This window comes from Dictyobacter halimunensis, from assembly GCF_036245075.1.
Genome location: NZ_BSRI01000002.1, coordinates 1,960,832 through 2,076,174 on the forward strand (window position 1 = coordinate 1,960,832; position 115,343 = coordinate 2,076,174).

Sequence of the window (115,343 nt, forward strand, 5' to 3'; positions counted from 1 at the left end):
CTGGAACACCGGAGGTGGACCCGCAGCGGCTGATTGTCCATCTATCGAGCAAGAACAGTCATTTAAGTAAGGAGTATCTGGGCGTGAGTATATCTATCGAGATGGCCCGCAAAGCTCTAGAGGCTTGCAAACAGCGAGCCCGAGAACTGCGTAGTCCGGTAAGCATCGCCATTGTCGATGCCGGAGGGCACCTCGTCTTATTTGAACGCATGATGGCGCCATATGGTTTTGCGACCAGCGATATCAGCATCGCCAAAGCCCACACGGCGGTGATGTTTAATCAATCGACCGACGACGTGGCTCAGTGGGGGGCCGCGATCCCAGGTTTCGCGTCTAGCCTGACCGGTATGACCAATGGCAAGTTTATCATGGCGGCTGGCGGCTGGCCTCTGCGTGTCAACGGCGTAACCGTTGGTGGCGTCGGCGTCAGTGGCGGAAATGCCCCCGGAAGAGATGATGAGATTGCCCGTGCCGCCCTTGCCGTCATAGAATCCAGCGCGCCTCCCGTGAAAGCGGCCCCGGCCAATATGCCACAGCCACAACCGCTCTATGTCAATCCAGCAGCAGCCACCGTCCCCTACTCACAGCCGCTTTACGCACAGGGACCACTCTATCCCCCGGACAACGGGCAACACAGAGCCCCCGGCGTGGACCCGGCATCAGCCAGAGATAGAGAGAAAAGCTCCAGCTACAATCAGTATCGAGAGAAGCTCTCGGAGCCTCCATCTGCCACCACAAACGAGTACAATTCTTATCAGTCATCCAATTATAATTCAGCTAACCCACCAGAGGTGGACCATCCAGGAGACCAAGCATGAGTCAGAATTACAATACCGTCGCTAAAAGACCCCGCCGCACCCGCGTGCCGCGTAACCGACCAGTTCTGGTCACCGGTAATGAGACGCAGGAAGAGACATCCGCTCCCACAACCGAAGACCTGACGCTGGATACGACACCAGCTGTAGAAACAGAGGTGACCAGCGAGCCAGCAGCACCTTCCCGGCGGTTGCCACGCCTCCCCAAATTTTTCTCAAAAGTTGAGCAGAGCGAACAGGATGGTCCTGCCAACCAGGAGGGCGTGGTTGAGGCACGCATGGCCCGAGCGAAGAAGAATATGAATTCCAAGGCTGCCATTACCAAAGCGGAGGAGGCCGCGGCAGCGAAGGAGAAGCCAGCCGCCACCAAAGCGCCAGCCCGCCCAGCCCTGTTCAAGCCGCGTCACTTCATCGGCATGGTCGTCTACCTGATCGGGGCCAACTTCTTGCTGCCATTGGAGCACACGTTCGCGGTCAATACACACATCGAACGGGTCGTCTTCACGCTGCCTTTTGGCAACCTGCCATTGACAACGTCCTTCTTGATCAATATTCTGACCCTGATCGTCCTGCTGTATGCACTGGTAGCCTTCGACCTGTTGCCGAATGGCAAGCAGTTCGCCAGCAGCCAGGCACAAAGCAGCAAATCAAAGGGCGGTAGCAGCTCGCAGGGTCCCCGCGCTCCGAAGGTCGCGCCCCCCACGATACGCCAGGGCGTTAAAGGTGAGAATGATGACCTCTACCAGGCCTATCGCACCAGCCAGCGCAAAAAACGCTAAAAACTTAAAGGGCACAAAAAGTGGTGCGCCCCTTGCGGGGCGCACCACTTTTTGTGCTTTCCTTTGCTATTTGTCGAGCCAGCGCACCTGGATGGGGCGACCATCAAGGCCGGAGGCGGCGATGGTTTGCGGATCACCGGGGACGATGTCCAGCATGTTATCGCTCCATTTAACCTCGGCACCGGCGTCCAGCCAGACGCCTTTGGCGGGGCGTGCGGCACTGACGCGGATATGCTGGTCGTCGAGCTGCTCGATACTCACCTGAGGATCGGGCAGAGTCAGGTATTTGTAGGGCTCGGACCATAAGGTGGCGCGGGCCACCACCACGCCGTCCCTCCACAGGCGTGCCTGTACAATCTCCTGATCATTTTGCGCTCGCTGGATTACATCCAGCTCACTGGAACGATTGCCAGCCAATGTTACCGGGCGGCGCTGCTCGCAGAGCACTTCTCCCGCCAGATTCACCGTGCGCAGCTCCAGTTCCAGCTGGACATCAGAAGCCTCACCATTGACAGCCCAGATCGCGATGCTCTCGGAGGACTGGCGATGCAGGCCAACGGCCAGCAGTGCCAGCTCACGCGCCACGCTGTAGTACGCGGGCTTGATGCGCAGTTGGTAATCGACCATAGCCCAGCTCATCACCGGATAACAATCGTTCAGCTGCCAGACCAGGGCGCCAGATGTATATTCGCGACCCGGACCCTGCCAACGGCGGCGCCAGCCACGAATGGCGGCACTCAGAGCCTCGGACTGCACAAACTGGGTGGCATAGATCTGGCCTTCCAGGTCGGAGGGGACGCGTACGTTGTTCACCAGGTACGGCGCCATCAGACCGGGACCACCATCCGCCTTGTTGTGATAGTCCAGCGTGCGACTCTGAGGGTAGAGCTCTTCAGCCGGGGCGAACTCCTGAATGGTCTCCAGAACGGGAAAGGCCTGCATGCCAAACTCGCTAACGAAGCGACCGGCCAGCTTTGGATAATCCTGATAGGGCAGTCCACCATGCCAGACGCTCCAGACGTGAATGTCTCCGACGGTTGGATCGGATGAGCTCGCCCCACCATAGGGACTCCCGGGCCAGTAGGGTCGAGTCGAGTCCAGATCGGCGCAGACCGCTGGCAGCAACTGTTCATAGATCGCCCGCGCCGGGAACTCCGTCTGCTCAAAGTGGTCGGTGATCTGCGGATCTGACACGCCTTTGCTCTCGGCAATCGCGTAGTCCTCGTTATTACCAGACCAGAGCACGATGCTGGGATGGTGGCGCAGCTGACGTATGGCAGCCTCGGCCTCGGCGCGCACGCTCTGTTGGAACTCCACGTGAGCGGGATAGAGGCCACAGGCAAACATAAAGTCCTGCCAGACCAGCAGGCCAAGCTCATCACAGGCCTCATAGAAGGCCGGATCCTCATAGATGCCGCCACCCCAGACGCGCAGCATGTTCTGATTGCCATCGACCGCCAGCTGCAGCCAGCGCCGATAGCGCTCACGACTGATGCGCGACGTAAACGAGTCGGCTGGAATCCAGTTAGAGCCGCCACAGAAAACAGGGGTATTGTTGATCTCAAAGTAGAAGCTGGTGCCGGGCGCGTCCTGCAAGGTATGCTGTACCAGGCGCAGACGGCGCAGGCCCAGGCGCATCTCATGGCGATCCACCTCTTCCTCGGAACCGCGCAGCGTCGTCACCAGGCGATACAGCGGCTGCTGACCATGGGTATGGGGCCACCACAGCTCGGGCTGCTGTATCTCCAGCTGCACCTCCACGGTCTTTTCACCATGTAGAGTCTGTGTTTTTTCCGCCACCAGCTCGCCGGAAGGTGCGTACAGGGCCACATGCGCTTCCCGCACGCTCTCCGCACCTCGCTCTTCAATCTGTATCTTCACCGGCAGCAGCGCACTGGCCAGGTCATCGGCCACCTCATAGGGACAGTGCACATCGGCCAGGCGGGCGCTATATGCCTCCAGGCGCACCCCACGCCACAGGCCGGCCGTCATAAAGACCGGACCCCAATCCCAGCCATAATGATACTGGGCTTTGCGCACATAGAGGCGGCTGGAATCGCCGTTCCACAGCGGCAGCTTGCCATACTGCTCTTCCAGCTGCTGCCCCCGCAACAAAGCCGATTCAAAGACTATATGCAAATCGTTCGAGCCGACGCGCACCTGCGACTTGATGGAGACGCGTTGCGGCACAAACATATTGTCGCTCTTCAATATCTGCACACCGTTGAGCCAGACGGTCGCGTAGGTGTCCAGGCCATCAAAGCAGAGGTCCAACTCGGCCTCCGGCAGCTCAGTGGCCGTGACCTCAAAGTTTGTACGATACAGCCAATCGCGCTCACCTACCCACTGGAGCTGCTGCTCGTTTAAACCGTAGAAGGGCTCGGGTATCAGTCCCGCCGCCATAAGGTCCAGGTGTACGGCACCCGGCACGCTGGCCGGTAACCAATCTTCGCCGGTTGCGAAATCCACGCTCAGATCGACATCAGGGACGCGTTGTTTTAATTGCCAATTGTTCGTAAGATCTTTATATTTCACTGCTCTACTTCCCTTTTAGCAACCTTGCCAGTATATCCATGCTGCACAGCATAACAGGAATAAAGCGCCTCTGCAATATTTATTAATGTTCACTTACTATTCATTTTTACCATCAAATAGCCAGATTGTACGCATCCCCCTTGACAGGAAGATAGAAAGCTCCGTATAATCAGTACAAGGACTAGAGCAGGCAGACGTAGTGTAGCCAGTCCCGTTAAAGTAAACAGAAGCGGAAATAATCATATGCTCAGCCAACACATAAAATTCGCACAATCTAGCTTTTATTATTGGTTTAGCCCTCCAGCATGATGGTGGGCCCTTTGGGCTGAGCAAAAATAACCCACCAGCGTGCTGGAGAAGCAGAGGAAAAGTCCTCTGCTTTTTTGTTTCCCTAAATTGTCCTGTTTGTTTCGGTTGAAGAAAGGGTTCCAGAAATGATCATTACTATCCGCCAGGAGACCAGCGGTGAATCTAGAGCACAGCTCATGGCACTGTTATGTCGAATCACCGGCAGTCAGCGTCCGATTACGACGACGCAGATGCGCGATCGAGAGGTCATTGCCATTGATTCAGCATTAGTTGACGCACAGGCACAGGTAGCACTTCAATCTCAGAGCGCCGTTGAGCAGATCCACTCCATCAAAACCCCGTACCAGTTAGCCAGTCGATCCTTCCAGACAGAAGATACCAGCATTACTATCGGTTCCACCAACGATTGCAACCCCATAACTATAGGTGGAACCTCCGCGCGCCCCGTCATCATGGCTGGCCCTTGCGCCGTCGAGAACAGGGAACAGCTCATTACGACCGCACAAGCGGTCAAGCGTGCAGGCGCGCAGGTTTTGCGAGGAGGGGCCTTCAAACCGCGTACATCACCATACCAGTTCCAGGGCCTGGGGGTAGAAGGACTACACCTGCTGGCCGAAGCCCGCACTCTGACCGGGCTGCCAGTTATCACCGAGGTAATGGAGCCAGGTATGGTGGAAACAGTTGCTCAATACGCGGATGTCTTACAGATTGGAGCGCGTAACGTTCAGAATTTCCCTCTTTTGTCGGCTGTCGGCCACCACGGCAAACAGTTGCCAGTACTCTTGAAGCGTGGCCTCTCCTCCACCATCGATGAGTGGCTGCTCGCCGCCGAATACATCCTTGCCGCGGGCAATCCAAACGTAATCTTGTGCGAACGTGGTATTCGTAGCTATGATCCCCAGACCCGCAACGTCCTCGATTTATCCTGCGTTCCCTTGCTTCACCAATTGACACATCTGCCGATCATCGTAGATCCCAGCCATTCCACCGGTCGTCGCGAACTCGTGCCCATTATGTCTCGTGCCAGCATCGCAGCCGAAGCGCAAGGCCTTATCATCGAAGTCCATCCCGATCCAGATACCGCGCTCTGCGATGGCAAACAATCGATTACGCCGGAACAACTGGAAAAAATCGTGCACGAAACAGCCCTGCTCGCCACCATGATGCGAGGGGAGGTCTCTGTCGCCTGAGCCTATATGAGCGTCAACAGCTAGCAATACCCACTCGACTATCGACGCTTGATCCAGTGTTATGATATACTCTTTGTACGTAGAAGGAGTATTTTACGAGATGGGTGGGGACTAGACCAAAGGCTTTGAGGAGACACTATGCCAACACGAATTATTATTGCTGATGACGAAGCCATTCAGCGCATGGATCTAAAGGATGTGCTGACCAAACAAGGCTATCTCGTCATCGGGGAAGCCGGCGATGGCCAGAGCGCGGTAAACCTGGCTCGTGAGCTGCGACCGGACCTGGTCATCATGGACATACGTATGCCCGACATGGACGGCATTGCCGCCGCCGAAACTCTCACACAGGAAAAGATTGCACCAGTGTTGTTGCTCACTGCCTTCGGAGACCAGCAGTTGGTGGAACGTGCGAAAGAGGCAGGGGTAGTAAACTATATTGTGAAACCACTGCGTGAGAGTGAGGTTGCTCCGGCAATTGAGGTCACGCTGGCCCGCTATAGCGAGTATCGCGCGATCGAGGATGAGAACCGCACGCTCTCCGAGAAACTGGAGACCCGTAAGGTTGTCGAGCGGGCAAAAGGCTTGCTGATGGAGAAGCAGGGTCTCTCGGAACAGGAAGCGTTCCGCAAGATCCAGAAGGCCAGCATGAACAACCGCAAATCTATGCGCGAGGTAGCGGAAGCTATTTTGCTCACAAACGAGATGTAAAGCAGGATAAGAGGATGTGGCAATGCGGCTACATCCTTCTTTGTTATATCGTACGCTCGAATGAACCGCTGCCCACCGGGCAGCCTACCTGACTTCTGAAAAAGCTAGCAAGAAACAAAAGTCGATGTCACTGGCAGCGAGTAGTACAAGTACAGATCAAAGCGTTATTGTCGTTGGCATTCGCTTTCGTCCCGCTGGTCGAATCTATTATTTTGACCCGGTGGGGCAGACGTTTTCAAACGGCCAGTACGTCATCGTAGAGACGGTGCGGGGTATCGAGGCAGGCCGCGTTGTAATCGCCTCAAAAAAGATGGCTGAAGCCGATCTCAGCGATACATTGAAACCCGTTCTACACCTGGCGACTGAAGACGAACTGCGGATGATGCTTTCATATAAGAGTAAAGAGAAAGACGCGCTGGCTCGTTGCCATGAGCGTGTGGTTTACCATAAGCTGCCCATGAAGCTGGTGGAGGCCGAATACACCTTTGATGGCAGCCGCCTGACGTTCTATTTTACCGCGGATGAGCGGGTGGATTTTCGTGCCCTGGTACGAGATCTGGCCGCGACGTTTCGCACACGTATCGAATTACGCCAGATTGGCGCGCGCGACCAGGCCAAACTACAGGGTGGCGTCGGACCATGCGGCAAAACCCTCTGTTGTAGCTCCTGGATCACTGACTTTGGCATTGTCTCGATCAAGATGGCCAAAGAGCAGGGACTCCCCCTCAATCCCTCAAAAATCTCTGGCGTCTGCGGGCGCTTGATGTGCTGCCTCTCATATGAGAATGACAATTATATTCAAGCCAAGCAGCAGATGCCACAAATCGGGACCTTTCTCGACACTCCTGGAGGTCGTGGCAAGGTCGTATCGATCAACGTTCCACAGAATTCGGTTGAAGTTATGTTAGAGAGTGGCGTCACCATCCGTGTCCCCGTCGAGGAACAGAAAGAGAAAAAGCCGGCAGGTGGCTGCGGGAGCGGTGGCGCATGTTGTAGCTCGAAAGGCGGCGGTAGTTGTGGTAGCGGCGGCTGTGGTAGTGGTGGCTGTGGGAGCGGTGGCTGTGGTTCCAGCAAGGGGGGCGCTGGTGGCTGTGGATCATGTAGCCTCAATAAGAAGCCGTAATTCAACGACTATCTGGTTGCAGAGCTGAGAGGAAGGTTGTGCTTACATGTCGTCGGATAGGAAGGATCCCGGGGATCCCTGGCAAGATTCCCCAGGCTTTGCTTCGAACTGGCCTCAGCAGCAGCATGAAGAACAGTTTCCGGTCGTTGATGGGGAACTGCTCGATGCTCGAGGCGAACCGATGGAGGATGATCAAGTGGCACCTGGACCAGGCGGGGCGCGCCACCGCTATGCGGGCCGGCGCGCGAACGCCGCGCACGGGCGGCTGGCATCCTCGTTTTTTGACTCATTTAAACATGCGAACCAGTACATTACGCTAATCCTATTCCCATTGCTTTTCTGCGGTCTGGCCTGTCTCCTCGTTCTCCCCCCCGTAGCCTCAGGGCATGCCGTGCTGAATCCTATAGGTTTCTGGCCGATGCTGATCATCCTGCTGGTCATCGCTGTGGCGCAGGCGGGTATGGTCTATTACACCGGCTCCGAGAATGGCATGTGGACCCTGGGTACAGTAGGCGGCCTCTGCCTCTTTGTGCTGGCCGTTTGCTTCGCGCTGTATGGATTCCTGCCCGGTCTGCTGGTATTAGTAGCGATCATAGCCCTGGGAGTGGTCATGGCGCGACGCTGTGTGCGCCCGGTGCCCGAGGGGTTTGTCGATATCGTCTATAGCTTCAAGAAGTATGCCCGTACCCTCCACCCCGGCTTCAATATCTTGCTACCCTGGGAAGAGGTCGCCACACAGCTCAATGTCGAGGAGATCCAGTGGATGTGCCCGGCCCAGATCATCCAGATCTCGCATGATGAGGATATCATGTTGCGGGGCGTCATCTCGTATCAACTACTGCCGGAGGATGCCTCCCTGGCGATAACACAGGTTCGCGACTGGGAGAATAATCTGCGTACCCGATTCCAGACGCTGCTCCAGCATATCACCACCGTCTTTCACCCGGACGACTTGCTGGCATGGCCCGATGGCAGAAATACCCAGATGGATGGTGATGATGATTTTGTGGGTGGCTTTGAGCGGCGTGAGCAGATCAATGATTTCCTGCTTCAGCAGATGCGCGAGAAGGTGGCTCTGTGGGGCGTACAGGTCAACTGGGTCAGTATCCGTGATATTGAGATCGCTCCGCATGGGGCCATTAAAATTGAGCCGGTGCAGCCCGCCTATACCTCTCGGCCCGCGCCCGTATCAGCCACGGAAAGAACAACGCCCGAGATGCCGGTGCCACCACGGCCCAGTGGGCAGCATGGTCAGCCCGTCGAGGAGGCCGTGGCCCGTCCCCATCATCTAGAAGAGAGGACACCGGCCGCACCAGCCTACAACCTGACTGAAGAGGTGCTGGTCCATGCTTACCAAAATGTGCAGGATGGGCGCATTACAGATCCCGAGACCATACGCAGTATCGCCGCCCGGTTTTATGAAGTCGCGCAAGATCCCGAGTTGAGCCAGAACGTAAACTTTGATGCCGCCCAGGCCGCGCGCAACCTCTACGAAGAAGCGAAGAGGCACGAACCGCGCTATCCAGGTGAAACGCATCGTGAAGAGACCCAGCCCAACTGGGTTATGCAGCCGCCCAATGATAAGAACATTACGGCCGGGTAGCCAGGGCTGCGACGCAATACTAGAAAGGCTCAGATCGCCAGATTGACGACCTGAGCCTTTCCTTTTGGGCGGGCTGAGAGATGGAATATTTTATCTGACAGCGGCTCCGGCGAACTCACGCACCAGGTTATTGAATTGACCGGCCTGCTCATCCTGAATCTGCAAGGTTGCTTTATCGATAATGCGTACATCGACGCGTGAATTGACGCGCTTAAAGGCCGCGCTGGCCTCGGCTGGCGTCAGGAAGCCCTCGCGCCCCCAGACCGCGACAACCGGAACCTGCAAACGGGCCAGTGGCTCGTGCACATCCAACTGCAGATAATTGCTGAGGAAGGCCGCGCTGGCATGGCGGCTATTGGGCTGATGCGCGGAGGTATAGATGTACTCAACAAACTCATCAGTAATCAGGCCAGGGTTGTGATAGCCCTTCACATCGTAGTAAGCATGCAACGCCTGCCGCGACGTCATCAGATTGTAGATGAATTGACCGATGATGGGCGCGCGCAACACCGCTTTCTGCAACGCATTCAAGGGACCAGGATACGACTCCGTCAGGATGGCTGGAGGAGCCCCGACCAGGATCAAACGCTCAAACAACTGTGGACGGCGATAGGCGGCGGCGATCACGTAGGCGCTGGTCAGGCCACGGGCCACCACAATCGCGGGCTTCCCTACCACTTCACGAATAAAATCGTTGAGCAGGTCTGTATATGTTTCCGCATCATAGTCAATCGTAGGATGATCTGAAAGACCGAAACCAAGCAGATCCAGGGCAAATACGCGGAACTGTTCCGACAACGTATCGATATTCTTACGCCATTCATACGACGAGGCGCCAGGGCCAAAGCCATGGATCAGGACCAGCGGCTTCGCGTCGCGGCTCCCCTTCACCTCATAAAACATATCGCCGTACTTCCATGGATAGCGGCGCTCTTCTCCTGTCAGAACAGTATCAAGCTCGCCTGCCATCGTCTCCGTCACTTTATTATAGAGAGCGAGTGCACCCAGGGCGCCACCAAGCACCAGGCCCGTGTTAAACAATTTCTTTGCAATTGCCATTTTATACACACTCCTACTTGCTGTTCTACCTGCTTCAAATTATGAGGCGTTTCATAACCTTGCCTCAACAATATACTTACTTTAACTTACTTTGCCTAATAGAAATATCAATATCCCTATGCGATTGTCTAATGTATAGAGCACAGCAGGCTCAAGAAGTAATATAGCATGTGCTAACAAAAATGCGCAAACACTTTTGCTAAATTAGTACTCTCTACTTTCTTTTGCACGCGGGCGCTGGCGCGCCCGCGTGTTTATTATATAAGGGACGAAAAAGGGTGGTAGAGTGGGGATGTGCGGCCGCACATCCCCACTCTACCACCCTTTTTCGTCCCTTATTGGATGGAAATATGATATTATTTTGCTATGCAAAACATTTCATCTTATTTAGATGTTGTACCAGAGGTGCGGATGGCATTGGAGGCGGGGCGGGCTGTTGTGGCGCTTGAGTCGACCGTCATAGCCCATGGGCTACCGTACCCGGCAAATATTGAAATCGCGCATGCCATGGAAGCGACCATCCGGGCGGAGGGCGCTATCCCGGCCACAATCGGGATCCACGATGGCAAGATCATCATCGGGATGAATGAGGATGAAATAGAGCTACTGGCCATCATGGAACATGTGCGCAAGGTCAGTCGACGCGATCTGGCCTTTACACTGGCAACGGGTGCCTGGGGGGCCACGACCGTCGCGGGGACGATGCTCTGCGCACACATGGCCGGCATTCGCTTCTTCGCCACCGGCGGCATTGGAGGGGTGCATCGGGGAGCCGAAACCAGCATGGATATCTCGGCGGACCTGCAAGAGCTCAGCCGGACACCGGTCCTGGTTACCTGCGCGGGTGCCAAATCGATCCTGGATCTCAACCTGACGTTAGAATATCTGGAAACGCATGGCGTCCCCGTCATCGGCTGGCAATGTGATGAGTTTCCCGCCTTCTACGTCGCCCAAAGCGGACTGCCCCTGGCCCAGAGACTCGATGATGTAGCGACCCTGGCCCGACTGGCTCGCATCCAATGGCAGAATGGCCTGCACGGCATTATAGTCGCCTGTCCCATTCCATCCGAACACGCCATGGAGGCCGCCCCCTTGGAGCAAGCGATCGAAGCCGCCCTGCGCAACGCCCAACAGCAAGGCATCCATGGAGCCGCCCTCACCCCCTACGTCCTATCCCAGGTAGCGCAAACAACCACCGGAGAAAGCATCGAAGCCAACAAAGCCCTTCTCATCAACAATGCCCGCTGGGCCGCCCGCTTCGCCCAAGCCTACGCCACCCAATAAAAAAAGAACAACGTCTCCATAAAGTGGCCGCAAAAAGACTTTTTTGCGGCCACTTTATGGAGACGTTGATTTATTCCCTCATAACGACTACAATACAAATACATAAACGATGTGTGCTTCACATTGACTCGTCCTTTTCTTGTAACAAGTCCTCCTCGAAAGGAGCCGTATACTGTGAACAATCCACTGGAGATTCGTAAGGTGGTCGTGGGCATAGTCCTTGCCATCCTCTGGATGTGCATCTTCATATTTCTGAAGGACTCTCTCGTCATCGACTGGGCCGGTGATGGCTCGAACCTTACACCTCTTAAACTGGTGCTAGGAGTCATCGGCCTGATCGTCGTTGCCTGCTATCATCTGTTTGTTAACGCACGTCCCGAAACCAAGAAGCTAAGCGCGACCGTAACACTGACTATTGTCTGGCTCTCCCTTATCCTTTTTTATCCCTTTAAAGATCCAAACAATACCAATGGTGGTGCAGTCGGTTTCTTCGCCCTGATTGGCGGCCTGGCTGTGGTAGTACTTTGGGTACGTTTCTTCTCAGATGACTTGATCGTTGCCTGATAAGACATCGCATTAAGAAGAAAACAACATGCAGAAAGTGCGGAATGCGCACTTTCTGCATGTTGTTTTCTATTTTCTGATTACCAGCGCAGCGCTTAATGTCTGAAGTGGCGCTTGCCGGTAAAGATCATAGCGATGACGTGCTTGTTCGCCATGCGAATCGATTCTTCGTCGCGCAGTGATCCACCCGGCTGAATGATGGCAGTGATGCCAGCTTTCGCGGCACATTCGACGCCATCGGCAAAGGGGAAAAAGGCATCCGAAGCCAGGACCGCCCCGCGCGCACGTTCTCCGGCTTTGGCAACCGCCAGTTGTACGCTGGTCACGCGGTTCATCTGTCCCGCCCCAACACCAACAACCATCAGCTTATGCGCCAGCACGATAGCATTAGATTTGACGCCCCGCACCGCCTTCCAGGCGAACATCAGATCGGTAATCTCCTCCAGCGTTGGATCACGATCGGTCACGACGCGATAGTCAACCTCCCCATCCCCCACGAAATCGGGCGTCTGCAGCAGCAGGCCGCCTCCAACCGTTCTGGCCTCCAGGTGGCCACCCAGCAAAAGCTGGGTATTAATCGCCCTGGGTTCAATGGCATGGTGGGTTGCCAGCAGCCGCAAATTCTTGCGCGTACCCAGGGTCTGGCGCGCCTCAGGAGCAAAATCGGGGGCAACAATGGCTTCATAAAATAGCTGACTGATCTCCGAGGCGGTCGCCTTATCGATGGGGCGATTGCTTCCGATGATCCCTCCAAAGGCTGAGACCGGATCGCCGGCATGGGCTTTTTTATAAGCTTCGACCAGTGCATCGTCACAGGCCAATCCACAGGGATTGGTGTGCTTGACGATGGCAATGGCGGGAGCGGTAAAGCTCTGTACGATATTTAAGGCCGCGTCCAGGTCCAGCAGGTTATTGTACGAAAGTTCTTTTCCCTGTAGAATCTCACAGTTCGCCAGGCTGGGAAGGTTTGAGCACGCCGGTGAGGGGTCGGCCCAACGATAGAAGGCCGCGTGCTGATGCGGATTTTCACCATAGCGCAATACATGCAGACGCCCTAACGGGATGGTTAGCTCTTCCGGGAAACGCTCCCCGGTAGGACCACGTAAATACTCTGCGATCGCCGCATCGTAGCTGGCCGTGTGTTGAAAGGCGATCGCCGCCAGCCGGCGCCGTGTCTCAAGGCTTATCTCTCCCTGCTCACGCCACTCCTGCAATACCGGAGCATAATCCTGGGGACGTACCAGTACCACCACATCCTGAAAATTTTTGGCGGCCGCACGCACCAAGGCCACACCATCGATATCGATCTGCTCCAGTGCATCATCCAGGGATGCCGAAGGATCACGCGCCGTCTCTACAAAGGGATACAGGTTGACTACAACGATATCGATGGGTACAATGTGATGCGACTTGAGTTCCTTCTCATGCTCAGTCAGTCCACGATGAGCCAGAATGCCACCAAAGATAGCTGGATGCAACGTCTTGACGCTTCCATCCAGAATCTGAGGGAAATGGGTCAACTCATCGGTAGATAGAGCCTTGATACCCTCTGCTGCCAGAGCCTGCTGTGTTCCATGGGTAGAGAACAAGGTTACGTGATGGCTCTGCAACTCCTGCGCCAGCATAGAAAGGCCCTCACGGTTAGCCACACTGATTATCGCTCTCATTGGTCATCCTTTCGGGATGTATTAGGATAAGAACAAACCACAGAGATGCCGGATACGAATGCCGCCATACAATGGCGCGCAAGCGAGCTAAGCTAAAAAGAACAGCGCATAATAAAGTTGACTTTTCTCCTGAGAAGAAAGTCGGGAATATCCTATTTGTATCAGTATATGCCACAAGGCATAGAACGGCGAACGCGACCATTTAGCAAGCCGCTCCAGGGCTAGTCAGAAGGTTTGTTTTCACACCTACTGTGCTCAGATATCTCTTGTGAGTTGGTGCCTGGGGGCGCGGATGCGCTTCTGCCACTCCCACACAAAAATGAGTGTGAATATTAAGAAAAGAGGAAGTTATGCGCATACTCATTGTACGGCCAGGGGCCATTGGTGATACGCTGGTGACGTTTCCATTGCTGCACTATCTGCGCACCCGCGTACCGGGCACGCATCTCACCTTTGTGGGCAACGCTGCCGTGCTTCCTCTGATCCAGGCATTTGAACTGGCGGACGAGGTCGCCAGCTATGAGGAGCGGCGCTGGAGCCAGTTGTTTCTGCCCCCGACCGCTTCAGGTCGGCACGCTCTGCTGGACTTTCTGTGTACCTTTGACAGGGCGATTTGCTGGCTGAAAGATGCAGATGGGGTGATCGCGGCCAACCTGGAGGCTGCCGGGATTCCACAGTACAACATTATCCCAGGGCGTCCAACGGATACATACGATCTGCCCATTAGCGCCTACCTCGCCACCAGCATCGTTGAAGATGCCGCTATAAAACATCAATGGTCTGTTCCCGCTGCCTATGCGTGGCGGAACAGAGACGATCATACAGCAGGGGCCATAGCCATTCACCCGGGCAGTGGCGGTCAGGCTAAATGCTGGCCGGTCGCTCACTTTGCCCGCACCATTATAGAGCTGTGGCAACAACATATCCCGGTCCTCGTGCTGTCAGGACCCGCCGAACAATCACGGCTGCGCGAGCTGCTCCATCTGCTACCGGAACCGCCCGAGCAATCGCTATATCAACAACTAAGCAATGCTCCCCTGCTCACAGTAGCCCGCAGGCTCCAGCAGTGCCGCGCCTACCTGGGCAACGACTCTGGCATCACCCATCTCGCCGCCATGCTCGGACTCCCAACCGTAGCCCTCTTCGGACCCAGCAATCCCCGGATCTGGCGTCCCCAGGGACCCCGCGTCACCGTCCTCCGTAGTCCTCACCTCGACCACCTCCCTCCCGACGCCGTATTAACCACCCTCACACGCATAACATCATAAATCTCCAGCTTCAGGGGTCCTATAAATTTTACATAAGCAGGCAGATCGCATATACTCGTTATCATTGACCTTTTTAATCTAAAGCGTTGGATGCTGCAAAAGAAATTATTTCTTTACGATCCATAGCAGTTATATATTTGATCTTTCGCATTTTTACCTGCTGCAGCTCCTAGTAGAGAGGAGGACTTTGTATGAATCTCGGTCCATCGAACCCAAATTATCCGCCCGGTATGCCGGCACAGCATGATGCTCCAACAGAAATGTACCAGGCCAATCCCCCGACCCCTGGTGCTCCCTATCAGCCAGGGGCTGGCGCGCCATTCAAGCCAGGTCAGCATCCAGGCCCCACAGTACGGCCAGAACAGCTCATCAATAAGAAAAAGGCGCAGACGCTTCCACCTGGACCCTGGCATACGAAACTCGCGTATTTGTGGAGATCAGATCCCGCATATAAAGTACTCTTCATCGCTATTGGTGTGGTCATCCTGTGCAGCATTGTTGGTGCTATTTTACTTGGTACAGCCTTCTCATCGTTTACAAGGTCAGCGAACAATCCCAATCCGGATGGTCCACAGGCTGTAGCGACGAGTCCACAGCCGACGCCGACCGCTACTCCTACGACGCAGCCGACCGCGACCCCTACGACGCAGCCGACTGCTACTCCTACGCCGCAGCCGACGGTTGCGCCTACACCAACGCCGCAGCCGACGGTCGCACCTACACCAACGCCCGTGCCTAATAACGGACCATTGACCGTACAGTTCACCAACCTGCCCGCGCAGGCCCCCAATCACAGCACGGTCAATGTGACAGTCGCGACCCAACCCGGAGCCACCGTGAAGCTGCTGATTACCTATAATGCTTCGCCCTCCTTCCAGCAGACAACGGAGGTGACCGCCGATGCCAATGGCGCAGCCACCATTCCCTGGACGATCGACGAGCGCGCCTTCAGCCGTTTCACACCGGCGATTGCCGCCCGCGTGACAGCCATTGCCAGCGACCAGAATAATCAGCAGACTACATCGCAGCCGGCGACGGTACAGATTCTGGGGAAATAAGTCGAAATCAGGTATATGCTGGTGAATTTTGCGTTCCTTTGTGCGTATAAATCTATACGAGTTGCATAAAAAGATATATACCACACATGCATAGGAATATATATGGAACAGAACGATGAAATTCGATCGATACAACGTATGGCCGCTACAATTGGAAACAATGTCAGCCGCGTCATCATTGGTAAGGATGAGGTGATCCAACTGCTGGTGGTGGCGCTGCTCTGCGAGGGTCATGTGCTGTTCGAGGATGTGCCCGGCATCGGTAAGACAACGATAGCCAAAGCTCTCGCGCGCTCACTCGGCTGTAGCTTTCAGCGTATCCAGTTTACGCCAGACCTGTTGCCATCAGATATCACCGGCATCACCTTCTACAATCAGAAAAAGGGCGAGTTCGAATTCCGGCCCGGCCCATTGCTGTCCCAGATCGTGCTGGCAGATGAAATCAATCGCGCCACCCCGCGCACGCAGTCGGCCCTGCTGGAGGCCATGGAAGAGAGGCAGATCAGCATTGAGCGCAACAGCCTGCCGCTTCCGCGTCCCTTCATGGTGGTAGCCACGCAAAATCCCGTTGAACTGGAGGGCACATTTCCCCTGCCGGAGGCACAGCTGGATCGCTTCCTGATGCGCCTGCGCCTTAACTATCCCGATAAAAATGAGGAGCGCCAGATCCTGCGTCGCTTCAAAGAGGAGCAGCCGCTACAGGAACTGAAACCCGTAGTAGACGCGGAACAACTGACACGCCTGCAACAGGCGATTCGCAAGATCCATGTCAGCTCGGGCATCGAAAACTACATCGTTGACCTGGTGCATGCGACCCGCGATCACAGTGAGGTTGAGCTCGGCGTCAGCCCTCGCGGCACGCTGGCCCTCTATCGAGCCAGCCAGGCGATGGCCGCTATTGAAGGTCGCGGCTATGTCATCCCAGATGATGTGAAGCGCCTGGCTCCCAATGTGCTTGCGCATCGCATCATCGCCACCAGTCAGTCGCGGTTGCATGGGCACGATATGGACCAGGTTATCGTAGATATCCTGCATAGCACAGCCGTCCCGGTCGAGCAATGAGTCAGATGCGGATGGCGCGACGACAGCGCGAAACCAGCCAACAGCAACGGATAGATGAGAACCGCGTCAACCGAAAACTGTATCTGCTCGGCGGCTTCATCCTGCTACTCAGTATCCCAACACACATCCCACTCTTGCTGGTCTGTAGCAGCATCTTCCTGTGCGCGCTGGTGATTACTGATATCTGGGCCACCTACTGCCTGCGCGAGATACGCTATCAGCGCCACCTCAGCGAAACCAGGGTTCTCTTCGGTGAGGAGGTTACGCTATCTATCTCGATCGAGAACGCCAAGCTCCTGCCGTTACCAGTCCTACAGGTCAACGACAACATCCCACGCGCCCTACCACTGAAGGGGCAGACCTTCCGCAAAACGTTGGTCAGCAACATCGTCACCCTGGAGAGCCTCTTTAGTCTGCGCTGGTATGAACGTGTCACGCGCACCTACACCGTGCAGTGCATCAATCGCGGCGTCTATACCTTTGGTCCGGCTACGCTCCAGAGCAGCGATCCCTTCGGCTTTATCGGTCGCGAACTGCAGGACGAGGCGGTCGAGCATATGGTAGTCTATCCCCTGGTGGTGCCCATCAGTAGCTTTAATCTGCCCTCGCAACGTCCATTTGGCGACTATCGCACCAGGAGACGCTTCATGGAGGATCCTTCACGCGTCATAGGGGTACGCGAGTACGCCTATGGTGACAGCCTGCGTCGGGTGGATTGGAAGGCGACCGCGCGCGTCCAGGAGTTGCAAAGCAAGATCTATGAATCCACGACTACGTATTCGCTCTCCATTTTTCTGAACTCATCCTTAAAGCTGGATAACTACTATAGCATTCATCCAGCCCTGCAAGAGCTGGCTATATGCGCGGCCGCCTCTATCAGCAACTGGGCACTCGATGAGGGATATACGGTAGGCCTCTATGCCAATACTCCCATGAGTCTGCGGGATGACGACGAAGATGTAATGGACGAAGAAGAGGGTGAATACGACCTGAAAAAAACCATTGCTCGTCAGCTGAAGCGCCGAACGGTCAGCATACCATCAGCCAGAAGTGAGGAGCAGCGTCGGCGTCTGATGGAGGCGCTGGCGCGCATTCAATCACATATGGGCACCCCCTGGAAGATGTCATGCAAAGGGAACGAGCGCGTCTCCCGAACGGCACAACCGTCGTCGTGATTACCAGCATCATCAGTGAACGCCTGATGGAAGTGATGCTGCGCATGAAACGGAGCGGGCATGCCGTCTCACTTCTGCTCGTTGGGGACAATCCGCCTCCAAGCAGGATCGCTGGCTTTCCGGTGTATTACCTGGGCGGTGAGGAGATCTGGAATAATCTACAGGTAACATACGGCAACGTTCAACCAGACAATGAGGATATGCCAACGGAAGCCGCTGGCTTTAACCTTTAAGCATCCCGTATATGCGCCCCTCGCGGGCGCTTAATGCATCAAGAAAAGCCAAAAGCGCCCGCGAGGGGCGCATATACGAGATATGATATATAGAACGCATTAAATATCTGAGACCCAATCACTGGCGTAAGGAATCTCCGGAATCACATTCTGCGATGAGGTGTCGTCGCTCTCCCGTAACCGTAGGAGGGCTTCTAACTCCACCTGTTTATAGAGCCTCTGACGTTTGATCCCCTGGCGATAGCTCTTAAGAATTCCCCGACTGACATACGTGTACAGGGTTGAAATTTTTACGCCCAGCAATGTTGAAGCCTCTTGCCCATCCAAATAATGTTCACCATTTAACTCAATCAAGGCCCAGCCCTCCTTTCGTAGCTCGTATGCGTTTATTGTATTTTTTGCACCTTGAGCCGATAAAGTATTATCAGGTACGTATTAAATATCTTATGTTACCTTTTATAATCGCATGTTTGGGCTAAAAAATCAAGCCTTATGCGATGCGATCAATATAAATCAAATAACATCGAGTTTTATTGACATTCATGGGTATAGATGATACAACTAACAGGAGACGAATGTATTTGATCAGTATTATCATAGTAGCAAAGGAGCAGATGTACAATGTCAATGACGATACCAGATACAGGAAACACCCCACAGAAAGATAACGCACCCAATTCTCCGGTCAAGCCAAATAAAGGCGGATTAGAGGGAATTGTGGCTGCCACAACCGCTATCAGTAAGGTCGATGGCACCGCCGGACGCCTGGTTTATCGCGGTTATGATATTCACGACCTGGCCCAGACCTGTAGCTTTGAAGAGGTAGCCCACCTGCTCTGGTTTGGACACCTTCCCAACCAGAAAGAGCTTTCGGATCTGCATCAGAAATTTGTGGCGCAGCGCTCATTGCCCGAGGTAGTTCTGCAGACGATTCGTGAGCTTCCCGGCACCACCGAGCCCATGGATGTACTGCGCACCGCAGTGTCCGCCTGGGGCGCGGTCAGCATCTCCGGAAAGCCAACCATCGATCAGGCCATCGCCGTGACGGCCCGCTTCCCGTTGATCCTGGCAGCGTTCAACCGTCTACGTAACGGCAAGGAGATTCTGGAGTCACGCGCAGAACTGGGACATGCTGCCAACTATCTTTATCTGCTCACAGGCGAGGTGCCGAAAGAGGGGCATGTCAAGGGGTTAAATTCCTACCTGGTACTGCTTGCCGATCATGGCATGAATGCCTCAACATTCACCGCTCGTATCGTTGCCAGCACTGAGTCCGATATTGTTTCTTCACTGGTCGCCGCGCTGGGAGCTTTAAAGGGACCCCTACATGGTGGAGCACCCTCTAAGGTACAGGATATGTTACACACCATCGGTACCATCGAGAATGCGGAGCCCTGGATTCGCGACGCGATTACCCATGGTGGTCGCCTGATGGGCTTTGGTCATCGCGTCTATAAGACCGCCGATCCTCGTGCAGAAGAGTTACGAGAGATGGCTCAAGTCGCCGATCCAGAGGATTTCAAGCTCGCCCATCACGTAGAAAAGACCGCGATCGCCCTACTCGATGAGCTAAAACCTGGTCGTCGTCTGTATACCAACGTAGAGTTCTATTCGGCCGCCTTGATGAAGTCCGTTGGCCTGACTGGAGATCTCTTTACGCCGACCTTCGCCGTCAGTCGCTGCGCCGGTTGGACCGCCCACATTCTGGAGCAGACCAACAACAACCGCCTGATCCGACCCGAGGCCGAGTATACCGGTCCCTCGAACGAAACATTCGTTCCCCTCGCCGACCGCTCATAAATTATTATAAAACACCAAAACAGAAGATGCGATTAAGTGAGGGATGCGCACTGCGCATCCCTCACTTAATCGCATCTTCTGTTTTGGTGTTTTACACCTGTGCTTTGGCGCGCGCCCACAACGCCTCCCATTCGGGGGTACTATAAGAGGTTAAGGGACGCCCCTCAGCCCTGGCCATCTCTTCCATAGATTGGAAGCGGCGGCGGAACTTGCGATTGGCCAGGCGCAACGCCTCCTCGGCATCAAGCTTGAGGAAGCGCGCCAGTTTGGCCACCATAAACAGCACGTCTCCGATCTCCTCTAATTGCTCATCGGGCGAGATAGCTTTTTTGATCTCTTCCAACTCTTCTTCCAGCTTGGCATAGACATCCTGCAGTGACGTAAACTCAAAGCCGGTCTTCACTACGCGCTTCTGGTACTCCTGCGCCACCATCAGGGCCGGAGTAGCCTGTGGTACACGGTCCAGTACACTCTCACTGGCGGTATCCACGCCGGCCGACGCACGTTCCTGCTTCTTAATCTCTTCCCAGTTCTGCACCACCTGGCCGGCATTCTGCACCTCAACGTCACCAAAGACATGGGGATGGCGGCGGATCAGCTTGGCATTGATATGCTCATAGACGTCACCGATCGAAAACTCGTCCGCCTGTCGCGCGACCTCCGAGTGCAGATAGACCTGGAGCAGCAGGTCCCCAAGCTCTTCCGCCAGCTTGTCCATATCGTGCTCTTCCAGCGCCTCCACCACTTCGTAGGTCTCCTCAATCACGTAGCGCTTCAGGCTATCATGCGTCTGCTGGCGGTCCCAGGGGCAACCATCGGGCTCGCGACGCAGGCGCATGGTAATATAGCGCAGGGTCTCGGGCAGGCGCAAAGCGGAGAGTTCGCCAACAGGCGGCACATACAGTGTGCTCAGATGATTGGCGAAGTTATTGCGGTCCAGCTCGTACAACGGCATCTCGATCACCGCCTCATCTTCTCCCACGCCGGCGGCACGCACCAGCTTGACCGGCCATTCATCTGGATAACATTCGCCCAGCGCCAGCTTGACCTCGCTGGCCAGGCGACGATTATACACCTGAACCACCATCAAGGGGATGGTCGGGATAATCTTGCCCGCCACCTCGTCGCGATGTGAGAAAGCCAGGTTGGTCGCGTCAATAATCTGCGCGCCCACCTCAAAGGGATCAAGAGCCAGTAGGTTACAGACCGGCTCGATAAAAGAAAGGCCGGAGACGATACGAGTCGATAAGCCGCGCTGCCGCGCCAGTTCGAGCACTAGCTGCACCGATGTCTCTCCTACCAGGGGATGGCCGGGAACAACATAGATCACCGGCTGCGCGGCCGCCTGGTCACAGACCTCCGTGGCAATCTGCTGGTAGAGCGTGCTCCAATCATCCGATTCATCATAGAGTCTATCGAAGGATTCAATACGTAATTTAGGTAGGTCTAGCTTCAATGGCTCGACAGTCGGGTGAATAATAGTACGGAAGTAGACAGTTTGATCATGCTCGGCCGCCTGCGCGAGCACGCGGCGAGCCTCCACCGTCAGATCGTTTATGCTACCAGGCCCCAGGCCCACAATAGTAATCGCTGATGCAGTCGTTTCAGTCATAAAAAAAAGATCCTCTCCTTACTCCACCGTGCTGGTGGTAAGTGTACCGGTTGTACCAAACCGTGTCAAATAATAAGCACGGAGGGATCTCAGCATTGTCGAATGTGCAACAACATGCTATGCTATTTTTATAACAATACAGCGAAGGTTGCTTATTCATTGGATAAGCACTACAAGGAGGTTCTCGATGGCGTCCGCTGACAGCACAAAACCATCTTGCCCGGTCTGTAATCAATCAGACCAGGTCAAGACCATGCAAGCAGCATACAACTCTGGTGTGGCCCGTTGTGCCCCGCCGGATATGCCTACACGTAATGTATCTATGATGAAACCCATAACCATTTGTGGCTTTTTCGTCGGCATCTGTCTCTTCCTCATTATCACACTGATTGGTGGTCTGGAGAATGGCTTCCCGCAGATTGCCCAATTAATTCTGCTGGTCATCACCCTTGTACTGATCGTGACCGCCCTGGCGGTTTCTTACTGGGCCTTCCAGCGCGTTGTACGTGGTGACAACGAAACAGTTGAGCTCTTTCCAGCCTGGGATAAAGCTACGACCCGTTGGAATAGCCTGTACTATTGCCAGCGCGATAACGTGGTCTTTGATCCAAAGACAAACGAGCAGGTATCCAATAATCAGCTTGTCTCACTGCGTGCCAGCGCAACAAAAGCCATCAAAAGCGAGATGCAGGCCGCGACCCAGCATTAATTTATTTGCTATCATCAACAGCAGGGGACCTCTAATGGGGTCCCCTGTTTTGATTATTCCGGATAGGTCGGCGCCAGGAGGCGCGCGTACCGCGTCTCTGACGCTGGCGTCCCGAAGTCTGTAAACTGGCCTGCCGCCTCAAGGTGAAGTGCCTCGGGGCCGTCTTCTTTCCCTGACGATTCAACCAGCGTCTATGCTCAAAGGGTCGCAACTTCCCCTGGCCGGCCTCCAGGCGCAACGGCCGCCTGGGACGCCTAGTCAGTGGCTTCGAGACATTGACTATGCGATCTTCGGTCAGGAAAGGGAGCACCACCTCCGCTACGTAGGGCGCGGCCAGCATAGGGGCGCTATGATTAGCGGGAATCACCACATCATGGGGTCCCAGGTGTCGTGGGCGTGCAATCAGGGCGTCGCGTCCACCCCAGATGAAGAGCGTAGGAATAGATGGCACATAAAAAGGGGTGCGGCCCTGGCCCGGCATCTCATAGAGAGAACGAACCAGAATATCGATTGGCTGGAGTTCGATCTCCTTTTTCCAGACACGGGTATACTGGTGCTGCTGCCAGTTAAAACCGAGGGCGCGCACCAGGCTGTGGAGCCGCCAATCGGAGAAGAACCATTGCATCAATGTCTGGGGATGGGGTCCATCCAGTAAACGAACGAATAAGGCCCAGATTTCCAGAATATACGTCGGGCACAGGAAGATTGCGTGGGTAACCGATTGCGGGTAGCGCTTAACATAGGCTTCAGCAGCGCGCGTACCAGATGAATATGCGAGCATTGCCCAGTGCTCAATACCTAAAAATTGACGGACCTCTTCAATCGCTTCGGCACATATTTGATAGTAAGGCTCATCCACCGCAACGTGTGGCGAGCCCCCCAGACCTGGCAATTCAATCATAATCAATTGAAAATGCGACTTTAATAGTGGGGCCAAATTTTGCCATATCGCAAAGGTCACGCCCCAACCATGAATGAGGAGGAGGGGTGGTCCACTTCCTTCAAGTCGGTAACGTAGCATAGTTCTTTCGCTTCCATCAAAGTGCCGTTCCGGCACAGACCAATGATTTAACTACCCACCGGATACACCTTCTCTCAAAAATTGCCTTCAAGCTGTACTATTTCCGGCAATAAATCAAAAAAGACATATCACTCTTACACTAGAATTACGAATAGACCCTCAGATGGGTAGCGAAAGGTGATAAAGGGACCCATTAGTAATGGGCATGAACCATTTTACCATAGGGCATCGTACGCGCCAAGAAATGTCCCGGCCTCATGGTCAGGGGCAAATGAAATATGGTATAGTCGGAAAGGACAATGCCGAATTTCAAAAATCCTAGTTTTATATATGGGCTGGTGCAAAAAACGCGCGTCCAACGCGCGTTTTTTGCACCAGCCCATATATAAAACCTTTTGAGCGCCATAGGCGTGACATTCAGTACAAAGGGAGCGGGAAGAGAGGACAGTACAGCAGAATGCGTACCATTTTGATTCTTACATCGAAAACTGGCGGTGGCCACGTCAGCCTCGCGGAGTCGCTACGCGATCAACTGCAAGCGAGTGAAGAAAATGTACAGATTGAGATCCTGGACCCGCAGTCCAGCTTCATCAATTGGCATTATCGGTTGGTCAGTCGCTATGCGCTCTGGCTCTGGTCGGCCGAGTTTCGCTTGATGGACACTCCCTGGCGAGCTCATGTGGCCCATAGCCTCTTTACACCAATGGTGGCGCGCGCGCTGCGCGCCGCTATTCAGCGTCTGCAGCCATCTCTGATCATTACGACCTATCCTTTTTTGACGCAAGAGGTGGTGCAGGTTCTGAAGAGTTTAAAGGCCCCCATTCCGTTCGTGATGCTCTTCACCGATCCCAAAGCATTGCATGCATCCTGGCTAACGGAAAAGAGGGCCAGCGCGGTGCTGGCTCCCACACAAGAAACCTATCAGCGGGCACTGGAGGCCGGTTTCGCGCCAGATCGTCTACACCAGGTCGGCTGGCCGGTACGCGCTCAATTTAGCCAGCAGGCGGCACAGGCTACAGGGGAGGGTCGGGCCAGAGTATTGCAGCAGTTAGGGCTTAATCCCACCCACTTCACAGTCTTCTTACAGGGTGGCGGCGAGGGGGCCGCCCGCTTTGGGCAGGCGATAGAACAACTGCTGGATACCAACGAAAAACTGCAGATCATTCTGGCTACCGGCACCAATCAGGCGCTGCGGACACGCTTCCAGCAGGTAAAAAATGTCTATCCACTCCCCTTCACAAAAGATATCGCAACCTACATGGCGGCCGCCGATGTGATCATGGGGAAAGCCGGTCCCAACATGCTCTTCGAGTCAGTAACGCTGGGCAAACCATTTATCGCCACCACCTACATTCCCGGGCAAGAAGAGGCCAACCTCGAATTTATTCAACAACATCAACTGGGCTGGGTAGCCCTGACCCTGGAAGAACAATGCACGCTGCTCAAAAAGCTCAGCGAGCAGCGCGACATATTACAAAAAATGGAGCAGACGGTGGCCGCATATCAACAATGGAATAACGACCGCATGGCCCAGATCGTCCCCCTCCTCCACCAAACCCTCCCATAGGTTCGGACCTCGCGTCCGATTAATCGGACGCGAGGTCCGAACCTATGGGCGGAGGTTGCCGAGCAGGTGGCGTGCGATGACGATGCGCTGGATCTGGTTGGTGCCCTCGAAGATCTGGGAGATCTTGATGTCGCGCATATAGCGCTCGACGGGATAGTCGCGGACATAGCCGGCTCCGCCGAGGACCTGCACGGCGTTGGTCGTCACCTCCATCGCCATGTCGGTGGCGAAGCATTTCGCCATCGACGCGTACATGCTGGCTGACTCGCCCTTGTCCATCTTATAGGCTGCTTCATAGACCAGCAGGCGGGCCGCCTCGATCTTCATGGCCATGTCGGCCAGCATAAACTGGATGCCCTGAAAGGTGCCAATGGCGTGACCAAATTGCTGGCGCTCCTGGGCATAGGCGCAGGCTACGTCAAAGGCCGCCTGGGCCACACCGACCGCGATCGCGCCGACATTGACACGTCCACCATCCAGGGCCGCAAGGGCCAATTTGAAGCCCTGGCCTTCTTCACCGATACGCTGCTCCTCAGGTACCAGGCAGTTCTCGAAGAGCAATTCACGCGTGGGTGAGGAGTGCAGTCCCATCTTGCGTTCGCGCTTTCCAAAGGAGAAGCCGGGACAGCCTTTCTCTACCACAAAACAGGTGATGCCAGCGGATCCGCTACCCACGCCATTGCGCGCCATCAATAGATAGATATCGGCCTCGCCGCCATTGGTCACCCACATCTTGGCGCCATTGATCATATAACCATCGGTCTGCGTTTCCGCCTGGCACTGCAGGCTGGCCGCATCCGAACCGGAGCCCGACTCGCTGAGCGAGAAGGCGCCAAATAGCTCTCCTTCAACCATGCGCGGCAGCCAGCGCTGCCGCTGCTCCTCACTGGCGAAATGTGAGAGCGCACCGGCCACCATATTATGTACCCCCAGACCGACGGCGGTCGCCATATCGCCACGGGCCAGTTCTTCATAGACCAGGGCGCAGGACTGGCGATCCAGCATAATGCCACCATATTCTTCAGGGACCGTCATACCCAGCAGCCCTAGCTCGGCCATTTTGACAAATACTTCGCGGGGAAAATAATCTTGCTCATCCCACTGCTCGGCATGAGGGGTAATTTCCTGGGTGGTAAAGCGACGCACCATGTCGCGAATATCCGTTTGCTCTTCATTGAGGTCGAATTGCATTGAATGTGCTCTCCTTATTTCTCTGTCATCCAGTACAAAGCGCGCGATTTTTAGCGGCCATCACATCATACATAGACGTAGCATATGTTACCAGAATCTACAAGGAAAAAGAAGGCTAATCAAAAACATTCTCTGCCGCAAGCGGCAGAGAATGTTTTTGATTAGTGGGGACGCCCCACTCCCCGGCAGGGAGACCCCTGCACCCCTTATCCAGCGGCAGAGAATGTTTTTGATTAGTGGGGGCGCCCCACTCCCCGGCAGGGAGACCCCTGCACCCCTTATACTGCAGCAGAGGATGTTTTGAATTTATGGGGACGCCCCACTCCCCGGCAGGAAGACCCCTGCACTCCTTATACTGCGGCAGAGAATGTTTTTTTGATTAGTGGGGACGCCCCACTCCCCGGCAGGGAGTCCCCTGCACCCCTTATGTGGCTTGCCAGACCTGAATGGTGCGGTCGACGCCAGCGGAGGCGATGCGGCTACCGTCGGGGGACCAGACGACGCTCTGGACGTAGCCGCTGTGTCCATGATAGCTGTACGTTTCTTTTTTGGCGGCAACGCTCCAGAGGTGGATCAGTTTGTCGTTGCCGCCAATGGCCAGGTGCTGTCCCGAAGGAGACCAGGCCAGCGTATTTTTGAGGGTCGAATTATCAATCTTCACATGGCTGAAGGCATAGCCACTGTGGGTGCCATCTATGCGCACATGATAGTCGCTGCTGGCCGTGGCCAGGTAACGGTTGTTCGGTGACCAGGCCAGGGCAAGTACGTTCCCACTATAGCCACGCAACACTCTCTGACTGGGTGCCGGGGAAAAGAGAGCACTGAAAAAGGAGCGCTTCTGCTGCACGCGACCAGGCTCCCAGATGCGTACACAATTATCCTCACCTGCCGAGGCGATCAGGTGGCTATCGGACGACCAGCCCAACGTGTTGACGGAGGCGGTATGCTCCTGATAGGTGACGCTGACCTCATGGGCCCCCTCCCGCGCCTGCCAGATCAGCACCTTCGTATCCTGGCCCGCCGATGCCAGCGATTGACCATCAGGGGACCAGGCGACAGTCTTCACGGCTCCACTATGTTTGTCAAAGACATGCTCTGTCTGGCCCGTCGGTGACCGCCAGAGGCGCACCGTATGGTCGTCAGAGGCCGAAGCAACCATCTGACTATCCGGCGACCAGCACACACTATTGACGCGCTCAGTATGTTTTTTGTAGGTGAATAGGTGTTTGCCATTAGCGGCATCCCAGATCTGAACCGTCTTATCATAGCTGGCCGAAGCCAGGTACTTACCATCGGGCGACCAGGCCAGGGCCGTAATCCGTGTGGTATGGCCCTGGCAGGCATAGAGCATATTGGCCTGCGGAAACACCTGAGGCGGACCCGTACGCCGGGGCGCGCGTTTACCGGTCGGCGTTTTAGGGACCGCGGGCGGCGTTTGATAGACCGCCATCGAGGAGGAAGCATCCGCCTTTGGAGGCAGTGGAGCCAGAGGCGTGGGAACGGGCATCTGTGACGTGCCATTCAAAGTCATACGCGGCAAGGTCTGTCCCAGCGTATACTGCATGGTCACGGCATGCAACTGCTGACGCACCTGGGCGATATCGGCGGGTCGTTTGTTGATATCCACGCTGACCATACTCATCACCAGGGATGCCAGGGGCGCGAGCCGCTCATCCGCCAGGTGCAGCTGTGAAAACTGAAACGGCGTCTCCGAGGGATCCTCACCCGTCAACAGCTGGTGCAACGTCGCCCCCAGGCTATAGATATCCGCGCGCGCCGTGGTCTGGGACTTGCCATACTGCTCAGGTGGCGCATAGCCATACGAGCCCAGGGCGGTCGTATCCTTCTCCTTGCCGGGCGTAAAATTGCGGGCGATGCCGAAATCGATCAGGTAGAGATGACCGGTAGAGGTCAACATAATATTGGCGGGCTTCAGATCGCGGAAGATGATCGGCGGCTGGCGCGTATGCAGGTATTCGAGCACCCCGCACAGTTGCAGAGCGATATCCAGCACCTTCTCAATAGGTAGCTTCGCCCCGTTCAGGCGCTGTAAGCGATCCTCCAGCGTCTCCCCATCGATAAAATCCATCACCAGGTAGGAGCGGCCACCTTCCATGAATTGATCATAGATGCGGGGAAGATTGGGATGGGTCAGGCCGGCCAGCAGCATCGCCTCATGCTTGAAGGAGGCCAGCGCCTCCTCCAGTTCTTTCGAGTTCAGGCTACTCTGGCTCATCTCCTTAATAGCCACCAGGCGGTTGCCAAACTCCAGGTCCGACGCCTTGTAGACCGCGCCAAAGCCACCACGCCCGGTCTGGCCCAGGATCAGATAGCGCTGCTTCAGCATCGCCTGGGCCGTCAGCAGGCCGGTCAGGGTGGAACTGTGCGTGGAGGTATCTGGAAGATGCAGCGGTTGTCCGCACGCCCGGCAGAACTGGGCCTGCTCACGATTGGCGGCGCCACAATTGTCGCAAAACACATGAGATGAAAGTGCCATCGAACTCCCAATAAAAACATTTGTACCAGATTAAGTGATCCTCAAGTAAGGTAGTACAAATGCATGAGCATTGTCAAGAGGAATGCCGCCATAATACTTTATCAAACTTCGTTTGATGGATTGTTCGCCCGCGTAGCGGGCGTGATGGGGAGGAGTTGCCGGGGGCACAGCCCCCGCGCCCCCGTAGGTGTTAGGCTTGCCCAGCTCGGGCTGGCCGCTTGATCATGCCCCCGGCATGCTCGCTTGCATCCCCGCTCTCCCATTAATTGAATGTTAGCAGAGTACTAGATCAAAAGGAAATCCTCTTTCTGGCGCGTCAGCCAGAGAATAAACTGATAGAGCGCGAACAACTCAATCGCGAACGGCAGGTACCCCAGGTAGCCGAGCAGAGGCATCTCAAAGACCTTCCAGAAGCTAACAAAGGGGACCGTATAATACCATTTGGGCAAGGAGAAGTAGTTCCACATCTCCCAGAAAAAGCCGCAAAAGAGGGCCCCCAACGGTAAGATCATAAAGTGCCAGCGCCCGGCCGCGATATGGGCAAAGATCGATTTACGCCCCAGGTAGTTATTGAGCGGATCAAGCAGAAAGGTCACGCTGAACCAGATAAGAGCGAAGCAGTAGTGAGGATAGAACCAGGGGAGGATAAAGCAGGCGATTCCAATCAGCTCCAATAGCACAAAGGCCAGCAGCGGCAGGCGCCCATAGTGCTCATCCAGGGACAGCTTCAGATGCATCGGTCTGAATGTCGACAGAAACTCGGTGGTCTCCAGCACGGCCGGCAGCACAGTGCTGAAATTGATAGTGGCCAGCAGCGTAAACATCAAGGGGGTATATGGATGATCTACAATATAGTGCCAGTTTTGAACCGCGCTATTGAACCATTCAAAAATCCACCAGAAAATACTGGATGTAATAAATAAAAAGATGTAGCGCCAGCGCATCCGCTGCAGCAGGGACGTGCCGTGACGCATGACGACCAGGGCATCCACAAAGAAGATATACCCCAGCCAGAGTAGAAAGAACAGATAGACACTGAACGGCTCAAGATGGCGCCACGAACCAATCCAGGCCAGTATACAGACCACAAAGGCAACCAAACCATACCAGGGAAAAGACTGGTGATACCGTGATTCCACGAAATTCTCCCCTACGACAACACTAAAGCTTTTATTTTTTTACAGAAACCTCAAGCACAATCGATTGTATGTGCGTTGTAATCTCCGTCAGATCCCCATGCATATACACCCCTTCAGGAATCAAGTTTTCCGGATGCGGAAATTGCGCGAATGCCTGTCCACCATAAATTAAGAGCGGTCTCCGATCAGACATAAGCTGTAGCTGCCGCCCCAGACTCATCAAGGCGGGCAGATAGGCCGGTAACGTCAGAGAGAGGCAGATAACCGCAGGAGAAATTTTTTTGGCGGTATGCAGCAATCCGGTTGTCTCAATGCTCTGTCCCAGGTAAACTACCCGTACACCGCGGCGACGCAGCAAGAGCGACAACATCAAGACAGATAATTCATGGGGCTCACCAGGAGCACAACAGGTAATCACAAGAGGTCCGGTGCTTGGACCACGCGTCACATGAAACATATTTGTCAGCACGGCGCGAAAGAAATTACTGGCGAAGTGCTCAACCGACACCGTCAGATAGCCTTCCGCCCACAGATGGCCGATATCCCACAGCGTAGGCATAATCAGCTCGCTACACACCTGCTCAACAGCGTAGAATGATAGCATAGAGCCCATCAAGACCTGGGCGGCCTGCTCATCCATATCCTGAAAGATCTCGATAAGTTGCGCGCGCGCGACCTGCATACTATAGGCTTCCGGATATCCCCTACCCGGCTTCAGAGTTTCAGGCTGAAATGCAGAAAGATAGTCGCCCGACGCTTCGCGGCCAGTATGAGCAAACTGATCGGTGTTGGGCTCGGGTGGATTCAATGCTACCTGGAAAGAAGGGGTAGCAACGTCAAAATACGTATCAACATCCTCTTCCGCGGGATGGCGCTGCTGCTCCTCCAGATGGCGAAAAAGGGCCACGGCATGGCTGATCGACATGCCGCCATCAACACACTCTTTCAACCAGTGAATCAACGCGATATCGCGTTCTGAATAGAGACGATAAGCATTGTTAGCGCGCTCGGGCCGCAACAGCGAATAGCGTCTCTCCCAGGCCCGTAATGTCGGCGCGGGCACACCCGTTTGCTGCACAACCGCTTTTGTGTTAAAAACTGGCTGATCCGAATATTGTTCTAAACGGGGCCACTCCATCGACCCATCATAAGTGGTCATACTATTCTCCGCTGATACACATACATTATTCAAGCCGGGACCCCATCCACAGGCATCCAAACGGACCCAGACGTGGCATTGCGCCACATCAATAACATATGATACTCCTCGAGTCCAGGCTTTGTACAGGTTTTGTTAAATCTCTTTTGATCTTATCATAGACGTATTTAGCGGATAGAGCGGGTAGAAAGGTAAACAGAACCAATGAATTGGTGTTTTTGAATAGATGGTGCAACGCCAGGGATGAGCGCGAATGCGCTCATCCCTGGCGTTGCACCATCTATTCAAAAAATTAGTTGAATTTTATGTGATACTTCAGGGTACCCTGGAAGGAGGCGCCGGGCTGTACTTCCAGGAGGTGAGCCATGCGCCGGCGCTCCTCTCCCTGATTATGCAGATTGATCGCATCGGTCGAGCAGGTTTGGTGCTCCAGACAGAAAAAGGGATCTTTTTCCGTGGCTGTGTAGATGACCGAGTGGGTAAAGTCGTCGGTGGCGGAGATGTGCAGCTGCAGGCCATGCTGGCGATAATCAATGATCGCTGGCGCGCCGGGCTGCATGTCCATGTACACGTGGTCGAGCTTCAGGTTGCCAACGGGAACCGGCTGGCGCAGATCAAACATGGAGTACATGGTCCCGCTCACATCCAGGAGCCGGCCCGTTGGTAGCAGTTCTTCATCGGCTTCCATCACGGTGGCGGCTGGCAGGCTCACATATGTATCCTGTCTGCCAGAGAGCAGCGAGAAGTAAGGATGCAACGCAAAACCGAAGGGTAGCACCTGCTGTCCCTTATTCTGGACCTGGTATGTGATATGTACACCTTCCCTGCTTAATGTATAGGTCAGAGAGAGGCGGCTATCAAAGGGATAGGCTTCATACCAGTGATCGCTCTCCTTATTAATATCTACATACGTGGTCACACTCGCGGCATCCTGCTCCACAACCGGCTGCTCATAGCGCCACGGGCGATCATAGACCAGGCCGTGAATCAACACGTAATTGCCCAGCGGTCGATCCACATCCACCAGCGAATAATCGTGTCCCTGATATGAATAGCGTCGATCGCGGATGCGGTTGGGCAAGGGCCAGAGCACGAAATCGCCGGTAAAAGCCATCTGCTTCAGCAGATCACGCTCGCAGTAGATAACTTCATGCTCGCCCACGCGGAAGCGATGCAGATTGCTTCCCAGGTCCGGGGCGATACTGATGCTCATACTGCGCGCAGGATCCTGTGGGTCCTCATATGTCAGCGACAGAATAGTTGATGCCAGATCCTCATCTCGGCTAATCTCCGCCGAAAAGGGACCCTGATTATCGTATTGTGTTGTCATAAAATACCCCTCTATACATTTTTCTCTACACCATCATAGGATTCTTTACTATCTTACCACCCCCTGTAAGCAGGCACTCAAGAGTCATGTTATGAGTGGGTAGATCGGGGGCGCGGCTGCGCCCCCGATCTACCCACTCATCAATCCATTTTTATGCCAATGCATTGGGGCACGGCTGCGCCCCCGATCTACCCACTCATCAATCCATTTTTATGCCAATGCATTGGGGCGCGGCTGCGCCCCCGATCTACCTGCTCATCAATCCATTTTTATGCCAATGCATTGGGGCACGGCTGCGCCCCCAATCTACCCACTCATCAATCCATTTTTATGCTAATGCATGGGGTGGGCATCCGCCCACCCCATGCATTAGCATAAAAATAAAGGCGGCCGCGTAAGCGGCCGCCCTTGGGGCGCGTGGCGCCCCCAGAAAAGTGTGTCTGACACCATCTATGACTTCAAGCCAGTCATAGCAATACCCTGAATGATGTAGCGCTGAGCGAGAATGTAGACGATCAGCACCGGCACAACCGCGATCACCGAACCGGCCATAACCATGGTCCACTCGGTAGCGTACTGGCCACGGAACTGATTAAGCATCAGCGGCACCGTAAATTTGTCTGAGCTGTTGAGCATAATCAACGGCATAAAGAAGTTATTCCACTGGGCCAGGAAGGAGAAGATGCCCAGGGCGGAGAGCGGCGCACGGAGCAACGGCAAAATAACCCGTATATAGATCGTCCAGCGATTCGCTCCATCCACAATAGCGGCCTCTTCCAGCTCATGTGGAATACCCATAATAAACTGGCGCATCAAGAAAACGCCAAAGGCGCTAAACAGCGCGGGCGGCACAATCAACGACAGGTGAGTATCCAGCCAGCCGAGATATTTCATGGTCATAAAGATCGGGATAATGGTCAGCTGGAAAGGAATCATCATTGTAGCCAGGAAGAGCACAAAGATGAGACTACGGCCAGGGAAGTTAATGCGCGCGAACGCGTAGCCGGCCATTGAACAGGTGACCAGCTGACAGGCCACCACAATCACAGCGATATAGATACTGTTAAAGTAGGCCAGGTTAAAGGGCAAAGCATTTAACGAATCGGGGTAATTGCTCCACACAAAAGGATTGGGGATCCAGACCGGGGGATCGCTAAACGCCTGACTCGTGTCCTTCAATGAGGTCAGTATCATCCAGACGAATGGCGACGCCATAATGAGGGCCCCGATAATCAGCAGGGTATGGAGAATAATGGAAAAAAGTCGGCTATTGCCTTCTCTTTTCTTACGAACTGGTAGCCGCTTCGCGTGACCGGAAGTAGTGCTGCCAGCCACGTCGCTGTTAACAGTTTCTTGCAACATATGCGTACTCCTCTTTTCCGTACATGCTCTATACGTCGTAAGTGACCCAACGGCGCTGGAACCAGAGCTGAATCAGCGTCAGCACTAACAGGATCGCGAACAGGATCACGGCCGCCGCACTGGCTCCGCCAAACTGGTTTTGTTCAAAACCCAGGTGATAGATGTGATACACAATCGTATAGCTATCTTTACCCGGACCACCACCCGTCAACACGAATGCCTGGTCAAAAACCTGGAAAGAGCTAATAACCGACAGGACAGTAGTAAAGAAGAGCGTGGGAGTAAGCATTGGCAGCGTCACACCAAAGAAGAGCTGGAGGCGATTAGCACCGTCAATCCGAGCAGCTTCAGCGTACGTCGCCGGAATACCTTGCAGACCAGCCAGGAAGATGATCATATTAAAGCCCAGGCTGCTCCAGATGCTTAGCATCGCGATCGAAGGGATAACGAAACGAGAATCAGTTATCCAGCCAGGCCCATGAATATGGAACCAGTCTTTGAGCAAAACATTGATCAGGCCGAAATCACTGTTGAGCAACCAGCCCCAGATCACCGCCACGGCGACGCTACTGGTAACCACCGGCATGAAGTAGATCACACGATAGACCGTTTTGCCACGCACGTTGTTGAGTCCTAGCGCGACGAGCAGCGCTAGAATCAACCCACCCGGCACCGTCAGGATGGTGTAATACAGAGTATTCCACAGCGCGATATGCAGGTCCGGGCTGCTGAACTGATCAAGATAATTCTGAAAGCCAACAAGTGACATGGGCCCCAGCCCATCCCAGCTATTGGCGCTATATATGAACACCATAATGAGAGGAATTAAAGCAAACGCCACAAGTCCAATCATTTGAGGAAGAATGAAGAAGTAACCCCATAAGGCTTCACTCATCTGACGTCGGCGCAAGTTATTCCTTGATGACCCTTGTTTAGCCACCCCAAGCGAACTGACTTGATACTCCATGTCTCGTACCTTAACCCCTATGTTTTCAAGAGACTGCGAGGGAAAGCAGCCTGTGGTGAAGATAGCAAGGGAAATAGCCCTGTCAAAAAGGCTATTTCCCCACATCCACAAAGTGTATGTGTACCGCTTGTGAGCAGTATTACCAGATTACTGTAATTTTTCCTGGGCGGCTTTGATACGGGGATTGGCCATGGTAGCAATACCAGCGAGGGCGGTGGCAACATCTTTACCTTGCAGCCAGACTGGATCGAGGGCGGTTTGGATGTCACCCGACAAACCAGGGGCACTGCCCTCGGCCGGGGGGAGACCATAGCCAATGTTACGCGCATCGAGCAAGAACTTGGCGTGGGCAGGAACACCGCCTTCCGTGACCACTTTTTCTGTATCGGTGGATTTGATCGAAGGGACGGCGTTACCACCACCATGCAGGCGGAACGTCTGGCCTTCAGCCGAGACAAAGTTGGTGAGGAAATCAAAGGCCTGGTCCTTCAATTTGGTCTTCTTGTTGATGACCATATAGGCCAGGGCCACCGGCTCGGGAGCAATGGTGCCGGTAGTAGTTGGGAATGGGACACAGTCGTACTGCAGGCTACCAGCAGATTTGAACTCTGGCAGATCCCAGCGGCCAACCGAGATAAAGCCGACCTGGTTCCCGATGAAGTTCAGATCCGAACCCTGGCCCTTTGGCAGGGTACCAGCATAGACGATGTTCTTCTGCTTTGTCTGCTCGGCCAGCCACTTCATGGCATCCAATGACTTGGGATCGTCCTGGACGATAAAGTTGCCATAATTATTGTTGTCATAGATTTTACCACCATTGGCGGTACACCAGGCCCAATACTGCAAATCCCAGGCATCAAGGATGAAGCCCTGCTTGCCGTTGGCATGGATCTTCTGAATCATCTCCTGGAAGGCGTCACGTGTCCACTTATTCTGCGCATAGAGATCGGTGGGCATGTCTTTGACGCCGGCATCGGTCAACACTTTCTTATTGAACCAGAGCAGCAGAGGATTGCAGTCGACAGGGACACCAAAGATCTTTCCGCTCTTAGTCTTGGCAGCGCCCCACAGGCCAGGCAAGTAGTCATCGGCAGACTCTTTACTCTTTGAGCTGGAGAGCAGGTCATTCAACTGCATAACGGTCTGGTTCGCGACCAGCTTGGCGATGTCGCCATCACCGACATAGAATACGTCCGGCGCATTACCACCATTGAGCTCGGTCGTGATTTTGGTGAAATAGTTGTTGTTGGCCGAGGGAACATAATTATAGTTCACATTGGTGTTGTGCTTCTTATTGTAGTCCTCGGTGAATGCTTTAAAGCGTACCAGCTCACCGGTATTGGCCCAGTTGGACCACGTAATCGAGGCGCTGGAGCCACCGCTACCACTGCCGCCGCCGCAGGCCGCGACAAATGCCTCAACGCTGGCGAGAGAGACACCAAGCCCGACGGCCCGGTTAATAAACGCACGTCTACCAATCTTGCCGGTCAGGAAACTTTGAACGAGGCTTTGCTGAGGATTGCCCATGATGATACCTTCCTTTTATTCCTTCTTTGGAACCAAGAACATTGATGCATTAACGCATCATAAACGATACCAGACTAACATAAATAAATGCAATCGAAGCTACAACTGCAATTGAGTATAAAAATACATCTGAGATACAACTCAGATGTCACTCTATTTCAGACAAGAGTTGCTTATAGCTAGAATTGGACTATAGCTCCACAAACTAGAGTCACAACTATAACCAGGTTGCAGATGCCGCAAGAACTTGTCCATATGTAGCGCGATCGATCATCAATTTTAACAAAAACGGCTTTTGTACTGCTATACACCAACATTGGCATATGCAAAAATCAACATTCCTAGAATACATAGAAAAGGGTTAATCAAATACTATGTATCTACGGAAATCCTGTCTGCAAAATTTATAACTGAAAAATTATCATTTGTCAATACGAAGGGTGCAGTATTTCAAAAGAAAGGTTTGATGCTTCTCTTTGATAAACTCTGCTACCAGCACGATTGACAGATAATGTGACCCTTATGAATGAAGCAGGCAGCCGGTATTTATTCATCCAAGACAGTCGGTATTTATTCATCCATAGGATCAAATACAGTTATATTTGCGCGTGTCTGCGTTCGCAGGTATTGTTGCCTCCTTATAATCATAGACTTATCAATAGTTTGTTTTCGGACAAAATAGAGACGAGTTTTTTCGCGCTGCGAAAAAACTCGTCTCTATTTTGTCCTATATGGTCATATGGATGTTTCCGCACGCGCGTCCGCTGCGCAGACGCGCTATTATTGAATAGTGATGCACAGGGTGCGCATAGCTCATCCTGTGCATCACTATTCAATATACTATTTAGGAACATAATGCGCATTTATGGCGCCACCATTCAAGAAGCTACTGAGAATGTACATTCTTTCAAGTGAGGAGTGTGTGGTAGGCGGCCGCAGCCCACCACACACTCCTCACTCCCAACCCGGCGCCGTAGGCGCCAAAGAGGAAATTTAAAAAGCTCTGATTGTCTGGTGGGATCGCTTGACAGCTCGGATAATCACTGCTATCATGTGGGGGCACAAACGACAGTGGTATTCCTATGTCTAAAAGTGCGTAATCACCCTCAAGAGCCTCACACACAATGTGTGTGTCAGCCCCCTACGCTGAATGGCCAGTGGTGTGTATCTATATACTGAGCCAGGACGCCGGCCACATGTTGGCGGGCGCATCTTTCAGTCAAAACCTGAGATAATTGTCCAGGAAACAGGAACTGTTCAGAACGGCGAGCCACCCATGCCTTCTACGTATCCTCCTGGATTTGAGCGTAGGGACCTTATTAAGGAGAAATAAAAGCATGTTTGCAGTCATTAAAAGTGGTGGACGGCAATATAAGGTTTCCGTAGGCGATAAGCTTGAAGTGAACCGACTTGCAGTCGAAGAGGGCGCGCAGCTTCGCATCGGCGAGGTCCTGTTGATCTCCAGCGACGATAATACATTCGTCGGCGCCCCATTTGTAGAAAAAGCTGAAGTGCTGGCAACCGTTGAAGGCCACACTCGCGGCGAAAAATTGATCGTTTTCAAATACAAATCCAAAAAGCGCTATCGCCATCGCCGCGGCCATCGCCAGGAACTGACCGTTCTGCGCATTGACGATGTTTTCGCTGAGGGCAAGAGCCTCGTTTCTAAGGAAAAGTAATCAGGCCCTGAGGCGTGTTAACGGAGGATTAATTTCATGGCACATAAAAAAGGTATGGGTAGCTCTCGCAATGGTCGAGATAGCAAACCTAAAATGCTTGGCGTCAAGCGCTTCGATGGTCAGCTCGTTACCGCTGGTAGCATTATTGTGCGCCAGCGCGGCACCAAAATTCGCCCGGGCGTCAACATCGGCGTTGGTCGTGATCATACCCTGTATGCACTCGCCGACGGCTATGTGAAGTTCGGCCACGCGACCCGCGAGCGCCGCGAGGTGAGCATCGTGAGCGAGTTTCCCGATCGCCCCTCGATCGCTGAGCTGTTAGCTGGCGCGGAAGCAGCGGTTGTAGCTGCCGAGTAGGTTTTTCCTACAGCAAAGCCAAAAGGAAGCTCTCCAGTTGTGAATGACAACTGGAGAGCTTCCTTTTGGCTTTATGTACAGCTTGTTTCCCACATTCCGCTATAATTGAGACAAATTTGCGACAATTATATAACATCTTCGCGACAATAAAGGCGTATACTCCATCTTGTAAGTGTGCAGAGCTCTGGTATCCTTCTTCTCTTTTTATATGCACGCTGTGGGCCTGATAAATACATGCATTCCTATTAATAAACATCGCAGTTACATGAAAGGGACGATCAAGCATATGGCATATGGACCTCCCGTGGTACCCGAGACACAGCGTTCTCACGCCGGCCTGTCTCGTTCAAATGAAGTGGTGTTGCGCACCAATAACCTGAGCAAACAATACAAGCAGCGCATGGCCGTCAATAATCTCAGCCTGGAAATTCATAAAGGTGATATCTTTGGCTTTCTAGGTCCCAATGGCGCCGGTAAAACCACGACCATTCGTATGATATTGGGATTGATTACGCCGACGGCCGGTAGCATTGAGATCCTGGGCAAGGAGCTGGCCCACCATCGTTCACAGGTTCTTCCCCGCGTGGGCGCGCTGATCGAGACGCCCGCCCTCTACCTCTATATGTCTGGGCGCGACAATCTACGCGCCGTTGGCTCTGTCCTGGGTGGGGTCTCCAATAAACGTATCGATGAAGTTCTTGAGCTGGTAGGACTCGCGGGCCGCCAGAAGGATCGTGTCCGCACCTATTCGCTGGGTATGAAGCAGCGCCTGGGCATCGCCATCGCCTTGCTCCAGGACCCCGACCTGGTTATTCTGGATGAACCCGCCAATGGACTTGATCCCGCCGGTATCGTAGAGATGCGCGACCTGATGCATCGCCTCTCATCCGAGGGCAAGAGCGTGCTGATCTCCAGTCACCTGCTCACCGAGGTACAGCAAATCTGTACGCGCGTCGCGATCATCTCACTCGGCTCCCTGGTGCGCGAGACAACCATCGAAAATCTGGTCCGAGGCGAAGGTGAGTTCAGTGTACGTCTGGAAAACGCACCAGCTGCGTTGCAGCTGATACAGAAGGAGTCCTGGGGTAAAGGAGCTCATATTGATGAGGATGGAGCGCTGGTAACAGCCGCCCCTGGCGGCCAGGGACGCAACCTGAACCTTTACCTGGTTCAGGCGGGATTGATACCCGATACACTCACCCCCGCAACCAAAGATCTAGAGAAGATCTTCCTCGAATTAACCAATAGTGGCTCAGGAGATATAAAGTGAGTACAGCAATTATGACGAGCGAGGCAGAACGGGCGCAGCTCCGAGCCTCAACTCCCAGCTTTTTCGGCATTGTCCGGGGCGAACTCTTGAAGATGTCGCGCCGCTGGTCAACCTGGATTCCACTGGTAGTGGTAATTATGTTCCTGTGCGCTGGAATATTGATACGACTCACTAATAGCGAATTAAAGCAGGCCATTAATGCAAATCAGCTCAGCTTTTTGTATGTCGAGATGGAAAATGGACTGGCCTTTATCCGCATTTTTACCGGCCTCTACTTTCTGGTGCTGGTCGCCTATGTGATTGGCCTGGAATATCAGATGGGGACAATTCGAGTGCTGATCGCACGCGGGGTGGGCAAGGTGACCCTGCTACTGGCCAAATTGACCAGCATCTTAGTGGTGGCCCTGCTTGTCATCATCGGCTGCATGCTGCTGACGGCCGGGCTCATCTGTGTCGTATTGTTATCGGCAACGGGTAACCTCGATGCGTTAAAAACGCTGACCTCGCAGTTCTGGTCAGATACCGGACTCTACCTGCTAACAGTCCTGATCAGTACGGTTATAACTATTCTGTTGGGAACCATGCTTAGCGTGCTTGGTCGCTCTCTCACCATTGGCCTTAGCGCAGGCCTGGCCTGGTTTCCTGTCGATAATATCGGATCACAATTCCTCTCCCTTGCCTACAGGGTCACCCATAATGACTTCTGGCAGAATGTAACCGCCTACTTTCTGGGACCCAACCTGAATGTCATGGTTAGCCAGATCATGCCCGCTAAGCTAGGTGTCGAGGGCGTTGGCATCCCTCCGCTGGTCAAAGTGGATGGTCCTCATACCCTGTGGGTAGTCCTGGTCTATGGGCTGGTTTTCCTTGTGGTCTCCATTGCCCTCACAGCGACCCGCGACATCACAGAATAAAATCATGCACACAAAAAGATGGGGTTGCGCAGTGCGCAGCCCCATCTTTTTGTGTGCATAGGTACTTTCCTATATTTTGCGGGCGAGGGAGAGAACTTCGACGAGTACGGCGGCGATGATGATGATAAAAGCTGTCAGAATATTCCAGCTATGAAGGGCAAGCAGGACAAGGTTAGCAACGACAATAATGGTAAGCAGGGCCGCCTGCCGCAAGGCCTGGCGCGTGGTAGCCCGGTAGCGGCGCGTGAAGAGCAGGCGCTCCCCTATAACCGAGGTCAGTGGAAAAAAACTGCACATGAGCGCGAGCGATAAGAGCACAAAGAACAGCAGCATGGTGAATATTGAGGACGGCTGCACCATATAGGTAAACCATAATAGACCGCCCCAGGCTAGTGGGGCGATCAAGGCAACTATTACGCGATAGGGATATTTTTTTATCATGCGTCTATCTCAACAGATTGAAACCTCGGTTGCCGTTCAGGGGTGCATCCGAGCGGCGGCGGCTCTCTGGTGTATCATTGTTAAAGTATTGCTGCCACAGATCTGGCGCATCCTTACTCTCACCACCGTGCTGGGTATAGCGCGTACGTACACGGCAAATAACGGGCGTATTTACCGCGGCGCCCGCAACGATCACCTGTCCCTTTGAGAGCGCGGGTAGATTACCCAGCAGATCGCGTCCAACGCCCTCAATGGCGGCGGCCACGCTCTTCTGGTCGATCTCATTGACGATACGCATGATACACTGCGTCTGACATTGGCTGAGCACGTCGGCATCCAGCTTACCTGGACGCTGACTGATCAGCCCAACACCGATACCAAACTTACGGCCCTCGGCCAGCACCTGCTTGAGGATGCCAGTCGAGACGACCTCGGTTCCACCTGGCGCGAAGTGGTGCGCCTCCTCCAGCAGTACAAACACGGGATACGGCAGATACGATTCGCCGGAGTGGACCTTGCCACGCTCCGTATCCATACGCGCCTGATTGAGGCGGCGCAACAGCGTGGCCACAATCACCTGCTGATCGCGCTCATCGATCTCATTGAGCTGCAATACAGTACACTGACCAGGCCGAAAGATTTCCGGCAGGTCCAGGTGCTGGGTATCGTCAAAGGTAAAGCTGTGCTCAAAGCGCTGCTCGACACGCCAGGTGAGCGCGTGCACGGTGCTGGAATCGTCGGCCCCTTCGCTATCCTCATCATTTTTCTGACGTGAGACCGCCTTGATGGCCTGCTTGAGGTCCGCCACGCCCCAGGGATGGCTGCGTTTGGTTTCATGCACCTTGCGCAGGGCCCGGCTGAGCAAATACTGCTGCTTCTCGGTCATCTCTGGCAGCAACTGGCGCATATCGCCGATATTCAAGGTCGAGATACGCACCTTAACCTGATCGGGCTTATAGACCTGCACCTGGGCGCGATAGCCACGACCAGCACCATCGCCATCGGCCGAAAATTGCGCGTCATTGGCGATCTGGTCCAACGTGCCATACTCGCCATGAGGATCAACAATCAGCACACACGCCTTATTCTGAGGCTTCATGAGCTCCTCAATGACCACGCTGGCCAGGTAGCTCTTACCGGCACCTGTACTGGCGATTATCGCCAGGTGCGTGCTCACCAGATCCTTCACCGACAGCACGATCGGCACCGCGTTAGGGGCGCGCGTCAACAACGAACCGACGGTCGCCGAGCCGGGATCCATATCCTTCTTACGGCTCAGAATCTCGGCCAGCATGGCATCATCGGCCAGGTAGATCCGCTTGCCCGATTGTGGAGGGATCCAGGGATTGATAAATGAGCCAGTGACCGGATCATAATAGCCCATGATAGCGACATGCAGCTCAAACAGTTCGTTGGTACGAGAGTTATAGCCCACCATTGCCGCCACCTCGGCGGGAGAGATCTCTGGCTCACCTAGAAAAGTATCTGGATACAGCTGCAACGGTACGCGCTTAATCACGCGTCCGAGCACACGGCGCACCGGCACCTCGCCGATGCCACCATTTAAAGCAACGACATCTGGATCTGGCAACTCATAATAGACATACTCACCATTTTTCAGGACCTGGTCATCGTCGCGTGAGACAAAGGTATATTCATGCGTCTCTTCGCCCGGCCCTTTGGTAATACCAACTGGTCGACGATACGCTGGCCGGGTAGGAGAATCCGTTTGTGATGGTTCAAGCATAGTTCGTTGGGTACCTCCGCTACCCGGTCGTTTCTACTTTTAAGCGCCAGGCGAAATTCCGTTTAACAATGGAGAGGAGCGCGAGATTCTGCGGAAATAGGCGCTCCAACTGATCAATGATGCGCAACGTCACCATTGGAAGCAGGCTACTACGCTGAGCAATGATATGGGGCACATAGCCCATGTGCAGATAGGGCGATTGGCTATCGGGCCCGCCAGCCGGATCAGCAAAGTAGTGGAACGAGCGCACCTCCGCGTCGGTCATGGTCTCGATCTCGCTATCCAATTCGAGGGAGAGTAGAGGAACACCATGCATGACCGAGAGCACCTCTGGTTCCTCACCAAACACGAGGCGCTCTTCCATCATGCCCAGGATCATGATATAGGTAAGCACCGCCTTCTCAGAAATATAATCAGGCGAAAATAGCTCTACCTGTGTCTCGTTCGAGAGGCGCGGCCCCAGGGCACCGAAGGCAGGATTTTGCAAGATCGTATCGTAGATGACGCCGACCGCGTACGTAATCGGCTCCCGGCTATTGCCCAGCACTTCATCGAGCAACGCATCCGGATCATCGGACCGCTCAGAGCGTACAGCGACGCGCACAAAACGGCCGAAGGCATAGTCCGCCGGGCCAGGTTGAATATCAGCCTCGCGAGGACCAAAAACTTGACAGACATAGTTAATATGAGAATCTGATTTGACTATTTTCCCGATTTTCATTATTCAACCTCTCGGGGACGTTATAAAAAGCGCTCTGCATCCAATGCACATAATATCCCTGCACACCGTTGCATACATACCAGACAACAACATATGGTGAGGCAAGCTGACAGGAAAGGACAGAAAGATCCGCCATGATCCCCAAAAAAACAACGATTAGAACAAATGGTTTGGCGGCATTATAACACAGACTCTGATCTTTGTGCGTTTCTTGCCTCTATCAATGGTACCTCTGCGGCAAATTATTAAGAAAGTATGAGTACCAGATCAGAGAGAAAAAACGGACATCGCTAACAGGGTATTTCCAACAGATGAGTTCGTGTTCTACAATACCTAATACATTAACATCGCCAGCGTTGCGGAAAGGAGAGATTATGACAGAAACACCTTGCACCGACCAGAAAGAAAAAAGCAGGCCACCTCGCCGCCCAGCCGAGGTAGATAAATATGTCGATGCCTTCCTGGGCGTCGTCTGCGATCCCAGCCGACGCTATATTCTGGAACTGCTATCTGTTACAGACCAGGAGGAAAAAAACACTCACATGCCGGAGATGCGTTCTGGGGAGATCGCCAGGGCCATCGGACTGTCGGCGGCAACTACATCCGAGCACCTGCGTCAGCTGACAAGCATCGGATTAATCTCATGGCGTCGTGAGGGCAATGTGGTCTACTATCAATTGCGTAATCGTGAACTGGTGGCAGCATTCCATAAAATGATGGAAGCACTGGATAATGACTATGCATTGAAGAAAGAGATGTAGTCCCCATCACCTCTCGTCACAACAAAATCCGCATCGAGATGGATAGAATAAGATTTAGACCGCGAGATCTTCGATCGTCTGCAGAAAATCGTCTAAATCGATAGGCTTGCTCATGCCCTGTAGATGGCGCTTATTCAGCTCATGTCGTGGCAGATGGGCGCTCAACATCAGAGCCGGGACATGAGCCAGCTCCTCTATAACATGCAATCTGTCATACAACTCAATGCCGTTCATGCGAGGCAATTGATAATCCAGGATAAATAAATTTGGTCGGATCTCTTTAACCATCTGAAGCGCCTGAAATCCATCCGGAACAAGTATAACGACAAAAGAAGTTTCTTGCGTTATAGCTTGCTGTAACACTTCGCCAATATTGATGTCATCCTCCACCAACAGGATAGTTTTTACGCTCGAAGGAGGTAAGGCGCTCGTCCGATGCCGATCATTCTGCACGGAATCATGAGCCATAACATTGCTCCATACAATCGCACATACATTTGTCCAACAAATTAGAGCAATTTCGGCATTGGACGAAATTGCTATTAGACTATACCATGTTTTACCTGAGAAAGATAGTTTCATTCTCCCCACTATATATAAACGTCAGGGCATTTCTATCTTTTCTGTTGCTTATGGCAAGCTTGCATGTCACTGTTTATTTAGGCTGGTGCGTATAATTATATAGACGGGTCGCTCATATAGACCCGATACAGCATTGGAGACGCGCAAAGTGAGCATAAAAGCGCGCATCTCGGCTTGACAATAGCATACTCTATCGCATACAACTAAACATGTAGACTATATCCTCTCCAGGCTGCTTGAAACACTATTGCAAGAAGAGCAGCCTGAGACCCACGATGTCAAAATAGGAGGGAAATTCCCTCCTATTTATTTGAGTAAGGAGAGAAGTTTTATGGCTTTTGAACTTCCTAAACTGCCGTATGACTACGCTGCGTTAGAGCCGTATATCGATGCCCAGACCATGCAGCTGCATCATGATAAGCACCATGCTACGTATGTGAACAATTTGAATGCGGCTCTTGAGGGTCATGAGTTCGCGAACCTGCCCGTTGAGGAAGTGCTTCGCCGCCTCAACGAGGTTCCCGAGGCCAAACAGACTGCTGTCCGTAACAACGGTGGCGGCCATATTAACCACACCATGTTCTGGGAGATCATGACCCCTGGTGGCAGCAAAGAGCCCACGGGCGACCTGGCTACCGCCATCAACGCCAAATTCGGCTCTTTCGACGCCTTCAAAACAGCGTTCAACGATGCGGGCGCCAAACGCTTCGGTTCCGGCTGGGCCTGGCTCGTCCTGGACAAAAGCGGCAACCTGGCAATCACCTCAACGGCCAATCAGGATAGCCCTGTGCTGGATGGCAACTATCCTATCCTCGGTAATGATGTGTGGGAGCATGCCTACTACCTGAAATACCAGAACCGCCGTCCTGAGTACCTGAGCGCCTGGTGGAACGTCGTCAACTGGGATGTCGTTGCCAAGCGCTACGCGCAGGCCCGCGGCGTCTAATACAATAAAAGGCGCAAAAGAAGCGGAGGGGAGCTGTTTGAGCTCCCCTCCGCTTCTTTTGCTTGCATTGGTTCTTCATGCTTCAGGAGTAAGGTCCGAAGCCAGAGGATGCTGGTAAAACAGACCGAAACGTAAGAGGCCAGCTACACCGAGAACGATCATCAGCACGGCGCAGATGCTGATGCCGACCATCACGGAGACGTGGGCAAACATGGGTACCGCAGCGAGCAGCCCCAGGGAGGCACCGACATTGGCCAACACCATGCGCAGGCTATAGACTTTCCCCAGTTGAGCCACGGGGAGCTCGGTCTGCATGATCGTCAACATGGTGATGTCGCCCATCGGACCCCCAAAAGCGGCGCCGGCCGAGGCCAGGACGGCCAGCGGCAGAGAATGAGCCCATGCCAATACCAGAAAGCCCAGGCCAACGATAATCTTACCCACAAAAATGATGGGAATCGGCCGCCGGATATGGACACTTCCCATCACCAGGTTGCTGATAACATTGCCAACGCCATAAGCACCGATGATCAGGCCGAGCGCCCCTACGTTGCTCTTTAAAACCTGGTTAACCAGCAGCGGAACGCCGATCACAAAGCTTGCGCTCCAGGCCAGATTCATCACGCCGTTTAACGAGATGGCCCAACTGAGCGGTTTATGTCGACCAACCAGTGTAATAGCGCCCCGGATATCGCTCCAGATCCCTTTTATGCCAGCGGTCGCCGGCATGCGCTCGGCGTCTTTCCAGATCACATGCCGTCCTAATGATAAGATAGCCAGTGCAGAAATGACGTAGCTGACCGCGTTCAGGGTAAAGAATTGCGCCAGGGGCATAAAGAGGACCAGCAGTCCCGCCATGCTGGGTCCAAGCGCTCTGGCCAGGCGCGCCGTCACATCCATCAAGCCATTGGTGGCCTGTAAAGTTGGCACATCGCCAGCAAGGGTCGGCAAGCTTGCCTGTAAGGCGGGATCAAACAAGGATCCCAGGCTGCCAATAACGATGGCAGCGGCCACCAGCTCCCACAATTGAATGGCGCCAGAAAGCGCCACGATCGCTATCAGGCCCACTGTCCCGGCCCGTATGATATCCACTACCACCATCACTGCACGGCGGTCCCAACGATCGGCATAGACGCCCCCCAGCAGCCCAAACACCAGTTGCGAGCCCGCCTCGGCCGCCGCCACGATACCTGCTCCACTCCCGGCCGTGCGCACAGCGATCCAGATCACCGCCAGATTATAGAGATAGTCCCCCATTGAAGAAAGCACCTGGCTCACCCACAGCCACGCAATCGATGGACGACGCAGCGCCATCAAAAATCCCATATGCTCCGTTTCCCTCCCTCTCAAAAAAGCTCATAAGAAAAGTATAGAGAAGGGCGTGCTATAATCCAATCCAATATTGCTTATACTTGTTATTAAATTTTTTAATAGTTAATAGAGAGGAGGTAGGATATGGATACGGAACAGTTGTTGACGTTTGAGCGTATTGTACGAGAGGGCAGCTTTAGCCAGGCGGCACGCGCCCTGAATCTATCACAACCGACCATGAGCACACGCATGCAAGCTTTGGAGGAGGAGGTAGGCGGCACGCTCTTCGCGCGCGGCGGGCGTAAGGTGGCACTGACTGAACGTGGGGAGAGCTTCCTGCCCTATGCGCGCCGGGCACTGGAGATTCTGGCCGAGGGTAAAGAGGTGGCACAGTTGACCCAGGAGGGGATGCGGGGACGCGTCACCATCGCTACATTAGAATCATTTAGTGGCGGCTTTTTGGCTGCCACGATCGCCGAGTTCCACCATAGCCATCCCGAGGTTGAAATCTTTGTGCGCACGGGCCATAGCCGGCAGGTTGAGGAGATGCTCTACGATGGCATTACGCGCCTCGGTCTGATCGGCTGGCCATTCCTCAATCCGGATCTCACGACTCTGCTGCGCTTTAAAGAACCGTTGATCTTTGTCGCCCCACCTCACCATCCACTGGCGAAACAATCCCACGTACGAGCAGAAGATGTGCATATACACGCCTCCCCACTGCTACTGGTCCAGAAAGGCTTCGCCCTCAGCGAGGTTCTCACCCACATCCATCCCCATTCCGAGCGTACGATGGAGCTTCCGGTGCATACGGCGCGAGAATTACTGCGGCAAGGGATCGGTGCGGCCTTTATCACGCGCTCGGCCATCGCTGAGGAGTTGGACAATGGACAGGTGGTCGAGATCACTGTGCGCGATCTTCCGCCCAGTTACCGCGAAAGCGCCCTGGTGCGCCTCAGCCGCAGCCAGACGATTCCGGCGGCCAGCCGTGACTTCATCGCGATCTTGCGCCAGCAGGCGGGCATCAATTATCAGATCAATGCTTGACACCGTCTGATCTCATTTTGTACACTGAACCGCGATTTAAGGTCGATCAATCACAAATCTATGCGCAGGAGAGGCCGATACAGATGGAAAGCTACAACCTGGCGTTTATGGGCGAGTTGGCCCGCGATCCCGAATATGAGCTGTCCAGTCAGGAGCAACAACGCCTACAAGAGAATCAGCAGGCGCTGCGGCGGGCCAACCGGATAATAATCTTGCTGGGTGGCAAAGCGGGTCGGCTGGGGGAATGCGTGGTGGGGACGGCCCTGCTCGAAGGCACGCTGCAGATCCTGCGCTCCCTGCGCAAAGACCACATTCCCATCCAGCTCCTGATAGATCAAAGCTCTGGCTCCCTCTTTAATCTCAATAGCTATCAAGAAGCCTACTGGCCGGAGATCGATATACAGTTGACGCCAGCGCCATTAGCTATCGACGACCTGTTCTCGACCCACGCCAACAACACGCCCGATCAAGAGACGCTGGTATTGGATTTTCATGGCTCCCACGATGGCATGCCTACCGGCACCCAACACACCACCACGAATGGCGTGTTCTATGTGCTGAACGATCTTTTTCGCATGGGTATTCGCCATTACGCCCAACGTGGGCCAGAGCGGCGCTATGCTGATTTTCTCTGCGAACTCTTCGGGCTCCCCAACTCAACGCTAGAGGGATCGGCTACCCAGCCCCGCATCCGACTCACGGCGACGGACGAGCAGCGCTATCGGCAGATCCAGCAGAACATCGGATTCGCGTCCGACTCCATCCTTATCGTCTGCTTTTTCCAATCGGTGGTGCTGGCCAAGTGCTACGAGCTATGGGATGAGGTCATGCAGATGCTCTGCGAGTATGCCACGCGCAATATGCCCGGACAGAAGATCAGCTTTGTACTGGCCTGCGGACCCGATGAGAATCTGCCAGAAGGCTTCAAAAAAGCCGACATGATCGACTGGCTCCAGCATTTCAATGGGGTGGAGGACAATGCCCACGTCTATTTCTATACAACCGAAACCCTGCGCGACGTAGCCGTTTTGTGCAACGGGGCCACGCTGGCCCTCTCAGATGACACGGGACCCGGCCACATCGCTGGCGCCCTGCATATCCCCACCATCGTCCCCTTTCTGCCGGGCACCATTTACGCCCGCTTCATCTGGTCCTCCACCCTCTGGCACCATGGCGTCACCCTTGACCCCAATCCCTACAGCGACCAGCAGATCCAGTCCGCCATCATCTGGGGCAAAACAGACATCATCGACAGCATTCCACCGGATCGCCTCTATCAAGATGCCGTGCGCTTCCTTAAAAACCCTCCCTCACGCTCAATACGTTCAACATAACACGCCGGCATACCTTTGAGAAGGAAGGTAATATCGTTGGTGGAACGTAGGAAACGGGGCCGCTTTGCGGCAATCGGCCGCAAGGGCCGAACCTACGCTCCTCATTTCCGATTACCTTATTATGGTGGTGCATGAGGGCGCATCCGCGCCCCCATGCACCACCATAATAAAACCAGGGCGGCCGCGTATGCGGCCGCCCGTGAGGAGGCGCTTTGCTCCCCAAGATATTCTTTATGCGTTATTAACGCTTTATTATTGACATACTCGCATTCTTCAATTTAAACTACAGATACGTGTATGTGTCGTATGGATGTTGATGAAGTGAGAAAGGTTGGGTTATGTTTTCGACACTAAGGCAACGCATCAAATATCGCCTCGCCCATATCCTCTATGATATGTTTAAGACCACTATAGACGCTCAAAACTGGTCCCAGACGGTTACCTGCACCTCATGCCAGCGGATTATCCCCGTTGATGCTTACTTCTGCGCCTACTGTGGTATACAGCAAGGGACCCTCTTTGCGCCACCCGCGGCTGTCAAGCTACAGGATACAGACCCGCTCCTTTTCGAGCAGGTGACGATCAAGTTACCGCCCGGCAACGAGCAGCGCCGCTTCCTGCGCTATGTGCGGGATACGAAAAACGGCGATCCGGGGCCAGCCACGATCGCCCATCGCCAATTACAGGACTACCCTTCGCGTCCACCTATCCACGATCGATAGTACTTCTTGCGAAATCTATTGACTTATCCACATTTGCGGTGGATAAGTGTGGATAACTATGCAAGAATGTGGATAAGTCGAGTAAAATAAGGGAAAATCCTGCATAGGAAATAGCAAGATGACATCCATGACGGAGAGAAAACCAGTATCTGGCATGACAGGCAGCCCGGTGCTTCACAGTTGGAAACGGCATGGAACACATTGACAATGGTTTATGGGACGGCTACAATCTAGCAAGCAGGATGATCGGTAGCCGGACTCTGTTGAACAGGGTTAGATAGAAGCAGAAAGGCTCTTGAAGATGGAGAGTACGCCGCAGACGCCGCGAGATGATCAGGAGCGTAGAGAACCATGGAGTCCACCTCCCCGTAGCCTGGCTGATGTGATGAGTTGGGGAGAACAACTGCTTCCACTGTCTTACGCGACCTTAGAGGCCTGCTGGATGGGAGCAGTGCTCATCGGGCTGGCACGCGTCCATTTTCTGGGCCTGGATCAACCATTCGCGCCACTGTGGGCGCCATTTTTATTGATGATGGTCTCATCCTGGTGCACGCTAATCTTACCGGATCAACTATTAAAGAACAATGATAAAAAGACGGCCAGCGGCCATAGCGGCAACCTGGTCCTGGTTATTCAGAGCATTGGTATCCTATGTGTTGTGTGGGGCACGTTCTACGCGGGGACAAGCGCGCTATGGAATCCGGCCTGGCTGATGGCCTTGCTCTCTGATCTCTTGCTCTTCAATTCAACCGCCTTCGCGGTCATCGGCCTCATCATCGCCTCCTATGCGCTGTGCTATCACGGCATCCGGATCGCGCGCTACGCATTGGAGCCCAGCGAGACACTGCGTGGGATCATCATAGGCAGCGTCATCTTTGTGGTCATCTGCCTGCTGCCGGCGATCGGCAATGGTGACCAGGTTGATCTCCTGCTGCTGGTGTTGCTTTTCTTCTCGCTGGCGCTGCTGGCCAGGGCGCTATCCTATGCGATTTTTACCCGGCAGGATCACATAGCAGGCCTGCATGGAAGCAAGGTAACGCAGGACAGGCTGATCCTCTCCACGGTAGGTATCGTCTGCCTGATGCTGGCGGTGGTCGGGCTGGTCCTGGGCATCATTATCAATCCCACCTTGCTGGCTGCGATCCAGCAATTTCTATCGCCGCTGGGTAGGATCTACGATGGCGCGACCTATGCCATTGCCTGGGTGATGGCATTTATGATCTCCTGGATTCCCCTGGATAAGTTTAAATTTACTCTCCCAAAATTAAACAAGAATACCCCTCCACCAACAACGCACTCAAACGCGGGAGCGGCGCCCCCGCCAGCCGTCCAGACAATCGCGGGCTTCGTCTTCATCGCTCTGATGATTACCCTTCTCGTCACCGTGATTATCCTTGTTGTGGTCCTGCTGCGCAGGCGCCGGGCTGGTAGGCGCTCGCTCGACCTGCACGAAAGCCTGTGGTCCTGGGGGTTGTTCTGGCAGCAGATTACGGGGCTGCTCAGCCATCTATGGCAACGTCTGAGGCGGCGTAAAGATGAGCAACCGGCGCCGATCGTAGAGCGCGGGATAGAAGACGATGAGGCACCCATGCTACGGGATGTGCGCGTGATCTATCGCGCCTTCCTCCAGTGGGCGGCCAGCCAGGGTTATCGGCGGCAGCAGGCGGAGACGCCGGGAGAATTGAAACAACGGCTGGTGCAGCCCTTACCAGCGTTTGAACCAGAGATGCAGGCAGTAACGGAGATATATACAGCCGCGCGCTACAGTCACGTATCGCCCGGCGAGGCGGAAGTAGCCAGGATGCAGCGGAACTGGAGCGAGCTCCAGCAAAAGAGCGCGAGCAGCGAGCAGCAGTAAGCAAGAAAGCTTGCTCCAGCTGCCGTATAGCTGCGGCAGTCCGCTCAATCTTCGCCGCGCAATGCGCCGCCAACAACCTGGTAGCGATGCGAACGCTGCAGCATATCGGCGGGGAAGCTCTCCAGGTCGGTAGAGGTCAGCATCACCTGCTCATAGCGAGCCACCTGGCCCAGCAGATATTCGCGGCGCGAGGCATCTAGTTCGCTAAACACATCGTCCAGCAACAGGATAGGCTGATCGCCGGTACTGGTATGCATGAACGCCAGCTCCGCCAGCTTGGCGGCCAGCGCGGCGGTCCGCTGCTGTCCCCTTGAACCGTAAGATAGCATATTCACGCCATTCACCAGAAACTCCAGGTCATCGCGATGAGGGCCGCGCAGGCAGACGCCCTGCATAATCTCTTTCTTGCGAATCTCGCGCAACTGTTCCTGATACTGTTGAGGAGCCTCGCTCAGGCTCCAGTTGGACTCCACCTTAAAAGAGGGTCGATAGACGATCTGCAGTTGCTCACGTCCGCCGCTGATCGTCTGCTGGAACTGATTGGCCTGCTCATTGAGCGCGTCCACCATGCGTCGGCGCTCATAGATAATCTGGTTGGCGAGCTGGATCTGCTGCTCATCTAGATAGTTAAGCATCTTCGGATCTTCTTGATTCTCGCGGATACGCTTCAGCAGGGCCGAGCGCTGGGCCACGATCTTACGATATTTGACCAGCGCCACGCTATAGCGCGGCTGCACCTGACACAGCGCCCGATCCAGAAAGCGCCGCCGCTCTTCGGGTCCTCCATCTACCAGGTGCAGATCCGAAGGCGCGAACATCACCACCTTCATCTGCCCGATCAGGTCAATGGTCCGTTTCGGCACCCCGTTCACTTTATAGCGCTTGCGGGGCGCATGGGCGGGCAATTCAATGCTGCGCGGACTCACCGTAACGCCCGAGGAGGGCGCGAACGTAGGGGGAGTGGGATCTAGAATCAATATCTCCAGCTGGATACTATCCTCACGCCGCTGCACCGTGCCATCCAGCCGAGCCACGTGGTCTGGCGCCGACCAGCTGACAACTTCACGATCACTGGAGGCATGAAAAGAGGTAGCCGTCGCCAGCATGCTCACTGCTTCAAGCAGGTTGGTCTTTCCCTGCGCATTGTCTCCATGGAAGAGGAAGACACCCGGGCCTAATGGCAATTCCAGCTGTTTATAATTGCGAAAATCCGATAATGTGAGGCGAGAAAGATACATGCATCCATCCGTGAAGATCTACACTAGCGATATAAAAACAGGGCGAGGACAACCTCGCCCTACTATTTTCATTCTTATCAGACTGGTAAATGTGGAAAGACGTTAGCGATTTGTGCTCATTGGCATGATAACATAGGTGTATTCAGCCGCGCTCACCGGCTTGACAACGCCAGGACGAGCCGCTGATGTCACTTCCAGGGCTACCTCAGGTGTATCCAGGATCGACAGGACATCGCCAAGGTATTTCACATTGAAGATGATCTCCTGATCGGGCCCATCCACCGCCGCGTTGATGGTGGTCACGTTATTACCCACATCCTCAGCGGTCGCTTCCAGGGTCAGTGTGCCGGCGCCTGCCTCTTGCTCACCACCACTGGTAATCTTAATGCGGGTAATATTGGAGCTATCGCGGGCGAACGGCGCCACCGTCTTAACGGCGGCCGCGAACTCCTTGGTCTCCACCACGGCGCGCGTCGTATGCTCCTTTGGAATGGCCGCTTTAATGTTGGGGAACGTGCCCTCGATCAGGCGCGAAACCAGGTCGATATGCTCAGTGTGGAAGAGGACCTGGCTACGATTCGGCGTCACCACCATCTGGACCGCTCCATCGGAGGGCAGGATACGCGCCAGCTCGCTCAGGGTACGCGCCGGGATCAGGATGCTGCTGTGGCTGGCGGTATGGCCGGCCAGGGGTGCCAGGCGCAGTGCGAGACGGAAGGCATCGGCTGCCGCGAACGAGACCTGTTCATTGGCCACCTCCACCAACACACCTGTAAGCACGGGACGAGAATCATCGTCGGCCGCCGCGAAAACCACCTGGGCGATCATGTCTTTCAGCATGCCCGCATCCAGGATAATCGGCTCCTCATCGCCTTCCGCACTGGGGATCAAAGGGAACTCCGACGGGTCCATACCCTTGATATTGGCATTACTCCCGGTGCTCTTCACATTGACATCGTTAGACTCATCGGCCACATTCAGCTCAACCTGTCCCGGACGCAGGCTATTGACCAGATCGGTAAAGGTCTTCGCCGGAACCGTCGTAGTGCCATCCTCCATAATCTCGGCATCGATCAGGCAGTTAATACCGATCTCCAGATTGGTCGCAGAGAGCTTCAGGCGTCCCTGGTCCGTTGACACTAAAATATTTGCCAGGATCGGAAGCGTGCTCCGGCTCGAGACAGCGTGGCTCACAATAGAGAGTCCACGGCTCAAATCCTGTTGCTTACATGTGATTTTCACGAAAGATTTCCTCCAGACACAACCAAAACGCGGATATTTTTACGCTAGTATAGCGCATGTTGAATGCACTTGTAAACGCGAAAAACACGCACAGTCAGTACGCATATAGATCGGATCACGGCTGTCGCCACACACGGCAGCCGCGCTATACCGGGCGACACACATGAGCCTACCATCTCTATCGTACATAAGCTGCCTAAAACAATATTCCTAAACAGCAGGAGAAAAGAGGATGATTTGCTAGCCCATAGTCCTATCTATTAGAAAAAAAGGAGAAGGGAACATACACACACCATCGGGGGATGTTATAATACATTTATCTACGCAGGGAGGCCCATCCCTTTGTGTCCTTCTACTTATGGGCAGGGGCCACCGCTGCATATCATAACGATAAAAAACAAGCGTACATGCCGCGTGATCGCAGCTAGCTACGTCACCATATCTCAACAGTCGAGGCGACACGGGTGGTATGCTCAAATCACGCTCAGGATAGCTGCACTCATAGATGGCATAACACTGAAAGCAAATAACGTTCGCAGTTGTCTGTTAACGGCATCACAATGCTTTTTACAGCAAGTGTAGAGATGAGGGGATGATGAATCATGGCCAAAAAAATCCTTATAATGGACGATGACCCAACGATTGCCGATCTGCTCACCGAAGCCCTGGCCGATGAAGGTTACGAGACCTTCATGACCACGCAGAGCCTGCGCTTCTATGACGCTGTACGTGAGCACCAGCCGGACCTTGTCATGCTTGACCTGATGATGCCATACCTGGATGGCCGTGACGAACTCAAGTTAATGACCATGGCGGTCGACCGCCAGATCCCGGTCATCGTCGTCACCGCGTTTCTGGGCGCGGGCAACGAAGAGAAAGAGTTCCGTGAAGCGGGTGTAGCGCATATCGTCTATAAACCGTTCGATCTGGATAAACTCGTTGAACTTGTCAAACATACTATTGGAGAACCTGGGGGAAGAAAAGCATGAGTGCTTCCGTAAGTGCTCCTGTTCGCGTTGCACTGGATGCTATGGGTGGCGATAACGCGCCCGGTGAAATCGTTCTGGGCGCGGTACAGGCCGCTCGTGAATATGGTATTGGTGTCTACCTGGTTGGGCGCGAAGAGGTCATTCGGGCCGAACTGGCCAAGCACGACACAACAGGGCTGGACCTGCCCATCGTCCATACCGATGAAGTGATTGAGATGGATGATCATCCGGCGACCGCTGTACGGCGCAAGAAGAACGCATCGCTCATCGTGGCCTTACAGTTGGTACGCGACGGAAAAGCACTGGGAGCCGTCTCCGCGGGTAATAGCGGCGCCATGATGGCAGCATCTCTCTTTACACTCAAACGCCTCCCGGGAGTCGATCGACCAGCCCTGGGAGGCATCTTCCCCACCCGAGATAAAGCGTGCCTGGTAATCGATATGGGGGCCAACACCGACTGCAAGCCTGAATATTTACAGCAATTCGCGCTCATGGGCTCGATCTATATGGAGCGCATTTTTAACATCTCTTCCCCGCGCGTCGGCCTGCTGGCCAACGGTGAAGAGGAGAGCAAAGGCAACCAGCAGGTGGTTGAGACCCACAAGCTTTTAAAACAAAATGCCGCCGCCCTGGGCATCAATTTTATCGGCAATGTAGAGGGACGCGACATTCCCGCCGGCGTGGTCGATATCGTGGTCTGTGATGGCTTTGTCGGCAATGTGGTGCTGAAATTGAGCGAGGGCCTGGCCGAAACCCTGCTGGGACTGATGCGGGCCGAAATGACCAGCTCACTGGTCAACAAGCTGGCCGCCGCCGTGCTGAAGCCGGGACTGCGCAAGGTCTTTAAGCGCCTCGACTACGCCGAATATGGCGGCGTTCCACTGCTGGGCATTAACGGATCAGCGATCATCTCGCATGGCCGCTCCAATGCCAAGGCGATCAAGAACGCGCTCCGCGTCGCTCGCCAGACCGCCGAGACCGGCGTCGCCCAGGCGATCGCCGAAGGGCTGACAAAGATAGAGCAGGACCAGCAGCCGCAGGCTGAAGTCCAGCAAGTAGACAAATAGAGCATAAAGAAACCAGGGACGCAGCCATGTCCCTGGTTTCTTTATACTTTAAAGCAATATCCTACCCCGCGTACGGTCTGCAGGAGCCGCGGGTGGGATGGATCTTCTTCCAGTTTCTGACGCAGCCAGCGTATATGCACATCGACGGTACGCGATCCCTCCGCCTGCTCATATCCCCATACCTGCTGAAGCAACCTCTCACGGGAGAGTACCACCCCCTGATGACGCACCAGGTAGAGCAGCAGATCAAAAAGAATCGGCTGCTGAAGCTCGATACAGCGATCGTTATATATGACCTGGTGGTGAGCGATATCAATCACAAGGCCATTGATCGACAACTGTTGCTCACCACCAGTAGGAACCATTTTGCGGCGCGCTACAGACCGGACAGAGTTTTTATGCTGGCTCCAACGCTTGCCGCTGCGCGCCAGGGTATGGACACAGGCCAGCAACTCCTGCCACCAGATCGGCTGCACAACATAGTCGTCAATCTGGACCTCGGACCGCTCTATGCGTGTAATTTCAATTGTGCTATGCACCAGTAACAGCTGGGGGACCGAGGCCGTAACATGCTCGATCCGCAGATCACGGCAGGTCGCGAACTGATCGGCATAGCATATCTCAACATCGAAAATGACCAGCGAAGGTTCAAGCCGGGAAACCAGCTCAACAACCTGACAGCATTGCTCCAGAGCCTGAACAACATAGGCCTCCGCTTGCAATTTTGCCGTAATGTACTGACGCAGATCTTTATCTTTGACTACAACCAGAATAGTTCGTGGCATCGCTAGCTTCCTTGCGATAAAGTGTTCTGGGGAATATTATGCGCGGAAAACATAACCAACGCCGCGTACGGTCTGGATAAGTTTTGGGCTGGCGGGATCTTCTTCAAGCTTTTCGCGCAGCCAGCGCACGTGTACATCAACGGTACGCGTATCACCGGCATAATCGTACCCCCAGACGTTATGTAGCAGTTGATCGCGGGTCAACACCGTACCGCGATTGCGCACCAGGTAGGTCAACAGATCAAATTGCTTGGGCTGAAGCTCTAAATCCTGCCCACGGCAATTGACACGCCGTCCGGCCTGATCAATACGCAAAGGACCCGCCACCAGCTCGCTGCGTGGTGGGACAATACCATCCCTTTCCGTCGCGGCATCCTGCTGCCCCGAGCGATCCTCCTGCAAGACAGGATAATCTACGCGTCGCAACAGGGCTCGCACCCGGGCGAGCAACTCGCGACGTCCAAAGGGCTTCGTCACGTAATCGTCCGCTCCCACCTCAAGGCCCACTACTTTATCAATCTCTTCAGCTTTAGCGGTCAACATGATGATAGGGACGGACGCCGTACGGTCCTCGCGTCTCAGCTGACGGCACACCTCAAGGCCATCCATGCCCGGAAGCATAATATCAAGCACAATCAGATCTGGCGGCTCCTTACGGGCCATTTCCAGGCCGCTCAGGCCGTCCATAGCTGTGACGACCTGATAGCCAGATTGTTCAAGATTATACGCAATGGCTTCGATTAAGACCGCCTCATCATCCACTACAAGTATTTTTCGTGCCACAGCCGCCTCCTGCCTGGTCTCTTAGCCGAAACGTCCACTGATATAATCTTCCGTTTCTTTTTGTCGGGGACGCTCAAACAGGTTAACGGTCGGGGCCACCTCGATCAATTTACCGCTCAAAAAGAAGCCGGTAAAATGGGAGACGCGGGAGGCCTGCTGCATGTTATGTGTCACGATCACAATCGTATAGTTTTTGGCCAGGTCGGTGATCAATTCCTCAATCTTCAGGGTAGCGATAGGATCCAGAGCAGAACAGGGCTCATCCATCAGCAGGACCTCTGGCTCCACAGCCAGAGCGCGCGCGATACACAAACGCTGCTGTTGACCACCGGAAAGACCCAGCGCCGACGTATTCAGGCGATCCTTTACTTCGTCCCAGAGCGCGGCACCACGCAGGCTAGCCTCTACCTGCTCCTTGATCACCTTCTGCGATTTGCCCTGTACCCTCAGGCCATAGGCCACATTATCAAAAATGGACTTGGGAAAAGGATTGGGGCGCTGGAACACCATACCGATACGCTGGCGCAGCAGGACAACATCGGTCTTCTTATCATAGATGTTGAAGTCGTCAAAGATGGCCTCACCCTCGGTACGTGTATTGGGGATCAGGTCATTCATGCGATTGAGCGTGCGCAAAAAGGTAGACTTACCGCAGCCTGAGGGGCCGATCAGGGCCGTCACCTGGCGCTCGCGCAGTGGCAGAGAGACATCGAACAACGCCTGTTTGGGACCATAAAAGAAATTGGCGTGCCGCACATTAACCTTTGTACCAGCCGATGTGTTCAAGGTCTGGGTTGGATCAAACTCGCCCATATGGCGGGCCACGTCAGAGACCGGAGCGGTATTCTCCCTGGACTCCATTTTTGCTAGAGGCCGAACCTGATAGTTCCCTTCAACTACCTGAGTCCGTTCCTGGTGTTGATTCTCCATCACTACTCCTCATACTTGTCAAGCACAATAACATCCATTCTGTTGACTAGGCCAGCAGGTACTCTTTATGTAGTGGAATGGCGGCATCCACAATCATGCGATCATCTACCACAATCAAACGAATATAGCGTCCCGCTAAAGCCTTGCTAATGAAGTACGGCCGTCCCTCGTAAGAGATATGGCCACTACGCGCAACCTTGCGTGAATAGATGTTCGCACCTTCGGGAAGGGTCATGTTTTCAGCCAGGCTATTTGCCGAAAGATTGATCATTAACTGATCCTCGCTTCTCGTATGTTTGCATCGCATTCTAGATGAATGCTCGTCGAACGCTCAAAGGGTTACGATATTTACGCAGCCATGACTCGTCGCTGGATGAAACGACCCAGGAAGCGCGAGCCAAGATTAATAACTAACAGGATGATAATGAGCAGAGCCGACGAACCGGCCGAAACAGCATTGGCCACGTTCTCGGGGATGGTTCCCGCGCCTACCGTTTTGAGGAACCAGATATGGATCGTCAAATTATCGGTACTGATCATAGGATTCAGCGAGTACACATTTGAAGGATTCGATGAACCCATGGTAAAGATGAGCGCCGCCGCCTCGGCAATGACTTTGCCAGCCGTCAGTACGATACCGGTAATAATACCCGGCAGGGCTGAGGGCAGAACCACCGTGCGGATCATATGCCACCTGGTCGAGCCCAGAGCCAGGCCGCCCTCGCGCTGCTCGCGCGAAACAGTGGCCAGTGCATCCTCAAACAGACGTAGCGCCACCGGAAAGTTCAGGCAGAGCAGGGTCAGCGTACCCGACAGGCGGCTCAGGCCAAATCCCAGCACACTGGAAAAAACCAGGTAGCCGAACAGACCTAACACCAGCGAAGGAACGCCAGCCAGCGTCTCAGCCGCGAAATGGATGACCGTTACCAACCGACCCTGGCGTGCATATTCCACCAGATAGATAGCCGCCGAAAGAGCAATGGGTATCAGAATGATCTCTGAAAAAACCAGCAGGTAAATGGTATTAAAGACTTGCTGCCCAACCGCACCGACGCTGTCCGTACCGTAGAAATCTGGATTGATAAGATAAGGAACACCATCGACGAGCAGCTTCACAATGATGGCGATAAACAGCAGGGCCGACAACGCCGTCACCAACGCCAGCACGGTGCTGGCGATAGTATTGTTCATATGGAGCCGGCGTGCCAGGCGCTGGAGCGCGGCCACACGTTCCTGCTGTTGCTGATCGACGGAAGATGGCGCAATCTGTTGTTGAGCACTCATTTATACACACTCCTACTGGCAATGTAGCGGCTCAAGCAGATGAACAGGAACGAAATGATAAGCAGGACAAAACCCAGCATCAGGTAACCATTGCGCTCCGTGCCAGAGGCCTCGGAAAAGTAGTTCAAGATGGCGTTAGTGATATTGATATTAGGCTGGAAGAATACACCCGGTGTGAATAAGTTTTGTGGCAGGTTTACATCACCCTGCAGCACCATGCCGACGGCCAGCGCCTCACCAATGGCACGCGTCATGCCGAGCACGACCGCAGTGCCCAGGCCAGCCGCAGCGGCCGGGAGGATAGCATCTTTCATCGTCTGCCAGCGGGTCGAACCCAGGGCCAGGCTGGCCTCACGCACACTTCCTGGCACCGCGGTCAACGCGTCCATAGACACGCTCACCACAGTCGGCAGAACCATAACCACCAGGACCAGGGTAGCCGCGCCCCAACCCACACCGGCATTGGCCGCACTCGGTGCGATCGGTGCCGCAACCTTGGCCAGCCAGGGGATCAGCACGATCAGGGCCAGGAAACCAATGATGACAGATGGAATGCCGGTAAAGATCTCAATCAAGGGGCGCAGTAATGCATTCACCCACTTTGGCGCCATCTCGGTCAGGTAGAGAGCCGTAGCAAAAGAGATCGGCGTCACAATGATGGTCGCGATCAGGGTCGTAACCACAGAGCCCAGGATAAAACCCAACGCCCCAAAGCTTGGGGAATCCGCAGTGGGATCCCACTTTGTACTGGTGAAGAAATTCTTGGCTGCCGGATCCTGGAACATCTTCAAGCCATTAAAGCCCAGGAAGATAAAAACGCCAAAGATAATGGCGACCACGAGAATGGCGCAAAAGAGGAAAATATTTTTGGCGATGCTGTCACTCAACCGGCTGCGCCGGGTCCGTATACTACGGGGATCTCGCGAAACCTGAGCATTCACACTATTAGCCGCCACAATGCACTACTCCTTACCTGATGGAACACTCTTACTTACTTACTGAAAACAATCTCTTTTTATCGTGTATATTTCCTGGAACAGCCCCTCGCGGGCCATTCCAGGAACATGTATCAACTGGGTAACTCTCGCTACCTCAGAAGAACTTACTTTTTGGGAGTCTTGGCAGCGATAGCGTCCGGCGACACGGCACTGATGTCCATGAAGCCGAGCTGCTGGCGCAGAGAGGCGGCATCGGAACCTTTAACATAATCGATGAAGGACTTCGCCAGGCCGCTAGCGGCACCTTTAGTGTACATGTGCTCGATGTTCCAGAACTTGTAAGCGTTGGTCTTAACGTTGTCCTGGGTAGGATCCTGGCCATCGATCTGGACGGTGGTCAGATTGTTCGTCTGAGCGAAGTGGATGGTGTCATAAGAGATCGCGCCGCTCTTGCTCTGCACGCTGGAAGCAACGTCACCCGAGGTCTTGGCGGTGGTGTGGTTGGCGCCAGAGACGCTCTCATCGGTACCACCAAGGACGTATTTTTTGAAGGTGTTGCGGGTACCAGAACCGGAAGGGCGGCTGACAACAGCGATCGCCAGGTCAGGGCCACCGACCTGCTTCCAGTTGGTGGTTTTACCGGTAAAGATATCTTTGAGCTGAGCAGAGGTCAGGTTCTTCACACCGGTCACATCTTTATTGATGATAACAGAGAAGATAACAACAGCAACCTGATTATCGGTCAGGTCAGAGTATTCTGGATTCTTCGTCAAGTCGACAAAGTTGTCAGAGTTACCAATCTTCAGGCTGCCCTCGTGGACACCTTTCAGGCCTGCGCCACTACCCGTCAGCTGGGTGGTGATGTTCGCGCCAGAGCACTGGCCCTGATAGTTTTTCGCCGCAGCCTGGACCAGGGGTCCCAGAGCGGTTGAACCACCGGTGCCCAGAGTGCCAGACTCACAATTGATCTTGGTTGTCGAGCCACCCGTTGTCGCAGTTGTCGCGGTTGGCGTGCTGCCACTGTCATTGCTACCAGTTGTGGTCGAAGCACCACACGCGGTTACCAGAATACTCAGCATTGCTAACGCGGTAAGAATAAATGCAATGCGCCACTTAGTTAACATAGGTTCTCCTAACTCTCCTCAAAACGAGCTATAAAAAAAGGCATTCGCGCAGAAATAAACTCAAAATTCTAATACTAGAATTTCTTTATCGTGTTGTCGCATTCATAAATTAGCATTTGTGAATTAACTATGCTTTATGGATATGTTAATTTACTGTTAAAATTCAACCATTTAACATTAACAATCCCTTTTGCTCCTTTCGCGAAACAGCGCGCAAAGAGTAAAAGGGATTGTTAATTGTGCCAGTAATGGCGAAAAAGGAGCTTAAACTAGTGGGACATTTTTTGTGGGGACTGGGAATCTATATTCTTCTTCTGGCGCCGGGCGGCGCTACCTAATTTGCCAATGCGACGATAGAAGTCGGGGTCCTGGCGGGCCTTCGTCATGTTGCCCCCCTTCTTCCCCATGGCCGAAAAGTGCTCAACCCCATACTTATTGACGTTGGCCTGACCACCCTTCTGGGCGATCTCACGATAATACTCGCTGCCGCGCTTCTCCTTCAGCCTGGTGCCTCCTTTTTTTCCGATACGGCGATAATAGTCCTCGCCATATTTATCGCGTACCGTACTCCCTCCCTTACGACCAGCTTCAGATGTTGACATTGATACGGGCTTCACATCATCTTCAGGCAACATAACACTAACCCCTTTCCCCGGACTTCCACCCAGGCAACCTGAGGCCCTCGCACCAGCTAGCTGATGCAGCACTCACCACACAATCTTCCATACATCTGCATATGCTGAAATAAGTTGCACGAATACAAACTACGTACTACCTATAAGCACATCGATAGTATAATGCATCTTTTATTATTTTGTCAATAAAATACCGATTGATTACAGGTCATGGTCCTTTATATGACATAGCACACATGGATAACTGGACAAACGTAGGGAAAGGCAGTATACTACCAGACAAATGAATCGCTGAATGTACGCCGTGGGCAATCATGCCCGGCTAGCAAGCTACCTATTTCTGCCCGGGAGCCAGAGAAGCAGCATGTACAGATCGCCCAAACAGGAAATAACCGCTACAACTTCATCTTTTATCCACCAGCTTTGCGCGAAATTAGCAGCGCTATCCAACCGGGATATCTTTCAACAATCGAGGCTGACGGCCATACCCGTGCGCACAATGTATTCCGGAGCGAACAGCAAAACCACGCTCCCCTACCAGGAACCCGATTCCTGGTATACCCTTTGTAAGGCCTGGGTACGGTATCAATGTATTCAAACGCGCTGGGATATTGAGCGCCGCCTGGCCCGCTTGCTTCATCGCCGCTGGGGCGCCACGCCTAAGCATAGATAACCCTATCAATGCAGCCAGGGTGAGGGTACCCGACTATTTCGGCCTGGGCTTACGCCGTGGGGACGTGGTCTGGTCCAGTCCCAGGTCACCGGTACGGCGGATATGTGGGCGCTTCACATTCTTGACCTCTTCCGCCTTATAACCTGGATATTTACGCGCTGTACGTAGCTGCTGGCGCAACATCTTTTGCTCTTTAAATTCGATTGAGAGGCGGCGATAGAGATCTTCCCAGGTATCAAGCACCCTGACGCGATCATGGGTGGCGATAATCTGTAAGCTCTGCTGGCCCATCTTTGTACGCAGATCAGCATTGCTCAGCAGCGTATCGATCTGAATAGCCAGTTCATCGCTATTGCCGGGCGTAAACAGGAAGCCATTCACCTCGTGGTGTACCAGTTCCGGGAGCGCGTACGAGTTGGCCGCGATTACCGGCAGGCCACAGGCCATCGCCTCCATCGTCGCCAGACTCTGCAGATCGGCCTCGGATGGGATCACAAATAACGACGACGTACGTCGCAGCGCCAGCAGGTCCGCGTCGCGCACAAATCCCAGGAAACTGACCCGGTCACCGATCTGTAACTCCTCCACCTGGGCGCGCAATTCAGCCTCCGCTGGACCCGAGCTGACCAGCGCGACATGGGCGTCCGTCTTCAACTTTGGCACCGCGTTCAGCAAGACATCCACGCGCTTCTCTTCACTCAATCGATTGACGTGTAGAATCAACGGCTTATCCACGGGCAGGCCAAACTGGCGCAGAATCGCAGGTTCAGGCGCACCCGGCTGATACTTCTGCAGATCAATGCCATTCGAGATCGCGGCCGCCGGGGCCCGCAGTCCATGCTCGTAAAGCAGATTCAGGGCCGTCATCGTCGGGGCCGTCACATATTCGCACCGATTGCAAAAATTGATCAGGTAAGAATAGGTGATATTGCTAAAATGCTTACCCAGAAAAGGATCAGAGCTGAGTGAGCGGCTCATATTAATAGGTAGGTAGTGATTGGTGGTAATCACCGGTTTGCGCAGGCCGCCCGCCAGTAGCTGAGCGATATTGCCCAGCACAATCGGAGAATGGATATGGATAATGTCTGGGTCGGAGCGCTTGATCAGGTTGCGCACAGGAACAAATGGAAGGAATGGAATACGCAGATCCTTGTATGTTGGCCATTCAAACGAAGAGAAGCGATAGACGCGTACCTTCTGTTCCATCCTGCGCACATCGCGTGCCCCATAGCTGGGAGCCACCACCCATACCTGGTGGCCGCGATTAGCGAAATCGGTCGCCAGTCCGTGGGTCACGGTTGGCACGCCTCCCACCATTGGAGGATACTGGTCGGTCACAATCATGATACGCATATCTACCACTCACTTCCCACAAGAAATGTTGCCATATAAAATATTATCCATAGAATATCACAATCTCTAGTAGAAATAAAAAAATCCACCAAATGAACCAGTGCTATTGAACACGAAAACAGGCGACCAGATCTGGTCGCCTGTTTTCGTGTTCAATAGCGCTGATATTATTCCGCGCTCTCCTCGGATGCGGCAGGAGCCTCCTCGGCGGCAGGAGCCTCTTCAGCAGCTTCAGGAGCAGCCGTCTCAGGTACCTCAACGCGCGGCGCCGCAACCTTCACAATCGGTTCATCTGGATCGGTCACCAATTTATAACCGTTCGGTAGCTTAACATCTTTGGCGTGCAGGCTGGAATCGAAATCGGTTAGAACCGTGATATCCACGTCGAGGCTTTCGACGATGGACGCGGCGGTACACTCCACCGTCAAGGCATCAAGCAGAGGGAGCAATACGCCGCCCTGAATCTTGACGCCAGGGGCCTCGCCAACATAGTGCAGAGGCACCTTCACTTCAAGACGCTCGCGCAGGCTGACGCGGGTGAAATCCACATGCAGCACCTCACCAGTAGGCGCATGCTGGACGTGGCGGATCAGGGCCGTCTCCTCAGGAGCATCTGGCAAGCGCAGATTAATGATGTTGCGCGCAGCGTGTTGACGGCGTAGACGGTCGAAGATCACTGCATCGAGTTGAATGGGCGTCGGATCTTGCTTATGCCCATAGACATTGGCGGGAATCAAACCCTCGCGACGCAGGCGCCGGGTGGCCTTACCCATTACTGTTCGTGGTTGCACTTCTAATACAGTTCGTTCTGCCATAGCTAACTTCTTCCTCTTTCCGTTTTATGATATCTATTCAAGTCCAATCCCCTAAGGGACCAGGATAGAATCTCAGCAGTTTTCTCCCGGCGCCTGCCATCTGTGCTCTCATGCGGGAGGTGCGGGAGGGCGGGCGAGCATGTTGGGAGCATGCTCAAGTCCCCGCAAAACCTTTTTTTCTCTCGCGCCCCTTCACAGGGTAGCTCATGATAATATCATGTATCGGCATAAACTCAGGAGAACTACTTCTTACTTCTTCTTACGTGGAAGAAGGTCATCAACGCTTCAAAATCCAATGTATTGAGTACATCTTCAGGACGTAACCAGCCCTTGCGAGCTATCCCTATACCATATCGCATCACGTCAATCCCTGCAACCGAGTGGGCATCTGGATTGACTGGAATCTTGATCCCTTTGTCCCGCGCCTTGCGCACATAGCGCCAATCCATATCCAGGCGCGAAGGGTGGGCATTGATCTCGATACAGGTACCATGTTGTGCCGCGCCATCGATCACCTGGTCCAGGTCGATGGGATAGCCGGGGCGGCCGAGCAGGATACGACCGGTCGCGTGGCCGATGATATCAACATAGGGATTGGCGATGGCGCGCAGCATACGCTGGGTCTGCTCCTCCTGTGAGAGGTTAAAATTGCTGTGGATGGAAGCGACCACAAAATCCAGGCTGGCCAGCACGTCATCAGGGAAATCCAGCGCGCCGTCGCGCAGAATATCGCATTCGGTCCCCTTCAAGATGTGGAAGCGGCCAGCATATTCTTCGTTAAGCTTATCGATCTCCTCACCCTGGCGCTTTAAGTCATCGGGACTCAAGCCACCGGCATAGGCGGCGGCCCGGCTGTGATCACACATTCCCAGATAGCTGTAGCCACGGGCGATACAGGCCTCGGCCATGTCGCGAATGCTATTCTGACCATCACTCCAGGTCGAGTGTGCGTGCAACACACCACGCAGATCGCTCTCCTGCACTAGCTCTGGTAGGGCATGACGCGCCGCCGCATCAATCTCGCCCATATCCTCGCGCAATTCAGGCTCCACATAATCCATCTTCAACGCGTGATAGATATCGGTTTCGTCTTTGCAAGGGACCAGGGTCTCATCGCCGTTCTCAACCTTGAACAGGCCGTAGTCATTGATGGTCATGCCCATACTTAGAGCGCGACGGCGCAGGGGGATATGATGCTCGCGCGAGCCGGTGAAATGGTGCAGGGTATAGGGGAACTGGCTATCGTTCACCAGGCGCAGATCCATGGCGATGCCGCTGTTGAGAACGACGCTGGACTTGGTGTCACCCTTGCCGGTAATCGCCTTCACCGAGGGCTGGCTGGTAAAGAAATCCATAATCGCGCGCCGCACATCGCTGCCCGCCTGGTCATCGACGCTCAGGACCATATCGATATCTTTGACCGTCTCGCGACGGCGGCGCAGGCTACCCGCGATCTGCAGACGCACCACGCCAGGCTGCTCCGCCAGGGCTGCGCGAATACGTTCCGCCTCCGCCTCCGCCACATCATATAAATAGCGATCGGAATGCTGGCTCAAGAACTCAAGGCCCTGAAGAATCTTTTCCTGTGTCTTCTTGCCAAAGCCGGGGATGTGCGCAACACGATCGTCCTTGCAGGCCTGCTCCAGTTCCGCCAGACTATTGACGTTCAACTGCTGATAGATCGTATTGATACGCTTGGGACCCAGACCTGGAATGCGGCTCATATCCAGTTTGACCTGGGGAGTATTGGCTACCAGTTCATCACGAAACAGGATATGGTCAGTCTCCACCGCCTCCTCGATACGCTTGATCATCGTTGATCCCAGACCGGGCGTGCCTTTAAGCTTACCTTCCTTGACCAACTGCTCAAGATTCCCCTCCAGCGATCCCACCGCGCGCGCGGCATTCTCATAGGCGCGAATCTCAAACACGCTGCTCCCCTCTTTCAGGGCCAGCAGGACCGCGATCTCTTCTAGCAAACCGGTAACTTGATTTTTATCCATCATAAACCTCTCAGGTGAGACGCAAATCAAAAAACTCTGGTGGCTGGGCCGATACTTCGAATGGATGGCGCCCCTTCAAGTCACGACTCAGATAGCGCTTACAATCGAAGTGGACCAGCAGCCAGCAATACATATCACGAGTGACAAAAACCGCGTCCCACGGCTTCTCTTCGCCCATATCGAGCAGTTGATTGCAGACAAAGCATCGTGCCATGCCCGCCGCAACGGCCCGCTCGAACCAGCTCAACACAAACTCATTCATATCATCCAGATTCATCATCTCCAGAGACGGCTCTGGATAGCCAAAGAGCACCGGATCGGGACATTCCCGAAAGTCATTGTAAGCGCGACTGAGAGCGAGCAGCGGCGCACGTACCGCTACCTTTATTTCATCGTGTTCAGGATCTTGCGCGGACGAGACCACGTCTGTCAGCAGCAATCCTTCACGAGCAAACCAGGCTAATAATTCGTTTCGCATACCTTTATTCTATAACATCATGCCGCTCAGGCCGCGTGACGCCGCAGCCTGATAGCTAAAGGTAAAAGGAGAAATGTTTTACAATAAAAGAACAGCTACATCGATGTTCTCCTCATTGAGCAAAGGTTTTCAAACATGCAAGTAACACAACAGGATCTACGGCCTGGTCTGAGACGCTTATTCCTCACCTGGACCAGCATTGGACTGCAATCATTTGGTGGGGGGGCGACCACCAATATCTTGATTCAACGCGAATTTGTCCAGAAACGTCCCTGGATGACCATGGATGAATATACACACTACTGGAACTTATGTTTGTTTGCGCCAGGAATTAACCTCGTTGCCTTAACTATTCTAATTGGGAAGAAGCTAGGTGGAAATGCTGGTATTTTCGTCTCCCTATTGGGCCTGCTCCTGCCAAGCGCAGGCATTACCTGTCTGCTCGCCGCCGGCTTCAAGCAGGTGGAACATCTCCACCTGGTGCAGGCCATCCTGCAGGGCGTGGTTCCGGCGACGGCGGGTATTATGCTACTGGTCGGCATTAACTTTGCCCAACCACAACTACTGCGCGCCTACAAGGAGGGTCCACTCAACCTTATTATCAGCGTGGCCCTCATCGCGCTCTGCACAATAGCCATTATCATCAAAGTGCCAGTCTTTATCGTTCTCACCGGTACCGCGCTGCTGGGTGTGCTCTGCTTCACCCGTCCCCTGCTCGCAAAGAAAGGTGAGGAGGAGCGTTAAATTGATAAATCCAATCGCATATTTCTTGATCTTCCTCAAAGCCACCGTCTTCTCATCTGGCGGCTTCAGCAATCTGCCCAGTCTGCAGCAAGATCTCACAGCCAATCACTGGGCGGTCGAAGCCGACTTTGGGAAATCCATCTCCATCGGACAGATCAGTCCAGGACCCAACGGACTATGGGTTATCTGTCTGGGCTACCTGACCTATGGCTTTATGGGGGCCCTGCTGGCCCTGATAGCAATCACCATCCCGCCATTCTTCGTGCTGGTCGTCGCCAACGTCTATGGGCGCATCGAACACCAGCGCTGGGTACCCGGCCTGATGCGCGGCATCTCGCTGGCCGTAGTCGGAACCTTCCTCACCGTCTTCTGGACCATCAGTAGCGGCTCCGGAGCCGACTGGCGTAGCTGGGCCATCTGCGCCATCGCCTTCGCCCTGACCTACACCCGGCGCGTCAACATCTTCCTGATCCTCGTACTCGCCGCCGGCGCCGGCTACCTCATTTACCGCTAAAAAATTCCCCTTTTTATGTATATGGCGGTGTGATCTGTGCGCCTTGCGCACAGATCACACCGCCATATACATAAAAAAACTTCTGAGCGCCGTAGGCGCGTAGTGTCATGGCCGAAGGCACAAACTCATGGCTTTCAGCCATTATCCTTTTCGGCCTGCTGACCAGCATTCCTCTTTTCCAGCCATTGGCGGATGCTATTCTCTTTGCCCTGCTTGCCGGGTTCATAGAAATGGCGTCCCGCCAGGCTTTCTGGCAGGTACGCCTGTAAGCGATCGGAAGGAGGCCGCTCAGGATCATCGATCTCCATATCTTTATAGTAGTCGTGGGCATACTTGTATTCTTTACCGTAGCCAAGCTGCTTCATCAAGCTGGTGGGAGCATTGCGGATCCAGAGCGGAACAGGATCATTGTGACCGTTGAGGATTTCGGACCGAATCTGGTTGTAGGCGTTATAGACGGCGTTGCTCTTGGGGGCAGTGGCCAGGTAGACAACCGCCTCGGCCAGGATGACACCGGCCTCCGGCATGCCCACAAAATGTACCCCCTGCTGGGCCGCGACACAGATAGAGAGGGCCTGCGGATCAGCCAGGCCAATGTCTTCCGCGGCCATGCGCACCACGCGGCGCGCGATATATAGGGGATCTTCACCGGCTTCCAGCATGCGGATCAGCCAGTACAGGCTGCCATCGGGATCGGAGCCACGCACGGCCTTGTGCAGGGCCGAGATCATATCATAGTGCTGATCGCCGCCTTTATCGTACTGCAAGGCCCGGTGCTGCATGGCGTCCTCAATCATCTCGGTGGTGATCTCAACCGGCTCACCCTCCACCACCGGCTCACCCGTGCCCACGACCGCCAGTTCAAGCACGTTGAGGGCGGTGCGCGCATCACCACTGGCAAAGATCGCCACCTGGTGCAATACCGCATTATCCACCGTCACCTGCCAGTTGCCCAGTCCGCGCTCCTTATCGGCCAGCGCGCCGCGCAGGATAGAGACAATCTGGTCTTCGGTCAGGGCACGCAGCACAAAGACGCGTGAACGCGACAGCAGGGCGGAGTTCACCTCAAAGCTAGGATTCTCGGTCGTGGCCCCGATCAACGTCACCACCCCACGCTCTACATTTGGCAAGATAGCATCCTGCTGCGACTTATTGAAGCGATGGATCTCATCAACGAACATGATCGTACGCTGGCCCATGAAGCGCTGCTTCTTCGCCTCCTCGGCGATCTTGCGCAGGTCCGCCACTCCCGCCGAAACAGCGTTCAGGCGTACGAAGAGCGCGTGGGTCTGATGGGCGATCACCTCGGCCAGCGTCGTCTTCCCGCTTCCGGGAGGGCCCCAGAGAATCATCGACGAGACCTTATCGTTCTCGATAATGCGGCGCAGCAGCTTGCCCGGACCCAGCAGGTGTTCCTGTCCCACCACCTCATCCAATGTACGTGGACGCATGCGGGCCGCCAGCGGCTCGCCCGGCCCCGCGCTGCCGCTATCAGAGGCGGCCGCCATATTTTTCTTGTTAGGGGCTGCTTTATCGCCTGAATCGAAGAGAGATCCTTGAAATACCATATTTTTTCGCTTTTCATGCAGTTTCAAACATAGACGCTTCGCTCATCACAGTATCACATGTTTGCTGCGTTCTGGCAAGCAGGTTGGGGTGTGTCAGACACACTTTTCCCGGGGCGCTCACGCGCCCCCACACACGCGGCCGCGATGGTTTTAGTAAGTAAGTGCAACAGGCGCAGATGCGCCTGTTGCACTTACTTACTATGGGAAAAACAGGAGTGGTTATGTGGGTGCATGGGGTGCGCTCGGCGCACCCCATGCACCCACATAACCACTCCTCAGTGAGCACCGCAGGTGCGAAAGCGCGAGCGTGCCATAGGCGCGGATAGACACAGAAATGTAACAATTTTGGCATATTCCCGCTAAGATCTGCGCGTATGCTCTAAGTGTCAAAGCGAATACAGAGTTATCGCCTGAAAGATAGGTGTACTAAATCGATAGATGAGAAAATGAGGAGAAAAGAATGGCTGCCCTACATATGCAAGAAGAATATTCACAAACACAGAGACAGAGAAATCCGGATGTCAGGTATACACTCGGCAATATGCTTTACCTGCTCCTGTCGTTCCCTCTGGGCATCCTCTACTTTGTAGTTTTAGTGGTCGGGCTCTCCCTGGGACTGGGGACCGTAATCGTCTGGATCGGGCTACCGATCCTGCTGCTGACGCTGCTGGCTATCCGTGGTATCGCCATTATGGAGCGCGATCTGGCGGCTAATCTGCTGCAGATGCCGATGCCTTATATTCCACCACGACAGCCGGTGGAGGGGAAAGGTAAGCTCTTGCGCTGGCTGCGCGCGAGCCTGAGCGACGCTGTCACCTGGAAGAGCATGGTCTATATGCTGCTCAAGTTCCCGCTGGGTATCCTTTCTTTCGTACTGGTCGTTACCCTACCACTGGTAGCCTTGGGCCTGACCTTAGAGCCGCTGATTTATATGCTTAACCTCTATATCGATGGCCTGGTCCATGCTGCGGGGCACCATACCCATAGCTACCTGCTCTTCATAGAGATACACGACGGCGCCTTTGATCCGATCATGTTCGCCCGCACATTCATCGCCGTCCCTGTTGGACTGCTGGTTGGCTGGGGAGCGCGCATCATCTTGAATGGCCTGGCGCAGATGTGCGGCCTGCTGGCACGCGCTATGCTGTGCCCCAGCCAGATCGACGTGGCCTATCCCAAACATGACCGCTACGCTACTATGCGCCAATAAAGAAAAGTGTGGATGCCTCGGCAGGCATCCACACTTTTTGTCGTTTTTTTCTATACTATAAGAATAAACTACAGATTGACCAGGACGATCCCAATAAAGATGACCAGAATGCCCAGCCATTGCGTGCGTTGCAAGCGTTCACGCAGGAAGAGCCACGCCAGCAGAACCGTGACCGCGCTATAGAGCGAGGAGAGCATGGTAACCAGTGAGACCTGGCCGGGCTGCATGCCGCTGGTATAGGCGATATACGCCAGCGTGTCAAAGAAGCCTGTGCCCAGCAGGAGCAGCCAGACCCTGCCGCGCGGAAACGTGAGCGGCTGCTTCACCAGGGGTGAGCACAACAGCAGCACAAACGGCGTCACGATACGGATAAACCAGACCGGCGTGATATTGCCCAGGCCGGGCGTCACCAGAAAGCCCAGCACCCAGAAGGTCAATCCATATCCCAGCGAAGCCAACAACGCCAGCAGGATTCCCCGGCTGGATGCGCCCCGCCAGGGCGACGTCCACAGCTTTCGCTTTTTCCCATCAGCCGCCATCGAAGGTGTTGAACACGCGATAACTCCCAGCAACACCAGTGCGATGGCCAGATTTTGCAGGCCTGTCAACACCTCGCCACTCAAAAAGGCCAGCACCACCGTCACCACGGCGTAGCTGGCGGCAATGGGCGAGACCAGAGATAGCGTTCCGACCTGGAACGCGCGATATAAGGCCAGCGAACTAATAATATTGAGCAACGCGGCCAGCAAGGCCCATAGCCAGGGTTGCCAGCCCGCCTGCGCAAACACATGCTGGAGTTCCCCGGTCACAAGTAGATAAATGGTTAAGCCAAAAATGCCAACAAACTGTAGATAGCAAAGCGTGCGATAGGTACCAATACGGTGCGTCGCATAGCGCGCGCAGAAATCACCGAGTCCCCAGAAGACAGCCGCCATAAGTCCATAAAAAATCCCCATAGATGACATTCTATCATCTATAGTTGAGCGTAGGAAGAGAGGGAATACTGGAAAAATGGAACATAGTGTCACAAAAGATTGTTCTTATGCTTACATAATATATATAAGCTGCGAGAAGCGCGCGGCTTGTAGCGATCTAGAGTGAAATCAGCGAAGGAAGGAAGATACGATGGCACTTGATTTGTCACAGCCAAAGGATGCACATGTTGATCAGCGGCTCAAGCAGGAGTCGATGATGTGGTTGAATAGCGTTAAAGCCAACGGGCGTCCACATACAGTCCCCGTCTGGTTCTTATGGCACAACAACCAGGTCTTTATTTTCAGCCAGCCCGGCAAGCAGAAGATCCGCAACATCGAGCGCAGTCCCTACGTTACCCTATCATTGGACACACGGGATGGAGGCGGCGACATCGTCATTATCGAGGGTGAAGCCAGGTTGGAGCAGCAGCAAGACGCGGCTATGCTGCAGGCATACGCCAGTAAGTATGCCGAACAGATGAAATCCATGGGCTGGACCTTCGAGAATATGAGTAAAGAGTATTCGCAGCTCATCAGCGTCACCCCTACAAAATTCATTAGCTGGAACGACTAGCCTTTTTCCAATGAAACGGTGAGGCCAATAAGCGCTGGGCGCGCTTATTGGCCTCACCGTTTCATTGGAAATTTTTCTTTCCGGATTTTTTAACAAATCTATACAAAATCTTGACGTTTGTCGAGTATTGTTGAACTATAACATAACGTTCACTGAGGAGACCGAAGGGATGAGCATATGCAAGGGAAGCGCTGGCTACTGGCGGGAGCCGCGGTAGCAATCAGCGCGATATGTTATACGGCGACATATCGTAGCTGGCGTCAAAAAGCGATCAGCCGCCTGGCCGCGGGCAGTTCACTGATCGAGACACGGTTAGGACCAATTGAGTATAGCTTGAGCGGCGAGGGGCCGGTCGTATTGATCGTGCATGGTTCACCGGGCGGCTACGATATGGGGCAGGCCTTTGCCCGGTTGTTTGGCCGGCCACAGTTCTCGTACCTGTCCATCTCGCGTCCAGGTTACCTGCGCACACCGCTGGAAACGGCCCCCACACCCGAAGAGCAGGCGGACCTGTACGCGGCCCTGCTGGACGAACTGCATATCGGCCAGATTAGCGTGCTGGGTATCTCAGGCGGCGGACCATCAGCGATCCAGTTCGCGCTGCGCCATGCCGGGCGTTGCAGCGGCCTGGTGATGATCAGCGGGGTGACCCAACACTATTCAGAACGTGAGATCTGGCGGACCTATCCACCGCTCAAGCGTATATTCAGACAGTTCTATAATAAGGTTATTGCGCTTGATGCGGTGATCTACCTCGCCCTGCCATTCGCCAGGCTGCAGCCGGCGGGGGCGGCGGCGACCGACCTGGTACGTACCGCCCTGCTCTATAGTCAGAGAAAGCACGGCTACGACAACGACATGGAGCAGTTCGAGAAAATCAGCACCTATCCCCTGTGGAACATCGATGTGCCAACCTTCGCTGTACATGGCACAGGGGACGATGAGGTGCTGTTCGCCGACGCGGAATTGCTAGCCAGCCAGGCTCCCCAGGCCCAGTTAATGGTGATCCCCAACGGCAGCCACATGGCCTTCTATACGCATGCCAGTATCGTCATGCCAGCCCTGGAAGAATTTCTCCTATGCACAGCTGGCACGCGTAATAGCCATTAGATCTATCTTCACGGATGAGGGACCGCTTACAGAGTGCTCACGGGATCAATGTCGATCTCCCACTGTGGCGCCTCGATGACGCGCAGGAGCTGATGCAGATCTGGTCCACGCACAATCATCTGCCAGTGATACTTGCCACGCAAACGTTCCATCAAGGCCGGTGCCGGTCCCACGATATCCGTATCAGTCAGCCCCAGGCGCTCAATCCATTGCTGCAAGCGGTCATAGAGCAAGATCGCCTCGTTCTGACAACGATGGCGATTCTCGTGACTATAAGTAAACTTCACAAAGCGGCGGAAGGGTGGATACTGATAGCGATAGCGAGACTCGATCTCGACGCGATAAAATTCATGGTAATCGTGATGCGAGGCCGTCTCAATGCAGAAGTGCTGCGGATTGAAGGTCTGGATAATCACCTGGCCCGCTTCGGCGCCACGACCCGCGCGACCCGCCACCTGGGTCAGCAGCGTAAAAGCCCGCTCGGTCGTTGAATAGTCGGGCAGACCCAGTGCGATATCCGCCGATACCACCCCTACCAGCGTCACGCCCGGCAAGTCCAATCCTTTGGCGATCATCTGTGTTCCAATCAAAATATCGGCTTCGCGATTGGCGAAGCGGTCCAGTAGCTGCTCATGCGCCCGCCGGTTGCGCGCCGTATCACGATCCCAGCGCAGCAGCCGCGCCTGTGGAAAGAGGCGCTGAATCGTCTCCTGGATCTTCTCGGTGCCCAACCCAAAATAGCGAATCCCCGAGCTCTTACATTGAGGGCAAAACTGCAGCACCTTGCTCTGCAGGCCACAATAGTGGCACAACAGGATGCGCTCAGTCGAGTGATAAGTCAGAGGAATATCACAGTGCTCGCACATGACGGTATAGCCGCAGTCGCGGCAGAGCACGCAGCTGGCGGCGCCGCGCCGATTCAAAAACAGGATGGCCTGCTGCCTGTTCTCCAACACACGGGTCAGTTCCTCCTGCAGGCGACGGCTGATGATGCTGGTGTTGCCCGCGTGCAGCTCGTTGCGCAGATCCACCACCTCGACCGGGGGCAGCGACGCATTGATGCGACCGGGCAGCTCCACCAGTCTATAATGCTCCTGCTCCGCCAGATAGAAGGATTCTACGGCCGGCGTAGCGCTTCCCATGACCACGGGAATATCCAGGATATTTCCCAGCATCAAGGCTGCGTTGCGGGCGTGATAGGTTGGTCGACGCTCGGCCTGCTTGTAGGCCGGCTCATGCTCCTCATCCAGGATGATGATGCCCAGGTTGGGCAAAGGGGCAAAGAGAGCCGAACGGGAGCCGATCACCACATCTACCTCGCCGGACCGGATGCGCCGCCACTCGTCGTAACGCTCCCCCGTACTCAGCTCGCTATGGATGATCGCCACGCGATCCGGGAAGCGCGCCGCCACACGCAGCACAGCCTGCGTCGTCAGGGCGATCTCAGGCACCAGGATGATGCCCTGCTTCCCCTGCGCGATCAGGGTCGCCAGAGCTTGCAGATAGACCTCGGTCTTGCCGCTGCCCGTCACGCCATGGAGAAGGATGGGCCGCAGATCGTACTCATTTCCGACGATACAGTTCAGCGCGTGCTGCTGATCGGGGGTCAGCGGCAGAGGCTGGCTGGTTGGCGTATTTCTGCCCTGGAGTGGATTGCGGCGCAGCTCGGCCTCCTCGATGGCCAGGATGTGCTCATCCAGCAGCTGGTTGAACTGGGCCTTCGTCATGCCACTGGCCTTGCACAGGGCATTGACAGACCAGTGCGCATCGGGATCGGTATTGTGCAAGAGCAGATCCACGGCGGCCAGCTGATGCTGGGCCCAGAGGCTCTCCTTGTCGCTGCGGCCCAGGGTCAGGGTGGCGGTCGCGCTGACCGCCTCGGGAATCGCCCAGGGATTGACAACCGCTTTGCGCCCCTTGCGTCCCGATGACTTCGGCTGCATGACGTGGTCAGGGATGACGGGTACAGGTACCGGGAGGGAGTTACGCTGAGCCCGCTCTTCGGTCCGGGTACGCCACTCCTGCAGCGCATCGCCGCACGACACCAGGCGCACAATCCGCTTCACACGGGCTTTGGCGCGTGGCGCATCCAGCTGCGAATCCTGCGAGAAGAGGTCGCTCTGACGCACCTCTTTTAACACCTCTTTCGCCCGTTTGGGTCCCAGCAATGACTTCAGCCGCTCGACATCAATGGTGCCTTCAGTCATTAGCAGACCGATCAGGGCGCGCAGTTGCAGGGAACCATCCTGTAGGGCCGCATTGAGAGCCTGCTCGTCGTGATCAGCCAGGCGCAGCACCGCCCGAGAACGCTGCATCAGGCCGGGTGGCAACATCATCTGCGCCACATATGCCAGCGGCGTTACATAGTAATTAGCGATCCACTGGGCCAGGGCCATCTGGTGCCCCTGCAGGGAGGGTTCAATATCCAGAATGGTATGGATCGGACGCAGCTCTTCACCCGGTTCAAGCTGCACCCATTCGTCCTGGCTGGTAGTCCAGACGATACCCTCTACCAGGCGCTCCCCATAGGGAACGGCCACCAGCTGGCCCGCGCGCAACTCGGGTTCAAGCTCTTCAGGGACCACATAGGTCAGTAAAGCACGCTCCTCACCCAGCCAGCTGGCGGCCGACGTTAATACATCAGCAAGCATACGTTCTAACGCCTCTCAAATGCACGGGCCAGGGCATTAAGCCCAAAATGCACCATCGTGGGACGACCATGACAGCAACTGAAGGGCGCTCTGGTCTGCTCCAACTGCTCGAGCATCTCGCGCATCTCGCTGACGGTCAAAAAGTAGTTCGCCTTGATGGCGGCCTTACAGGCCACGTTAGCCAGGGCGCGCTCTTCCCAGGTCTCTGTATCACCCAGGCTTTCCGCCGAGCTCAGTTCGATCAACAGCTCGTGCAGGGAGCGCGCGTTCATCTGCTTCACCAGCACACTGGGGACAGCGCGTACCTCCAGGGTGCCATCATGGCTATCGCTGGCCAGCTTAAAGCCGATCTGCTCTAGCTGCGCCTGGTGATCCTCAATCGCCTCTAACTCGTTGGGGGACAGTTCCAGCTGGATAGGTGTCAGCAGCAGCTGAGAGATTGGTGTGCGCGCCTTTAAAGAGGCCACCATTCGCTCCAGCAGAATGCGCTCGTGGGCGGCATGCTGATCGATCAGATACATACCTCCCTCGCCCTCAGTTACGATATAGCTCTGCGCCACCTGACCCACCACGCGCACCTTGGGGAAATGGCCGGTCCGGTGCGGGTCTACCACGTCGATGGCCGGCTCCGTAGAGGAAGATGTACTGGCAGCCAACATCGACACCTGTTGAGGAGGTGATACAGGTTGGACCGGTTCGCGAACCGGAGATGGGGCCGGAGTCTTAACGGGCTCCTCCTGCCTCCCATTGCGCTGCAGCCACATCTGCTCAATCGGGGATAACGCGGGACCGGACGCTTCCGTGATCTCGGGCGCGACGTCCCGTGCGGCAGGGTCACTGGTGGTGGCTTCCGAGCTCTCCTCGATAGCCGGTTCAGGTGCTACAGACGCGCGGCCTGACTCACTCTTTGAACGCTCGGGAGAAGGAATATGGCTCTGCCAGAGGCGTCCCAGCAGCGGGGGCCGCGTCCCACTCTCTTCCTCGGTGACCGTCATCCAGGGATTATCGGCCGGAATATGGCGTCCGCCGGCCTTTGGCAATGGAGCTGGCTGCTGACCGCCGCCGGATTCATAGACCTCACCGGTCTCCTCATCGATATCCAGGGCCAATTTCTCAACGGCCTCGCGCTCCTGCTGAATCGTGCGTGCCTCAAAAGAACGCTGTGGCGCCACCTCTTCCTGTTTGGGGTCCCAGTGCGGCATCTCCGGCTCTTCCAGCAGGGCGGCGCGCACCGCGCGCAAGATCGATGCGTAGACACGGCGCTCCTTCAAAAAGCGGATCTCTGTTTTGGCCGGATGCACATTGACATCCAGCACAGAAGGATCGATCTGAATGTTGATGACCGCGATCGGATGACGGCCGGTCAAAAGCAGAGAGTGGTACGCGCCCTCTACCGCCGAAGTCAACATACGGCTGAGCACCCAGCGGCGATTCACAAAGAAGGAGATATGCTGACGATTGCTCTTGTAGGCGGTTGGACGACTGGTATAGCCAGTAATAACAGGATAGGCGGGGTCCTCGGGCTGCTCATCGCCCTGCACCTGCACCATCTGCTCGGCTATCTGCAGCCCGTACACCTCCACCAGCACGCTCGCCAGTTGCCCATCGCCCGGCGTCGAGAAGATCTGTCGCCCCTCACTAAACACGTTGAAGCGTATCTCTGGATAGGCCAGCGCGTACTGCTCCAATAGATGATGGCAGTGGCTAACCTCGGTATTGCGGCTCTTAATAAACTTCAGCCGAGCCGGGACCGCGCTAAACAGGTTGCGTACCGTAATCGTCGTCCCCTCGGGCGATGCCGCCACCGTCGCATCCGAGATCTGCCCGCTCTGGGCGCTAATCTGCGCGCCCTGCTCAGATCCACGCGGGCGGCTCACCAGGCTCACTTCAGCCACGGCAGCGATACTGGCCAGCGCCTCGCCGCGAAAGCCAAGCGAACGAATATTCTCCAGATCATCAATATCGGCTACTTTACTGGTGGCATGGCGTGTCAAAGCCAGGGGCAGCTCATCAACCGGGATGCCGCTCCCATTATCAGTAATGCGAATCAGCTGCAGGCCACCATGCGTCAGATCGACACGGATCTGTGTCGCGCCAGCGTCAATGCTATTCTCAATCAGTTCCTTTACAACCGAAGCTGGCCGCTCTACCACTTCTCCCGCAGCAATTTTGGCCGCCACATCAGGTGCCAGTTGTCGTATGGGCATATATATACTCCACAAATCAGGCGGATCGTGTTTCTCTACAAAATAGATAAGAACGAGTGTTCATATGGCATTATAGCACAGAGATAGCCCTGCGGAGCTATTCCCTCCAGATCACCGGGACCTTTGAACTCCTCACAATATCCTTACAAGAGCCTCACAAAGTGCATCTTATCAACAAGGAATAATCATTGTCAGTTCAAAAGCGGGTATAATGAACTTATCTGATTTTTTTGCGACCCATAGGCCATATACCCAATGTGTAATTACATATATTACCATGCATATAAGTACTGCTAAATAAAACTAATATCTTCTTAATTGACCACATTAACATGGCTCATTATGCTTGATAGTACATATAGACCCAGGCAGAAAAAGGAGTCGAAGCAAGTGGCAAGCCAGAAAGGATGGATGGGTTATGAGATCTGATGAGATAGACATTCCATCAGCGTTCTATGCCAATGTGCTCAATGGCAGCAGTACCGTGCCCGCGGGTATTCGATTTTGGACGCTTGCAAGCCTGATCATTCAGCAAGCGCTGACGCACCTGGATCCACAGCGCCAGGGGATGGCGCTACGTATCGTGCGCTGCATGCCGCCGCAGGCCGATGGCAAGATATATAGCCTGTTGGAATGCTACGGACAGGGATCTCCCCCCTGGAAAAATAATCTAGAATCGCAGGCGGTCCTGCAGGGAGTGGAATCGCTGTCCGGCCAGGCGGTCACTATGCACAAAGTGGTGGCGCTCCATCCATACGACTCCGAACAGGCTACGTATACGGTAAACGGTACGGCGGGCCTACACAATGTCAGCGCGGCCGCCTATCCAATCCAGCGTTCCAGCCAGATCGCTGGCTGCCTGACAGTTTCAAGCCTGCAGGCCAACTATTTCACGCCCGAGCGCCATGCCGTAGCGCAGTGCTATGCAGACCTGCTGGCCATTGTCTTTGACAGTCAGGAATTTTATGAGGCGCATCGCATTTATCTCCATCTGATGCCCGCTCCCGATGAGCAGAGAAAATACCTGGCCACCTTCAAACAGCGGGTAGCGGCTCTTTTATCGGAAGGATCGGGGCAGAGGCAACAGATCGATACTCGCCTGGCGGAAATGCGCACCTGGCAACAATTCGAAACAGAGTTCCTGGCTATGGATGGGGACGCCTGAAGACCAGGATTGAAAACATTTAAAGGCAGCATCTGCACTGGACAATCCTCAACAGCCCTGCTACCATAGCCCAAAAGACGCATATATGAAAGGCAGTGCTTATGAACCAGATTGAAACGTATATCCAGGGACATGAGAGCCAGTTTCTGGAGGATCTGAAGTCCTGGCTACGAATTCCCAGCATCAGCACGCTACCGGAACATGCGGGCGATGTGCAGCGCGCCGCCGAATACGCGGTCGAGCAGTTAAAGCGCCTGGGCATCGAACACGCCGAGCTCATTCAAACCAAGGGCCATCCCCTGGTTTATGGAGAGTGGCTGCAGGCCAGCAACAAACCAACCCTGCTTATCTATGGCCATTATGATGTGCAGCCAGTCGATCCCATCGAGCTATGGGATAGCGCTCCTTTTGAGCCCAGCATCCGTAACGGCAATATCTATAGCCGCGGGGCTGCCGACGACAAGGGGCAGGTCATGGTAGTCTTGAAGGCGCTAGAAACGCTGTTCAAGGTCAACGGCACTCTTCCCGTCAACGTTAAGGTCCTGATCGAGGGTGAAGAAGAAGCCGGTGGTGAATCCATCGAGCACTACATCAAGACCTACCCCGAGCGCCTGGGCTGTGATGCCGCGTTCATCTGTGATACGCACATGCCCTCACCCGAGGTGCCCGCTCTGATTACAGGTCTGCGCGGCATCATCTATACCGAGGTGATCGTGCAGGGCGCCAAACAGGATCTGCATTCAGGCACCTATGGCGGTGTTGCGCCCAATCCTTTGCACGCCTTATCTATTATCATCAGCCGCCTCAAAGACGCCGATGGACACATCCATATTCCGGGCCTCTACGACCACGTGCGCAAGGCTTCTCACGAAGAAAAATCCTTCTGGGAGCAGGACCCGCTGCATATGGATGAGGCGTTCCTGCGCGAGATGGGTGTCTCACAGCTCTCGGGCGAACTTGAATATCCCCCACTGGAGCGCGTCAGCGCGCGTCCTACCCTCGAGGTCCACGGCATCGTCGGCGGCTTCACGGGCGATGGCGCCAAGACCGTTATCCCCGCCGTCGCCAAGGCCAAGATCAGCATGCGCCTGCCACCGGATCTCAAGTCAAAAGAGGTCTTCAAGCTCTTCGAGCAGACCGTCAAAGATGCTGCTCCGTCCGGCGTCAGTGTCGAAGTCGTCAACCTGCACGGTGGAGAAGGGGTGCTGGTCTCAACGGATTCGCCAGTCATGAAGGCCGCCTCCGCCGCCCTGGAAGAGGTCTACCGCACCCCGCCGGTCTACCTGCGTGAGGGCGGATCCGTGCCTATCGCGGCCCTCTTTGATGAGGTGCTCAACGTCCCGGTCGTGCTGATGGGCTTTGGGCTCCCTGACGACAATCTGCACGCCCCCAACGAGAAATACTCGCTGCAGCAATTCTTTAATGGGATTCGCACGGTTGCGAGCTTCCTCCAGAAGATGGCATAATACTTTTAACTGTATTCCCGCCTACGGCGGGAAAAAGGGGGAGAAGATAAAGCGGGGACACCCCGCACCCCGGCAGGAGGGCCTCACCGGCCCTCCTGCACCTCCCACACAATACCTGCTTTGCATGAATTATTGCAGGCTCTTCTCTCCTCCAGTCAACGTATGGAAGAAGTTATAGTGATGGGTTATGGCTGATGCCGTAGCCCATCATTATCCAAAGAAAGAAAGGCGCATGATGCCCTCTACTCCTGAACTTCCAACCACGTACCTGGCAGATCATGCGGATGAAGCCGTTGATCTGCTCACGCAGCTCTGTAAACAGCCCAGTATCGCGGCCCAGAACTATGGCATTGAGGCCATGACCGAACTGACTGAACGCCTGCTCGCTGAAAGCGGCTTTCAGACTCAACGCCTCCACTATACCTCTCAGGCGCCGGACGCCGTCTATGGTGAGTTGCGCGGCAGCGGCCCCTATACGATACTGCTCTACAACCACTATGATGTCCAGCCCGCGGAGCCGCTGGAGCTCTGGCAGAGTGCGCCCTTTGAGCCAACGATACGCGAAGGCAAATTTTTCGCTCGTGGCGCCGTCGACAACAAAGGAGAGATCGCGGCCCGCCTGGCGGCGATTCGGGCGTTACGCGCTACCTATGGCGAACTGCCCGTTACGCTGCGCTGGATCATCGAAGGCGAAGAAGAGATCGGCAGTCCCCACTTTGAGGAGATCGCCGAGAAATATAGCGAGCTTTTACAAGCAGACGGCTGCCTCTGGGAGGGCGCTGGCTTCACAGACGATGGCAATCCTTCATTGAACCTGGGAACCAAGGGACTGCTCTACGTGCAGCTGGATGTGCAGGGGGTGGGAATCGATGCCCACTCGGGCCAGGCTCCGATCCTCCCTAGCGCCGCCTGGCGCCTGGTCCAGGCTCTGGCCAGCCTGCGTACGCCTGCCGGACAGGTGCGCATCCCCGGCTTTTACGCGGCGGTCAGACCTCCCACTGAGGAACAGTTGGCGGCCATCATGCAGCAGAAGAATAAGGATGAGCAGTTAAAGCAGGCCCACCAGGTAGAGAACTTTGTTGATGGACTGAGCGGCGTCGCCCTGCGTGAGCGCGTGGCCTTCGCTCCCACCTGCAATATCGCCGGCCTCAACAGTGGCTACACCGGAGATGGGGTCAAAACAGTTCTACCGGCTAAAGCCATGGCTAAGATCGATTTCAGACTGGTGCCTGACCAGGATCCACATGAGATCCTGCGGCAGCTGCGCGGCTACCTGCACGAGCAGGGCTACGACGACATCAACCTGACCGTGCTGGGCGCAGCTAATCCTGTGGTAACGCCGATCGATGATCCGTTTGTGCAAAAGATCCGCGACATCGCCGAAACCTTCGCCGACAAGCCGGCCAGTATCTCGCCGATCGTCGGCGGTTCGCTGCCACTGCTGGATGCGTTGAAGCGGCACGTTGGTATGCCCGGCCTGAGCGCCCCCGGCAACGTCGGCTACTGGGGCAGCGGGGCCCACGCCCCCAACGAACACATCCGATTGGCGGATCTTGAGCGCGCCGTCCGCTACAATTGCTACATGTTCATGGCTCTAGGTTAAGCATTCGCATAATCGTTAACATACAGCGGGGAGGTGCAGGTGGGGCTTGTTGCCCCACCTGCACCTCCCCGCTGTATGTTAACGATTATAAGGGATACCCACGAGGATGATATACTAGCAAAAGCTAATCCATAATATGACCTTACATTTAAGGAGAATTGCAAGATATGGCAGAATACACCTCAATCCTCGTTGAGCGCGAAGAGAAAGTGGGCATTATTACGCTAAATCGGCCCAAGGAGCTGAATGCTCTGAACTTCCAATTGGTCAATGAACTGGCCGATGCGCTGGAGGAATTCGATCGCGATGAAGCGATTGGTTGTATCATCCTGACCGGCTCTGGCGAGAAGGCCTTCGCCGCGGGCGCCGACATCAAGGAGATGGCCGATAAATCCCCGATCGACATGCTGCTGGGAGGCTTCGAATCCTGGGGGCGCATCCGTAAGATTCATACGCCGGTAATCGCGGCGGTAAATGGCTATGCATTGGGCGGCGGCTGTGAGCTGGCTATGCATTGCGATATCATCCTCGCCTCCGAGAACGCCCGCTTTGGGCAGCCGGAGATCCTGATCGGCGTCATTCCAGGCGCGGGCGGCACACAACGCCTGGCCCGTACTCTGGGCAAGTATCGTACGATGGAGATTGTGCTGACAGGCTCGCCCATCAACGCGAAAGAACTTGAAAGTCTTGGCCTGGTCAACCACGTCGTTCCCCAAAGCGAGCTGATGAACGAGGCGCGTAAGCTGGCCAACAAGATCGCCGGCCAGGCGCCGATCGCGGTACGCATGGCGAAAGAGGCGGTGCTCAGCGCGTTTGAAACCTCGCTGGAAGAAGGCTTAGATATAGAGCGTAAAAACTTTTTCTTGCTCTTCGCGACCGAAGATATGCGCGAAGGGATGCGCGCTTTTATAGAAAAGCGCCAGGCGCACTTCCAGGGTAAATAATAAGTTAAAAAAGTCAATCGTGCAAACATCGGGTGCTTGGCACCCGATGTTTGCACGATTGACTTTTTTAACTTAGGCGATTTCTTCGCCGAGGAGGGCAGAGACGTAGGCTTCTTTGAGTTTGGGGACGGTTTCGTAGCCGGATAATTCATCGGGTTCGATCCAGCGCATATCGACAGCCTCCCAGTCGGTCTTGATCTCGTCGGGTGCCAGGACGTGGAAGAGGAAGGGGTGGACATAAAAGTGACGTCCCAGCTCTTCATCCACGTGCTCAACCACTGTCCCTCGCCGCAGCATATGGACCTGGTCGCGCCGCAACCCGGTCTCTTCCCCGATCTCAACATATGCCTGTTCATCAGGAGACACATTAGCCTCTACAAAACCACTGATACCTGCCCAATGCGCATGATAGCTGCCAACACGCTGGCTGCGCTGAACCAGCAGAATACGCGTATGCGGACCATCCGTCCGTTGCAGGAAGCATGTAACAACATGTGTAGTTTGTAATGGAGCGGAAGAATGTGTTGAGCTCATTTGCAACTCCTTCATTTGTGAGATGACAACCGTTGCTATTTCTTGTATACTCGTATAATTAATTGCGGAACACAACCGATAATAATCGATCCAATAGGAGTTTAATCTTGTATGCAAGCACAAGAAACAACAGATACAACAACCTCTGTAGACCCTGAGGATCTGCAACATACATGGCGAGCCTCCCTGGTCTCCTGGCGCAAGGCGGCCCTGGCAGCCCTGCCAGTCTTTCTGGTGACGCGCCTCTTACTGCTCGTGCTCACCTACTTTGGTGGCATTCTTTTCAACGCCCAGGGTCCATCGTCCTTTGCCTTCAGCGTCCAGAATATCCTCTATAACTGGTATCACTGGGATGCAACGCGCAACCTGACCATCGCCACGCAGGGATATGTTGATCCCAGCTACACAGCGTTTTTTCCGCTCTATCCCACTATTGTACATGTCGTCAGCGCTCCCCTGCACATGGATATTTTGCTGGCCGGCATGATTATCTCAAACCTGGCCTTTTTCGGCGCGCTCACCGTACTTTACCTGCTGATCGAACCAGAGTTTGATGCCAGCATGGCCAGACGCTGTATGCTCTACCTGGCGATCTTTCCGACCGCCTTATTTTTCTTTACCGCTTACAATAGCGCCCTCTTCCTCTTTTTAACGCTGCTCTGCCTCTATCTGTTGCGCCGACGTTCCTGGTGGTTAGCCGGCTGTATCGGAGGGCTGGCCGCGTTGACCGATCTACTGGGTATCTGCCTGTTTATCGTTTTTCTGTGCGAGTTTTTTCGGCAGCAGCTGCCACAACTACGCCAGGCGGAGCAGGACCGAAACGCGAAGCTACGCGCATTGCTACCATTGATCGCCGCGCTCTTGATCCCGGTTGGATTGATCGTATACGGCTATGCGCTCAAAAAACCCTTCCATGATGGACTCATTTTCTTACACCCGCGCCCAGGCGCTCCCAGGATCGGGTTTTTAGCGGGCCCGGCCACTGCTATTCGTACGCTTTTTAGCGGCTCACCGTATACATATGCCGCCACCCACGCACTCTTCGAGTTGCTGCTCCTGCTTGGAATGATTGCTCTATTGATTATGGGTTTTGTCGGACGTGAAAAGCTGGCCCGGAGCTTCTGGCCGCTACAGGTCTTTGGGATACTAGTCATCGTGTATGCGTTGCTGGTGCCCAATCAACCAGGCCAGCCCTTTAATCAGTACGATCCATTGCCGGCGATACAATACACAGCTCTGCTCTGTATACCCGGCTTCCTTATATTGGCTCGCCTGGGACGATACCCCTGGGTTCACCAGGCCTATCTACTCTTCGCCACGCCACTGATGGCGTTTCTGGCCTTTCAAATGTTCAAGGTGCTCTGGGCTATGTGATCCGGAGCACCCACGGTAGTCAGCAGGGATAGTATGGTTTGTCAGTAATTAGTACGAAAAAACAAGGGATACAAACATTGAAATATGAAATTAATTTTACCCATGGCAATAAAACGCATTTCATGACAAAATAGAAGGTAGATATATTGCAAAAATTCTGGAAAGGCTATCCGTACCGACGCACAGCAGCTCGAATAACCAGATACTTCTACCACGCATTTTTGCAGTTCATCAAAGCCTTCTTATTGACGTATAGTTAACACTCTTATATAGTATGCTATGGCACATAGTGCATCTTGCCTATGGAACACAGCTAAAAAACATCTAAGTTGCACCAAATAGTCATTTTCGAGCCTTTATAGGCCTGATCGTCTTTATCATTGGAGGTAGGCCGACGTGTCAAATATTTTCGTCTGGGCCGGTCTTGCTCTTCTTCTGGTTTTAGGAGGAGCCCTCATCGCACTCTGGGTAGGTATCTCGCTGGGATCTTCGCGCAACAAAGCATCCTATGAGGAAAAGTTGCGCGCCCTCAGGGAAGCGAGCGAACAGCGCCTCCTCTCGGCGCAAGAACAACAAAGTATCGCTCTCAGGGAAGCACGCGATGAGACGGCGAGCATCCGCACCGCGATCGAACGCGAGAACGCGGAGAGACGCGCAGAGATACAACGCCAGGAGCGGCGCATCCAACAGAAAGAAGAGAATCTGGAGCGTAAACTTGATGCTCTAGAGACGAAGGAGCGCAAGCTGGCGAACAGGGAACGCGCCCTCGACCAAACTCGTGAAGAGCTTGAGGAAGAGAAGCGCAAACAAACCACAGAGCTAGAACGCATTGCCAAATTAACTGAGGAACAGGCAAAAGAACTGTTGCTCAGTCGCATAGAACAGCAGGTTCGTACCGAAGCCTACCATCGCGTTCGCCATATTGAAGAGCAGGCACGCGAAGAAGCCGACGCAAAGGCGCGTGAGATTATCACACTCGCGATTCAGCGCTGCGCCTCCGACCAGGTGGCGGAAGCGGTCGTCTCGGTGGTGCCGCTGCCGAACGATGAGATGAAGGGACGTATCATCGGTCGCGAGGGTCGCAATATCCGCGCCCTGGAGGCGGCTACCGGCGTCGACCTGATCATCGACGACACCCCAGAAGCGGTTATCCTGTCCGGATTTGATCCGGTACGGAGAGAAATTGCCCGGGTTGCATTGACAAAGTTAATCATGGACGGGCGTATCCATCCCGCTCGCATTGAAGATGTGGTGGCGAAGGCGCGGCAGGAAGTAGATTTGATTGTGCGCGAAGCAGGCGAGAACGCGGCCCTGGAGGCGAACGTCCACGGACTGCAGCCAGAGCTGCTCAAGATTCTGGGTCGCCTGCACTTTCGCACCAGTTATGGTCAAAACGTGCTCGCGCACTCGGTAGAGGTATCGATCCTTGCGGCGACGATGGCCCACGAACTGGGAGCGGACGTCAACGTCTGTAAGACGGCCGCCCTGCTCCACGATATGGGTAAAGCCATCGACCAGGAGGTCGAGGGTCCGCACGCGATCATCGGTGGTGAAATCGCCCGCCGCTTTGGCAAGTCGCCGAAAATCGTCCATGCCATGGTCGCTCACCACGCCACCGAGACTGAGCCCCAGACGTTAGAGGCAGCGATCGTGCAGGCGGCCGACGCGATCTCGGCGGCCCGACCAGGGGCGAGGCGCGAAACGATCGATCTCTATATCAAGCGTCTGGAAGCTCTCGAGCATATCGCCAACTCTTTCACCGGCGTGGAGAAATCGTTTGCTATCCAGGCTGGCCGCGAGGTGCGCATCATCGTCAAGCCGGAAGAGGTCGATGAATACGCCGCCATCCGCCTGGCCGGAGATATCGCGCACAAGATCGAGGAGGACCTGGATTATCCGGGCCAGATCAAAGTGTGCGTGGTACGCGAGACGCGCTCCGTCGATTATGCAAGATAGACAGGGAACAGGTATACATGGCAAATACAATTGATCTGCATACCCATTCAACCGCATCCGATGGCCTCTACAGTCCAACGGACCTCTTACAGCAGGCTCAGCAGGCGGGCTTGAAAGTGCTGGCGCTGACCGACCATGATAGTACAGAGGGGATCGTCGAGGCCAGCGAGGCCGCCCAGAGACTGGGGATTGAATTTATTCCGGGCATCGAGCTCAACGCCGACGTGGATCGTAGCGAGATCCATGTGCTGGGCTACTACCTGGAATATCAGCGACCTGAGTTTCAGTCCATCCTGAAAACCTTGCGCGATGCACGCGTCCGCCGTGGTCAGCGCATGGTTGAGCTCCTTAACGAAGAAGGGATCAACATTTCCTGGGATCGTGTACGCGAATTGGCCCAGGGTGCCGTCGGTCGTCCCCATGTAGCCAAGGCGCTGATGGAAGCCGGCTATGTGCAGTCCATCCCTGAGGCCTTTGACAAATATATTGGCAAGGGCTGCCCCGCCTACGTGCCACGCTACAAGCTGACACCCGAAGAGGCGGTTCACCTGATCAACAGTGCCAACGGGTTGGCCGTCATGGCCCATCCCATCACCGTGCCAGGATTGGATGAACTGCAGCGATGGCTGCCTGGCCTGCAAAAAGCCGGGCTGGTGGGACTGGAAACCTACTACGGTCCCTATACGCACAAGGATGAAGACGCCCTGCTCTCACTGGCCAGTCGCTACAATCTGATTCCAACCGGTGGAACCGACTTTCACGGTCCAGGCATCCATCCCACACCACTGGGTGGACGCTTCGTGCCACCTGAAGCGGTTGAACGTTTGAAGGCACTGGCAGCCAGTCGCCGTGGTAAAACGCCTCCTGCTTTCGAGCTACCCGCACCAGTAGAAGAGAAGTAAACAATAAAAGGGGCGAATACAATTGTTTGTTAAGAATATGATACAATTGTACTCGCCCTCTCTTTTTGCCCATGTCATTCGCTAAAGAGAGCCGCCAGACAATAAGCATCACTCATCGAGGAGATTATACCTATGGGTCGAAAAGAGCGCTCCATGCTGGTACGTTTGTGGCTGCGGCAAATTCTGGAAACTGTCACCCTGGTGCTTTTAATGCTTCTGCTCATCCGCGTCACCCTGCAAAATTTTCATATCGATGGCCACAGCATGGAGCCTACCCTGCACGATCAGGAATATATTCTCGTCAATAAGGCAGCCTATCTGCTACAAGGACCCGCCCGCGGCGACATCATCGTCTTCCAATATCCACGCGATCCCCAGGAAAACTATATCAAGCGCATCATCGCCACCCCCGGCGACCGCATCAGCATCATCAAAAATACGGTAAGCGTAGACGGCATCGTCCTGCACGAAAATTACATCAACAAAGATGATCCCTACAATCCTTATCCGGCCATCAAGCAGCGTGTGCTAGGACCCGGCCAATACTTTGTCATGGGTGATAACCGGGGCAATAGCTCGGACTCGCGGGCCTGGGGCATGGTGCCGCGCCAGAATATCATCGGCAAAGCAGTTGTGGTCTACTGGCCCTTCAACGTCGATAATCTTGGACTACTTCCCAACGAGAGTGGCGTCTTCGCCCACGTTCGTTAAAATATAAGTGTCTCCGGCGATGCATCGCCGGAGACACTTATATTTGACTCCCGTCACCCTGGGGGCGCGTGAGCGCCCCCAGGGTGACGGGAGTCACAAAGCTACATGCGACGCAAGCCATCGCGCCGGGCGATATCGCTCCAGCGGCTGGTAGACGCGGCGCTCTGGGTAGCGGGCTGACGACGCGCCTGCTCTTTCTCCTGGTGCTCTTGAGCCATCAAGCTGGCCACTACGGCCGCCAGCTGTTCCAGCGACAGATCCTCGCTCTGGGATGGAGTAGACCCGTTCTGTCCATCGCTAGTGGCTGATGCAGGCTGCACGCGCAGGTCGGCCACCTTCTGTCGCCCCTCCCATTCTTCGGCGATAAAGTCTGTGGAGAAGTCGGCGCTGGCAAAACGTGGATGATCCACCAACCAGCGCACGAACGGCAGTGTTGTGCGCACGCCTACAATGGTATATTCATCCAGAGCCCGGCGCAGACGAGTGATCGCCTGCTCGCGATCGCGTCCCCACACAATTAACTTTGCCAGCAAAGGATCATAAAAGAGCGGCACCTGCAGCCCCGCATACAGACTGCTATCCACGCGCACACCAGGGCCCGAAGCCTCCTGCAGTCCCAGCACAGTCCCGGTTGCTGGCAGAAAGCGGTTCGCGGGATCTTCCGCCGAGATGCGACATTCAATCGCGGCCCCGCGCAGCACAATATCCTCCTGCTTGAACGAGAGCGGCAGACCCGCCGCCACACGCATCTGCTCCTGCACCAGGTCGACGCTGGTACACCATTCGGTGACGGGATGCTCCACCTGAATGCGCGCGTTGACCTCCAGGAAATAAAAATTGCGGTCAGGTCCCACCAGAAACTCGGCGGTACCGGCGTTAACATACTGGATGGAACGCACCAGGTTTAGGGTCACCCCGGTCATGCGTACGCGCAGCGCTTCATCCATGATCGGCGATGGCGATTCTTCAATCAATTTCTGATGCCGTCGCTGGATGCTACACTCACGCTCTCCCAGGTGCACCACGTTCCCATGGGTATCCGCGATGAACTGGACCTCGATGTGACGCGCGGGCGTAATCGCTTTTTCGATATAGACCCGGCTATCGCCAAAGGCGCTCTGGGCCTCGCTACGCGCCGTACGGAATGAGGACAAAAGGTCACGCGACTCGCGTACCAGGCGGATACCTTTACCACCACCACCGGCGGCCGCCTTGAGCAGCACGGGATAGCCTAATTCCTCGGCCTTGCTGATGATCTCCTGGTCGTCGGACACGTCGGTCATGGCACCGGGCACGATCGGGACCCCGGCCGCCTGGGCCGCACGCCTCGCGGCCGTCTTCTCACCCATAGCGCGTTGGGCGGCCGCCGAAGGACCTATAAAGATCAGTCCCGCCTCCTGGCAGGCATCGACAAAATTCGCGTTCTCGGCCAGAAAACCATAGCCGGGATGGATCGCCTGGGCGCCAGCCCGCTGCGCGACCTCAATTAATTTTGGGATATTCAAATAACTCTGCGCCGCCACCGCCGGACCAATATGGTAGGCCTCATCGGCCATACGCACATGCAGGGCATTGCGGTCCGCGTCACTATATACAGCCACGCTCTGCAGGCCCAGATCGCGGCACGCCCGTATCACACGCAGAGCGATCTCGCCACGATTAGCAATCAAAACTTTCTGAAATGGCCATCGAGAAATATCAACGTTCTCCAAAAGAAGGCTCCTTCGACTTCAATGTGTCAGACACTCTTTTTACTAGTATGCTTGAGCGCCTCCGCACAGGCGTCCGCTGGCGCGGCCGCACTGTTTTGTATATTGGTGCATGGGGGCGCGAATGCGCCCCCATGCACCAATATACAATGAACTTATGAGCACTGTGGTGCCTGAATGTTTAGTGTTGGTGCAGCAGAGGCGCATTCGCGCCCCCATACACCACCTCAAATTAGGCTGCTACGCACCGCAGGTGCGAAAGCTCTTGAGCGCTCCCACTGGTTATATGTATTGGTATCACAGGTGCGCATTTGCGCACCTGTGATACCAATACATACACAATTTTCTGTCAAAAGTATAGCACGTCTCTAGATACATGGTTAGATTGGGAAGAAAAGGCTAAGGGGTAACGAAAATTTTGTAAAAATGAAATCGCGAGTACACTGAATTTTGACTGCAATTCATTCATGACTCTTATTTTTATATCATCATGGATGGCATTAGCAGGCGTTGCTTCGTGCGGATATGTTGAGAGGTTTTTGGTGTCTGAGGAGGAGCCGAAGTACCAATGCTAAAATTGATAACAAAAATGCCGATCGCCCGCCGTCTCTTGCTGGCGTTCCTGCTTACCACGGTCATACCCGGCATTATTATCTCTGTGCTGGGCCTGACCTTTTATAAGGGCCAGACCGAACGAGGTGAGATCATTCGCCTAAATATAAGCGCATTCAAGTCCGCCACCACGGCAGGCACGTATCTCCCCAATCTCAATGCCTTGTTAATCACCACATACCTGGAGCAATATCAGAGCCATCAGCAGGCAGATAAAGCCCAGGTGGAGACGAATATCCAGTTGATTCAGCAAACGAGCAAGCTTTTTGATACCGAGGCACACAATTATCAAAAAAATTACGAGGTATTGACCGCGTCAAAGATGTGGTCAACCCAGAGGATACTGAAATATAGTCACCTCGATCCTATGCTCCCTCTAAAGCAGCAACAAGATCTGAACCGGGTCCTGCATATCCTCTGGCCCACCTATCAGGCCGATGAGGCGAGCATTCTGGAAGCGATCAATCAGCAGATGCCCGCAACCACGGTGCGCGACCTGATAACAAAAGCCAATCTTGACTATACGCCATTAGAAAATCAATGGGACGAAGTTATCGGTATCGCGGAAACAATCAGCACGCGTATCGTGACAACGCGCATGACCCAGGCGCACCAGATTATTTTTCTGACCCTGATCGCCATTTTTGGCACCATCATCTTGACCACGGCCATCGGCTACCTTGCCTATCGCTCGATCACAATTCCGCTGCATCAACTGGCGCTACTGACGCGCAGAATCGCTAAAGGCGATACCCGGGCACGGGCTACCATCGCCACCCGCGATGAGATCTACCTGGTGGCAGCATCGATGAACACAATGCTCGACAACATTGTGCGGCTCATCCAGGAAACGGAAGAGCAACGCGATAAGCTGCAGGCCCGCGTTGAAAAGCTGATCAGTGAGGTCAGCAGCGTAGGTGATGGCAATCTATGCGTCCAGGCCGAGGTCGATGATAGTGAACTGGGCATCCTGGCGGACTCGTTTAACTATATGATCGAGGCCCTTGGCAGCCTGGTGGTACGCGCCAAATCGGTGGCCGGCGAGGTCGCCAGCTCAACCTCAAAGATCCTGAACTGCATGACCCAGCTGGTCGAGACAGACAATAATCAGCTGCAACAGATCGCGCGAGCCAGCGCCGAAATCGAGCAGATGGCGGCCTCCAGCCGCAATGTCGCTGAACGCACACGCGTGCTGTTTGACGTCGCCAACATCGCCCGCCAGGATACCCAGCTGGGACGCGAGTCAATCGAGCAGGTGATGGAGGGCATGGGGCGTATCAATAACAACGTGCAAATTACCGCCAGCAAAGTTCACACCCTGGGCGACCACTCACGCGAGATTGACGAGGTTATCGAGGTTATCTCTAGCATCGCTCACCAGACCAACCGACTGGCCCTGGACGCCGCCATCCAGTCCGCGATGGCCGGTGAAAACGGCAAGGGCTTCGGGGCCGTCGCCGCCGATATCCGCCGCCTGGCCGAGCGTACCAAGGACCAGGCCCACCTGATCACGCGCATCGTGCGCAGCATCCGCGAAGAGATCGGCACGCTGGCGATCTCGATGCAGGATACCGAAAAGGAGACCACCAGCGGCAGTCAGCTCACCCAGGAAACAGGGGTCGCGCTGCAATCCATCTTCACCGCCATCGAACACCAGGCGAAAGAGATAGAGATGATCAACCAGATGGTGGCACAACAGCTCCAATCCTCGACCACGGTGGTCCACATTATGGAAAACGTAGCTGAAACCACCCAGCAGAGCAGCGCCAATACCAGGGATGCATCACAACATGTTGAGCGGCTGGCGCGCCAGGTACGCCAGCTCCGTACCTCCGTTGAGGCCTTTAAGCTACGCGAGGGACACAACTACCAGATCCCAACCACCAGCGCCACCATCAATTGGGAAGAGGACGAGGAGCCAGAAAGTCCACTCACCATCAGCGGCGTCTTCCGCACCGTCAGTGCCACCCTGCGTCCCGTTGCTCGCAATGCCCGGCGCGGCGCGGCCATCTCGGGCATCTATTTCGCGCCACCCGACTCGTCCGATGATTATCGTTGCGCTCTACCGGGTCCCCATGAAACATCCAAATCAGGTCAGAACTGGGACCGCCTTCCGCAATCGGAAGAATGGCAGAGCAATAAACCCATCGATAAAAGCGGCACCGACTGGTAAGCTGTATGCAACTTACAGATAGCAGCAAGATATGAGCCATCCCTGACCTCTACAAAAGTCAGGGATGGCTCATATCTTGCTGCTACTGAGATGATCCAGACTGTATGGCCTGCTGGCGCACCGCTTCGTATAAGATGATGCCGGTCGCCATGGCGACATTCAGGGATTCAACCTCGTTGGCCAGGGGGATACTGATCGACAGGGTAGATAGCGCATGAGCCTGCTGGCCGGGTCCATGCGCCTCATTACCCACGATCAAGGCGAACGGCTGGACAAGATCCTGCATGTAATACTGCTGGTCGCAGCCAGCCTCGGCCAGCAGCACACGGGGGTGTCTTCCACAATGCTCCGATACACGATTCGCGATGGCCTCCCAACTCAGGTTGATCTCAACCGGCAACAACACATGGGCGCCAGCGGCCGAACGTACAACCTTGGGACTGTAGCAATCGACGCAATGAGGAGTCAGCAGGACACGCTCAACGTTCGCCGCCAGCGCGGTCCGCAAGATCGTGCCCATGTTGCCGGGGTCCGCGATATCATCCAGGATCAGAAGACAGGGACGAGCAGAGGGACGGCGGCGCCGTTGAATGGTGGCGGGATCGAGCGCATCTAGCGGCAAAACGCTGACCACGCCCTGCGAGGTCTGGGCGTCACCAAGCGCCTCAATAACACGTTCACTGACCTCGATCAATTGCGAGGAAGGAGCGTGGAGCAGACGCTCAAGCAGGGCTGCACCCTCCAGCGTCCGCTGCAGCAGCGCAGGCTGATAATAAACCTCCTGCGGCCACAGTTGCGCATTCAAGAGGGTCTCAAGCAAGTGAGGACCCTCAAGCAGAAAGGAGCCACTTTTTTTGCGGCCCCGCGCCGTATGCAGGGTCTGCAGCTTACTGATGCGTGGATTAGAGGGACTGGTAATCAGAGTCATGGCTGGCATCCTCAAACAACAAAGGACCCGCCATATCACTACTGACAGGCGGGTCCCTTGTATGAATTGCTACTACGCTTTAGCGGCGTCCAGTGCTGTCTTCACCAGTGTACTGAAGGCACCCAGATCGTTGACAGCCATCTCGGCCAGGATCTTGCGATCGACGTCAATCTGAGCGACGCGCAGAGCATGCATCAACTGGCTATAGCTAATACCATGCATGCGAGCGGCGGCATTGATACGCACGATCCACAGGCGGCGCATGTCGCGCTTGCGGTTGCGGCGGTCGCGATACATGTACGCCATCGAGCGCATGACCGACTCATGGGCGGGGCGGAATACATTGCGGCGTGTTCCACGATGTCCTTCCGCAAGCTGGAATACTTTTTTATGTTTCTGGTGGGAAGTTACTCCACGTTTTACCCTTGGCATATTCTGTCCTTATCCTTTTCGAATTTCGTTCTTGTACAATTAGAAAGCGTAGGGAAGCAGGCGCTTCATGCGACGCAGATCAGCTGGCTTCAGCTCGAACATTTTGTCCATTGAACGAATAGCCTGAGGGGATTTGTTGCGGCGCAAGTGGTTAAGAGCGATCTTGCGGCGCATAACTTTGCCGCCAGCGGTCACTTTGACGCGCTTGGCCATGGCTTTGTTGGTTTTTAACTTCTGCTTTGGCATTGTTGGCTCTTTCTTTCTTTTAATGGCGGGGCAAAATTTATTTTTCTGTTTTCTCCCAGCAGCTTTCCTGTTGATGTACAAGTGTGGAATACACATTTCACCAGGAGCAAATGGTGGAGATGGAGATTGAACCCTTCAATCTTATCAGCAATTCTATCAAAGGCGAAGAGTGGCCTTTTTCAAGAAAGTTTCCCCGCATGCGGGATGCATTATAACATACCCATCCTCTTGAGGCAAGAGGATGTTTTTTGGCGGGGCACAGCCCCTTTAACTCGCGCCGCCTGCGGCGGCGCGAAAGAAAAAGGGAGGCCGGGGGCACAGCCCCCGAGCCTCCAGCCAGGGGCTGCCGCCCCTGCACCCCGCTTTTGGTGGGCGCCTCGCGGGCATCAGCGGCGACACGAGGGAAAAAGACAAGTCGGGGGCACCGCGCACCCCGCTTTTGGCGCTCCTAGCGGGCGTTTGCCGTGGTGCGAGAGAAAAAAAGACAAGCCGGGGGCACCAAGCATCCTCGTAGGTGCGCCCCTCGCGGGCGCTTGCCGCGAAGCGGCCCCGTGCCGCGAAGCGGCCCCTGGATGCACACGTTCCACCAACGGTACCATCTCTGCCCACCCCCGGCAGGAGGGCCTCGCCGGCCCTCCTGCCGGGGGTGGGCAGAGGCCCTCCTGCATTCTCCTCTTACCGATGGGCGCGGAGGGGGCGGGAGGTCCAGTTGGGACGCGAGAACCAGGGGGGGCGCTGGAGCTTTTGGGGTCGGCTGTCCTCTTCTATGGGCGGGTCACCATGGGTCATCTGCCAGGTGGCGTAGAAGAAGATGGCCCAGCCCCAGATAAGGCAGGGTGCGCCAATAGTGACCAGGGCCTGGCCTTCCCATACCTGTGACCATTGCCAGAAGTAGTAGCTCACGAGGGCTCCCATCAGCAACAGGACCATGATAAGAATCTCCCGGCGACTACTGGCGATGCTGATGACGGTGAGCGGCAGCATGAGGTACCAGGGCCAATAGATGGGCTGCAGAAAGATCCATAAGAGGAGTAACCCGCCACTCCACTGGAGCAGTGCCTCAAATGTATCGGTAAACCAGATGGCGATAAACACATAGAGACACATAATCAGTAGGGCCGCCAGGGACCAGTTGGGCGCCAGAAACCAGGCGCGCATATTAGCAGGCAGATGAACTGGCATACCTAGCACGGCCGCGTCGATTGAATTGATAGCATACCTCTGCCAGAAGACGTCTCGCATGCCACTCGCGATCCCTGTCACCCCCCAATCCTGCCAGTACGGGACATAAGCCAGAAAAAGGACCAGCGCCGTAATGCCAATCATGCCCAGGAAAGCGAGAAACAATACGGCACAACCGGACAACCATGCGCGACGTATGACGTACAAGAACAGGAGCGGCAACAATACCAGGCTGCTCAGGCTGATCAGGGAGGCCAACAGCGCGAAGACCCAGCCGAGCAGGACGGCTCGACGCTGCAAGCTCAAGAGAGCGAGCAGCATAAATGTAATCGTCAGGATCTCAGGATGCACATAGGCGATACCAAGCAAGAGCACCAATGGATTCCAGGCATAGAACAGGGTGGCAGAGATACGCTGCAACGGCTTCTGCTCCGAGGTAAGTGACCAGAGGAGACTGACATTTAATAGATGCACGACCAGGGCCAGCAGGCGCCAGCCAAGGATGATGCGCACGGGATCGGCGTTTCCCAGCAGCGAGATAAGAATACTGATATCCATCCAGACCGGACCGGTAGTAGCCGGCGTCACCGCTAGATTACTCTCTTTTGATAATTGTTGAATAAGCAGTTGTAGTGCGTCATGCGATAATACAGTAGTATGAGCTATATATGGATTGAGATGATACGTTTCAACCATTTTTCCATAAAGGCCCGCCTGTAACATACTCCGTGTCAGTTCATACAAATGTACCGGTGCAATCACCATGGTAATGCCCAGCACCACACTGAGAAAGAGCACCGTCGTAAAGATGGGCCGCATATAAAGAGAGGCATTTTGCAGAATTATTCTACCCGCACGATTGCCCACCGCAATCGCCAGCCAGAGTCCAAACAGCAGTAAACCCAATAACAATAGCAGTGGAAAAAGATAACCATAGAAGAACGCGGGCCAGGAAAAAGCAGACACATACGATAACCAATCCAGGCGTCGATAGAGCAGCGCCAATATAGGAAAGGCCCCTTGCCACGCCTGACGCAGCGGATCCACCTGTGCATCGCGACCAGCCAGCCAGGGATAGAGCGCCAGGTAACCGGCCTCCAGGCTCACGCCTAATAAGATGAGCATGAACAAGGTCGAGCGCCTCACCCTTCGCTGCTTCCGTAAAGCTCCACCGCGCACAGGATAGATAGCATAAGTATCGATAGCAGACATAAAAGCTGCTCCTTTGAATAAAAAGGATCGGCTGCACTCCTCATTAATTATGGGACGAGCCATCAAACACTTGGGGATTGCGCGCCGCCGCTTCGTTGCTGGCGGCAATGCTTCTGCGCGGAGTATATACTAACATTAGTATGAGCCATTATGCACAACCTGTCAATAAAGGACCATATGGCTGGAGAAACAAAACAGACTTTCCGCTTTTCCAATTTTCAGAAGTATAGAAAGAATAGGAAGATAGACAAGTAAACATTGTGTGTTACCACACCTCTATTGTCAGCCATGGAGTTCAGTGTTATAATGCGTGGTATTGATGGCTTCCGCAGGTCCCTGAGTCTGTTTCACATCCATATGTTAAGCATGCTCATTCAACCTGCCATCGAAACGGAAGACATCACTACTGCCCATTGTTATCAAGGGGCGATTTTATAACGAGGCCGCATTACTATAGGCACCCTATACACCAGCGGCATCTGAGTTTAGCATCAACATAGGGTTGATGCTCCACCTGCTCTGGCAGAGCTTATCTGACCAGCAGCACACCCACAGGAAGGAGGTGGCTTCGTGAGTCGAGATTACGAACTTGGCGTAATTTTCAGTCCAGAAGCCAGCGAAGAGGAGACACGTTCCATACTGGATCGTATCGAGCAGATCGTCGCTAATCATGGCGGTCAAATTGTAAAGGTCAATCAATGGGGGCGCCGCCGTCTGGCCTACCCTATTGAGCGCCACCGCGATGGATTCTATGTTTTCATTGACATGGTTCTGACTCCTGAGACCGTGAGCGATATCGAGCGCACTCTAAAAGTTTCGGAGATTGTTCTCCGCGAGATGGTTCGCAAACGCGATCCAAAAGCTGTCCAGAGGGAGCGCGAAGAGCGTGAGGCCCGTGCCGCTGCCGCCGCAGCTGCTCCTGAGGCAACCGAAGAGGTTCCAGCCGAGGGAACAACTGAAGAGGCTCCGGCCGCAACTTCAGCCGAGCCAACAACTGAAGAGGCTCCAGCCACAGCTTCAACCGAGGCAACGACTGAAGAGGCTCCAGCAGAGGAAACCGCCGCTGCCGAACCCGCCGCAGAGAACAACGAAGAGCATATCGAAGCCTAGTTACGCCAGCGAGCTGGCTAACAAAGCATGAGAAAAGAGACGTTTGGGTGCTTTCATCTGTCTCCATACTGTCAAACAGGGGTGGTATCACACGTCGAAAGGATTTTGAGTCATGAATAAGATTATGCTTATTGGGAATCTGGGACGCGACCCCGAAATGAACTACACCCAGAATGGTACCGCCGTGACGAAGTTCTCGCTGGCCGTGACGCGCCGTAGCAAATCACCCAGTGGTGAACGCGAGACCGACTGGTTTAACATCGTCGCCTGGAGCCAACTGGCAGAGACGTGTAGCAATTACCTGAAAAAGGGGCAAAAAGTATACGTTGAAGGTCGCCTCGAGCAGCGCAAGTATAACGATAAAGAGGGTATACAGCGCACAGTCATCGACGTGATCATCAATGACATGGAAATGCTTACACCAAAGAATCAGCAGCCTGGTAACGCGGGTCCTGATTATGGTGGCCCCGATGACCTTGGAGAGCTGGATGATCACCCCTTCTAATTGAAGGAGAAAGACTGATGCAGAGACCATCAGGTCCACGTCGTGAGCGACGCGAGCGTGGCGAGCGCTCATCTCGCCGCAAAATTTGTCAATTTTGCCACGACCACGTACGAGAGATCGACTACAAAGATGCAAGCCGCTTCATGAAGCGATACATTTCCGATCGCGGAAAGATCGAGCCCCGCCGCAAAACGGGCACCTGCGCCAAGCATCAGCGTGGTTTGAGCACTGCAATCAAGCAGGCCCGCTTTATGGCCCTGCTCCCCTACACTGCAGAACATATGCGTGGGATGTAATAACTACTGTTACTTCCCGGCTTGTCGCTGATATATGGGGGAACGGACACGAGAAGCAATGCTTCTCCGCCCGCTCCCCCAGGGGTCCGACCGGCTCGACATGGGAGAGCATTCCCTGATGGCACAAGCCTGGGATTTCCACGTTGGAGGTTTTGATGAAAAATCAAACGGCGCGTCGGCCTGTTAACAAGCGACCAACGCGTTCTGCCCAAACCAGAACATATACCAGACAAACGGCGGCGCACGTCGAGGCTCGTCGTGACGGTCAACCTCTTATTTTTGGCTGGGGAGGCCATCTCACAAAAACAGAGAAAACCCAGCTACAGCGATTGGCTATCTGGTCATTTATTGGCCTTATCGTTGCACTTGTCATCGTCGTATTTGTAGGCTACTGGATCAACCTGAACGTGATTATTCCCAATCAACCGGTTGCTTCAGTCGAGGGTCCCTCTATCCCTAAACAATCCATCCCCCAATCCGATTATCACAAACTCGTCGCCCTCAGTGGACAGTTGAGCGAGAACCAGATGAAAGGGAAAAATGGTTTGCGCGCCCAGGCCGATGACGCCCACACCAAATCAGTTAATGAGCAGAAAACAGTGGATGCGGACACAAAGACCGTCAACGATCTGACCACCAAACTCAAAGCACTGCCGGCCAATTCGAATCAGCGCGCCGACCTCCAGAAGCAGTTGGATACGGCCAAGGCCAAACAAGCCACTGACACCAAGACCAAGCAGGGGTATGACACCCAGTACAATAATTTCTCGCAGCAAGAGACCCTGCAGGAACAGCTCTTTACACAGTCACAGGTTGGCACAACCAGCGCGCAGTGGTTGCAGGAAGATATCGTGATCCGCAACTGGCTGAACAAGCAAAGCACCACGATCCAGAACCAGATCAATCCGAGCAGCAGCGCGGTGACCAAAGCGATGAATGATTTCAAGGCTAATCTGCCCAGCGACACCCCTTATAGCAAGTTCTTGAGCAGCTCTAACGTTAGCGATGGCGATATCCAGCAGATGATGGCGCTCAAGCTACGCCGCGATAACATGCAGAGTTACCTGGCCTCACAGATCACCTCGCCGACGCGCCAGGTCAATGCACGTGCCATTACCGTGGCCACTGCGAAAGATGCGAACTCCATCCTCACCCAGTTGAAAGGTGGTGCAGACTTCCATAAACTGGCCTCGCAAAAATCACTGGACAACAACACCAAGTCCAAGGGTGGCGAGCTCGGCTGGTTGGCTCCCGGTCAGTATATGCTCGATGACGGCTCCAATATCGCCGCCACCGTCGATAACTGGCTGATGGATCCCGCGCGTACAAACAACGAGTTCAGCCCGGTACTGAGCGAGAATGGTACGTTCCACGTTCTGCAATTCGAGAGCGCTGATCCTTCGCGAGCGGTCGACCCGGCCAAACTGAAAGCGCTACAAGGAAACGCGTTAAAGTATTGGATCGAGTCCCAGAAGGTTAAGGGAGTGAAACTCTCAGATCCGGATACCAATAAGCTGTTCGATGCATCGAACATGCCATCCTGGATCCCAGCTTCACCTCCTGGACAGACCACTCCCGGTGGTGCTCCAGGTGGCGTCCCCGGCGGAGTTCCAGGTGGCGCACCCGGCACCAGCCCACAGGGCTAAGTCGGGACAAGCCCGTTAAGTTAAGCCGGGGTAAGCCCGGCACCTACGGGTGGGGCGGGCAAAAATTTCTTCCCCTGGTGTTGCCTGAAGGCGGCACCAGGGGTATAATTTATATACCTCTGTATATTCTTTACTTCTTATTCTTAAGAGAACCGCTAGCGGCGGCGCACAACCGCACAATCAATAAGGAAATAAACAGCACCCATGACATTAATGGAAACCAATACCCGGTCGAAAATTCAATTACCATCATCGCTGTTGCGGGCAACGGAACCGATTCAGGCCTTGCTGGAGACAGCCTCTCTCTATCTCCATATACCGTTTTGTCATACGCGGTGCCATTATTGTGACTTCAATACGTTTGCTGGTCGGCTTCCTCTACGGGAACCGTATGTGCGCGCACTGCTACAAGAGATCGAGATGGCGGGCAACATGGCCCGACACGAGGATGGTCGCCAGCGTCGCTCACGCACCATCTTTCTGGGTGGCGGCACCCCCAGCCTGCTCACCGTAGACCAGATTACGCGTCTGCTCCAGGCCTGCTTCCAGTCCTTCGCCGTTGATGACAACGCCGAAATTACGATGGAGGCCAACCCGGGCACGCTCGATCAAGAGCAGCTGATCGGCATACGCAAAGCCGGTATCAACCGCCTGAGCATGGGCGCCCAGAGCTTTGATGCGCAACTACTTAAAACCCTGGGACGCATCCACACACCCGAAGAGATCGTCCAGGCGGTCCAGCACGCGCGCACGGCCGGTTTCACATCCATCAATATAGATTTTATGTTCGGCCTGCCCGGCCAGACCATGCAGCACTGGCAGGAAACATTGAAGCGCGCGCTGGAGTTGCGTCCCGAGCATCTTTCGCTGTACTCTTTAATCGTTGAAGAGGGAACGCCTTTTCATGACTGGGTGAATGACGGTAGTATTATCCCAGGCGACGAAGATCTATGCGCGGATATGTATGAGTACGCGGACGAACTGTTGCGGCAAGCCGGCTATGTGAACTATGAGATCTCTAACTGGTCGTTGCCTGGATACCATAGCCGCCACAACCTGACCTACTGGCAGAACCTGCCATACATCGGCATGGGGACCGGAGCCGCCTCTAGCTTCGCGGGGCGCCGCTTCTCCAATGAACGCGAGCCAACCGAGTATATCAAAATGATCAAGGCACATAGCTTACCAACCGTTGAAAGTGAAGAGGTGGGACCGGAGCAGGCCATGTCCGAAACGGCATTCCTGGGCCTGCGCACCGCCATGGGTCTGCATCTACCGACCTTTGAGGAGCGCTTCGGCATCCCGTTCTCACGCTTCGCCGGTGATCGGCTGCAACCTGTGGAAGAGGCTGGCTTATTAGAACACGAGGACGGCTGGCTGCGCCTGAGTGCGCGCGGACGCCTCCTGGGCAACGAGGTCTTTTTACGCCTGCTGCCAGATTAAGCAAGAGGAATAGATACTTGGAATCATTATCTCAGCTATCGAGCGCCTGGGAGGTCTATCCCCGGCTGGACCAGCTAGATGCCAGCATTTTTGGCGCCGCCGAGGCCGCTGGTATCACTTCTGTCCAGGCGCAACTGCTATATAATCGTGGGCTCAAAACAGTAGGCGAGATGAACACCTTCATTCGCTCCTCGTACGAGCAGACTCGCGATCCCTTGACATTGATCGACATGCCACGCGCCCTGGCCCGCATCCGCCAGGCTCTCGACCAGCAAGAGCATATCACAGTCTATGGCGACTACGATGCTGATGGGGTCACCTCATCCGCGCTCCTCTACCGCGCCCTGCGCCAGTTGAAACAGCCTGGTGCCATCCTGGACTACCATATCCCCAATCGCCTACATGATGGCTGTGGCTTGAATGAAAAAGCGCTGGATATGCTGAAAGAGCGCGGCACACAGTTGATCATAACCACCGATTGCGCCAGCTCGGATGTCGAGCAGGTAAAATATGCCAATCAGCGAGAGATCGATGTCATTATCACGGACCACCACCATCCACCGGCCGAACTTCCAGCGGCCTATGCCATGGTCAATCCATGGCGTCCAGACAGTCAATACGGCGAGCGTTACCTTTGTGGGGTAGGAATAGCCTTCAAGCTGACGCAGGCCCTCTATCGGTCTTATAATCGCCCTGAGGACGATGAACTGGCCTTACTGGATCTCGTTGCCATAGGGACCGTCGCGGACATCGCTCCCTTGTTGGGTGAGAACCATACGTATGTACGCATGGGGCTAGAGCGTCTGAACAAAACCAATAAGCCCGGGCTGAAAGCTCTGATCCGCAACGCCAATCTGCAGCCGGGCAAGATACGTGAGCGCGATATCGCCTTCGGGATCGCTCCCTGCATCAACGCCGCCGGACGCATGAAAGAGGCCAGCATCGCCTTCGAATTGATGGTAACGGATGATCCAGACGAGGCCGATAAGATCGCCGAGGGATTGCGGCAGCTCAACCTGCAGCGCCAGCAAGAGACCGAGATGCTGATGCGCCATGTGCGTGAGCAAGCCGCCAATAATCCAGATGACGCGGTCGTCATGGTACACGGCACCGACTGGCACGAAGGGATCATTGGCCTCGTCGCCGGCAAGCTGGCCGAAGAGCTCAGCAAGCCGGTCCTGGTGCTGAGCAATGATCTGAAAACCGGTTTGAGCCGGGGCTCGGCCCGCAGCCAGAAAGGCTTTAACATCATCGAAGCCCTGCGCGGCTTCGCGTCTCAGCTAGAACGCTACGGAGGACACGCCCAGGCCGCTGGCTTCACTATTGCCAGTAAACGAATCGACTTGCTGCGCGGCCACCTGCTGGAATGGAAGAAAAACGGCGGTCCAGCAGAGGAGCCAGCCGTGATCGAGGGCACCAACCTGCCAGATCCTACTGGCATCGTAACCGAGCAAGAAAGCAGCGAAACAGCTCCCGCTCTGATGCCGCGCATGGTAGATCTGACCCTCACCCAATCCAGATTCCTGAGCTATGCAGCCTATGAAAAGCTGCGCGAGCTGGCACCATTTGGCGCCGGCAATCCCGAGCCAATCTTCAAAATGGAAAAGGTCAATCTGCTAGGGGTACGCACCAGTGGCCCCAACCGTCAGAACTTACTATTTCGCCTCGCCTTCTCCCGCTCAGAGAATCAACAGCGCACCGACTGGGTACTGAACGGCATCTACACACGAGGGGCAGCTGAACTCCCACGCTTCAAAAACGTCCACACCGTCAACATCATCTTCCACCTGAACGCCTCAGAAAACGACAACAAAACGGAAACATGGCTCAAAATCCTGAATGTAGAACCAGTTTCAGATACCTCCTCAAACTGAGGAGGTATCTGAAACTGGTTCTACACCACATATACTTAAATATTTGAGCGCCGCAGGCGCGAAACAATTGTTTTCAACGTGATATTAAACGAAATCGGAGGTCCAGCTATGGACCTCCGATTTCGTTTAATATCACGTATGCAAAGCAGGCATACAAAAAATCATTCAAGTGAATATTCCATGTTTCAAACACACAATTTTTCAAGCAGAGAAAAATGCGCTGGTCATATGCTAGGGATAAATGCCACGCAACTCGGTCGCCTCCGCGACACGGCTGACCGCCAGTAGGTAGGCGCCCATACGCAGATTCGTTTCCTGGTTGGTTGACTTCTCAAGCACAGCATTAAAAGAACGCGTCATAATTGTTTCAAGGCGTTGATTAATTTCTTTTTCAGACCAGAAGAAATGTTGTAGATCCTGTACCCATTCAAAGTAGCTAACAGTAACGCCGCCCGCATTGGCCAGAATATCCGGTACGATCAGCACACCGTTATCGTTCAAGATGCGATCGGCCTCATTGGTGGTAGGACCGTTGGCGGCTTCAACAATCAGGCGAGCCTGCACGCGGTCAGCATTATCCTTGGTCAGCTGATTCTCCAGGGCCGCCGGGATCAAGACATCGCAGGGAAGCTCTAATAATTCGCGATTGGTGACCGGTTCAGTCCCAGGCATGCCACGCAGGCTTCCATGTTCACGGGAGAAACGCATAGCCGTTGGAACATCGATACCGTGAGGATTATAAATGCCGCCACTGATATCGCTTAAACCAACGATCTTGCAACCCGTCTCATGTAAGAGACGTGCCGTAATTCCGCCGACATTGCCAAATCCCTGGATGACGACAGAACAACTTTCGGGGGACATATCCAGATGACGCATCGCGGCCAGCGCCACGACCTGCACACCACGCGCGGTAGCATCCAGGCGGCCCTCACTGCCACCAATAGCCAGCGGCTTACCGGTAATCGCCGCCGGTACCGAATAGCCCTGGTGCATTGAATAGGTATCCATCATCCAGGCCATAACTTGCGGATTGGTATTCATATCGGGAGCGGGGATATCGCTATTGGGACCCATCAGAATCGAGATCTCGGTAGCATATCGGCGGCTCATACGTTCGAGTTCGCCACGAGACATTTGATGGGGATCGCAGATAACGCCACCCTTGGCGCCCCCGAAAGGGATATCCACAACCGCACATTTCCAGGTCATCCACATCGCCAGGGCACGCACCTCATCGAGGGAGACCTCGGGGCTAAAGCGAATACCACCCTTAGCCGGTCCGCGATTGATGTTATGCTGAACGCGATAACCTGTAAACATCTGCACATCGCCGTTATCCAGGCGCACGGGAAAATTGACGATAAGTTCACGCTTGGGGGCGCGCAACACATTGCGCATTGATCGGGATAGACCGAGTCGCTCGGCTGCTTCATCGAACTGAGCTACGGCCACAGTATAAGGACTAATAACATCGACAACCATAATAAAAGGAACCTCCTCGGACCCGGCCTCTCGAGCCAGGCTGCTACACTGCACGAAAAAGCTTCATTGCTTCCCACTTCCACATGTTCAGTTCCAGGACAGTTACATGTGTTAGCAAACAGCCATCAACGTCGCGCATGCGCGGCCTCCATGGCCGCCACAGCTTATACGATGCTGCATAGAATACCACTAGAAGGCCAGCATGGCCTCCCAAGCACAACGCCTGACTAACTGACTGCTTTTTATAGTATCAATGGGAAAACCCGCCCATTTTGGGCGGGCTCGCTAATGATCTATATGACATTCAGTATACCACCAATCCTCAAATATGATCAAGTCAATAGACATCTGTGTCATATGCTTTTTTGAGAGAGAGATGCAGATTTCACGTTTTATTGAGAGAACGCGAAAGCTCAACTGGTCGAAACAGGTGGTCCGTAGACAAACTCCATGGCAGTGCATATAATGAAAAGAAAAGGGCACCTTCCATACAGTCACAGGAGGGTGTTATGTACGTACGTTATTTCATTGACGAGCCGTATCGTCAACGTTCAATGGTGAACAGAGGTGAATTTTTCCTATGCGTATCCGTGTAATTGGCGCCCCTATCGATCTGGGCGCAGATAGACGTGGGGTCGATATCGGTCCCCGAGCAATCCGTTACGCTGGTCTGATCGACCAGCTCCAACGACTTGGCCACAGCGTCAATGACGTCGGAAACATCAACATACCATTACCCGAGAATCAGCCAACCGGCAATCCTCGTTTAAAATATCTGGAGCCCATTACCAAACTGGCAGACGAGCTATCTGCCACCGTGAGCGATGCACTCGAGGCCGAAGAATTCCCATTGATTCTGGGTGGGGACCACAGTATGGCCCTGGGATCGATCAGCGGTGTCGCCCGCGTACATAAGAACGTTGGTGTGATCTGGGTCGATGCCCATGCCGACTTCAACGTGGAGGAAACCACGCCATCGGGCAATATCCACGGCATGATCCTGGCCGCGCTGGCCGGACTCGGCGACGAGAGCCTGGTCAACGTTGGTGGCTGGGCACCCAAAATTGATAAAAACAAGATCGTCATCATCGGCGCGCGAGACCTGGACACAGGCGAGCAGAAGCTGCTACGCGAGCACAACATCCACGTCTTTACCATGTCGGACATCGATCGCCGCGGCATCTCTTATGTCATGCAGCAGGCTATCGAGATCGCGGGCGCAGATAATGGTCCGATCCATCTGAGCCTGGACCTGGACTCGCTTGACCCACGCGAAGCGCCTGGCGTCGGCACGCCCGTACGTGGTGGACTCAGCTATCGCGAGGCCCACTTCGCCATGGAGATGATCGCCGAATCTCAACGCATGGTCTCTATGGACGTGGTAGAGGTGAACTCCATCCTGGACCGCGAGAACACCACGGCCCAGCTGGCGGTAGAGCTCACGCTCTCAGCGCTGGGCAAGAAAATCCTATAACAGTTTTCTTGATCACATTCCTTCAATACACCACTCACATGTTTCCAGGGCTCGCCCCGGAACGTTGTAGACATATATTATCTCAATACACCATCACATTTGGAACAAGGAGGAGACGATAAGTAGCAGCAGTGCGGCTTATCCACAACGATTATGGATGCAAAAATACTCTTTATGAATGGTGAGTACATCCCGGCCGAGCGTGGCTTCATCTCTGTACGCAGTCATGGCTTTGCCTATGGCACAGGGGTGTTTGAAGGCATTCGTGGCTATTGGAATGAAGAGCAGCAGCAGGTCTACCTGTTTCGCCTGCGCGAACATTATGAGCGCCTGCAGCGTTCCTGCAAGATCATGCGCATCAACCTGCCCTATACGGTTGAGCAGCTGATCGAGCACAGTGTCGAGCTGGTCAAACGCAACGAGCAGCACCAGGACGTCTATCAGCGTCCTGTAGCCTATAAGAGCGATGAGATCATCGGTGTGCGCCTGCATGGACTGAGTGACGATTACCTTCTCACATCCGAGCCAATGGGCAACTACGTTGAGATCGGCGGTCTGCGCTGTGGTGTCTCATCGTGGCGTCGCATCGACGACAACGCCATTCCGGCCCGCGCCAAGATCTGCGGCAGCTACGTCAACGCCGCCTTCGCCAAAACGGAGGCCATCCAGAACGGCTTCGACGAAGCCATCATGCTCAACCATGAGGGACACGTCTCCGAAGGAAGCGCCGAAAACATCTTCCTATTCCAGAACGGTGAATTGATCACGCCCGCTCCATCAGAAAATATTCTGCTCGGCATTACCCGTGACACCATCATGCACCTGGCGAAAGAAGAGCTCGGCATCAACGTTCGCGAGCGCCAGATCGACCGCACAGAGCTCTACACCGCGGACGAAATCTTCCTCTGTGGAACAGGCGCCCAGATCGCCCCGGTCATCGAAGTAGATCACAATCCCGTTGGCAACGGCTCCACTGGTCCCCTGGGCCAAAAGCTCCAGGACCTCTACTTCGACATCGTTCGTGGTCGCAACAGCAAATACCGCGACTGGTGCACCCCCGTCTACAGCGAAGTCGCCGCAAAGAATTAGTCAGAACAGAGCAAAAAGAAGTCCGGTCGACAATTGTCGACCGGACTTCTTTTTGCTCTGTTCTGACTGGAATATTAACGCTTCGTATACTGTGGAGCCTTACGAGCGCGTTTCAAACCAGGTTTCTTTCTTTCCTTCATGCGTGGGTCACGCGTCAGGTAGCCAGCACGGCGCAGGGCCAGCTTGAAATCAGGGTTCAAGCGTACCAGGGCGCGGGCCAGACCATGACGAATAGCGCCGGCCTGGCCGCTGGCGCCGCCACCGACCACACGAACGGTCAGGGTATAAGCACCGCTGTTCAGATCCAGCGCACGCAGGGGCGCAGCCACTGCCGCCAGATGTGTATCGCGCTGCCCGAAGTAGTTGGGGGCAGTTTTGCCATTAATGGTGATGCTACCATCGCCGCCTGGGAAGACGCGCACGCGAGCAACAGCCGTCTTGCGCCGTCCCATACCGTAGAAGTATTCACCTTTGGGGGTATCAGCCAAGGTAGGTTCTCCTCTTCTTTACTTTGCCTCAGTAAGCTGCTTCAACAACGCCTCTGGACCCGTCCAGATCACAGGCTTCTGAGCCTCATGGGGATGGGTGGGGCCAGCATAGATCTTCAGGCGAGACATCACCCGGGTACCCAGGCGATTGTGCATCACCATGCCGCGTACGGCATGCTCAAGCGCGCGCTCTGGATGTTTGCCTTCCAGGGTCTGACGCAGGGTGGTCTTTTTCAAGCCACCAGGATACTGCGAATGGCGGTAGTAGACCTTTTGATCCAGGCGATTGCCGCTTACCGCGATCTTCTCAGCATTGATCACAACCACAAAATCCCCGCTATTGAGGTGTGGTGTGAAAGTAGGTTTATGCTTACCGCGCAAGATGTGCGCGATCTGCGTTGCCAGGCGACCAAGCACCTGCCCCTCGGCATCGATGACATACCATTTAGGTTGCAGATCAGCGGCCTTGGCGCTATATGTCTTCATCATCGTTCGTTTACTCCAAACTTCTCAGGATAATCAACCCGTACCAGGCACAGCCCATGAGAGGGGGCCGCTGAACCAGGGTGCGTCTTCTCCGCACGTTGCACAATTTCAAAAAATTCTTCCAGACAGAGACGCTTCTGTCCCACCAGCAGTAGGGTTCCAACCATTCTACGAACCTGCCCCGTGAGAAAGGCGTTAGCGGTAAAATCGCAATAAATGAGTTCGTTCGCCTCTGGGCGTGTGCAACGGGCCTCTAACATCATACGAACACAGGAATGTGGTCCCGGCTTAAGCGGATTCGAGACATTGGGACTATGCCCGAAGGCTCCGAAATCCTTCTCGCCCAGCAGCGCCTGGCAGGCCTGATTCATCAGGTCGACATCCACTGCTTTAGAGCAATGGTAGCTATACCTGGCATGCAGGGCTGATGGCGCAAGGTCGTTCCAGATCGTATAGCGATACGAACGACTCACCGCGCTAAAGCGAGCATGGAAGCGTTCCGGCATCACACGTACCCAGCGTACCGCCACCGTATTGGGTAAAACGGCATTCAACGCACGCAGCCATACCGCGGGCTCGCGTTGCAGCTGGGTCGAGAAAGTTATTACCTGACCACTTGCATGCACGCCAGCATCGGTACGACCAGCGCCATTGACCACGGAGAAAGCCCCATCTGAGACGCGAGAGATCGCGCTCTCCAGGGCCCCCTGCACCGTAGGTCCATGGTTTACAGCCTGACGCTGGAAACCGCGAAAGTCGGTACCATCATACTCAATACCACAAGCAATGTTCATACGTTAATGTTCAATGTTCCAGGGATAGACGCGCCAAACCCGGTTCCGCGCTACCTGTATCCCTCTTTATACCAGGGCGATCTGCGCGATTTCGGCGGCGTCACCTTTACGGCGGCCCAGCTTCGTAATACGAGTATAGCCACCAGGACGACCGAGATAACGAGGAGCCAGCTCTTCAAACATCTTTTTGACGACCAGCTCATCGGGCAGGGAGCTCAAGATCTGACGGCGAGCGTGCAATTCGATCACCATCGCCTCATAAGCAGCCTTCAAAGCTTTCTCGGCCTCATTCTCATTCGGGAAAATGGCCAGCAGCTCTTCGCGGCGTGCTTTCAGCTTGTCTTCCTGGAATTTGCGACCCTTATCGGTTAAAGGAGCCTTCTGCTGCCGCGCGCGCTCATCATTTGAAGCCACATTGTGCTGCAACGAGAAACGGCCCTTACGAGCGAACTCCAGGACTCTGGTCGCCTGATCTTCATTAGATACCACTGCGGCCAGGTGCTTGCGGGCTTCTTCTCGCCCCTTCACCGCCACAGAAATCAACTTTTCAGCTTCACCACGGATCGCGCGAGCGCGTGCCTCGGTGGTCTGGATACGGTCATAACGGATGAGACCAGCCATCAAGTTACGACGTGCAGACCGCCGACGCGGCTCTGGCATATTCATCCGGTTGCCAGCAATTCGGTGCCTCACCTTATTCCTCCATTTCGTGATCGCCGTCCAAATCGGCTCCGACGGTGCTCGTGCGCGGATTAGGCAGGAAGTTTCGTGCAAGTAGGCGCTCACGCAGCTCCTGCAAACTCTTCTCACCGAAATTGCGTACACCCAGCAGATCTTCCTCATTCATCGAAAGAACCTGACCAACCTTCGTGATATTGCTACGCTTCAAACAGTTGTAAGCGCGCACCGAGAGATCGAGTTCCTCGATGGGAGTATCATAGATCTTCTGTGGGATGGGTAGGCTGCTCAAAGATACCGGTTCAGTCTCAGGTACCTGAGCGCGATAATTGGCGAGCAGAGTAAAATGCCGCACCAGAATATCCGCACTTTGACGCAACGCCTCATCGGGCGTAATCGTACCATCCGTCGTAATTTCAAGAACAATTTTATCGAAGTTTGTCATCTGCCCCACACGGGTGTGCTCGACGGTATAATTCACCTTCTGCACAGGCGTGTAGATCGCATCGACTGGAATTACCCCAATAGGCTGATCCTCTTTTGAGTCGGCAGGAACATAACCTCTACCGGTCTCAACGACCAGCTCCATATCGAGGCGAGCATTGTCATTATCGAGGCTTGCAATATGCAATTCAGGATTAACAATCTCTACCGTGCTAGGAGCGATGATATCGGCTGCCGTCACCTCACGCTCGCCGCTCACTTCCAGACGCATCGAAACGGGATGGTCTGAGAAGGAGCGCAGGCGAAGACGTTTGACATTCAACACAATATCAGTCACATCTTCCATCACGTTAGGGACGTCCTGGAACTCGTGTTGCACACCCTCGATCCGAATAGAGGTGACAGCCGCGCCGGGCAACGAAGACAGCAATACACGCCGCAACGAATTACCCAGGGTCATACCATACCCAGCCTCTAACGGCTCTATATCATAACTCGCATAATTACCCTGTGTCTTTGTGCTTTTAATGCGAGGTAGTGCAATATCTAGCAAGGTTCTAACCTGCCTTTCTTTTTCTACCAGGTTCTTCAAAAAATGCTCACATGACCTATATAGCCTGGGAGACAGAGGCCGGAACGCTGGTAGTCCAAGAGTTCTTCGCCCTGATGCGACCCCTTACAGGATCACCCAGGCGCGGACCTAACCCTTCTAACACACATGCCGGCAACGCCTGGCCACTTGCCCAATATCGTGCAAGTAAAGCGCGCGGGCGTGTGCCATGAAGTCTCCGCCGACTCAACCTATTATCGTTGATAATACTCAACCACCATCTGCTCATCGAAGGGTAGCTCAAGTTCCGCTCGAGAGGGTATGGTAATTACACGGCCCGACAGCTCATCAATGTTCAAGCTCAACCAGCTCGGAACACCCTTCTGAGCGAGCATCAACGCGCGAGCTTTGAAGTACTCAAGGCCCTTGCTGCGCTCACGGACAGTGATAACGTCGTTTGGCTTGGCAATGAAAGACGGAATGTCTGTCTTGCGGCCATTGACGGCGAAGTGACCATGGTTCACCAGCTGACGAGCCTGGGCGCGTGAATCGGCCAGACCGAGGCGATAAACCAGGTTATCCAGGCGCATCTCCAGAATCTGCAACAGGTTCTCGCTTGTTTTACCAGGGCGGCCGGCGGCAGCACCAAAGTGTTTCACAAACTGGCGCTCCAGCACCCCGTATGTGCGACGTACGCGCTGCTTCTCGCGCAGCTGCTTGGCGTATCCGGACTCTTTACGAGCGCGGCTGGCACCATGCTGGCCAGGACGTGTATTGCGGCGCTCCAGAGTGCACTTGGTCATGCACTTGTCGCCTTTTAAGAAAAGTTTTACCCCTTCACGCCTGCACAGTTTGCAGACGGGACCGGTATAACGTGCCATCTAGTTCTATCCTCCTCACCGATCACTACGGCTACTTATACACGACGACGCTTGGGCGGTCGGCAACCGTTGTGCGGAATAGGTGTAACATCTGTAATTGAAGTGACTGAGAGGCCAGCCGACTGCAAAGAGCGGATCGCTGCCTCACGGCCAGAGCCCGGGCCTTTTACGAAGACATCAATCTGTCGCAGGCCATGCTCCATCGCTTTGCGAGCTGCGGTCTCCGCAGTCACCTGAGCAGCATAAGGGGTGCTCTTACGGGAGCCCTTGAAGCCCTGACCACCAGCGCTTCCCCAGGAAAGCACGTTTCCGTTAGGGTCGGTGAGGGTCACAATCGTATTGTTGAATGTTGCCTGAATATGAGCCTGACCACGGGGAACTGATTTACGTTCACGCCGCCTGATTTTGCCGGTTGGTTTCTTTTTGTCTGCCATTTTTACAATCTCTCTCCTGCGTTACTTCTTCGCTGCAGCTTTCTTCTTGCCAGCAACCGTACGTTTTGGACCACGGCGTGTGCGCGCATTTGTACGTGTGCGCTGTCCACGCACCGGCAGGTTACGACGGTGGCGCATACCACGATAGCAGTTGATCTCGATCAGCCGTTTGATATTCATATCAACTTCACGGCGCAGGTCGCCTTCAACTTTGTGTTCGCGATCAATAACTTCACGGAGACGATTGACTTCTTCTTCGGTCAGGTTCTTTACCCGTGTATCTGGATTAATACGTGTACGCTCCAGGATCTTGCGACTGGTCGTCAGCCCAATACCATAGATATAGCACAGCGAAATTTCCACACGCTTCTCTCGCGGAATGTCTACGCCGGCGATTCTTGCCATCTTTTCCTCCAGCTTTGCGTTTCAATTTTTATGGGCCACTCGCTCACCACCCACCTGACTGTGGGCGGGGCAGAGCCGAAAATCAAAACCCTGATTAGCCCTGTTTCTGTTTATGTTTTGGATCTTTGCTACAAATAACCATCACCACACGTTTGCGGCGAATGATTTTGCAGCTATCACAGCGCGGCTTAACTGAGGCGCTTACTTTCATGTCTGC

104 protein-coding genes are annotated in these 115,343 nt (G+C 54.6%); 51 read left to right on the plus strand and 53 right to left on the minus strand.

Annotated features, from left to right (window positions below):
• Positions 1-83 precede the first annotated feature (83 nt).
• Positions 84-818 (plus strand): GlcG/HbpS family heme-binding protein, encoded by a 735-nt coding sequence (locus AABA21_RS22145; RefSeq protein WP_338253732.1) that lies wholly within the window; start codon positions 84-86, stop codon positions 816-818.
• Positions 815-1,594 (plus strand): hypothetical protein, encoded by a 780-nt coding sequence (locus tag AABA21_RS22150; protein ID WP_338253733.1) that lies wholly within the window; start codon positions 815-817, stop codon positions 1,592-1,594. Before AABA21_RS22145 ends, AABA21_RS22150 begins: the two co-directional genes overlap by 4 nt.
• Positions 1,595-1,660: 66 nt before the next feature.
• Here the strand turns inward: AABA21_RS22150 and AABA21_RS22155 are convergent, their stop codons facing one another.
• Entirely contained in the window at positions 1,661-4,129 is a 2,469-nt protein-coding gene (locus AABA21_RS22155; protein ID WP_338253734.1) for a beta-mannosidase, read from the minus strand.
• A 434-nt stretch (positions 4,130-4,563) separates the two neighbouring features.
• On the opposite strand from AABA21_RS22155, the gene aroF reads away from it, so the two are divergent.
• The 4 genes from aroF to AABA21_RS22175 all read left to right on the plus strand — a co-directional run bounded on the left by aroF (position 4,564) and on the right by AABA21_RS22175 (position 9,065).
• Positions 4,564-5,628 (plus strand): 3-deoxy-7-phosphoheptulonate synthase, encoded by a 1,065-nt coding sequence (aroF, locus tag AABA21_RS22160; RefSeq protein ID WP_338253736.1) that lies wholly within the window; start codon positions 4,564-4,566, stop codon positions 5,626-5,628.
• A gap of 138 nt (positions 5,629-5,766) precedes the next feature.
• Positions 5,767-6,339, plus strand: coding sequence for an ANTAR domain-containing response regulator (locus tag AABA21_RS22165; RefSeq protein WP_126595593.1), 573 nt, complete (start codon positions 5,767-5,769; stop codon positions 6,337-6,339).
• Between the two features lie 124 nt (positions 6,340-6,463).
• Positions 6,464-7,462: a PSP1 domain-containing protein gene (locus AABA21_RS22170; RefSeq protein ID WP_338253738.1), complete on the plus strand. Its 999-nt coding sequence runs from the start codon at positions 6,464-6,466 to the stop codon at positions 7,460-7,462.
• A 46-nt stretch (positions 7,463-7,508) separates the two neighbouring features.
• Positions 7,509-9,065, plus strand: coding sequence for an SPFH domain-containing protein (locus AABA21_RS22175; protein WP_338253739.1), 1,557 nt, complete (start codon positions 7,509-7,511; stop codon positions 9,063-9,065).
• A gap of 90 nt (positions 9,066-9,155) precedes the next feature.
• Here the strand turns inward: AABA21_RS22175 and AABA21_RS22180 are convergent, their stop codons facing one another.
• Complete coding sequence (locus AABA21_RS22180) at positions 9,156-10,124, minus strand: alpha/beta fold hydrolase (RefSeq protein ID WP_338253740.1); 969 nt, start codon at positions 10,122-10,124, stop codon at positions 9,156-9,158.
• A 366-nt stretch (positions 10,125-10,490) separates the two neighbouring features.
• On the opposite strand from AABA21_RS22180, the gene AABA21_RS22185 reads away from it, so the two are divergent.
• Together AABA21_RS22185 and AABA21_RS22190 are read left to right on the plus strand one after the other, a co-directional pair.
• Positions 10,491-11,408 (plus strand): pseudouridine-5'-phosphate glycosidase, encoded by a 918-nt coding sequence (locus AABA21_RS22185; protein ID WP_338253741.1) that lies wholly within the window; start codon positions 10,491-10,493, stop codon positions 11,406-11,408.
• A 174-nt stretch (positions 11,409-11,582) separates the two neighbouring features.
• Entirely contained in the window at positions 11,583-11,972 is a 390-nt protein-coding gene (locus AABA21_RS22190; protein WP_338253742.1) for a hypothetical protein, read from the plus strand.
• 95 nt (positions 11,973-12,067) lie between these two features.
• On the opposite strand, the gene purH is transcribed toward AABA21_RS22190, so the two are convergent.
• Entirely contained in the window at positions 12,068-13,639 is a 1,572-nt protein-coding gene (gene purH / locus AABA21_RS22195; protein ID WP_338253743.1) for a bifunctional phosphoribosylaminoimidazolecarboxamide formyltransferase/IMP cyclohydrolase, read from the minus strand.
• 350 nt (positions 13,640-13,989) lie between these two features.
• On the opposite strand from purH, the gene AABA21_RS22200 reads away from it, so the two are divergent.
• The 5 genes from AABA21_RS22200 (at position 13,990) to AABA21_RS22220 (ending at position 18,435) form a co-directional block, all read left to right on the plus strand.
• Complete coding sequence (locus AABA21_RS22200) at positions 13,990-14,907, plus strand: glycosyltransferase family 9 protein (RefSeq protein WP_338253744.1); 918 nt, start codon at positions 13,990-13,992, stop codon at positions 14,905-14,907.
• Positions 14,908-15,098: 191 nt separating this feature from the next.
• Complete coding sequence (locus tag AABA21_RS22205) at positions 15,099-15,965, plus strand: hypothetical protein (RefSeq protein ID WP_338253746.1); 867 nt, start codon at positions 15,099-15,101, stop codon at positions 15,963-15,965.
• 102 nt (positions 15,966-16,067) lie between these two features.
• Positions 16,068-17,027 carry an AAA family ATPase gene (locus tag AABA21_RS22210; RefSeq protein ID WP_338253748.1) on the plus strand — a complete coding sequence of 320 codons (960 nt, stop codon included), beginning with the start codon at positions 16,068-16,070 and terminating at the stop codon, positions 17,025-17,027.
• Between the two features lie 11 nt (positions 17,028-17,038).
• Entirely contained in the window at positions 17,039-18,202 is a 1,164-nt protein-coding gene (locus tag AABA21_RS22215) for a DUF58 domain-containing protein (RefSeq protein WP_338253750.1), read from the plus strand.
• Entirely contained in the window at positions 18,154-18,435 is a 282-nt protein-coding gene (locus AABA21_RS22220) for a hypothetical protein (RefSeq protein ID WP_338253753.1), read from the plus strand. The genes AABA21_RS22215 and AABA21_RS22220 overlap by 49 nt, the downstream gene beginning before the upstream one ends.
• A 99-nt stretch (positions 18,436-18,534) precedes the next feature.
• Here AABA21_RS22220 and AABA21_RS22225 read toward each other — a convergent pair whose 3' ends face one another.
• On the minus strand, positions 18,535-18,789 hold the full coding sequence (locus tag AABA21_RS22225) for a helix-turn-helix domain-containing protein (RefSeq protein WP_338253755.1): 255 nt from the start codon (positions 18,787-18,789) through the stop codon (positions 18,535-18,537).
• A 267-nt stretch (positions 18,790-19,056) separates the two neighbouring features.
• Here AABA21_RS22225 and AABA21_RS22230 point away from each other — a divergent pair, with 267 nt between their 5' ends.
• Positions 19,057-20,235, plus strand: coding sequence for a citrate synthase (locus AABA21_RS22230; RefSeq protein ID WP_338253757.1), 1,179 nt, complete (start codon positions 19,057-19,059; stop codon positions 20,233-20,235).
• 91 nt (positions 20,236-20,326) lie between these two features.
• On the opposite strand, the gene yabN is transcribed toward AABA21_RS22230, so the two are convergent.
• Entirely contained in the window at positions 20,327-21,847 is a 1,521-nt protein-coding gene (yabN, locus tag AABA21_RS22235; protein ID WP_338253758.1) for a bifunctional methyltransferase/pyrophosphohydrolase YabN, read from the minus strand.
• A 187-nt stretch (positions 21,848-22,034) separates the two neighbouring features.
• Here yabN and AABA21_RS22240 point away from each other — a divergent pair, with 187 nt between their 5' ends.
• Positions 22,035-22,556 carry a hypothetical protein gene (locus AABA21_RS22240; protein ID WP_338253759.1) on the plus strand — a complete coding sequence of 174 codons (522 nt, stop codon included), beginning with the start codon at positions 22,035-22,037 and terminating at the stop codon, positions 22,554-22,556.
• Positions 22,557-22,587: 31 nt separating this feature from the next.
• Here AABA21_RS22240 and AABA21_RS22245 read toward each other — a convergent pair whose 3' ends face one another.
• A complete protein-coding gene (locus AABA21_RS22245; protein ID WP_338253761.1) occupies positions 22,588-23,577 on the minus strand; it encodes an alpha/beta fold hydrolase in 990 nt (329 codons plus the stop codon).
• Positions 23,578-24,034: 457 nt separating this feature from the next.
• Here AABA21_RS22245 and AABA21_RS22250 point away from each other — a divergent pair, with 457 nt between their 5' ends.
• Positions 24,035-25,144, plus strand: coding sequence for an MGDG synthase family glycosyltransferase (locus tag AABA21_RS22250; RefSeq protein ID WP_338253762.1), 1,110 nt, complete (start codon positions 24,035-24,037; stop codon positions 25,142-25,144).
• A gap of 42 nt (positions 25,145-25,186) precedes the next feature.
• On the opposite strand, the gene AABA21_RS22255 is transcribed toward AABA21_RS22250, so the two are convergent.
• The 8 genes from AABA21_RS22255 to AABA21_RS22290 all read right to left on the minus strand — a co-directional run bounded on the left by AABA21_RS22255 (position 25,187) and on the right by AABA21_RS22290 (position 36,316).
• Positions 25,187-26,335, minus strand: a complete 1,149-nt coding sequence (locus AABA21_RS22255; RefSeq protein WP_338253763.1) for an acyl-CoA dehydrogenase family protein — start codon at positions 26,333-26,335, stop codon at positions 25,187-25,189.
• Positions 26,336-26,759: 424 nt separating this feature from the next.
• Entirely contained in the window at positions 26,760-28,832 is a 2,073-nt protein-coding gene (locus AABA21_RS22260) for a protein kinase domain-containing protein (protein ID WP_338253764.1), read from the minus strand.
• A gap of 284 nt (positions 28,833-29,116) precedes the next feature.
• Positions 29,117-29,971 carry a hypothetical protein gene (locus AABA21_RS22265; RefSeq protein WP_338253766.1) on the minus strand — a complete coding sequence of 285 codons (855 nt, stop codon included), beginning with the start codon at positions 29,969-29,971 and terminating at the stop codon, positions 29,117-29,119.
• A 31-nt stretch (positions 29,972-30,002) separates the two neighbouring features.
• Entirely contained in the window at positions 30,003-31,130 is a 1,128-nt protein-coding gene (locus tag AABA21_RS22270; RefSeq protein WP_338253768.1) for a MerR family transcriptional regulator, read from the minus strand.
• A 292-nt stretch (positions 31,131-31,422) separates the two neighbouring features.
• On the minus strand, positions 31,423-32,460 hold the full coding sequence (locus tag AABA21_RS22275; protein ID WP_338253769.1) for an aldose 1-epimerase: 1,038 nt from the start codon (positions 32,458-32,460) through the stop codon (positions 31,423-31,425).
• Positions 32,461-32,910: 450 nt separating this feature from the next.
• Entirely contained in the window at positions 32,911-33,822 is a 912-nt protein-coding gene (locus AABA21_RS22280; RefSeq protein ID WP_338253770.1) for a carbohydrate ABC transporter permease, read from the minus strand.
• Positions 33,823-33,850: 28 nt separating this feature from the next.
• Entirely contained in the window at positions 33,851-34,717 is an 867-nt protein-coding gene (locus AABA21_RS22285; RefSeq protein WP_420917207.1) for a carbohydrate ABC transporter permease, read from the minus strand.
• Positions 34,718-34,936: 219 nt separating this feature from the next.
• The gene (locus AABA21_RS22290; protein ID WP_338253775.1) at positions 34,937-36,316 is read right to left on the minus strand and encodes an ABC transporter substrate-binding protein; all 1,380 of its coding nucleotides are present in this window, start codon (positions 36,314-36,316) and stop codon (positions 34,937-34,939) included.
• A 1,301-nt stretch (positions 36,317-37,617) separates the two neighbouring features.
• On the opposite strand from AABA21_RS22290, the gene rplU reads away from it, so the two are divergent.
• From rplU to AABA21_RS22310, 4 genes are all read left to right on the plus strand, one after another.
• Positions 37,618-37,995 carry a 50S ribosomal protein L21 gene (gene rplU / locus AABA21_RS22295; protein WP_338253777.1) on the plus strand — a complete coding sequence of 126 codons (378 nt, stop codon included), beginning with the start codon at positions 37,618-37,620 and terminating at the stop codon, positions 37,993-37,995.
• 36 nt (positions 37,996-38,031) lie between these two features.
• Positions 38,032-38,352, plus strand: coding sequence for a 50S ribosomal protein L27 (gene rpmA / locus AABA21_RS22300; RefSeq protein ID WP_338253779.1), 321 nt, complete (start codon positions 38,032-38,034; stop codon positions 38,350-38,352).
• Positions 38,353-38,638: 286 nt separating this feature from the next.
• Positions 38,639-39,622 carry an ABC transporter ATP-binding protein gene (locus AABA21_RS22305; RefSeq protein WP_338253780.1) on the plus strand — a complete coding sequence of 328 codons (984 nt, stop codon included), beginning with the start codon at positions 38,639-38,641 and terminating at the stop codon, positions 39,620-39,622.
• Positions 39,619-40,536, plus strand: coding sequence for an ABC transporter permease (locus AABA21_RS22310; protein WP_338253781.1), 918 nt, complete (start codon positions 39,619-39,621; stop codon positions 40,534-40,536). The genes AABA21_RS22305 and AABA21_RS22310 overlap by 4 nt, the downstream gene beginning before the upstream one ends.
• Positions 40,537-40,605: 69 nt before the next feature.
• Here AABA21_RS22310 and AABA21_RS22315 read toward each other — a convergent pair whose 3' ends face one another.
• Genes AABA21_RS22315 through AABA21_RS22325 form a run of 3 tightly spaced genes read right to left on the minus strand, consistent with a single transcriptional unit; the run spans position 40,606 to position 43,445 of the window.
• On the minus strand, positions 40,606-40,977 hold the full coding sequence (locus AABA21_RS22315; protein WP_338253783.1) for a hypothetical protein: 372 nt from the start codon (positions 40,975-40,977) through the stop codon (positions 40,606-40,608).
• A gap of 4 nt (positions 40,978-40,981) precedes the next feature.
• The gene (locus AABA21_RS22320; protein ID WP_338253786.1) at positions 40,982-42,724 is read right to left on the minus strand and encodes an ATP-binding protein; all 1,743 of its coding nucleotides are present in this window, start codon (positions 42,722-42,724) and stop codon (positions 40,982-40,984) included.
• 19 nt (positions 42,725-42,743) lie between these two features.
• Positions 42,744-43,445, minus strand: a complete 702-nt coding sequence (locus tag AABA21_RS22325) for a DUF8166 family protein (RefSeq protein ID WP_338253788.1) — start codon at positions 43,443-43,445, stop codon at positions 42,744-42,746.
• A gap of 374 nt (positions 43,446-43,819) precedes the next feature.
• Here AABA21_RS22325 and AABA21_RS22330 point away from each other — a divergent pair, with 374 nt between their 5' ends.
• Entirely contained in the window at positions 43,820-44,206 is a 387-nt protein-coding gene (locus AABA21_RS22330; RefSeq protein ID WP_338253789.1) for an ArsR/SmtB family transcription factor, read from the plus strand.
• Between the two features lie 54 nt (positions 44,207-44,260).
• Here the strand turns inward: AABA21_RS22330 and AABA21_RS22335 are convergent, their stop codons facing one another.
• A complete protein-coding gene (locus AABA21_RS22335; protein ID WP_338253790.1) occupies positions 44,261-44,674 on the minus strand; it encodes a response regulator in 414 nt (137 codons plus the stop codon).
• A gap of 445 nt (positions 44,675-45,119) precedes the next feature.
• On the opposite strand from AABA21_RS22335, the gene AABA21_RS22340 reads away from it, so the two are divergent.
• Entirely contained in the window at positions 45,120-45,734 is a 615-nt protein-coding gene (locus tag AABA21_RS22340) for a superoxide dismutase (RefSeq protein WP_338253791.1), read from the plus strand.
• 75 nt (positions 45,735-45,809) lie between these two features.
• Here AABA21_RS22340 and AABA21_RS22345 read toward each other — a convergent pair whose 3' ends face one another.
• A complete protein-coding gene (locus AABA21_RS22345; RefSeq protein ID WP_338253793.1) occupies positions 45,810-47,060 on the minus strand; it encodes an MFS transporter in 1,251 nt (416 codons plus the stop codon).
• Between the two features lie 129 nt (positions 47,061-47,189).
• Here AABA21_RS22345 and AABA21_RS22350 point away from each other — a divergent pair, with 129 nt between their 5' ends.
• The 4 genes from AABA21_RS22350 (at position 47,190) to AABA21_RS22365 (ending at position 52,006) form a co-directional block, all read left to right on the plus strand.
• Positions 47,190-48,092, plus strand: coding sequence for a LysR family transcriptional regulator (locus AABA21_RS22350; protein WP_338253795.1), 903 nt, complete (start codon positions 47,190-47,192; stop codon positions 48,090-48,092).
• Positions 48,093-48,175: 83 nt separating this feature from the next.
• Entirely contained in the window at positions 48,176-49,426 is a 1,251-nt protein-coding gene (locus AABA21_RS22355) for a glycosyltransferase family 9 protein (RefSeq protein ID WP_338253796.1), read from the plus strand.
• A gap of 338 nt (positions 49,427-49,764) precedes the next feature.
• Positions 49,765-50,148 carry a zinc ribbon domain-containing protein gene (locus AABA21_RS22360; protein WP_338253797.1) on the plus strand — a complete coding sequence of 128 codons (384 nt, stop codon included), beginning with the start codon at positions 49,765-49,767 and terminating at the stop codon, positions 50,146-50,148.
• Positions 50,149-50,449: 301 nt separating this feature from the next.
• On the plus strand, positions 50,450-52,006 hold the full coding sequence (locus tag AABA21_RS22365; protein ID WP_338258464.1) for a DUF4129 domain-containing protein: 1,557 nt from the start codon (positions 50,450-50,452) through the stop codon (positions 52,004-52,006).
• A 44-nt stretch (positions 52,007-52,050) separates the two neighbouring features.
• On the opposite strand, the gene recF is transcribed toward AABA21_RS22365, so the two are convergent.
• Positions 52,051-53,244 (minus strand): DNA replication/repair protein RecF, encoded by a 1,194-nt coding sequence (gene recF, locus AABA21_RS22370; protein WP_338253798.1) that lies wholly within the window; start codon positions 53,242-53,244, stop codon positions 52,051-52,053.
• A gap of 102 nt (positions 53,245-53,346) precedes the next feature.
• Positions 53,347-54,486, minus strand: coding sequence for a DNA polymerase III subunit beta (gene dnaN, locus AABA21_RS22375; RefSeq protein ID WP_338253799.1), 1,140 nt, complete (start codon positions 54,484-54,486; stop codon positions 53,347-53,349).
• A gap of 623 nt (positions 54,487-55,109) precedes the next feature.
• Between dnaN and AABA21_RS22380 the strand changes: the two genes are divergently transcribed.
• A complete protein-coding gene (locus tag AABA21_RS22380) occupies positions 55,110-55,475 on the plus strand; it encodes a response regulator (protein WP_338253800.1) in 366 nt (121 codons plus the stop codon).
• Positions 55,472-56,542 (plus strand): phosphate acyltransferase PlsX, encoded by a 1,071-nt coding sequence (gene plsX / locus AABA21_RS22385; RefSeq protein ID WP_338253801.1) that lies wholly within the window; start codon positions 55,472-55,474, stop codon positions 56,540-56,542. Before AABA21_RS22380 ends, plsX begins: the two co-directional genes overlap by 4 nt.
• 41 nt (positions 56,543-56,583) lie before the next feature.
• On the opposite strand, the gene AABA21_RS22390 is transcribed toward plsX, so the two are convergent.
• The 8 genes from AABA21_RS22390 to AABA21_RS22425 form a co-directional block, all read right to left on the minus strand.
• Positions 56,584-57,327, minus strand: coding sequence for a winged helix-turn-helix domain-containing protein (locus tag AABA21_RS22390; protein ID WP_338253802.1), 744 nt, complete (start codon positions 57,325-57,327; stop codon positions 56,584-56,586).
• 36 nt (positions 57,328-57,363) lie between these two features.
• A complete protein-coding gene (locus AABA21_RS22395) occupies positions 57,364-58,110 on the minus strand; it encodes a response regulator (RefSeq protein ID WP_338253804.1) in 747 nt (248 codons plus the stop codon).
• Positions 58,111-58,131: 21 nt separating this feature from the next.
• A complete protein-coding gene (gene pstB / locus AABA21_RS22400) occupies positions 58,132-58,923 on the minus strand; it encodes a phosphate ABC transporter ATP-binding protein PstB (protein WP_420917208.1) in 792 nt (263 codons plus the stop codon).
• A gap of 163 nt (positions 58,924-59,086) precedes the next feature.
• Positions 59,087-59,311 carry a hypothetical protein gene (locus AABA21_RS22405; RefSeq protein ID WP_338253808.1) on the minus strand — a complete coding sequence of 75 codons (225 nt, stop codon included), beginning with the start codon at positions 59,309-59,311 and terminating at the stop codon, positions 59,087-59,089.
• Positions 59,312-59,388: 77 nt separating this feature from the next.
• On the minus strand, positions 59,389-60,324 hold the full coding sequence (gene pstA, locus AABA21_RS22410) for a phosphate ABC transporter permease PstA (protein WP_338253810.1): 936 nt from the start codon (positions 60,322-60,324) through the stop codon (positions 59,389-59,391).
• Positions 60,321-61,280, minus strand: coding sequence for a phosphate ABC transporter permease subunit PstC (pstC, locus tag AABA21_RS22415; protein ID WP_338253811.1), 960 nt, complete (start codon positions 61,278-61,280; stop codon positions 60,321-60,323). The genes pstA and pstC overlap by 4 nt, the downstream gene beginning before the upstream one ends.
• 146 nt (positions 61,281-61,426) lie before the next feature.
• Positions 61,427-62,386, minus strand: coding sequence for a phosphate ABC transporter substrate-binding protein (locus tag AABA21_RS22420; protein ID WP_338253813.1), 960 nt, complete (start codon positions 62,384-62,386; stop codon positions 61,427-61,429).
• Positions 62,387-62,655: 269 nt separating this feature from the next.
• The gene (locus tag AABA21_RS22425; protein ID WP_338253815.1) at positions 62,656-63,021 is read right to left on the minus strand and encodes a hypothetical protein; all 366 of its coding nucleotides are present in this window, start codon (positions 63,019-63,021) and stop codon (positions 62,656-62,658) included.
• Positions 63,022-63,385: 364 nt separating this feature from the next.
• Here AABA21_RS22425 and AABA21_RS22430 point away from each other — a divergent pair, with 364 nt between their 5' ends.
• Positions 63,386-63,694, plus strand: coding sequence for a hypothetical protein (locus tag AABA21_RS22430; RefSeq protein WP_338253817.1), 309 nt, complete (start codon positions 63,386-63,388; stop codon positions 63,692-63,694).
• 33 nt (positions 63,695-63,727) lie between these two features.
• Here the strand turns inward: AABA21_RS22430 and AABA21_RS22435 are convergent, their stop codons facing one another.
• The 4 genes from AABA21_RS22435 to AABA21_RS22450 all read right to left on the minus strand — a co-directional run bounded on the left by AABA21_RS22435 (position 63,728) and on the right by AABA21_RS22450 (position 68,343).
• Entirely contained in the window at positions 63,728-65,047 is a 1,320-nt protein-coding gene (locus AABA21_RS22435; protein WP_338253818.1) for a glycosyltransferase, read from the minus strand.
• A gap of 167 nt (positions 65,048-65,214) precedes the next feature.
• Complete coding sequence (locus AABA21_RS22440) at positions 65,215-65,862, minus strand: 50S ribosomal protein L25 (protein ID WP_338253819.1); 648 nt, start codon at positions 65,860-65,862, stop codon at positions 65,215-65,217.
• A gap of 242 nt (positions 65,863-66,104) precedes the next feature.
• A complete protein-coding gene (gene polX, locus AABA21_RS22445) occupies positions 66,105-67,868 on the minus strand; it encodes a DNA polymerase/3'-5' exonuclease PolX (protein WP_338253820.1) in 1,764 nt (587 codons plus the stop codon).
• 7 nt (positions 67,869-67,875) lie between these two features.
• Positions 67,876-68,343 carry a hypothetical protein gene (locus tag AABA21_RS22450; protein WP_338253821.1) on the minus strand — a complete coding sequence of 156 codons (468 nt, stop codon included), beginning with the start codon at positions 68,341-68,343 and terminating at the stop codon, positions 67,876-67,878.
• A 135-nt stretch (positions 68,344-68,478) separates the two neighbouring features.
• On the opposite strand from AABA21_RS22450, the gene AABA21_RS22455 reads away from it, so the two are divergent.
• The gene (locus AABA21_RS22455; protein ID WP_338253822.1) at positions 68,479-69,087 is read left to right on the plus strand and encodes a chromate transporter; all 609 of its coding nucleotides are present in this window, start codon (positions 68,479-68,481) and stop codon (positions 69,085-69,087) included.
• 1 nt (position 69,088) lies between these two features.
• Complete coding sequence (locus AABA21_RS22460; protein WP_338253823.1) at positions 69,089-69,601, plus strand: chromate transporter; 513 nt, start codon at positions 69,089-69,091, stop codon at positions 69,599-69,601.
• 134 nt (positions 69,602-69,735) lie between these two features.
• On the opposite strand, the gene AABA21_RS22465 is transcribed toward AABA21_RS22460, so the two are convergent.
• Positions 69,736-71,169, minus strand: a complete 1,434-nt coding sequence (locus AABA21_RS22465) for a replication-associated recombination protein A (protein WP_338253824.1) — start codon at positions 71,167-71,169, stop codon at positions 69,736-69,738.
• Positions 71,170-71,629: 460 nt separating this feature from the next.
• Here AABA21_RS22465 and AABA21_RS22470 point away from each other — a divergent pair, with 460 nt between their 5' ends.
• Positions 71,630-72,379 carry a sensor domain-containing protein gene (locus AABA21_RS22470; RefSeq protein ID WP_338253825.1) on the plus strand — a complete coding sequence of 250 codons (750 nt, stop codon included), beginning with the start codon at positions 71,630-71,632 and terminating at the stop codon, positions 72,377-72,379.
• A gap of 68 nt (positions 72,380-72,447) precedes the next feature.
• Here AABA21_RS22470 and AABA21_RS22475 read toward each other — a convergent pair whose 3' ends face one another.
• A complete protein-coding gene (locus AABA21_RS22475; protein ID WP_338253826.1) occupies positions 72,448-73,335 on the minus strand; it encodes a DMT family transporter in 888 nt (295 codons plus the stop codon).
• A gap of 169 nt (positions 73,336-73,504) precedes the next feature.
• On the opposite strand from AABA21_RS22475, the gene AABA21_RS22480 reads away from it, so the two are divergent.
• A complete protein-coding gene (locus AABA21_RS22480) occupies positions 73,505-73,927 on the plus strand; it encodes a TIGR03667 family PPOX class F420-dependent oxidoreductase (protein ID WP_338253828.1) in 423 nt (140 codons plus the stop codon).
• A 177-nt stretch (positions 73,928-74,104) separates the two neighbouring features.
• A complete protein-coding gene (locus AABA21_RS22485; RefSeq protein WP_338253829.1) occupies positions 74,105-75,037 on the plus strand; it encodes an alpha/beta fold hydrolase in 933 nt (310 codons plus the stop codon).
• A 26-nt stretch (positions 75,038-75,063) separates the two neighbouring features.
• On the opposite strand, the gene priA is transcribed toward AABA21_RS22485, so the two are convergent.
• Both priA and mutL read right to left on the minus strand, forming a co-directional pair.
• The gene (priA, locus tag AABA21_RS22490) at positions 75,064-77,688 is read right to left on the minus strand and encodes a primosomal protein N' (RefSeq protein WP_338253831.1); all 2,625 of its coding nucleotides are present in this window, start codon (positions 77,686-77,688) and stop codon (positions 75,064-75,066) included.
• 5 nt (positions 77,689-77,693) lie between these two features.
• A complete protein-coding gene (gene mutL / locus AABA21_RS22495; RefSeq protein ID WP_338253833.1) occupies positions 77,694-79,895 on the minus strand; it encodes a DNA mismatch repair endonuclease MutL in 2,202 nt (733 codons plus the stop codon).
• Positions 79,896-80,313: 418 nt separating this feature from the next.
• Here mutL and AABA21_RS22500 point away from each other — a divergent pair, with 418 nt between their 5' ends.
• From AABA21_RS22500 to AABA21_RS22515, 4 genes are all read left to right on the plus strand, one after another.
• A complete protein-coding gene (locus AABA21_RS22500; protein ID WP_338253834.1) occupies positions 80,314-81,060 on the plus strand; it encodes a hypothetical protein in 747 nt (248 codons plus the stop codon).
• A 101-nt stretch (positions 81,061-81,161) separates the two neighbouring features.
• Positions 81,162-82,526, plus strand: a complete 1,365-nt coding sequence (locus tag AABA21_RS22505; protein WP_338253837.1) for a dipeptidase — start codon at positions 81,162-81,164, stop codon at positions 82,524-82,526.
• A 187-nt stretch (positions 82,527-82,713) separates the two neighbouring features.
• The gene (locus AABA21_RS22510) at positions 82,714-84,129 is read left to right on the plus strand and encodes a M20/M25/M40 family metallo-hydrolase (RefSeq protein ID WP_338253840.1); all 1,416 of its coding nucleotides are present in this window, start codon (positions 82,714-82,716) and stop codon (positions 84,127-84,129) included.
• A 167-nt stretch (positions 84,130-84,296) separates the two neighbouring features.
• A complete protein-coding gene (locus AABA21_RS22515; RefSeq protein ID WP_338253841.1) occupies positions 84,297-85,073 on the plus strand; it encodes an enoyl-CoA hydratase-related protein in 777 nt (258 codons plus the stop codon).
• A gap of 72 nt (positions 85,074-85,145) precedes the next feature.
• Here the strand turns inward: AABA21_RS22515 and AABA21_RS22520 are convergent, their stop codons facing one another.
• Complete coding sequence (locus AABA21_RS22520; protein WP_338253842.1) at positions 85,146-85,607, minus strand: NUDIX domain-containing protein; 462 nt, start codon at positions 85,605-85,607, stop codon at positions 85,146-85,148.
• A 111-nt stretch (positions 85,608-85,718) separates the two neighbouring features.
• Here AABA21_RS22520 and AABA21_RS22525 point away from each other — a divergent pair, with 111 nt between their 5' ends.
• From AABA21_RS22525 to lepB, 4 genes are all read left to right on the plus strand, one after another.
• On the plus strand, positions 85,719-86,981 hold the full coding sequence (locus AABA21_RS22525) for a mannosyltransferase family protein (RefSeq protein ID WP_338253844.1): 1,263 nt from the start codon (positions 85,719-85,721) through the stop codon (positions 86,979-86,981).
• Between the two features lie 396 nt (positions 86,982-87,377).
• Positions 87,378-88,937, plus strand: coding sequence for a ribonuclease Y (rny, locus tag AABA21_RS22530; RefSeq protein ID WP_338253846.1), 1,560 nt, complete (start codon positions 87,378-87,380; stop codon positions 88,935-88,937).
• A 17-nt stretch (positions 88,938-88,954) separates the two neighbouring features.
• Positions 88,955-89,839 (plus strand): PHP domain-containing protein, encoded by an 885-nt coding sequence (locus AABA21_RS22535; RefSeq protein ID WP_338253848.1) that lies wholly within the window; start codon positions 88,955-88,957, stop codon positions 89,837-89,839.
• 132 nt (positions 89,840-89,971) lie between these two features.
• The gene (lepB, locus tag AABA21_RS22540) at positions 89,972-90,550 is read left to right on the plus strand and encodes a signal peptidase I (RefSeq protein ID WP_338253849.1); all 579 of its coding nucleotides are present in this window, start codon (positions 89,972-89,974) and stop codon (positions 90,548-90,550) included.
• 101 nt (positions 90,551-90,651) lie between these two features.
• Here lepB and AABA21_RS22545 read toward each other — a convergent pair whose 3' ends face one another.
• Positions 90,652-92,262: an acetyl-CoA carboxylase biotin carboxylase subunit gene (locus AABA21_RS22545; RefSeq protein WP_338253850.1), complete on the minus strand. Its 1,611-nt coding sequence runs from the start codon at positions 92,260-92,262 to the stop codon at positions 90,652-90,654.
• A gap of 565 nt (positions 92,263-92,827) precedes the next feature.
• Between AABA21_RS22545 and AABA21_RS22550 the strand changes: the two genes are divergently transcribed.
• Positions 92,828-95,044: a methyl-accepting chemotaxis protein gene (locus AABA21_RS22550; protein ID WP_338253852.1), complete on the plus strand. Its 2,217-nt coding sequence runs from the start codon at positions 92,828-92,830 to the stop codon at positions 95,042-95,044.
• A gap of 82 nt (positions 95,045-95,126) precedes the next feature.
• On the opposite strand, the gene AABA21_RS22555 is transcribed toward AABA21_RS22550, so the two are convergent.
• From AABA21_RS22555 to AABA21_RS22570, 4 genes are all read right to left on the minus strand, one after another.
• Positions 95,127-95,972 (minus strand): TrmH family RNA methyltransferase, encoded by an 846-nt coding sequence (locus tag AABA21_RS22555; protein ID WP_338253853.1) that lies wholly within the window; start codon positions 95,970-95,972, stop codon positions 95,127-95,129.
• 72 nt (positions 95,973-96,044) lie between these two features.
• On the minus strand, positions 96,045-96,404 hold the full coding sequence (gene rplT, locus AABA21_RS22560) for a 50S ribosomal protein L20 (RefSeq protein ID WP_338253855.1): 360 nt from the start codon (positions 96,402-96,404) through the stop codon (positions 96,045-96,047).
• A 39-nt stretch (positions 96,405-96,443) separates the two neighbouring features.
• Positions 96,444-96,650 (minus strand): 50S ribosomal protein L35, encoded by a 207-nt coding sequence (rpmI, locus tag AABA21_RS22565; RefSeq protein WP_126595669.1) that lies wholly within the window; start codon positions 96,648-96,650, stop codon positions 96,444-96,446.
• Between the two features lie 675 nt (positions 96,651-97,325).
• Complete coding sequence (locus tag AABA21_RS22570) at positions 97,326-99,044, minus strand: MptA/MptB family glycosyltransferase (RefSeq protein WP_338253857.1); 1,719 nt, start codon at positions 99,042-99,044, stop codon at positions 97,326-97,328.
• A 570-nt stretch (positions 99,045-99,614) separates the two neighbouring features.
• Here AABA21_RS22570 and rpsF point away from each other — a divergent pair.
• From rpsF to recJ, 6 genes are all read left to right on the plus strand, one after another.
• Complete coding sequence (gene rpsF, locus AABA21_RS22575; RefSeq protein WP_338253858.1) at positions 99,615-100,154, plus strand: 30S ribosomal protein S6; 540 nt, start codon at positions 99,615-99,617, stop codon at positions 100,152-100,154.
• A 112-nt stretch (positions 100,155-100,266) separates the two neighbouring features.
• Positions 100,267-100,659 carry a single-stranded DNA-binding protein gene (locus AABA21_RS22580; protein ID WP_338253859.1) on the plus strand — a complete coding sequence of 131 codons (393 nt, stop codon included), beginning with the start codon at positions 100,267-100,269 and terminating at the stop codon, positions 100,657-100,659.
• 17 nt (positions 100,660-100,676) lie between these two features.
• Entirely contained in the window at positions 100,677-100,955 is a 279-nt protein-coding gene (gene rpsR, locus AABA21_RS22585; protein ID WP_126549923.1) for a 30S ribosomal protein S18, read from the plus strand.
• Between the two features lie 155 nt (positions 100,956-101,110).
• On the plus strand, positions 101,111-102,601 hold the full coding sequence (locus AABA21_RS22590) for a peptidylprolyl isomerase (protein ID WP_338253860.1): 1,491 nt from the start codon (positions 101,111-101,113) through the stop codon (positions 102,599-102,601).
• A gap of 204 nt (positions 102,602-102,805) precedes the next feature.
• Entirely contained in the window at positions 102,806-104,044 is a 1,239-nt protein-coding gene (hemW, locus tag AABA21_RS22595; RefSeq protein ID WP_338253861.1) for a radical SAM family heme chaperone HemW, read from the plus strand.
• Positions 104,045-104,061: 17 nt separating this feature from the next.
• A complete protein-coding gene (gene recJ / locus AABA21_RS22600) occupies positions 104,062-105,918 on the plus strand; it encodes a single-stranded-DNA-specific exonuclease RecJ (protein ID WP_338253862.1) in 1,857 nt (618 codons plus the stop codon).
• Between the two features lie 231 nt (positions 105,919-106,149).
• Here the strand turns inward: recJ and AABA21_RS22605 are convergent, their stop codons facing one another.
• Positions 106,150-107,403, minus strand: coding sequence for a Glu/Leu/Phe/Val family dehydrogenase (locus tag AABA21_RS22605; protein WP_338253863.1), 1,254 nt, complete (start codon positions 107,401-107,403; stop codon positions 106,150-106,152).
• 580 nt (positions 107,404-107,983) lie between these two features.
• On the opposite strand from AABA21_RS22605, the gene rocF reads away from it, so the two are divergent.
• Complete coding sequence (gene rocF / locus AABA21_RS22610) at positions 107,984-108,877, plus strand: arginase (protein WP_338253864.1); 894 nt, start codon at positions 107,984-107,986, stop codon at positions 108,875-108,877.
• 153 nt (positions 108,878-109,030) lie between these two features.
• Positions 109,031-109,966, plus strand: a complete 936-nt coding sequence (locus AABA21_RS22615) for a branched-chain amino acid transaminase (protein ID WP_338253865.1) — start codon at positions 109,031-109,033, stop codon at positions 109,964-109,966.
• Positions 109,967-110,040: 74 nt separating this feature from the next.
• On the opposite strand, the gene rpsI is transcribed toward AABA21_RS22615, so the two are convergent.
• The 9 genes from rpsI to rpmJ form a co-directional block, all read right to left on the minus strand.
• Positions 110,041-110,418, minus strand: coding sequence for a 30S ribosomal protein S9 (gene rpsI, locus AABA21_RS22620; RefSeq protein WP_338258466.1), 378 nt, complete (start codon positions 110,416-110,418; stop codon positions 110,041-110,043).
• A gap of 54 nt (positions 110,419-110,472) precedes the next feature.
• The gene (gene rplM / locus AABA21_RS22625) at positions 110,473-110,940 is read right to left on the minus strand and encodes a 50S ribosomal protein L13 (RefSeq protein ID WP_420917209.1); all 468 of its coding nucleotides are present in this window, start codon (positions 110,938-110,940) and stop codon (positions 110,473-110,475) included.
• Positions 110,940-111,734, minus strand: coding sequence for a tRNA pseudouridine(38-40) synthase TruA (truA, locus tag AABA21_RS22630; protein WP_338253868.1), 795 nt, complete (start codon positions 111,732-111,734; stop codon positions 110,940-110,942). The genes rplM and truA overlap by 1 nt, the downstream gene beginning before the upstream one ends.
• Positions 111,735-111,800: 66 nt before the next feature.
• On the minus strand, positions 111,801-112,427 hold the full coding sequence (locus AABA21_RS22635; RefSeq protein WP_338253870.1) for a bL17 family ribosomal protein: 627 nt from the start codon (positions 112,425-112,427) through the stop codon (positions 111,801-111,803).
• Position 112,428: 1 nt separating this feature from the next.
• Complete coding sequence (locus AABA21_RS22640) at positions 112,429-113,448, minus strand: DNA-directed RNA polymerase subunit alpha (RefSeq protein ID WP_338253871.1); 1,020 nt, start codon at positions 113,446-113,448, stop codon at positions 112,429-112,431.
• 212 nt (positions 113,449-113,660) lie between these two features.
• On the minus strand, positions 113,661-114,287 hold the full coding sequence (gene rpsD / locus AABA21_RS22645; RefSeq protein ID WP_126595682.1) for a 30S ribosomal protein S4: 627 nt from the start codon (positions 114,285-114,287) through the stop codon (positions 113,661-113,663).
• 35 nt (positions 114,288-114,322) lie between these two features.
• Complete coding sequence (gene rpsK, locus AABA21_RS22650) at positions 114,323-114,721, minus strand: 30S ribosomal protein S11 (protein ID WP_126595683.1); 399 nt, start codon at positions 114,719-114,721, stop codon at positions 114,323-114,325.
• Positions 114,722-114,742: 21 nt separating this feature from the next.
• Entirely contained in the window at positions 114,743-115,126 is a 384-nt protein-coding gene (rpsM, locus tag AABA21_RS22655) for a 30S ribosomal protein S13 (protein ID WP_126595684.1), read from the minus strand.
• Between the two features lie 94 nt (positions 115,127-115,220).
• Positions 115,221-115,337 (minus strand): 50S ribosomal protein L36, encoded by a 117-nt coding sequence (gene rpmJ, locus AABA21_RS22660; protein WP_126549935.1) that lies wholly within the window; start codon positions 115,335-115,337, stop codon positions 115,221-115,223.
• Positions 115,338-115,343 lie beyond the last annotated feature (6 nt).

Coding starts and splice junctions, on each gene's coding strand:
- AABA21_RS22615 (WP_338253865.1), top strand. CDS start 109,031: ATGGATGCAAAAATACTCTTTATGAATGGTGAGTACATCCCGGCCGAG.
- AABA21_RS22180 (WP_338253740.1), bottom strand. CDS start 10,124: ATGGCAATTGCAAAGAAATTGTTTAACACGGGCCTGGTGCTTGGTGGC.
- AABA21_RS22275 (WP_338253769.1), bottom strand. CDS start 32,460: ATGACAACACAATACGATAATCAGGGTCCCTTTTCGGCGGAGATTAGC.
- AABA21_RS22570 (WP_338253857.1), bottom strand. CDS start 99,044: ATGTCTGCTATCGATACTTATGCTATCTATCCTGTGCGCGGTGGAGCT.
- AABA21_RS22405 (WP_338253808.1), bottom strand. CDS start 59,311: ATGATCAATCTTTCGGCAAATAGCCTGGCTGAAAACATGACCCTTCCC.
- AABA21_RS22175 (WP_338253739.1), top strand. CDS start 7,509: ATGTCGTCGGATAGGAAGGATCCCGGGGATCCCTGGCAAGATTCCCCA.
- AABA21_RS22470 (WP_338253825.1), top strand. CDS start 71,630: ATGGCTGCCCTACATATGCAAGAAGAATATTCACAAACACAGAGACAG.
- purH (WP_338253743.1), bottom strand. CDS start 13,639: ATGAGAGCGATAATCAGTGTGGCTAACCGTGAGGGCCTTTCTATGCTG.
- rpsK (WP_126595683.1), bottom strand. CDS start 114,721: ATGGCAGACAAAAAGAAACCAACCGGCAAAATCAGGCGGCGTGAACGT.
- AABA21_RS22455 (WP_338253822.1), top strand. CDS start 68,479: ATGCAAGTAACACAACAGGATCTACGGCCTGGTCTGAGACGCTTATTC.
- AABA21_RS22335 (WP_338253790.1), bottom strand. CDS start 44,674: ATGGCTCATGATTCCGTGCAGAATGATCGGCATCGGACGAGCGCCTTA.
- yabN (WP_338253758.1), bottom strand. CDS start 21,847: ATGACTGAAACGACTGCATCAGCGATTACTATTGTGGGCCTGGGGCCT.
- AABA21_RS22425 (WP_338253815.1), bottom strand. CDS start 63,021: ATGTTGCCTGAAGATGATGTGAAGCCCGTATCAATGTCAACATCTGAA.
- AABA21_RS22320 (WP_338253786.1), bottom strand. CDS start 42,724: ATGCTTGAACCATCACAAACGGATTCTCCTACCCGGCCAGCGTATCGT.
- pstA (WP_338253810.1), bottom strand. CDS start 60,324: ATGAGTGCTCAACAACAGATTGCGCCATCTTCCGTCGATCAGCAACAG.
- AABA21_RS22515 (WP_338253841.1), top strand. CDS start 84,297: ATGGCAGAATACACCTCAATCCTCGTTGAGCGCGAAGAGAAAGTGGGC.
- hemW (WP_338253861.1), top strand. CDS start 102,806: ATGACATTAATGGAAACCAATACCCGGTCGAAAATTCAATTACCATCA.
- AABA21_RS22355 (WP_338253796.1), top strand. CDS start 48,176: ATGGAAAGCTACAACCTGGCGTTTATGGGCGAGTTGGCCCGCGATCCC.
- AABA21_RS22390 (WP_338253802.1), bottom strand. CDS start 57,327: ATGCCACGAACTATTCTGGTTGTAGTCAAAGATAAAGATCTGCGTCAG.
- AABA21_RS22535 (WP_338253848.1), top strand. CDS start 88,955: ATGGCAAATACAATTGATCTGCATACCCATTCAACCGCATCCGATGGC.
- lepB (WP_338253849.1), top strand. CDS start 89,972: ATGGGTCGAAAAGAGCGCTCCATGCTGGTACGTTTGTGGCTGCGGCAA.
- AABA21_RS22555 (WP_338253853.1), bottom strand. CDS start 95,972: ATGACTCTGATTACCAGTCCCTCTAATCCACGCATCAGTAAGCTGCAG.
- AABA21_RS22245 (WP_338253761.1), bottom strand. CDS start 23,577: ATGCTACGTTACCGACTTGAAGGAAGTGGACCACCCCTCCTCCTCATT.
- AABA21_RS22430 (WP_338253817.1), top strand. CDS start 63,386: ATGTACAGATCGCCCAAACAGGAAATAACCGCTACAACTTCATCTTTT.
- AABA21_RS22505 (WP_338253837.1), top strand. CDS start 81,162: ATGAACCAGATTGAAACGTATATCCAGGGACATGAGAGCCAGTTTCTG.
- AABA21_RS22500 (WP_338253834.1), top strand. CDS start 80,314: ATGAGATCTGATGAGATAGACATTCCATCAGCGTTCTATGCCAATGTG.
- rpmA (WP_338253779.1), top strand. CDS start 38,032: ATGGCACATAAAAAAGGTATGGGTAGCTCTCGCAATGGTCGAGATAGC.
- AABA21_RS22250 (WP_338253762.1), top strand. CDS start 24,035: ATGCGTACCATTTTGATTCTTACATCGAAAACTGGCGGTGGCCACGTC.
- AABA21_RS22255 (WP_338253763.1), bottom strand. CDS start 26,335: ATGCAATTCGACCTCAATGAAGAGCAAACGGATATTCGCGACATGGTG.
- rpmJ (WP_126549935.1), bottom strand. CDS start 115,337: ATGAAAGTAAGCGCCTCAGTTAAGCCGCGCTGTGATAGCTGCAAAATC.
- AABA21_RS22215 (WP_338253750.1), top strand. CDS start 17,039: ATGGCGCGACGACAGCGCGAAACCAGCCAACAGCAACGGATAGATGAG.
- AABA21_RS22240 (WP_338253759.1), top strand. CDS start 22,035: ATGGCGTCCGCTGACAGCACAAAACCATCTTGCCCGGTCTGTAATCAA.
- AABA21_RS22305 (WP_338253780.1), top strand. CDS start 38,639: ATGGCATATGGACCTCCCGTGGTACCCGAGACACAGCGTTCTCACGCC.
- rplT (WP_338253855.1), bottom strand. CDS start 96,404: ATGCCAAGGGTAAAACGTGGAGTAACTTCCCACCAGAAACATAAAAAA.
- AABA21_RS22325 (WP_338253788.1), bottom strand. CDS start 43,445: ATGAAAATCGGGAAAATAGTCAAATCAGATTCTCATATTAACTATGTC.
- AABA21_RS22170 (WP_338253738.1), top strand. CDS start 6,464: ATGTCACTGGCAGCGAGTAGTACAAGTACAGATCAAAGCGTTATTGTC.
- AABA21_RS22350 (WP_338253795.1), top strand. CDS start 47,190: ATGGATACGGAACAGTTGTTGACGTTTGAGCGTATTGTACGAGAGGGC.
- AABA21_RS22220 (WP_338253753.1), top strand. CDS start 18,154: ATGCAAAGGGAACGAGCGCGTCTCCCGAACGGCACAACCGTCGTCGTG.
- recF (WP_338253798.1), bottom strand. CDS start 53,244: ATGTATCTTTCTCGCCTCACATTATCGGATTTTCGCAATTATAAACAG.
- AABA21_RS22150 (WP_338253733.1), top strand. CDS start 815: ATGAGTCAGAATTACAATACCGTCGCTAAAAGACCCCGCCGCACCCGC.
- polX (WP_338253820.1), bottom strand. CDS start 67,868: ATGATGGATAAAAATCAAGTTACCGGTTTGCTAGAAGAGATCGCGGTC.
- rpsI (WP_338258466.1), bottom strand. CDS start 110,418: ATGGGACGGCGCAAGACGGCTGTTGCTCGCGTGCGCGTCTTCCCAGGC.
- AABA21_RS22330 (WP_338253789.1), top strand. CDS start 43,820: ATGACAGAAACACCTTGCACCGACCAGAAAGAAAAAAGCAGGCCACCT.
- AABA21_RS22230 (WP_338253757.1), top strand. CDS start 19,057: ATGTCAATGACGATACCAGATACAGGAAACACCCCACAGAAAGATAAC.
- truA (WP_338253868.1), bottom strand. CDS start 111,734: ATGAACATTGCTTGTGGTATTGAGTATGATGGTACCGACTTTCGCGGT.
- AABA21_RS22165 (WP_126595593.1), top strand. CDS start 5,767: ATGCCAACACGAATTATTATTGCTGATGACGAAGCCATTCAGCGCATG.
- AABA21_RS22200 (WP_338253744.1), top strand. CDS start 13,990: ATGCGCATACTCATTGTACGGCCAGGGGCCATTGGTGATACGCTGGTG.
- rpsM (WP_126595684.1), bottom strand. CDS start 115,126: ATGGCAAGAATCGCCGGCGTAGACATTCCGCGAGAGAAGCGTGTGGAA.
- AABA21_RS22435 (WP_338253818.1), bottom strand. CDS start 65,047: ATGCGTATCATGATTGTGACCGACCAGTATCCTCCAATGGTGGGAGGC.
- AABA21_RS22420 (WP_338253813.1), bottom strand. CDS start 62,386: ATGTTAACTAAGTGGCGCATTGCATTTATTCTTACCGCGTTAGCAATG.
- AABA21_RS22285 (WP_420917207.1), bottom strand. CDS start 34,717: ATGAGTGAAGCCTTATGGGGTTACTTCTTCATTCTTCCTCAAATGATT.
- AABA21_RS22525 (WP_338253844.1), top strand. CDS start 85,719: ATGCAAGCACAAGAAACAACAGATACAACAACCTCTGTAGACCCTGAG.
- AABA21_RS22365 (WP_338258464.1), top strand. CDS start 50,450: ATGGAGAGTACGCCGCAGACGCCGCGAGATGATCAGGAGCGTAGAGAA.
- AABA21_RS22520 (WP_338253842.1), bottom strand. CDS start 85,607: ATGAGCTCAACACATTCTTCCGCTCCATTACAAACTACACATGTTGTT.
- AABA21_RS22480 (WP_338253828.1), top strand. CDS start 73,505: ATGGCACTTGATTTGTCACAGCCAAAGGATGCACATGTTGATCAGCGG.
- AABA21_RS22340 (WP_338253791.1), top strand. CDS start 45,120: ATGGCTTTTGAACTTCCTAAACTGCCGTATGACTACGCTGCGTTAGAG.
- AABA21_RS22510 (WP_338253840.1), top strand. CDS start 82,714: ATGGCTGATGCCGTAGCCCATCATTATCCAAAGAAAGAAAGGCGCATG.
- mutL (WP_338253833.1), bottom strand. CDS start 79,895: ATGCCCATACGACAACTGGCACCTGATGTGGCGGCCAAAATTGCTGCG.
- AABA21_RS22185 (WP_338253741.1), top strand. CDS start 10,491: ATGCAAAACATTTCATCTTATTTAGATGTTGTACCAGAGGTGCGGATG.
- AABA21_RS22475 (WP_338253826.1), bottom strand. CDS start 73,335: ATGGGGATTTTTTATGGACTTATGGCGGCTGTCTTCTGGGGACTCGGT.
- AABA21_RS22550 (WP_338253852.1), top strand. CDS start 92,828: ATGCTAAAATTGATAACAAAAATGCCGATCGCCCGCCGTCTCTTGCTG.
- AABA21_RS22450 (WP_338253821.1), bottom strand. CDS start 68,343: ATGCGAAACGAATTATTAGCCTGGTTTGCTCGTGAAGGATTGCTGCTG.
- AABA21_RS22605 (WP_338253863.1), bottom strand. CDS start 107,403: ATGGTTGTCGATGTTATTAGTCCTTATACTGTGGCCGTAGCTCAGTTC.
- priA (WP_338253831.1), bottom strand. CDS start 77,688: ATGCTTGCTGATGTATTAACGTCGGCCGCCAGCTGGCTGGGTGAGGAG.
- AABA21_RS22290 (WP_338253775.1), bottom strand. CDS start 36,316: ATGGGCAATCCTCAGCAAAGCCTCGTTCAAAGTTTCCTGACCGGCAAG.
- rpmI (WP_126595669.1), bottom strand. CDS start 96,650: ATGCCAAAGCAGAAGTTAAAAACCAACAAAGCCATGGCCAAGCGCGTC.
- pstB (WP_420917208.1), bottom strand. CDS start 58,923: ATGGGCGAGTTTGATCCAACCCAGACCTTGAACACATCGGCTGGTACA.
- plsX (WP_338253801.1), top strand. CDS start 55,472: ATGAGTGCTTCCGTAAGTGCTCCTGTTCGCGTTGCACTGGATGCTATG.
- AABA21_RS22260 (WP_338253764.1), bottom strand. CDS start 28,832: ATGGCACTTTCATCTCATGTGTTTTGCGACAATTGTGGCGCCGCCAAT.
- AABA21_RS22315 (WP_338253783.1), bottom strand. CDS start 40,977: ATGATAAAAAAATATCCCTATCGCGTAATAGTTGCCTTGATCGCCCCA.
- rpsR (WP_126549923.1), top strand. CDS start 100,677: ATGCAGAGACCATCAGGTCCACGTCGTGAGCGACGCGAGCGTGGCGAG.
- rocF (WP_338253864.1), top strand. CDS start 107,984: ATGCGTATCCGTGTAATTGGCGCCCCTATCGATCTGGGCGCAGATAGA.
- AABA21_RS22345 (WP_338253793.1), bottom strand. CDS start 47,060: ATGGGATTTTTGATGGCGCTGCGTCGTCCATCGATTGCGTGGCTGTGG.
- rplM (WP_420917209.1), bottom strand. CDS start 110,940: ATGAAGACATATAGCGCCAAGGCCGCTGATCTGCAACCTAAATGGTAT.
- AABA21_RS22210 (WP_338253748.1), top strand. CDS start 16,068: ATGGAACAGAACGATGAAATTCGATCGATACAACGTATGGCCGCTACA.
- aroF (WP_338253736.1), top strand. CDS start 4,564: ATGATCATTACTATCCGCCAGGAGACCAGCGGTGAATCTAGAGCACAG.
- AABA21_RS22580 (WP_338253859.1), top strand. CDS start 100,267: ATGAATAAGATTATGCTTATTGGGAATCTGGGACGCGACCCCGAAATG.
- AABA21_RS22205 (WP_338253746.1), top strand. CDS start 15,099: ATGAATCTCGGTCCATCGAACCCAAATTATCCGCCCGGTATGCCGGCA.
- AABA21_RS22270 (WP_338253768.1), bottom strand. CDS start 31,130: ATGACCACTTATGATGGGTCGATGGAGTGGCCCCGTTTAGAACAATAT.
- rpsD (WP_126595682.1), bottom strand. CDS start 114,287: ATGGCACGTTATACCGGTCCCGTCTGCAAACTGTGCAGGCGTGAAGGG.
- AABA21_RS22485 (WP_338253829.1), top strand. CDS start 74,105: ATGCAAGGGAAGCGCTGGCTACTGGCGGGAGCCGCGGTAGCAATCAGC.
- AABA21_RS22440 (WP_338253819.1), bottom strand. CDS start 65,862: ATGGCAGAACGAACTGTATTAGAAGTGCAACCACGAACAGTAATGGGT.
- AABA21_RS22380 (WP_338253800.1), top strand. CDS start 55,110: ATGGACGATGACCCAACGATTGCCGATCTGCTCACCGAAGCCCTGGCC.
- AABA21_RS22465 (WP_338253824.1), bottom strand. CDS start 71,169: ATGGTATTTCAAGGATCTCTCTTCGATTCAGGCGATAAAGCAGCCCCT.
- AABA21_RS22590 (WP_338253860.1), top strand. CDS start 101,111: ATGAAAAATCAAACGGCGCGTCGGCCTGTTAACAAGCGACCAACGCGT.
- AABA21_RS22360 (WP_338253797.1), top strand. CDS start 49,765: ATGTTTTCGACACTAAGGCAACGCATCAAATATCGCCTCGCCCATATC.
- AABA21_RS22280 (WP_338253770.1), bottom strand. CDS start 33,822: ATGTTGCAAGAAACTGTTAACAGCGACGTGGCTGGCAGCACTACTTCC.